The sequence below is a fragment of the Herbaspirillum camelliae genome (assembly GCF_001929405.1).
Taxonomy (GTDB): Bacteria; Pseudomonadota; Gammaproteobacteria; order Burkholderiales; family Burkholderiaceae_D; genus Herbaspirillum; species Herbaspirillum seropedicae.
The window spans coordinates 4,854,049-4,969,391 of the sequence record NZ_KV880769.1 but is presented as its reverse complement, the minus strand read 5'-3'; the positions used below and the strand labels follow the sequence as shown (position 1 = coordinate 4,969,391).

95 protein-coding genes and 4 tRNA genes (2 of these 99 only partly in view) are annotated in these 115,343 nt (G+C 62.5%); 65 read left to right on the top strand and 34 right to left on the bottom strand.

Translation table 11 applies throughout. From position 1 onward, the window contains the following. The 14 genes from BGK68_RS22180 to BGK68_RS22115 all read left to right on the top strand — a co-directional run. A protein-coding gene (locus BGK68_RS22180) for a 3-ketoacyl-ACP reductase (RefSeq protein ID WP_075258844.1) crosses the window boundary here: on the top strand, positions 1–431 show its 3' portion. 310 nt of this gene lie to the left of the window's left edge; the window shows 431 of its 741 coding nt (coding positions 311–741); the start codon falls outside the window, past its left edge; it ends in the stop codon at positions 429–431. A 328-nt stretch (positions 432–759) separates the two neighbouring features. Next, the gene (phaR, locus tag BGK68_RS22175; protein ID WP_075258843.1) at positions 760–1,326 is read left to right on the top strand and encodes a polyhydroxyalkanoate synthesis repressor PhaR; all 567 of its coding nucleotides are present in this window, start codon (positions 760–762) and stop codon (positions 1,324–1,326) included. 199 nt (positions 1,327–1,525) lie between these two features. Beyond that, complete coding sequence (rimO, locus tag BGK68_RS22170) at positions 1,526–2,902, top strand: 30S ribosomal protein S12 methylthiotransferase RimO (RefSeq protein WP_075258842.1); 1,377 nt, start codon at positions 1,526–1,528, stop codon at positions 2,900–2,902. Then, complete coding sequence (locus tag BGK68_RS22165; RefSeq protein WP_075258841.1) at positions 2,902–3,333, top strand: hypothetical protein; 432 nt, start codon at positions 2,902–2,904, stop codon at positions 3,331–3,333. Before rimO ends, BGK68_RS22165 begins: the two co-directional genes overlap by 1 nt. Positions 3,334–3,453: 120 nt before the next feature. Then, positions 3,454–4,632: a cystathionine beta-lyase gene (locus BGK68_RS22160; RefSeq protein ID WP_075258840.1), complete on the top strand. Its 1,179-nt coding sequence runs from the start codon at positions 3,454–3,456 to the stop codon at positions 4,630–4,632. A gap of 625 nt (positions 4,633–5,257) precedes the next feature. Beyond that, positions 5,258–5,575 (top strand): flagellar transcriptional regulator FlhD, encoded by a 318-nt coding sequence (gene flhD, locus BGK68_RS22155; RefSeq protein WP_008329990.1) that lies wholly within the window; start codon positions 5,258–5,260, stop codon positions 5,573–5,575. Between the two features lie 177 nt (positions 5,576–5,752). Next, positions 5,753–6,355, top strand: a complete 603-nt coding sequence (gene flhC / locus BGK68_RS22150) for a flagellar transcriptional regulator FlhC (RefSeq protein ID WP_013234946.1) — start codon at positions 5,753–5,755, stop codon at positions 6,353–6,355. 61 nt (positions 6,356–6,416) lie between these two features. Beyond that, complete coding sequence (locus BGK68_RS22145) at positions 6,417–7,211, top strand: class I SAM-dependent methyltransferase (RefSeq protein ID WP_075258839.1); 795 nt, start codon at positions 6,417–6,419, stop codon at positions 7,209–7,211. 184 nt (positions 7,212–7,395) lie between these two features. After that, entirely contained in the window at positions 7,396–8,256 is an 861-nt protein-coding gene (gene motA / locus BGK68_RS22140) for a flagellar motor stator protein MotA (protein WP_075258838.1), read from the top strand. 56 nt (positions 8,257–8,312) lie between these two features. Then, positions 8,313–9,251 carry a flagellar motor protein MotB gene (gene motB, locus BGK68_RS22135; protein WP_075258837.1) on the top strand — a complete coding sequence of 313 codons (939 nt, stop codon included), beginning with the start codon at positions 8,313–8,315 and terminating at the stop codon, positions 9,249–9,251. A gap of 40 nt (positions 9,252–9,291) precedes the next feature. After that, positions 9,292–9,846 carry a hypothetical protein gene (locus tag BGK68_RS22130; RefSeq protein WP_013234942.1) on the top strand — a complete coding sequence of 185 codons (555 nt, stop codon included), beginning with the start codon at positions 9,292–9,294 and terminating at the stop codon, positions 9,844–9,846. Positions 9,847–9,960: 114 nt separating this feature from the next. Beyond that, positions 9,961–10,326, top strand: a complete 366-nt coding sequence (locus tag BGK68_RS22125; RefSeq protein WP_013234941.1) for a response regulator — start codon at positions 9,961–9,963, stop codon at positions 10,324–10,326. Positions 10,327–10,377: 51 nt separating this feature from the next. After that, a complete protein-coding gene (gene cheA, locus BGK68_RS22120) occupies positions 10,378–12,534 on the top strand; it encodes a chemotaxis protein CheA (RefSeq protein ID WP_075258836.1) in 2,157 nt (718 codons plus the stop codon). A gap of 18 nt (positions 12,535–12,552) precedes the next feature. Continuing rightward, positions 12,553–13,059, top strand: coding sequence for a chemotaxis protein CheW (locus BGK68_RS22115; RefSeq protein WP_013234939.1), 507 nt, complete (start codon positions 12,553–12,555; stop codon positions 13,057–13,059). Positions 13,060–13,247: 188 nt separating this feature from the next. Here BGK68_RS22115 and BGK68_RS22110 read toward each other — a convergent pair whose 3' ends face one another. The 5 genes from BGK68_RS22110 to BGK68_RS22090 all read right to left on the bottom strand — a co-directional run bounded on the left by BGK68_RS22110 (position 13,248) and on the right by BGK68_RS22090 (position 20,180). Then, entirely contained in the window at positions 13,248–14,495 is a 1,248-nt protein-coding gene (locus BGK68_RS22110; protein ID WP_075258835.1) for a DUF2863 family protein, read from the bottom strand. Positions 14,496–14,675: 180 nt separating this feature from the next. Continuing rightward, complete coding sequence (acnA, locus tag BGK68_RS22105) at positions 14,676–17,387, bottom strand: aconitate hydratase AcnA (protein WP_034333995.1); 2,712 nt, start codon at positions 17,385–17,387, stop codon at positions 14,676–14,678. A gap of 141 nt (positions 17,388–17,528) precedes the next feature. Then, positions 17,529–18,074, bottom strand: a complete 546-nt coding sequence (locus BGK68_RS22100) for a hypothetical protein (protein ID WP_075258834.1) — start codon at positions 18,072–18,074, stop codon at positions 17,529–17,531. 21 nt (positions 18,075–18,095) lie between these two features. Further along, positions 18,096–19,097 (bottom strand): HpcH/HpaI aldolase/citrate lyase family protein, encoded by a 1,002-nt coding sequence (locus BGK68_RS22095; protein ID WP_075258833.1) that lies wholly within the window; start codon positions 19,095–19,097, stop codon positions 18,096–18,098. A gap of 93 nt (positions 19,098–19,190) precedes the next feature. Then, positions 19,191–20,180: a malate dehydrogenase gene (locus tag BGK68_RS22090; RefSeq protein ID WP_034350453.1), complete on the bottom strand. Its 990-nt coding sequence runs from the start codon at positions 20,178–20,180 to the stop codon at positions 19,191–19,193. 468 nt (positions 20,181–20,648) lie between these two features. On the opposite strand from BGK68_RS22090, the gene BGK68_RS22085 reads away from it, so the two are divergent. The 20 genes from BGK68_RS22085 (at position 20,649) to rlmD (ending at position 44,199) form a co-directional block, all read left to right on the top strand. Further along, positions 20,649–21,434 (top strand): GntR family transcriptional regulator, encoded by a 786-nt coding sequence (locus tag BGK68_RS22085; RefSeq protein ID WP_075258832.1) that lies wholly within the window; start codon positions 20,649–20,651, stop codon positions 21,432–21,434. 176 nt (positions 21,435–21,610) lie between these two features. Continuing rightward, the gene (sdhC, locus tag BGK68_RS22080; protein ID WP_075258831.1) at positions 21,611–22,021 is read left to right on the top strand and encodes a succinate dehydrogenase, cytochrome b556 subunit; all 411 of its coding nucleotides are present in this window, start codon (positions 21,611–21,613) and stop codon (positions 22,019–22,021) included. 2 nt (positions 22,022–22,023) lie between these two features. Beyond that, positions 22,024–22,389 (top strand): succinate dehydrogenase, hydrophobic membrane anchor protein, encoded by a 366-nt coding sequence (gene sdhD, locus BGK68_RS22075; protein ID WP_075258830.1) that lies wholly within the window; start codon positions 22,024–22,026, stop codon positions 22,387–22,389. A gap of 2 nt (positions 22,390–22,391) precedes the next feature. Next, positions 22,392–24,170 carry a succinate dehydrogenase flavoprotein subunit gene (gene sdhA / locus BGK68_RS22070; RefSeq protein ID WP_008329930.1) on the top strand — a complete coding sequence of 593 codons (1,779 nt, stop codon included), beginning with the start codon at positions 22,392–22,394 and terminating at the stop codon, positions 24,168–24,170. 11 nt (positions 24,171–24,181) lie between these two features. Then, positions 24,182–24,892, top strand: a complete 711-nt coding sequence (locus BGK68_RS22065) for a succinate dehydrogenase iron-sulfur subunit (RefSeq protein ID WP_006463281.1) — start codon at positions 24,182–24,184, stop codon at positions 24,890–24,892. Positions 24,893–25,025: 133 nt separating this feature from the next. Further along, positions 25,026–25,310 (top strand): FAD assembly factor SdhE, encoded by a 285-nt coding sequence (locus BGK68_RS22060; RefSeq protein ID WP_013234931.1) that lies wholly within the window; start codon positions 25,026–25,028, stop codon positions 25,308–25,310. A gap of 158 nt (positions 25,311–25,468) precedes the next feature. Continuing rightward, the gene (gene gltA, locus BGK68_RS22055; protein ID WP_075258829.1) at positions 25,469–26,770 is read left to right on the top strand and encodes a citrate synthase; all 1,302 of its coding nucleotides are present in this window, start codon (positions 25,469–25,471) and stop codon (positions 26,768–26,770) included. 372 nt (positions 26,771–27,142) lie between these two features. Next, entirely contained in the window at positions 27,143–30,007 is a 2,865-nt protein-coding gene (locus BGK68_RS22050; protein WP_075258828.1) for a 2-oxoglutarate dehydrogenase E1 component, read from the top strand. An 88-nt stretch (positions 30,008–30,095) separates the two neighbouring features. After that, the gene (odhB, locus tag BGK68_RS22045; protein WP_017451791.1) at positions 30,096–31,337 is read left to right on the top strand and encodes a 2-oxoglutarate dehydrogenase complex dihydrolipoyllysine-residue succinyltransferase; all 1,242 of its coding nucleotides are present in this window, start codon (positions 30,096–30,098) and stop codon (positions 31,335–31,337) included. Between the two features lie 121 nt (positions 31,338–31,458). After that, positions 31,459–32,886, top strand: a complete 1,428-nt coding sequence (gene lpdA / locus BGK68_RS22040) for a dihydrolipoyl dehydrogenase (protein WP_075258827.1) — start codon at positions 31,459–31,461, stop codon at positions 32,884–32,886. Between the two features lie 146 nt (positions 32,887–33,032). Next, a complete protein-coding gene (gene zapE / locus BGK68_RS22035; RefSeq protein ID WP_075259950.1) occupies positions 33,033–34,130 on the top strand; it encodes a cell division protein ZapE in 1,098 nt (365 codons plus the stop codon). Between the two features lie 26 nt (positions 34,131–34,156). Next, entirely contained in the window at positions 34,157–35,026 is an 870-nt protein-coding gene (locus BGK68_RS22030; protein WP_233149380.1) for a hypothetical protein, read from the top strand. A gap of 96 nt (positions 35,027–35,122) precedes the next feature. Then, on the top strand, positions 35,123–35,329 hold the full coding sequence (locus tag BGK68_RS22025) for a YdcH family protein (protein ID WP_006463294.1): 207 nt from the start codon (positions 35,123–35,125) through the stop codon (positions 35,327–35,329). Between the two features lie 213 nt (positions 35,330–35,542). Next, complete coding sequence (locus BGK68_RS22020) at positions 35,543–37,699, top strand: ATP-dependent DNA helicase (RefSeq protein WP_407645734.1); 2,157 nt, start codon at positions 35,543–35,545, stop codon at positions 37,697–37,699. Between the two features lie 7 nt (positions 37,700–37,706). Then, positions 37,707–38,654, top strand: a complete 948-nt coding sequence (locus tag BGK68_RS22015) for a flagellar brake protein (protein WP_075258824.1) — start codon at positions 37,707–37,709, stop codon at positions 38,652–38,654. A gap of 84 nt (positions 38,655–38,738) precedes the next feature. Continuing rightward, entirely contained in the window at positions 38,739–39,476 is a 738-nt protein-coding gene (gene surE / locus BGK68_RS22010) for a 5'/3'-nucleotidase SurE (protein WP_075258823.1), read from the top strand. Further along, a complete protein-coding gene (locus tag BGK68_RS22005; RefSeq protein ID WP_075258822.1) occupies positions 39,473–40,438 on the top strand; it encodes a protein-L-isoaspartate(D-aspartate) O-methyltransferase in 966 nt (321 codons plus the stop codon). Before surE ends, BGK68_RS22005 begins: the two co-directional genes overlap by 4 nt. A gap of 228 nt (positions 40,439–40,666) precedes the next feature. Continuing rightward, entirely contained in the window at positions 40,667–41,653 is a 987-nt protein-coding gene (locus tag BGK68_RS22000; protein WP_075258821.1) for a peptidoglycan DD-metalloendopeptidase family protein, read from the top strand. 3 nt (positions 41,654–41,656) lie between these two features. After that, on the top strand, positions 41,657–42,670 hold the full coding sequence (gene rpoS, locus BGK68_RS21995) for an RNA polymerase sigma factor RpoS (RefSeq protein WP_075258820.1): 1,014 nt from the start codon (positions 41,657–41,659) through the stop codon (positions 42,668–42,670). Between the two features lie 167 nt (positions 42,671–42,837). Further along, on the top strand, positions 42,838–44,199 hold the full coding sequence (rlmD, locus tag BGK68_RS21990; RefSeq protein WP_075258819.1) for a 23S rRNA (uracil(1939)-C(5))-methyltransferase RlmD: 1,362 nt from the start codon (positions 42,838–42,840) through the stop codon (positions 44,197–44,199). 75 nt (positions 44,200–44,274) lie between these two features. Here rlmD and BGK68_RS21985 read toward each other — a convergent pair whose 3' ends face one another. Then, positions 44,275–44,964, bottom strand: coding sequence for a Bax inhibitor-1/YccA family protein (locus BGK68_RS21985; protein WP_069374266.1), 690 nt, complete (start codon positions 44,962–44,964; stop codon positions 44,275–44,277). A 275-nt stretch (positions 44,965–45,239) separates the two neighbouring features. On the opposite strand from BGK68_RS21985, the gene ndk reads away from it, so the two are divergent. From ndk to BGK68_RS21910, 15 genes are all read left to right on the top strand, one after another. After that, the gene (ndk, locus tag BGK68_RS21980; RefSeq protein ID WP_013234916.1) at positions 45,240–45,665 is read left to right on the top strand and encodes a nucleoside-diphosphate kinase; all 426 of its coding nucleotides are present in this window, start codon (positions 45,240–45,242) and stop codon (positions 45,663–45,665) included. A 96-nt stretch (positions 45,666–45,761) separates the two neighbouring features. Continuing rightward, positions 45,762–46,934 (top strand): 23S rRNA (adenine(2503)-C(2))-methyltransferase RlmN, encoded by a 1,173-nt coding sequence (gene rlmN, locus BGK68_RS21975; RefSeq protein WP_075259949.1) that lies wholly within the window; start codon positions 45,762–45,764, stop codon positions 46,932–46,934. A 301-nt stretch (positions 46,935–47,235) separates the two neighbouring features. Next, positions 47,236–48,312, top strand: coding sequence for a helix-turn-helix domain-containing protein (locus tag BGK68_RS21970; protein WP_075258818.1), 1,077 nt, complete (start codon positions 47,236–47,238; stop codon positions 48,310–48,312). Between the two features lie 16 nt (positions 48,313–48,328). Next, positions 48,329–49,591, top strand: coding sequence for a flavodoxin-dependent (E)-4-hydroxy-3-methylbut-2-enyl-diphosphate synthase (ispG, locus tag BGK68_RS21965; RefSeq protein ID WP_075258817.1), 1,263 nt, complete (start codon positions 48,329–48,331; stop codon positions 49,589–49,591). Between the two features lie 138 nt (positions 49,592–49,729). After that, a complete protein-coding gene (hisS, locus tag BGK68_RS21960) occupies positions 49,730–51,085 on the top strand; it encodes a histidine--tRNA ligase (RefSeq protein ID WP_075258816.1) in 1,356 nt (451 codons plus the stop codon). 44 nt (positions 51,086–51,129) lie between these two features. Further along, on the top strand, positions 51,130–51,774 hold the full coding sequence (locus BGK68_RS21955; RefSeq protein ID WP_075258815.1) for a YfgM family protein: 645 nt from the start codon (positions 51,130–51,132) through the stop codon (positions 51,772–51,774). Positions 51,775–51,905: 131 nt separating this feature from the next. After that, positions 51,906–53,105, top strand: a complete 1,200-nt coding sequence (bamB, locus tag BGK68_RS21950) for an outer membrane protein assembly factor BamB (protein ID WP_075258814.1) — start codon at positions 51,906–51,908, stop codon at positions 53,103–53,105. Positions 53,106–53,131: 26 nt separating this feature from the next. Continuing rightward, positions 53,132–54,475 carry a ribosome biogenesis GTPase Der gene (der, locus tag BGK68_RS21945; protein WP_075258813.1) on the top strand — a complete coding sequence of 448 codons (1,344 nt, stop codon included), beginning with the start codon at positions 53,132–53,134 and terminating at the stop codon, positions 54,473–54,475. Between the two features lie 140 nt (positions 54,476–54,615). Beyond that, entirely contained in the window at positions 54,616–54,855 is a 240-nt protein-coding gene (gene hfq, locus BGK68_RS21940; protein WP_006463311.1) for an RNA chaperone Hfq, read from the top strand. Positions 54,856–54,894: 39 nt separating this feature from the next. Beyond that, positions 54,895–56,019 (top strand): GTPase HflX, encoded by a 1,125-nt coding sequence (gene hflX / locus BGK68_RS21935; protein WP_075258812.1) that lies wholly within the window; start codon positions 54,895–54,897, stop codon positions 56,017–56,019. An 89-nt stretch (positions 56,020–56,108) separates the two neighbouring features. Next, entirely contained in the window at positions 56,109–57,461 is a 1,353-nt protein-coding gene (gene hflK, locus BGK68_RS21930; RefSeq protein WP_075258811.1) for an FtsH protease activity modulator HflK, read from the top strand. Next, complete coding sequence (gene hflC, locus BGK68_RS21925) at positions 57,461–58,354, top strand: protease modulator HflC (protein WP_013234906.1); 894 nt, start codon at positions 57,461–57,463, stop codon at positions 58,352–58,354. The genes hflK and hflC overlap by 1 nt, the downstream gene beginning before the upstream one ends. A gap of 324 nt (positions 58,355–58,678) precedes the next feature. Next, entirely contained in the window at positions 58,679–59,839 is a 1,161-nt protein-coding gene (locus tag BGK68_RS21920; RefSeq protein ID WP_075258810.1) for an ATP phosphoribosyltransferase regulatory subunit, read from the top strand. A gap of 3 nt (positions 59,840–59,842) precedes the next feature. Next, positions 59,843–61,156: an adenylosuccinate synthase gene (locus BGK68_RS21915; protein WP_075258809.1), complete on the top strand. Its 1,314-nt coding sequence runs from the start codon at positions 59,843–59,845 to the stop codon at positions 61,154–61,156. 58 nt (positions 61,157–61,214) lie between these two features. Then, complete coding sequence (locus tag BGK68_RS21910; protein ID WP_075258808.1) at positions 61,215–61,748, top strand: phosphoribosyltransferase; 534 nt, start codon at positions 61,215–61,217, stop codon at positions 61,746–61,748. 84 nt (positions 61,749–61,832) lie between these two features. On the opposite strand, the gene BGK68_RS21905 is transcribed toward BGK68_RS21910, so the two are convergent. Next, entirely contained in the window at positions 61,833–63,020 is a 1,188-nt protein-coding gene (locus BGK68_RS21905) for an MFS transporter (protein ID WP_075258807.1), read from the bottom strand. Between the two features lie 142 nt (positions 63,021–63,162). On the opposite strand from BGK68_RS21905, the gene BGK68_RS21900 reads away from it, so the two are divergent. From BGK68_RS21900 to pbpC, 3 genes are all read left to right on the top strand, one after another. Continuing rightward, positions 63,163–64,044, top strand: coding sequence for a LysR family transcriptional regulator (locus tag BGK68_RS21900; RefSeq protein WP_075258806.1), 882 nt, complete (start codon positions 63,163–63,165; stop codon positions 64,042–64,044). A gap of 202 nt (positions 64,045–64,246) precedes the next feature. Continuing rightward, the gene (locus BGK68_RS21895) at positions 64,247–70,063 is read left to right on the top strand and encodes an alpha-2-macroglobulin family protein (RefSeq protein WP_075258805.1); all 5,817 of its coding nucleotides are present in this window, start codon (positions 64,247–64,249) and stop codon (positions 70,061–70,063) included. A gap of 5 nt (positions 70,064–70,068) precedes the next feature. After that, the gene (pbpC, locus tag BGK68_RS21890; protein ID WP_075258804.1) at positions 70,069–72,342 is read left to right on the top strand and encodes a penicillin-binding protein 1C; all 2,274 of its coding nucleotides are present in this window, start codon (positions 70,069–70,071) and stop codon (positions 72,340–72,342) included. 67 nt (positions 72,343–72,409) lie between these two features. Here the strand turns inward: pbpC and BGK68_RS21885 are convergent. From BGK68_RS21885 to BGK68_RS21855, 7 genes are all read right to left on the bottom strand, one after another. After that, positions 72,410–72,494: transfer RNA gene (locus BGK68_RS21885), tRNA-Leu, on the bottom strand. Positions 72,495–72,959: 465 nt separating this feature from the next. Beyond that, positions 72,960–73,044 (bottom strand) — tRNA-Leu (locus BGK68_RS21880). Between the two features lie 128 nt (positions 73,045–73,172). Further along, a complete protein-coding gene (locus tag BGK68_RS21875; protein WP_048348579.1) occupies positions 73,173–73,904 on the bottom strand; it encodes an ABC transporter ATP-binding protein in 732 nt (243 codons plus the stop codon). Further along, the gene (locus BGK68_RS21870; RefSeq protein ID WP_075258803.1) at positions 73,901–74,662 is read right to left on the bottom strand and encodes an ABC transporter ATP-binding protein; all 762 of its coding nucleotides are present in this window, start codon (positions 74,660–74,662) and stop codon (positions 73,901–73,903) included. The genes BGK68_RS21875 and BGK68_RS21870 overlap by 4 nt, the downstream gene beginning before the upstream one ends. Next, a complete protein-coding gene (locus tag BGK68_RS21865) occupies positions 74,662–75,537 on the bottom strand; it encodes a branched-chain amino acid ABC transporter permease (protein ID WP_075258802.1) in 876 nt (291 codons plus the stop codon). The genes BGK68_RS21870 and BGK68_RS21865 overlap by 1 nt, the downstream gene beginning before the upstream one ends. A gap of 1 nt (position 75,538) precedes the next feature. After that, on the bottom strand, positions 75,539–76,420 hold the full coding sequence (locus tag BGK68_RS21860) for a branched-chain amino acid ABC transporter permease (protein WP_013234894.1): 882 nt from the start codon (positions 76,418–76,420) through the stop codon (positions 75,539–75,541). A 109-nt stretch (positions 76,421–76,529) separates the two neighbouring features. After that, positions 76,530–77,687 (bottom strand): ABC transporter substrate-binding protein, encoded by a 1,158-nt coding sequence (locus tag BGK68_RS21855; RefSeq protein ID WP_034335504.1) that lies wholly within the window; start codon positions 77,685–77,687, stop codon positions 76,530–76,532. Here BGK68_RS21855 and BGK68_RS27900 point away from each other — a divergent pair. Further along, positions 77,665–77,838 carry a hypothetical protein gene (locus tag BGK68_RS27900; protein ID WP_158035499.1) on the top strand — a complete coding sequence of 58 codons (174 nt, stop codon included), beginning with the start codon at positions 77,665–77,667 and terminating at the stop codon, positions 77,836–77,838. The two genes, BGK68_RS21855 and BGK68_RS27900, sit on opposite strands and share 23 nt — an antisense overlap. A gap of 310 nt (positions 77,839–78,148) precedes the next feature. Here BGK68_RS27900 and argH read toward each other — a convergent pair whose 3' ends face one another. After that, positions 78,149–79,543 carry an argininosuccinate lyase gene (argH, locus tag BGK68_RS21850; protein WP_075258801.1) on the bottom strand — a complete coding sequence of 465 codons (1,395 nt, stop codon included), beginning with the start codon at positions 79,541–79,543 and terminating at the stop codon, positions 78,149–78,151. 465 nt (positions 79,544–80,008) lie between these two features. Between argH and BGK68_RS21845 the strand changes: the two genes are divergently transcribed. Beyond that, entirely contained in the window at positions 80,009–80,833 is an 825-nt protein-coding gene (locus BGK68_RS21845) for an HDOD domain-containing protein (RefSeq protein ID WP_075258800.1), read from the top strand. A 97-nt stretch (positions 80,834–80,930) separates the two neighbouring features. Here the strand turns inward: BGK68_RS21845 and BGK68_RS21840 are convergent, their stop codons facing one another. Both BGK68_RS21840 and ppc read right to left on the bottom strand, forming a co-directional pair. Further along, positions 80,931–81,869: a dienelactone hydrolase family protein gene (locus BGK68_RS21840; protein ID WP_075258799.1), complete on the bottom strand. Its 939-nt coding sequence runs from the start codon at positions 81,867–81,869 to the stop codon at positions 80,931–80,933. 403 nt (positions 81,870–82,272) lie between these two features. Then, positions 82,273–85,185 (bottom strand): phosphoenolpyruvate carboxylase, encoded by a 2,913-nt coding sequence (ppc, locus tag BGK68_RS21835; RefSeq protein WP_075259948.1) that lies wholly within the window; start codon positions 85,183–85,185, stop codon positions 82,273–82,275. Between the two features lie 222 nt (positions 85,186–85,407). Between ppc and hemC the strand changes: the two genes are divergently transcribed. The 5 genes from hemC to ppa all read left to right on the top strand — a co-directional run bounded on the left by hemC (position 85,408) and on the right by ppa (position 90,389). Beyond that, positions 85,408–86,364 carry a hydroxymethylbilane synthase gene (hemC, locus tag BGK68_RS21830; protein ID WP_075258798.1) on the top strand — a complete coding sequence of 319 codons (957 nt, stop codon included), beginning with the start codon at positions 85,408–85,410 and terminating at the stop codon, positions 86,362–86,364. After that, entirely contained in the window at positions 86,348–87,157 is an 810-nt protein-coding gene (locus BGK68_RS21825) for a uroporphyrinogen-III synthase (protein WP_075258797.1), read from the top strand. The genes hemC and BGK68_RS21825 overlap by 17 nt, the downstream gene beginning before the upstream one ends. Positions 87,158–87,189: 32 nt before the next feature. Further along, positions 87,190–88,395, top strand: a complete 1,206-nt coding sequence (locus BGK68_RS21820) for a uroporphyrinogen-III C-methyltransferase (RefSeq protein ID WP_075258796.1) — start codon at positions 87,190–87,192, stop codon at positions 88,393–88,395. Positions 88,396–88,415: 20 nt separating this feature from the next. Next, positions 88,416–89,615 carry a heme biosynthesis protein HemY gene (locus BGK68_RS21815; protein ID WP_075258795.1) on the top strand — a complete coding sequence of 400 codons (1,200 nt, stop codon included), beginning with the start codon at positions 88,416–88,418 and terminating at the stop codon, positions 89,613–89,615. 240 nt (positions 89,616–89,855) lie between these two features. Next, positions 89,856–90,389, top strand: a complete 534-nt coding sequence (ppa, locus tag BGK68_RS21810) for an inorganic diphosphatase (RefSeq protein WP_013234882.1) — start codon at positions 89,856–89,858, stop codon at positions 90,387–90,389. A 228-nt stretch (positions 90,390–90,617) separates the two neighbouring features. On the opposite strand, the gene BGK68_RS21805 is transcribed toward ppa, so the two are convergent. Beyond that, positions 90,618–92,306, bottom strand: coding sequence for a peptide chain release factor 3 (locus BGK68_RS21805; RefSeq protein ID WP_075258794.1), 1,689 nt, complete (start codon positions 92,304–92,306; stop codon positions 90,618–90,620). Positions 92,307–92,560: 254 nt separating this feature from the next. After that, entirely contained in the window at positions 92,561–94,096 is a 1,536-nt protein-coding gene (locus BGK68_RS21800) for a DUF3300 domain-containing protein (RefSeq protein ID WP_233149378.1), read from the bottom strand. An 86-nt stretch (positions 94,097–94,182) separates the two neighbouring features. On the opposite strand from BGK68_RS21800, the gene BGK68_RS27665 reads away from it, so the two are divergent. The 4 genes from BGK68_RS27665 (at position 94,183) to BGK68_RS21785 (ending at position 98,630) form a co-directional block, all read left to right on the top strand. Then, positions 94,183–94,494 (top strand): hypothetical protein, encoded by a 312-nt coding sequence (locus BGK68_RS27665; protein ID WP_143433137.1) that lies wholly within the window; start codon positions 94,183–94,185, stop codon positions 94,492–94,494. Continuing rightward, entirely contained in the window at positions 94,491–94,949 is a 459-nt protein-coding gene (locus BGK68_RS21795; protein ID WP_075258793.1) for a GNAT family N-acetyltransferase, read from the top strand. Before BGK68_RS27665 ends, BGK68_RS21795 begins: the two co-directional genes overlap by 4 nt. 318 nt (positions 94,950–95,267) lie before the next feature. Then, complete coding sequence (locus BGK68_RS21790; protein WP_075258792.1) at positions 95,268–96,875, top strand: methyl-accepting chemotaxis protein; 1,608 nt, start codon at positions 95,268–95,270, stop codon at positions 96,873–96,875. Between the two features lie 135 nt (positions 96,876–97,010). Next, the gene (locus BGK68_RS21785) at positions 97,011–98,630 is read left to right on the top strand and encodes a methyl-accepting chemotaxis protein (RefSeq protein ID WP_075258791.1); all 1,620 of its coding nucleotides are present in this window, start codon (positions 97,011–97,013) and stop codon (positions 98,628–98,630) included. 185 nt (positions 98,631–98,815) lie between these two features. Here BGK68_RS21785 and BGK68_RS21780 read toward each other — a convergent pair whose 3' ends face one another. The 14 genes from BGK68_RS21780 to BGK68_RS21715 form a co-directional block, all read right to left on the bottom strand. Next, positions 98,816–99,313: a DUF4440 domain-containing protein gene (locus BGK68_RS21780; RefSeq protein WP_075258790.1), complete on the bottom strand. Its 498-nt coding sequence runs from the start codon at positions 99,311–99,313 to the stop codon at positions 98,816–98,818. 255 nt (positions 99,314–99,568) lie between these two features. Then, on the bottom strand, positions 99,569–100,438 hold the full coding sequence (locus tag BGK68_RS21775) for a hypothetical protein (RefSeq protein ID WP_083657869.1): 870 nt from the start codon (positions 100,436–100,438) through the stop codon (positions 99,569–99,571). Between the two features lie 207 nt (positions 100,439–100,645). Further along, positions 100,646–100,722, bottom strand: a tRNA-Arg gene (locus BGK68_RS21770). Positions 100,723–100,818: 96 nt separating this feature from the next. Continuing rightward, positions 100,819–100,895: transfer RNA gene (locus tag BGK68_RS21765), tRNA-Pro, on the bottom strand. Positions 100,896–100,964: 69 nt separating this feature from the next. Next, entirely contained in the window at positions 100,965–103,733 is a 2,769-nt protein-coding gene (locus BGK68_RS21760) for a nitrate reductase (RefSeq protein WP_075258789.1), read from the bottom strand. 41 nt (positions 103,734–103,774) lie between these two features. Further along, positions 103,775–105,016 (bottom strand): NAD(P)/FAD-dependent oxidoreductase, encoded by a 1,242-nt coding sequence (locus tag BGK68_RS21755; RefSeq protein WP_075258788.1) that lies wholly within the window; start codon positions 105,014–105,016, stop codon positions 103,775–103,777. A 1-nt stretch (position 105,017) separates the two neighbouring features. Then, entirely contained in the window at positions 105,018–105,380 is a 363-nt protein-coding gene (nirD, locus tag BGK68_RS21750) for a nitrite reductase small subunit NirD (RefSeq protein ID WP_075258787.1), read from the bottom strand. Positions 105,381–105,526: 146 nt separating this feature from the next. Beyond that, positions 105,527–108,100, bottom strand: coding sequence for a nitrite reductase large subunit NirB (nirB, locus tag BGK68_RS21745; protein WP_075258786.1), 2,574 nt, complete (start codon positions 108,098–108,100; stop codon positions 105,527–105,529). An 11-nt stretch (positions 108,101–108,111) separates the two neighbouring features. Further along, positions 108,112–109,419 (bottom strand): MFS transporter, encoded by a 1,308-nt coding sequence (locus tag BGK68_RS21740; RefSeq protein WP_075258785.1) that lies wholly within the window; start codon positions 109,417–109,419, stop codon positions 108,112–108,114. A 348-nt stretch (positions 109,420–109,767) separates the two neighbouring features. After that, positions 109,768–110,094, bottom strand: a complete 327-nt coding sequence (locus BGK68_RS21735; protein ID WP_198937302.1) for a YnfA family protein — start codon at positions 110,092–110,094, stop codon at positions 109,768–109,770. Between the two features lie 17 nt (positions 110,095–110,111). Beyond that, on the bottom strand, positions 110,112–110,603 hold the full coding sequence (locus tag BGK68_RS21730) for an MgtC/SapB family protein (RefSeq protein ID WP_075258783.1): 492 nt from the start codon (positions 110,601–110,603) through the stop codon (positions 110,112–110,114). Between the two features lie 225 nt (positions 110,604–110,828). After that, positions 110,829–111,284: a hypothetical protein gene (locus BGK68_RS21725; protein ID WP_075258782.1), complete on the bottom strand. Its 456-nt coding sequence runs from the start codon at positions 111,282–111,284 to the stop codon at positions 110,829–110,831. A 179-nt stretch (positions 111,285–111,463) separates the two neighbouring features. Beyond that, positions 111,464–112,294 (bottom strand): helix-turn-helix transcriptional regulator, encoded by an 831-nt coding sequence (locus tag BGK68_RS21720; protein WP_075258781.1) that lies wholly within the window; start codon positions 112,292–112,294, stop codon positions 111,464–111,466. After that, a complete protein-coding gene (locus BGK68_RS21715; protein WP_083657868.1) occupies positions 112,284–112,862 on the bottom strand; it encodes a kinase inhibitor in 579 nt (192 codons plus the stop codon). Before BGK68_RS21715 ends, BGK68_RS21720 begins: the two co-directional genes overlap by 11 nt. A 540-nt stretch (positions 112,863–113,402) precedes the next feature. Here BGK68_RS21715 and BGK68_RS21710 point away from each other — a divergent pair. Both BGK68_RS21710 and BGK68_RS21705 read left to right on the top strand, forming a co-directional pair. Then, positions 113,403–114,188, top strand: coding sequence for a hypothetical protein (locus BGK68_RS21710; RefSeq protein WP_143433136.1), 786 nt, complete (start codon positions 113,403–113,405; stop codon positions 114,186–114,188). Positions 114,189–114,318: 130 nt separating this feature from the next. Beyond that, positions 114,319–114,933: a hypothetical protein gene (locus tag BGK68_RS21705; protein ID WP_143433135.1), complete on the top strand. Its 615-nt coding sequence runs from the start codon at positions 114,319–114,321 to the stop codon at positions 114,931–114,933. 23 nt (positions 114,934–114,956) lie between these two features. Here BGK68_RS21705 and BGK68_RS21700 read toward each other — a convergent pair whose 3' ends face one another. Next, positions 114,957–115,343 carry the 3' end of an IS3 family transposase gene (locus BGK68_RS21700; RefSeq protein WP_075255802.1) on the bottom strand. It continues 390 nt past the right edge of the window, so only the last 387 of its 777 coding nucleotides appear in the window; the start codon falls outside the window, past its right edge; its stop codon occupies positions 114,957–114,959.

Here is a 115,343-nt window from a genome sequence, read left to right as displayed (position 1 = left end):
ACTGGGACGCCGTCATCGACACCAACCTGAACTCGCTCTTCAACGTCACCAAGCAAGTCATCGAAGGCATGTGCGAGCGCGGTTTCGGTCGCATCATCAACATCTCGTCGGTCAACGGCCAGAAGGGCCAGTTCGGCCAGACCAACTACTCCACCGCCAAGGCCGGCATCCACGGCTTCACCATGGCGCTGGCGCAGGAAGTGGCGACCAAGGGCGTGACCGTCAACACTGTCTCGCCGGGTTACATCGGTACCGATATGGTGCGCGCGATCCGTCCGGAAGTGCTGGAGAAGATCGTCTCGGGCATCCCCGTCAAGCGCCTGGGCGAGCCGGAGGAAATCGCCTCCATCGTCGCCTGGATCGCCTCGTCCGAAGGCGGCTACGCCACCGGTTCGGACTTCTCCCTCAACGGCGGCCTCTACATGGGCTGACCGGCAGTCGCTGGATGGGGCCGGACGCGGTGCATCGCCGCGTCCGGCTTCTCACTGGCGGGGATTTTCTCCGCCAGGCATGAATGGGCTCCCCATTTTCTTGTCTTCCCCCCTATAATGGCCTGCGTTGCTGCCCTGCAAAAAGCAGGTGGCAAAGTTCCGCCACGGCGGAGCAAGCTGCAACACGGCAGGCAACACAGTAGAAGAAGCAAGGAGAGGGCAAGATCAATGCCCCGGACGCCCGCGGGTCGGGAACGCAGCGACGCGGCCCGCAACCGCTGCAAACCAAGGCCGTCAAACGGCTGTAATGAGAGAGACTGGACTTCAGATGACTACTGCAAAAAATTCGGCAGATCGCTTGATCAAGAAATACCCCAATCGCCGTCTTTACGACACCCAGACCAGTTCCTACATCACCTTGACCGACGTCAAGCAGCTGGTGCTGGACAATGAGGAATTCACCGTCGTCGATGCCAAGAGCGGCGACGACCTGACCCGCAGCATCCTGTTGCAGATCATCCTGGAAGAAGAGTCGCATGGCGTGCCGATGTTCTCCAGTGGCGCGCTCTCGCAGATCATCCGCTACTATGGCCACGCCATGCAGGGCATGATGGGCAACTACCTGGAAAAGAACATCCAGACCTTCATCGACATCCAGAACAAGCTGGCCGAGAACTCCAAAGGTTTCTACGAAGGCAAGCCCTTCAGCCCGGAGATGTGGACCCAGTTCATGAACGTGCAAGGTCCGATGATGCAGGGCATGATGAGCAACTACATCGAGCAGAGCAAGAACCTGTTCATCCAGATGCAGGAGCAGATGCAGAGCCAGACCAAGAACATGTTCGGCACCTTCCCCTTCGGCGCAACTGGTACGCCGCCGGACCAGAAGAAGTAAGGGGCTTCCCGCTCCCTGCCGCAACGGCCCCGTGTGGGCCGTTTTGTTTTTGTGGCGCGGCCTGTGGTGTTGCCTGGATAACGCAAAATCCGGCGCAACTGGGCGGACGATGTACAATAGCGCCCTGATTTTTAAAGCCTTTTTCGGTTTTTCCGTCTTTTCCGGCCGTTTCCCGGCCTGTCTCATTGAGCCATCTGCCATGTCCAACCCGTCTTCTCCCGCCACCCCGGCCCTGCCCAAGGTCGGTTTCGTCTCCCTCGGCTGCCCCAAGGCGCTGGTCGATTCCGAACAGATCCTGACCCAGCTGCGCGCCGAAGGCTACGATACCGCCAAGTCCTATGACGGTGCCGACCTGGTGATCGTCAATACCTGCGGCTTCATCGACGCCGCCGTGCAGGAGTCGCTGGACGCCATCGGCGAAGCCCTGAACGAGAACGGCAAGGTCATCGTGACCGGCTGCCTGGGCGCCAAGAAGGATGCCGACGGCGAGGACATCATCCAGAAGATCCACCCCAAGGTCCTGGAAGTGACCGGCCCGCACGCCGTGGGCGAGGTCATGCAGGCAGTGCACAAGCACCTGCCCAAGCCGCATGCCCCCTTCATCGACCTGGTGCCGCCGCAGGGCGTCAAGCTCACGCCCAAGCACTTTGCCTACCTGAAGATTTCCGAAGGCTGCAACCATCGCTGCAGCTTCTGCATCATCCCCTCCATGCGCGGCGACCTGGTCTCGCGTCCCATCGCCGATGTGATGCTGGAAGCCGAGAACCTCTTCAAGGCCGGTGTGAAGGAATTGCTGGTGATCTCGCAGGACACCAGCGCCTATGGCGTGGACGTGAAATTCCGCACGGGATTCTGGAACGGCAAGCCGGTCAAGACCCACATGACCCAGCTGGTCGGCGCGCTCGGCGAACTGGCCCAGCAGTACGGTGCGTGGGTGCGCCTGCACTACGTCTACCCGTACCCGCACGTGGACCAGATCATTCCGATGATGGCCGAAGGCAAGATCCTGCCCTACCTGGACGTGCCGCTGCAGCACGCTCATCCGGATGTGCTCAAGCGCATGAAGCGTCCGGCCAACGGCGAAAAGAACATCGAGCGCATCCAGGCCTGGCGCGCCATGTGCCCGGACCTGACGATCCGTTCCACCTTCATCGCTGGCTTCCCCGGTGAGACCGAGGCCGAGTTCGAATACCTGCTGGACTTCCTGAAGGAAGCCGAGATCGATCGCCTGGGCTGCTTCGCCTATTCCCCGGTGGAAGGCGCGACTGCCAACGAGATCGCCAATCCGGTGCCCGAAGAAGTGCGCGAAGAGCGCCGCGGCCGTGTCATGCAACTGCAGGAAGAAATCTCCAAGAAGCGCCTGCAAGCCAAGGTCGGCAAGACCCTGCGCGTGCTCATCGATGAGGTGGACCGCAACGGTGGCACGGGCCGCACCTATTCGGATGCGCCCGAGATCGATGGCGTGGTCTACGTCAAGCCGCCTTTCGAACCGCACCGCAAGCTCGAAGTCGGCCAGTTCGTCGATGTGCGTATCACCGCTGCCGACGCCCACGATCTGTGGGGCGCGGCCGAGTGATGCGTAGCCTGATGTTGCGGCGTGGCCTGCTGGCGGCTGCGCTGGTGCTATTGAGCGCTACGGCGCCCGGGCTCTCGGAGGCCGCTTCATCCGGTCCGGCAGCCAATGCTCCGGAGGGCTCCCTGCAGCAGACCCTGATGACGCACGCCCTGGTCTTGCGCGGTCAGATCGATGGGCGAGAGATCCAGCTCTCGCTGCAACCCAAGAAGAATGAAGATGGCCTGGAAGGGCGCTACTTCTTCTTCGGCGGTTCCCCTGAGATCCTGGTGGCGGGGGAGGTCGACGGCGACGACCTCATCATGGAAGAGTCGGTCAACGGCAAGGATGTCTCTGGCCAGTGGGAAGGGCGCCGCCAGGGCCAGTCCATCACCGGCACCTGGTCCAGCGCCGACGGCGCGGTCACCAAGCCTTTCGCTCTGCAATTGCCCTGAGTCCTGCCTGAGGGCGTTTCCACCGGGCCGAGCGCCTTCCGGCGCCGGCGCGCTGCGCGTATAGTGAAGCCTTTGCGCGCAGCTTCCTGCTGCGCCTCTCTCGTTTCCAGAGGCAGACTCGTGTCCGACCCCAAGCAGACTTCCCTTACCCCGCAAACTTCGCTGGTTCACAGCAGCTATCGCGCCCCGGATGGCTTCGAGGCCTTCCCGGTGGGCATCCACCACGCTTCCACCGTCCTCTTTCCCGATGTGGCCGCCATGCGCTCGCGCGACTGGCGCGAAAAGCTCGGTTACACCTATGGCTTGCATGGTACGCCGACCAGCTTCGTGCTGGAAGCCCGCCTGGCCGAGATCGAAGGCGGCAATTATTGCCGCGTCACGCCCAGCGGGCTGGCGGCCATCGCCATGGTCAACTTCGCTTTCCTCAAAAGTGGTGATGATGTGCTGCTGCCCGACAATGTCTATGGCCCCAGCAAGGATCTGGGCCAGTGGCTGGAGCGCGATTTCCAGATCACGGCGCGCTTCTATGACCCGATGATAGGCGAGGGGCTGGCCGAACTGATCCGCCCCAATACCCGCCTGGTCTGGACCGAGGCGCCCGGCTCCGTCTCCATGGAAGTGCCGGATATCCCGGCCCTGTGCCGCGCGGCGCATGCCAAGGGCGTGCTGGTGGCCATCGACAATACCTGGTCCGCCGGCATCGCCTTCAAGGCCTTCGAGCACGGCGTGGACATCGTCATGCAAGCCGTCACCAAGTACCAGTCCGGCGGCTCGGACGTGTTGATGGGGGCGGTGATCGTGCGTGACCAGGCGCTCAATGAAAAGCTGGAGCTGGCGCACATGCGCCTGGGCTTCGGCGTGGGCATGGACGACGTCTATATGGTGCTGCGCAGCCTGTCGTCGATGCGCCTGCGTTTCGACGCGCATGATGCGGCTGCGCGCAAGGTGGCGGCCTGGCTCAAGCAGCGCCCGGAGATCGTGGCGGTGCTACATCCGGCCTTCGAGGATTGTCCTGGCCATGTGCATTGGAAGCGTGACTTCAGCGGCGCAGGCGGCCTGTTCTCGGTCATCTTCGATCCGCGCTATGTCGAGCAGCAGACCGACCGCTTCGTCGACAGCCTGCGCCTGTTCAAGATCGGCTACAGCTGGGGCGGGGCGCACAGTCTGTGCGTGCCGTACCGGATGAAGGGCATGCGGCGCGCCTGGATGCGCGAAGGACAGCTGGTGCGCTTCAATATCGGGCTGGAATCGCCCGAGGATCTGATTGCCGATATCGAGCAGGCGCTGGCGCGGCTGTAAGGCTTTGCGTCTGCTCAGCTCAGTTCAGCCCGCTGGGCGGCGGGTTTGCCGCCCAGAAATTGAATAAAGGTAAATGTTGCTTCTTATCGGCGTTTTGAGCGCGGCTGTGAGGTCATAGAATGGTAGTCATTCTCGATTCAGGTCGGATTTGTGGCGAGAAAAGCGCAAGCGCTTGTAAAAAAACGCAAGTTTTCTTAAGTATTGGCGAGCAGGCCGGTACATTGAGCACAGCTGTTGATGCATCAGGAATACGGTTTTTGCGGCTGAGCTAGTCGCCCTGCAACAACAAGCGAGCCGGATCGCCTCATAATTTACATTGTGTTTCGTTATCAGGAAGACAAGTTTAAAACGGCATTTCAGGCTAGAAACCTTTTGATCAGGAAATTCCTGATTGGCGCTGAAAGTCGCAGACGGACTGAATTGTTCAGAAGAAATAAGAAAAATATATAGGAATAATCTCAAATTTGTAGGACAAATTCCTACGAACCGCGCTGGTTCGGCGCTGACGAAAAATACCGACCAAGTCTAATTTCCCGCCTGTCCTGCCCCCCTCAGAATTGGCTTGCAGTCAAGTAAATGTAACCGACTGTAAGCAACGCAAGATTCTTACCGAGGTGGGGTGCAAATGAATACCAACGACATGATGGCGGAAATCCGCGATGCCAACCTGAGCTATCTCATGCTGGCGCAGCAGATGATCCGATCCGACAAGCCGACAGCGATCTTCCGCCTCGGCATCAGCGCGGAGATCGCCGACCTGATCGAAGGCCTGTCCAATGTGCAGATCATGAAACTGGCCGCGACCAACATGATGTTGACGCGTTTCCGTTTCGACGATGGCGCCATCCTCGGCATGCTGACCAATTACAACAAGGATAAGAGCCTGGCCCAGTCGCATGCGGCCATCCTGATGGCCTGTCAGCCCAGCGAACAAATTTCGTAAAACAACAAGACGAGCAGGGCCCGGTGTGTGCAGGGGATGTACACGCGCCGGAGGGAGAGGACGTTCAGCAGTAGTTCGATGTTTGTGTCTTGAATAAAAGCCTGAAGCTGGCTGCGTGTGTATGGCAGCTGGTTGGGGTCAGGCAGTTTTGTTACGAAATCACCGGGGGGTAGCAGCATGGCTAAGAAAAGCGTTGTCACAGAGGCGCAGGAAATTCAGTTGGCCATAGAATTGATCAACCTGGGGGCGCGCCTCCAGTTGCTTGAGTCCGAGACGTCGCTGTCGCGTGAGCGTCTCTTGAAGTTGTACAAGGAATTGAAGGGGGTTTCGCCGCCCAAGGGCATGCTGCCGTTCTCGACGGACTGGTTCATCACCTGGCAGCCCAATATCCATTCTTCGCTGTTCATCAATATTCACCGTTACCTGGTGGAGCATGCGCGCATCAGTGGCATCGAAGCCGTGATGAAGGCCTACAAGCTCTATCTGGAACAGGTCGGCCAGAACGACGCTGGCGAACCGGTGCTCTCGCTGACCCGTGCATGGACGCTGGTGCGCTTCTTCGAAAGCAAGATGCTCATGACCACGCCCTGCTGCAAGTGCAATGGCCACTTCGTCGTGCATCGTCTGGATCTGCATCAGGATTACCTGTGCGGTCTGTGCCACATGCCCTCGCGCGCTGGCAAGACCAAGAAGGCCAAGGACGCCGTGGTGCTGGGCTTGGCGGAAGCGGCAAGGCCGCTGGCTGCACCCGTGGCTGTGCCGCTGGCCGCGGTCGCCTGAGGGAGCTGCGCATTGCAACGGCCCCGGCAGGTCGCCTCCGCAATAGGGGCCGTTTGAACTGATGTCCGAACACCAGAACCACGTCGGCGCGCGCCGCCGTCCGCTGCGGCAGGCGCCGGCCATTCAGGCACTGTTGCTGTTTGTGCTGGGCCTGATCGGGGCCAACCTGATCGATGTGCTGTGCCAGCGCATGGGCCTGTCGGCTTTTTCCCCTATCGAGATTTCCCTGCTGCACGGCGTACTGGCCGCATTGGCCGCGCGCCTGCGTCGCATGGCGGTCTGGTGGTGGGTGATCCTGCTGGTGTTTCCGCTGGCGGCGCTGGGGGTGGCGCGTCTGCATTTGCCTTCGTGGTTGTTCCTCGCGGTATTCCTGTTCATGCTGCTGCTGTTCTGGTCTACCTTCCGCAGCCAGGTGCCGTTCTACCCCTCGGGGCAGGCGGCGTGGGATGCGGTAGCGGGCTTGTTGCCGGCAGACCGGGCGATCCGCTTCCTGGATATCGGCAGCGGCCTGGGCGGCGCGGTGCTGGACCTGGCGCGCCGGCGTCCCGACAGCGAATTCATCGGCATCGAGATCGCCCCCTTGCCCTGGCTGGTCAGCCGCTTGCGCGCCACGCTGGGGCGGCATCGCTGCAGTTTCGTGCGGGGTGATTACCTGTTACTCGATTTTGCTGACTACGACGTGATTTTTGCCTACCTCTCGCCCGCCGCGATGGTGGCGCTGTGGCGCAAGGCGCATGCCGAGATGCGGCCCGGCTCCCTGTTGCTAAGCTATGAATTCCATATTCCGGGCGCGACGCCGGATGTGGTGATCCAGCCAGAAGGGGGCGGGCCGGTGTTGCATGGCTGGCGGATGTAGCGGATGTTCCGATGGCCGGGGGAGGGGCAGCGAGACGTAACGTCTCAAGTTTGCCCATCTTCGACCGTAAATCAAAAAGGAAGAGCGTTTTTCGGATATGTATTCCCTCATTTGCTTGATTGGAATACCTGTAATCTGATGAACGTGAAAATACACTCAACGCCACAGGGACGGGAGTAGGCACTTGTTAGTCATCATTGGATATATCGTGGTCATGGCGTCCGTCTTCGGCGGTTTTGCCATGGCGGGTGGGCACCTGGGGGCGCTGTTCCAGCCAATCGAACTGCTCATGATCGGCGGCGCCGCGGGGGGCGCCTTTCTGGTCGGTAACAACGGCAAGGCGATCAAGGCCACGCTGAAGGCCCTGCCGACTGTGTTCAAGGGCTCCACCTACACCAAGGCGCTCTACATGGAGCTCATGGCGCTGCTCTTCGAGATCCTCACCAAGTCCCGCAAGGAAGGCTTGATGTCGATCGAAGGCGATATCGAAGAACCTGAGAGCAGCCCCATCTTCAGCAAGTACCCTGGCGTGCTGGCTGACCATCACCTGATCGAATTCATGACCGACTACCTGCGTCTGATGGTGTCGGGCAACATGGATGCCTTCCAGATCGAAAACCTGATGGACAACGAAATCGAGACCCACCACCACGAGGGTGAGATCCCGGTCCATTGCATCGCCAAGCTGGGCGACGGCATGCCGGCCTTCGGTATCGTGGCGGCGGTCATGGGCGTGGTCCACACCATGGAGTCGGTGGGTATCCCGCCCTCCGAGCTGGGCATGCTGATCGCGCACGCGCTGGTGGGTACCTTCCTCGGTATTCTGCTGGCCTACGGCTTCGTCGGTCCGCTCTCCAGCCTCCTGGAACAGAAGCTGCACGAATCGACCAAGATCTACCAGTGCGTCAAGGTGACCCTGCTGGCCAGCCTCAATGGCTATGCGCCGGCGCTGTCGATCGAATTCGGCCGCAAGGTCCTGTTCTCGACCGAACGTCCGACCTTCCTGGAGCTGGAAGAACACGTCAAGCAAGCCAGGGGCAAGTAATGCATCCACTGGCGGCAGACCGATACACATCTACAGCATTGAAGCAGGAGTAAGGCATGGCCGACGAAGGGCTACGTCCCATAATCGTTAAGCGCATCAAGAAGGGCGGCGGTGGTCACCATGGCGGCGCCTGGAAGATTGCGTACGCCGACTTCGTCACGGCGATGATGGCGTTCTTCCTGCTGATGTGGCTGCTGGGCTCCACCGCCAAGGGTGACTTGAACGGCATCGCCGAATACTTCAAGACGCCGCTGAAGGTGGCTATGGCCGGCGGTTCCGGCAGTGGCGACGCCAATACCGTGCTGCCTGGCGGCGGCAAGGACCTGACCCGCACGGACGGCCAGCTGCGCAAGGGCGAGACCGATGTCACCGCGCGCAAGCAGAGCCTCAAGCAGGCCCAGCAAGAGCTGGAAAAGATGGAGCGCACCCGGCTGGAAGAACTGAAGTCGCGACTGGAAAAGGCGATCGATTCCAATCCCACGCTCAAGCAGTTCAAGAACCAGCTGTTGATCGATATCACCTCCGAGGGCCTGCGCATCCAGATCGTGGACGAAAAGAACCGTCCCATGTTTGCCCTGGCCAGCGCGCAGTTGCAGCCCTACACCAAGGAAATCCTGCACGAGATCGGCCGTACCCTCAACGATGTGCCCAACAAGATCAGCCTGTCCGGCCACACTGATGCAACCCCTTATTCCAAGGGCGAGAAGGGCTACAGCAACTGGGAGCTGTCGGCTGACCGCGCCAATGCCTCGCGGCGCGAGCTGATCATCGGCGGCATGGATGAATCCAAGGTATTGCGGGTGGTGGGCCTGTCGTCGGCGGTGCTGCTGGACAAGGAAGATCCGTTCAACCCGATCAACCGCCGCATCAGCATCATCGTCATGAACAAGAAGGCCGAGGAAATGGTGGAGAAGGACAGCGGATCGCTCAACGTCCCCACCGACGCCACCGATGGCGATGTGCAGCAGGGCCTCAGTGTCCCTGCACGGAATTGATCTACGTGTTTTCCATTTGAACAAGGGAAGAGAGCCGGATATGCCGACCAAGACCATGCTGCAGGAGCTCAAGCGCTTGTTGCTCGATACTGCCAGTGGCGGCAGCCGTCAGCTGACGGAAGTCGAGTCGGACCTGGTGCAGACCAACATCCTGCTGGGCGAAGCCATCGGCAAGCTCGGCACCAGCTTCATGGAGCTGCATCGTGCGGTCCAGATGCAGCAGACCATCCTCGAAGGCCTGATGAATGGCAGCGGCGAGATCAACAGCGAGAGCATCGAGCAGTTGAAGGATACCCAGGGGCAGGTCAGTCATTACGTCAATGCGGCCGTCACCGGCCTGCAGTTCCAGGACATGACCAGCCAGTTGCTGGAGCGTATCGTGCGCCGCGTGATCGGACTGCGCGAAGCGCTGGGTGTGTTGAGCGCCAACAGCTTCGAGATCGTCCCGGAGCAGGGGCAGAGCAACGATGAATTGCAGGAGCTGCTGGCCAGCACGGTGCAGGCGATGGAAGAGCGCCTGACGGTGCTGGACAGCGGATTGTGGAAGGCTGTGCGCCAGACGCGCATGGAAAGTGGCGACATCGAGTTGTTCTGAGTGGGACAAGCTTGAACTAGGTCATTTCGGTCCATGCTCATCAGTAGGACCGAAGCCAAGGGTGCGGCATAATGCGAGAGCGCATGAGCCTTATTGAAGAAACAGGGAGTAACGATGTCCAAAACGATTCTCGCAGTAGATGATTCCGGGTCACTGCGTCAGATGGTGGTATTCAGTCTGAAGGCCGCGGGTTACAACGTCACCGAGGCTGTTGACGGGGTGGATGCGCTGGAAAAGGCCAAGTCGCAGACCTTCGACCTGGTTCTGACCGACCAGAACATGCCGCGCATGGATGGCCTGACGCTGATCCGCTCCTTGCGCGAGCTGACCAGCTATGCACGCGTGCCCATCCTCATGCTGACCACCGAATTCAGCGACGAGATGAAGGCCAAGGGCAAGGCCGCCGGCGCGAATGGCTGGCTGGTCAAGCCCTTCGATCCGCAGCGCCTGACCGAAGTGGTCAGGAAGGTGATTGGCTGATCTGCCAGGACAAGAATAACGATATGAACTGATCCAGGATGGAGCCCAGGCATGAGCATTGATATGAGCCAGTTTTTCCAGGTCTTTTTCGACGAGGCCGAGGAAGGCCTCGCCGAAATGGAAAAGCTGTTGTTGGCCGTCAATGTGGCCTCGCCGGATCCGGAGGACCTCAATGCGGTCTTCCGTGCTGCCCATTCGATCAAGGGCGGCTCCTCGACCTTCGGTCTGACGGACATCGCCGAGGTCACGCACGTGCTGGAATCGCTGCTGGACCGCATCCGCCAGGGCCAGATGGCTCTGACCTCCGAACATGTGGATGCTTTCCTGGCGGCCAAGGATGTACTGAAGTCCATGCTGGACGGCCACAAGCATGGGGCCGATGTTGATCAGGGCGCGGTGGCCGATGTGCGCCGCCTGCTCGAAGCGCTGTCGCAGGGCAAGAGCTCCGCGCCGGCCAAGGCCGCCGCAGCGGCGGCCAGCGCGCCGATGGCATCTGGCGGCGTGCGCCGCTACCGGATCGAGATGCCCGTCATCGCCGACAAGGATGCCGAAGCCCTGGCCGATGAGCTGGCCATGCTGGGCAAGATCGAGAAGACCAAGTCGCCCGAAGGGCAGTGGGTCTTCATCCTCGATACGGCCGAGCCGCTCGATGACGTGGTCGCCATCTGCGCCTTCATCGTCAATGTGGCCGACCTCAAGATTTCGCAGGCGGTCGAGTCTGCGCCGTCCACCGAGCAGGAGCGCGGATACGGCTTCTTCGACAATTTCGTGACCCAGGAAGAGCGCGAACGCAGCCAGGGTTACGGCTTCTTCGATAACCATACCGCCATCGAAGACAAGGAACGCGAGCAGGGATACGGCTTCTTCGCGCCTTTCGTGCCGCTGGACATCCGCGCCAGAAAGCCAGACGCCGAGACCCTGAGCCAGCCGCATCCTGAGGATGCGCCGCTGGCCGTGACCGAACACGCCGCTGCCGAGAAGAAGGCGGCCAAGGCCGCCGCGGCGGCCGCCGCCGGCCACGAGTCCTCGTCCATCCGGGTCAGCGTGGAAAAGGTCGACCAGCTCATCAACCTGGTGGGCGAACTGGTGATCACCCAGGCCATGATCGAGCAGCGCGTGGGCAAGCTGGACCCGATGACCCACGAACACCTGCTCAACAGCGTCAGCCAGTTGAGCCGCAATACGCGGGATCTGCAGGAATCGGTGATGTCGATCCGCATGATGCCGATGGATTACGTCTTCTCGCGCTTCCCGCGCATGGTGCGCGATCTGGCGCACAAGCTGGGCAAGCAGGTCGAATTCGTCACCCACGGCGCCGCCACCGAGCTGGACAAGGGCTTGATCGAGCGCATCGTCGATCCGCTCACCCACCTGGTGCGCAACAGCATCGACCACGGCATCGAGTTGCCGGACGCCCGCCGCGCCAGCGGCAAGAGCGAGGCCGGTACGCTGTCGTTGTCGGCCGAGCATCAGGGCGGCAACATCATCATCGAAGTCAGCGACGACGGCGGCGGCCTGAACCGCGACAAGATCCTGGCCAAGGCCAAGCAGCAGGGCATGCCGGTGACCGACAACCTTTCCGACGCCGACGTCTGGCAACTCATCTTCGAGCCGGGATTTTCCACCGCCGAGCAGGTCACCGACGTTTCCGGCCGCGGCGTGGGCATGGATGTGGTCAAGCGCAACATCCTGGCCATGGGTGGGGCGGTCGATATCCGCTCCAGCAAGGGCTTTGGCACCACCATTTCGATCTCGCTGCCGCTGACGCTGGCCATCCTGGATGGCATGTCGATCCGCATCGGCGAAGAAGTCTACATATTGCCGCTGGGATATGTGGTTGAATCTTTGCAGCCATTGGCGCAAGATATCAAGGAAATCTCCGGCCAGGGGCAGGTGCTGCGCGTACGCGGAGAATACCTGCCGCTGATTCCGCTTTATCACATTTTCAACATCGAACCTTCATTCACCGATCCCTCGCAAGGATTGGTGGTCATTTTGGAGTCAGATGGGAAGAAGGCGGCACTTTTCGTGGATGACCTGATCGGACAACAGCAGATCGTTGTCAAGAATCTGGAATCCAACTACCGGAAGGTCGCTGGCATTTCCGGTGCTACTATTCTGGGCGACGGCGGCGTTGCCCTGATTGTCGATGTGGCAGCCTTGCTGCGATCCAGCCGCCAACTGAATGACGAATCTGTATTTTCCTGATTTTTAAAGGGCCTCAACATGTCTGACACTGCATCCAAGAATCTTTCCGGCTTCGGCGAAAAGACCGACAGCAACGGAAACGAATTTCTTGCCTTCACCCTGGGTAAGGAAGAATACGGCATCGATATTCTGAAGGTTCAGGAAATCCGCGGCTACGAAGCCGTGACCCGCATCGCCAACTCGCCCGACTTCATCAAGGGCGTGGTGAACCTGCGCGGCATCATCGTCCCCATCGTGGACATGCGCATCAAGTTCCAGCTGGGCGAGCCGACCTATGACCAGTTCACGGTCGTGATCATCCTCAACATCGGCGGCCGCGTCGTGGGCATGGTGGTCGACAGCGTTTCCGACGTGATCACCCTGACCCAGGAGCAGATCAAGCCGGCGCCGGAGATGGGCACCACCTTCGACTCCGACTACCTGATCGGTCTGGGCACCCTGGAACAGCGCATGCTGATCCTGGTGGACATCGACAAGCTGATGTCCAGCGCCGAAATGGGTCTGATCGAAAAGCTGGCAGCCTGATCCACAGGAGGCCGGCAGCAAGGGATCCGGAGGAGACGCAGCCCGGATCGGACGGCTATCGTCATTCGGCAGCGCTGGAAAAACGGGCTTGATAGTCCGATGCAAAAGAGAAAAAGGCATCCGCCGTCAGGGGGATGCCTTTTTTATTGCGCGCTGCCCCCGTGCATGCCGGCACGGGGCGCTGTGCTTCAGTGGAAGTGCTCCACCGGCGGGGGCGTGTCTTCCGGCATCTCGGCATGCACCAGCTCGCCCTCGCGGTCGGGGAAGAGCGGGGCGCCGCAATCATCGCAGAATTCCATCGTGAAGCGTTCGGCATGATGCTTGATGTGGACGATGCCGCATTCGCGCAGCACCGTCAGGATCTGCTGCAGCGGGCTGGCTGGCAAGCCCTCCAGCAGGCCTGCGCCGCCGGGGATCATCATGGGCAGGTCTTCGCCGCTTTCCTGCTCGTAGAGCGGCCATACCGTGCCATAGACCACGGTAGGGTCGCCGCCGATGGAAAAGCCGATGCGGTATTCATCGATCTGGCCGTTGATGTCTTCGGAAAAGCCGCCGATGCTGGCGTGCAGGTCGGCCGAGGAGATGTCCAGGGTCTGGGTCAGGAAGTAGTCCGCGGCGCGGATGGAGGCCGGGCGGATGCGCTTGTCGGCTTCGCGGCAGCCGAAGAAGTAGGCCTGCGGCAGCAGCAGCTCCACGCTGCAGCCGGGCAGCAGGCGCGTAAACAGGGGCGTAGCCTGCTGTTTCCAGGCCTCGAAGGCGGCTGCCTTGTTGGCCGAGAAGTGGCTCTGCTGTTCGCTTTCCTGCCAGTGGAACAGGGCGCCGCCGGCCGGCACCACCACGGCGGCAATCACGTAGCGGGTATCGGCCAGGAAGGCAGCGGTGGGCGGCTGTTCGCCGCGCAACTGCACCGGGCCGGTCTTGAGCGCCGTCTGGCCCATCTGGCGGGTCAGGGCGAAGACGTCGGCGTGCATACGTGGCAGCTGTTCGATGGAGAACAGGGTCGGCGCCAGCGCCAGGCGCGCATCCTTGGCCAGCACATGGGCGTGCAGGTGGGCGCCGATGGCCGTCAACAGCTCGCTGGTGATGGGGCCCGAGGCGATGGCGAAGCGGGTCCAGGCCAGCACCGGCAGGACCAGCAGCTGCACATCGTAGTCCTGGCCTTCGTGTTCCAGCGAGGTGGCTTCGCTACCGGCCTCGACGGCTTCGATCAGCACGTCGTAGGCGTCCAGGTCAGCCTTGAAGAGGTGATCCAGGGCGGCGTCGATCAAGCCCTGGTGGCCGGTGCGCAGCAGCTTGTTGAGCAGGGCGTCCAGGGGTTTCAGCCAGGCCCGCTCTTCGAGCCGGCTGGAGGCCTGGGCAATGGCTTGCGCAAAGGTCACCAGGTGCTGGCTGTCGGCAGAAAGCTTGGAGGAGGAACGTTTGGCGGGACGACGCATGTAGGCAATCTGTAATCGGTGGAAACGGAACCGTCTATTGTAGATGATTTGGCAGCAGTGTCAGCGACCAGGCGGGGCGTGCATGCCCAAAGGGCAATAGAAAACGCCGGACGAATCCGGCGTTTTCACTGTTGCATGCACCGCAGGGCAAGCCTGCGGTGAGGTCCTGCGTTGTTCTGCTTAGGCTGCCAGCAGTTGACGCAGCACGAACGGCAGGATGCCGCCATGCTTGTAGTAGTCCACTTCGATCGGGGTATCGATGCGCAGCAGCAGCTTGACTTCCTGGGTCTCGCCGTTCTTGCGATGGATCACCAGGGTGGCTTCCTGTTGCGGCTTGATTTCGCCTTCCAGGCCCTTCAGGTCGAAGCTTTCTTCACCGGTGATGCCCAGCGACTGCACGCTGTCGTTGCCCAGGAACTGCAGCGGCAGCACGCCCATGCCGACCAGGTTGGAACGGTGGATACGCTCGAAGGAACGTGCGATCACGGCCTTCACGCCCAGCAGCTGGGTGCCCTTGGCAGCCCAGTCACGGGAGGAGCCGGTACCGTACTCTTCGCCACCGAAGACCATGGTCGGAGTGCCTTCAGCCACGTACTTCATGGCGGCGTCGTAGATCGACATTTCTTCACCGGAAGGCTGGTGAATGGTGATGCCGCCTTCGACGCGCGAGCCGTCTTCCTTGGCCGGGATCATCAGGTTCTTGATGCGCACGTTGGCGAAGGTGCCGCGCATCATGATCTCGTGGTTGCCGCGGCGCGAGCCGTAGGAGTTGAAGTCGGCCTTCAACACGCCATTGGCTTGCAGCCACTTGCCGGCCGGGCTGGATTCCTTGATGGAACCGGCCGGGGAGATGTGGTCGGTGGTGATCGAGTCGCCGAACACGCCCAGGGCACGGGCGCCGCTGATGCCGGTGGCAGCAGCCTTGGGCTCTTCGCTGAAGTTCTCGAAGAACGGCGGCTCGGCGATGTAGGTCGAGGTCGGCCAGTTGTAGACTTCGCCCTTGGCGACGCCCTTGATGGCTTCCCACAGCTTGCCCGGTGCACCCTTCACATCGGCGTAGTTTTCCTTGAAGGTCTTGGCGTTCATGGCGAACTTCAACAGCTTTTCGATCTCTTGCGAGGTCGGCCAGATGTCGCCCAGGTAGACGTTCTTGCCGCCCTTACCCTTGCCGACCGGTTCGGTCATCAGGTCACGGGTGACATTGCCGGCGATGGCGTAAGCCACGACCAGCGGGGGCGAGGCCAGGAAGTTGGCACGGATGTTCGGGTGGATACGGGCTTCGAAGTTGCGGTTGCCCGACAGCACGGCAGCCGCCACCACGTCGTTCTTGACGATGGCTTCGTTCATGGCCGGGGTCAGGTCGCCGGCGTTGCCGATGCAAGTGGTGCAACCGTAGGCGGTCACGCCAAAGCCCAGCTTTTCCAGGTACGGCAGCAGGCCAGCCGCTTCCAGGTACTTGGTCACCACGCGCGAGCCAGGCGCCAGCGAGGTCTTGATGTGCGGAGCCACCTTCAGGCCGGCTTCCACTGCCTTCTTGGCCAAGAGGCCAGCAGCCAGCAGCACGCTCGGGTTGGAGGTGTTGGTGCAGGAAGTGATGGCTGCGATCAGCACGTCACCGTTGTGCACATCCACGCCATCGGCGTTCTTGTAGGACGCGGTCAGGTCTTCGGCCTTCTTGTTGAAGCCGTTTTCAGCGGTCGGCTTGGTGAAGAGGTCGGAGAAAGTGGACTTGACGTTGCCGATCTCGATGCGGTCTTGCGGACGCTTGGGACCTGCCAGCGACGGGGCGACGGTGCCCAGGTCCAGCGAGACTTCCTGGGTGTAGTCGATCTGGCCGGCCTTGGGCACGCCGTACAGGCCTTGTGCCTTGAAGTAGGCTTCGAAGGCGTCGATCTCGGCCTTGGTGCGGCCGGTGCCCTTGAAGTAGTCGATGGTAGCGTCGTCGACCGGGAAGAAGCCCATGGTGGCGCCGTATTCCGGTGCCATGTTGGCGATGGTGGCGCGGTCGGTCAGCGACAGCGATTCGGTACCTTCGCCGAAGAATTCGACGAACTTGCCCACGACCTTGGTCTGGCGCAGCAGTTCAGTGATGGTCAGCACCAGGTCAGTGGCGGTGACGCCTTCGCGCAGCGCGCCGGTCAGGTTCACACCGACCACGTCCGGGGTCAGGAAGTAGACCGGCTGGCCCAGCATGCCGGCTTCGGCTTCGATGCCGCCCACGCCCCAGCCGACCACGCCGATGCCGTTGATCATGGTGGTGTGGGAGTCGGTGCCGACCAGGGTGTCAGGGTAGTAGACGCCGGTCTTGTTGTGCACGCCGCGCGCCAGGTATTCCAGGTTGACCTGGTGGACGATGCCGAAGCCCGGGGGCACCACGCCGAAGGTGTCGAAGGCTTGCATGCCCCACTTCATGAACTGGTAGCGCTCGTTGTTGCGCGAGAATTCCAGCTTCATGTTCAGGTCCAGGGCCTTCTTCTCGCGGAAGTGGTCGATCTGCACCGAGTGGTCCACCACCAGGTCCACCGGGACCAGCGGTTCGATGTTCTTGGGGTTCTTGCCCAGCTTGCTGGCGACGTTGCGCATGGCGGCCAGGTCGGCCAAGAGCGGCACGCCGGTGAAGTCCTGCAGCACCACGCGGGCCACCACGAAGGGGATCTCATCCACGCGGGCAGCCTTGGCGCCCCAGTTGGCCAGTTGCTTGACGTGTTCTTCGGTGACCTTCTGGCCATCGCAGTTACGCAGCACCGATTCCAGCACGATACGGATGGACACCGGCAGGCGCGAGATATTCACGCCCAGCGACTTTTGCAGGGCGGGCAGGGAGTAGAACTTGCCCTTCTTGGAACCGGAAATCGGGAATTCCTTCAGGGTGTTCAATGTGTTGCGAGACATGGCCTCTTCTCCTTAATTGGCAATTTAGTGATGCTAGCTAGTCGAATCCGGTTTGCGCTGCAATGGTGAACTGCGGGGTGCTGCCTGATTCTGTGATTCTGTGTTGCTTGATACGAGATGAGCTGGCGGTTGCCCGCCGGCTCAGTTCTTCTGGGGTGCCGCAGCGACGGTGGCGGCCGGTGCTGCCGATGCAGCAGCGGCGGCCTTGATCTGCTCGGCGTTCTTGCATTCATTGGCCAGTTGCTGGCCCTTCTTGGAGTCCAGCAGCAGACCCTTGGCCGGGATGCCGATCCAGACCAGGCCCATCTTGCGGTTCTCGAAGCGGTTGGCGCCGGTGGTGGTCTCCACGCGGGTCAGGCGGTGGATGCGTTTGTCCCAGCGGATGGCGATGTGCTTGTCGTCGGCTTCATTCTTCCAGATGGTCAGCTTGTGACCCATTTCGCACTGGAAGTCGGCCGACAGGGTGCCGCCCAGTTCGGGTTCGCTGTCGTCGTCCTCGGCGTCCGAGGAGAAGGGCATCTTGGCGGCCGGCGCGGCGGCGGCAGCTGCAGCCTTCTTGGCCGGCGCCTTCTTGACTACCTTTTTCTTGGCAGCCGGTTTGGTATCGGTTTCAGCATGCGCCGCAGTGATGCCGGCGGTGGCGAACAGGGCGCCCAGGAGGGCGATCAGGGTCAGGTGCTTTTTCATAGGCGTCGGTCGTAACGGTCTTTACGGCTGGGTTGATGGGGTGTCGCCACAGGCGAACCACACTGAAGTTTCCGGTGGCAGCGTCACGCCGGTGGCGTGGGCGCGTTGCAGGATACTCCAGTAATAACGGTAACTGGCGCGGTCGTGCAGGTTGCCCAGGTGCTGGATCGGTCCCCATTGCACCGCCTGCGCCTTGAGCAAGATCTGTGCCGCCAGGTCGGCTTCTTCGGTGGCCGGGGACATGGCCTGCACGATGGGACGGATCTGGTCCGGATGGATGCTCCACATCCGGGTATAGCCAAATTCCTGTGCCGCGCGGCGCGCATCGTCGGCCACGGCGGCGGGATTCTTGATGTCGGTGCTCACGTTGTGCGACGGCACCTTGCCGTGCGCATGGCAGGCGGCGGAAATTTCAAGCTTGGCGCGGCGCACCAGCGGATGGTCGAACTGTCCGGGGGAGCGCATGGCGCTGCCGGGGATGGCGCCGTAATGGGCCGAGACGAAATCCATTACCCCGAACGACAGCGAATGCACCTGGGGCAGGGCGGCGATCTTCCAGGCATCGGCCAGCGCACCATGGGTCTCGATGAGCACCTGCACCGGCAGGTCGCTGCGACCGGCGGCGCGGGCTGCACGGTGGATGCTTTCCAGCGCGCGCAGTACGTCATCGATGCCTTCCGGCTTGGGCAGCATCACATAGGCCAGCTCGCGCGCAGCGGCGCCGCAGAGGATGGCTACATCCTGTTCGAAGTGCGCATGGCCCACATCATGCAGGCGCGCACCGATACGGCGGTGGACATTGTCAGGGCCAGTGATGAGGGCGGCGACCAGCTCGGCGTGCGCGGTTTCATTGCCAGCGGCAGCGCCATCTTCGCAGTCGAAGGTGATGTCGAACAAGGGACCGAGTTCCTGTTGCAGGGCCATCGACTTGCGCATCAGCTTTTCGGAGCCGGCGTAGTGATCGCATACCGGAAGCGAAACCGGCTGCTGGGCACCTGGGAACAAGACCTGGGAAGGATGCATTGCTGCGAATGGGACTGGGGTAGGGGTTGTCGTATTGTTCGATGTCGGGAAAGCCGGCGCGGCAGCAGGAGCCTGCCGCCGCGCCGTGGTCAATCAGCCGACCAGATGCTTGACGCCTTCGCGCTCTTCCAGCAGTTCCTTGAGCGTGATGTTGATGCGCTCTTGCGAGAACTCATCGATCTCCAGACCCTGGACGATCTTGTACTCGCCGTTTTCGGTGGTCACCGGGAAGCCGAACATGGTGCCTTCGGGGATGCCGTAGGAACCGTCGGAGGGGATGCCCATGGTGGTCCACTTGCCGTTGGTGCCCAGCACCCAGTCACGCACGTGGTCGATGGCCGCGTTGGCTGCCGAAGCGGCCGAGGACAGGCCACGGGCTTCGATGATGGCCGCGCCGCGCTTGCCCACGGTGGGCAGGAACACGTTCTTGTTCCATTCCTGGTCGTTGATGGTGTCCTTGACCGAGGCGCCATCAGCGGTGGCGAAACGGTAGTCGGCGTACATGGTGGGCGAGTGGTTGCCCCAGACGCACAGCTTTTCGATGGCCGAGACCGGCTTGCCGATCTTGGCAGCCACTTGCGACAGGGCGCGGTTGTGGTCCAGACGCAGCATGGCGGTGAAGTTCTTGGCCGGCAGGTTGGGGGCCGACTTCATGGCGATGTAGGCGTTGGTGTTGGCCGGGTTGCCGACCACCAGCACCTTGACGTTGCGCGAGGCCACGGCGTCCAGCGCCTTGCCCTGCACGGTGAAGATCTGGGCGTTGGCTTCCAGCAGGTCCTTGCGCTCCATGCCGGGGCCGCGCGGACGGGCGCCCACCAGCAGGGCGATGTCGGCGTCCTTGAAGGCGGTCATCGGATCGCTGTGGGCGGTCACGCCAGCCAGCAGCGGGAAGGCGCAGTCATCGATTTCCATGATGACGCCCTTCAACGCCTTCTGTGCCTTCTCATCGGGGATTTCCAGCAGTTGCAGGATGACCGGCTGGTCTTTGCCCAGCAGATCGCCGTTGGCGATGCGGAACAGCAGGGAGTAACCGATCTGACCGGCGGCGCCAGTGACGGCAACACGCATGGGGGCTTTAGCCATGTTGAATCTCCAAAAGAGGTGATGAAAAAAAGCATTCAGACTGCATTGAAGCGTACGTTGCGGTCACGTCGCGCAAGGCGCGGCAGGGCCGTGTAGCGGTTGCTTCAGGGGTGCGCATGACAAATGCGCGGTTTTCCTCGAATTCTTGTTAGGCCGCCATGATACCGTCGAAAACGCAGCGAGTCAGTTGCTTTCGGGTCGGGTCCTGCCGACAAATCAAAAACCTGTCAAACTTGGATTCTGCATGCATGAAAACGCCGGATCGGAGAGGGCTCGATGAGAGTGATTCTCGTTATCGTCTGCCGGTCTGTCATCCGCTTGCTGCCTGCGTGGGCGGTCTTCAGCTTGCTCGCGAGTGTAGGCTTGGGAAAGTCGGCTGTCAATCAATATCTTATGTCTTATATAAGACATCTTATTGCCTAGTTTTTGCTGGACGCCGGAAGGAGTTTTGTGGTGAAATTCGAGGTTATGAGCTCGATCCTGCCCAATTCCAACAACGCTGACGCGCAAGCCGCGGGGGCGGGTATTGCCAGTCCGGCACCCACCTTCAGTCCGTTGTACCAGCAGATCAAGGCGCTCATCATGCAGCGCCTGGAGGCGGGCGAGTGGAAGCCCGGTGAGCTCATTCCCAGCGAAGTCGAGCTAGGCGGTCGTTTCAAGGTCAGTCAGGGCACGGTGCGCAAGGCCATCGACGAACTGGCGGCCGAAAACCTGGTGGTGCGCCGCCAGGGCAAGGGCACCTTCGTAGCCACCCATCACGAGACCCAGGCGCAGTTCCGCTTCCTGCGGTTGATGGCCGACAGCGACGAGCCGCAGCGTCCCGAAAACAAGATCATCGAAGTCAAGCGCGTACGCGCCTCGGCCGAAGTGGCCCGTCAGCTCGACATGAAGTCGGGCGACTCGGTCATTTTCATCCGCCGGGTAAAATCGTTCAATGGCGTTCCCATCATCCTGGAAGACATCTGGCTGCCTGGCGCCATCTTCAAGGGCTTGACGGCCGAGCGTCTGGTGGAATACCGCGGCCCGCTGTATGGGCTGTTCGAGTCTGAGTTCGGCACGCGCATGATCCGTGCCGAAGAGCGCATCCGTGCCGTCGGGGCGGATCCGGATGCGGCAGGGTTTCTGGGCGTAACGCCCCAAACGCCGTTGCTGAGTGTGGAGCGGGCTTCATATACCTACGGCGACAAGCCGGTGGAAATGCGGCGCGGGCTGTACCTGACGACGAATCATCATTACCAGAGCGAGTTGAGCTGAGCGGCCGGAGAGCTTCTTCCCGGAGTGCCGGCAGGCAGGGCCTGCACGGCGCAGGGGAGCGGCTTCAAAGCCGGGTCAAGACCCGGCGAGCATGCTGCGAAGCGCAATAAATGTTGATGGTGATTTAGAAAATCGGCGAAAATTGCATGATTGTTTTAATCTGAGGAGAACCTTGTATGTCTGAAGCCGCTAAACCACAACGGCCGCAATTTCGTAACATACACCTAACCCAAATTGCCGGTTACCGCATGCCTCTGGCTGCCATCGTCTCGATCATGCACCGCATCAGCGGTCTGTTCCTGTTCCTGATGCTGCCTTTCATCCTCTATCTGCTGGACAGCAGTCTGCTCTCCGAAGGTACCTTCAGCTACCTCAAGGGCTTCGTTTCAGGCTGGTTCGTCAAGCTGGTCATCCTGGCCCTGTCCTGGGCTTACCTCCATCACTTCTGCGCCGGCATCCGCCACCTGATCATGGACAACCACATCGGTCTGGACAAGGACAGCGCGCGCAAGTCCTCGGCAACTGTCCTGGTGATCAGCATCGCGCTGATGGTCCTGGTCGCATTGAAACTGTTCGGAGCATTCTGAAAATGGCTGATAACAACATCGGACCCAAGCGCCTGGTCGTGGGCGCCCACTATGGCCTGCGTGACTGGATGGCGCAGCGCGCCACCGCCGTCGTGATGGCTATCTACACCGTGATCCTGCTGGTGTGCTTCTTTACCGCGACCAATTTCAGCTACGAGGGCTGGGCGGCGCTGTTTGCGCGTCAATGGTTCAAGGTGGCCACCTTTGCCGTGTTCATGGCGCTGTTCTTCCACGCCTGGATCGGCGTGCGTGATGCGCTGATGGACTACGTCAAGCTCGTTGGCCTGCGTCTGGTCCTGCAAGTTGCCACTATCGTGTGGCTGATCGCTTGCGCTGGCTATGCCGCGCAGATTCTGTGGAGAAACTAATCGTGGCTGCAATCAAATCCGCCATCACTACCCGCCGCTTTGACGCGGTCATCGTCGGCGCCGGTGGCTCCGGCATGCGCGCCTCGCTGCAACTGGCCGAAGCCGGCCTGAACGTCGCTGTCCTGTCCAAGGTCTTCCCGACCCGCTCGCACACCGTGGCTGCCCAAGGCGGCATCGGCGCTTCGCTGGGCAACATGTCCGAAGACAACTGGTACTGGCACATGTTCGACACCGTCAAGGGTTCGGATTACCTGGGCGACCAGGACGCCATCGAATTCATGTGCCGTGAAGCACCGAAGGCCGTCTACGAGCTGGAACACTTCGGCATGCCCTTCGACCGCAACCCCGACGGCACCATCTACCAGCGTCCGTTCGGCGGTCACACCGCCAACCTGGGCGAAAAGCCGGTGCAACGCGCCTGTGCCGCCGCTGACCGTACCGGTCACGCGCTGCTGCACACCCTGTACCAGCGCAACGTGCGCGCCAAGACCCACTTCTTCGTGGAGTGGATGGCGCTGGACCTGATCCGCAACGAAGAGGGCGACGTCCTCGGCGTGGTCGCGCTGGAAATGGAAACCGGCGAAATCATGATGCTGCACGCCAAGACCACCCTGTTCGCCACTGGCGGTGCAGGCCGTATCTGGGCTGCATCCACCAATGCCTTCATCAACACCGGCGACGGCATGGGCATGGCCGCACGTGCCGGCCTGCCGCTGCAGGACATGGAGTTCTGGCAGTTCCACCCGACCGGCGTGGCCGGCGCGGGCGTGCTGATCACCGAAGGCGTGCGCGGCGAAGGCGGCATCCTGATCAACAGCAATGGCGAACGCTTCATGGAGCGCTATGCGCCGACCCTGAAGGACCTGGCTCCGCGTGACTTCGTTTCGCGTTCGATGGACCAGGAAATCAAGGAAGGTCGCGGCGTCGGTCCCCACAAGGATCACGTGCTGCTGGATCTGCGCCACATCGGCGCCGACACCATCAAGAAGCGCCTGCCCTCGATCCTGGAAATCGCCCACAAGTTCGCCAACGTCGATGCGACCAAGGAGCCGATCCCGGTCGTGCCGACCATCCACTACCAGATGGGTGGCATCCCCACCAACATCCACGGCCAGGTGGTCGCGCCCAAGGGCGGTTCCATGAAGGAAGTGGTGCAGGGCATGTACGCCATCGGCGAATGCGCCTGCGTCTCGGTGCACGGCGCCAACCGCCTGGGCACCAATTCGCTGCTGGATTTGGTGGTGTTCGGTCGTGCCGCTGGCAACCACATCGTCGGCAGCCGTTTGCAGGACCAGAGCCACAAGCCGATCCCGGCTGGCGCCCTGGACCGCTCGCTGGAACGCATCGCGCACCTGGAAAGCAGCACCGGTTCCGAGCGCGTGCAGGACGTGGCCAACGACATCCGCGCCACCATGCAGAAGTACTGCGGCGTGTTCCGTACCGACGCCCTGCTGCAGGAAGGCTACACCAAGATCATGGAGCTGGACGAGCGCCGCAAGCACGTCTCCTTCAAGGACAAGTCCAAGGTCTTCAACACCGCCCGCGTGGAAGCGCTGGAGCTGGACAACCTGATCGAAACCGCCAAGGCCACCATCACTTCGGCCGCTGCCCGCAAGGAATCGCGTGGCGCGCACGCGCACAGCGACTACGAGCAGCGCGATGACGTGAACTGGCTCAAGCACACGCTGTGGTTCTCCGAGGGGAATCGTCTCGACTACAAGCCGGTCAACATGCAGCCGCTGACCGTTGAGACTTTCAAACCTAAAGCACGTACTTTCTAAGAGGTCGCAACATGACTCGCACCCTGAAATTCAAGATCTATCGTTACGATCCGGACAAGGACGACAAGCCGTACATGCAAGACCTGACGGTGGAACTGAAGCCCACCGACAAGATGCTGCTGGACGCCCTGCAGCGCATCAAGTCCGACGTCGACGATTCGCTGGCGCTGCGCCGCTCCTGCCGCGAAGGCGTGTGCGGTTCCGACGCCATGAACATCAACGGCAAGAACGGCCTGGCTTGCATCACCAACCTGAACGAGCTGACCGAACCCATCGTTCTGAAGCCGCTGCCCGGCCTGCCGGTGATCCGCGACCTGATCGTGGACATGACCAACTTCTTCAAGCAGTACGACTCGATCAAGCCCTACCTGATCAACGACAGCATCCCGCCCGAGAAGGAGCGCCTGCAGTCGCCCGAGCAGCGTGAAGAACTGGACGGCGTCTATGAGTGCATCCTGTGCGCCTGCTGCTCGACGTCCTGCCCGTCGTTTTGGTGGAATCCGGACAAGTTCGTCGGCCCGGCTGGCCTGCTGCAAGCCTACCGCTTCATCGCCGACAGCCGCGACGAAGCCACCGGCGCGCGTCTGGACAACCTGGAAGACCCGTATCGCCTGTTCCGTTGCCGTTCCATCATGAACTGCGTCGATGTCTGCCCCAAGGGTCTGAATCCCAACAAGGCCATCGGCAAGATCAAGGAACTGATGGTTCGCCGTTCGGTATAAGTCTTATCGGCTTGTACGCCAGCCAGGTCCGCCACGCTGGCGGACCTCAGCGGGGAGCAGGGCAGTCGAAGGGCTCCCCGCAGCCGGTCCGGTCTGTGCCGGTCCGGTTGATGTGAAAGAGAAGACACAAGAAATGAGCGAGTTCATGACTGCTGAACGTCACCAGGATGATCCGGCCAAACGCGCAAGACTGCGCTGGCGTGCGCGCCGCGGGCTGCTGGAGAACGACCTGATCCTGACGCGCTATCTCGACGCCCATGAGGCGCAGATGAGCGACGACGAGGTTGATGCATTCTCGCGCCTGATGGACCTGACCGACAATGACCTGATGGACTTGCTGCTGGCCCGCAAGGAGCCCGAGGCGGCAGTTGATCTGCCCCAGGTGCATGCGTTGCTGAAGAAACTGCGTACTGCCTGATTGTTGCCTGATTGTTGCGCCTGGCCACAAGCCAGACCGATTTGCCCGATCGCGGCCTGTTCCATCTCGCCACCCGGCGCATCCGAACCATGATGCCGCCCGGCTTGCGGTCGCGGCGTTTGATTAACGGTTTCACCATCCCAGCCAAAGGAAAAGCTATGTCCAACACCGATATCAAAGCTACCCTGTCGTTCTCCGACGGGTCTCCGTCCGTAGATTTTCCTGTCTACAAGGGCAGCATCGGCCCTGATGTGATCGATATCCGCAAGCTCTACGGCGCCACCGGCAAGTTCACTTACGACCCGGGCTTCATGTCGACGGCTTCCTGCAACTCCTCCATCACCTATATCGATGGCGACAAGGGCGAGCTGCTGTACCGTGGCTATCCGATCGAACAGCTGGCGGTGAACTGCGACTTCCTGGAATCCTGCTACCTGTTGCTGCATGGTGAGCTGCCCAACGCCAAGCAGAAGGAAGAATTCGTCCAGACCGTGACCCAGCACACCATGGTCCACGAGCAGATGAACTTCTTCTTCCGTGGCTTCCGTCGCGATGCGCACCCGATGGCCGTGCTGACTGGCTCGGTGGGCGCGCTGTCGGCCTTCTACCACGACTCGCTGGACATCTCCAACGCCAACCACCGTGAAGTGTCGGCCATCCGCATGATCGCCAAGCTGCCGACCCTGGTGGCCATGGCCTACAAGTACAGCATTGGCCAGCCGTTCGTGTATCCACGCAACGACCTGTCCTACACCGCCAACTTCATGCGCATGATGTTCGCCAATCCGTGCGAAGAATATCAAGTCAATGAAGTCCTGGTGCGCGCGCTGGACCGTATCCTGATCCTGCACGCCGACCACGAGCAGAACGCCTCGACCTCGACCGTGCGTCTGGCCGGCTCCTCCGGCGCCAACCCGTTCGCATGTATCGCCGCCGGTATCGCCTGCCTGTGGGGCCCCGCTCACGGCGGCGCCAACGAAGCCGCACTGAACATGCTGGAACAGATCGGTTCCGTGGACAAGATCCCCGAGTTCATCAAGCAAGTGAAGGACAAGAACTCCGGCGTGAAGCTGATGGGCTTCGGTCACCGCGTCTACAAGAACTACGATCCGCGCGCCAAGCTGATGCGCGAAACCTGCTACGAAGTCCTGAACGAACTGGGCCTGCACGACGACCCGCTGTTCAAGCTGGCCATGGAGCTGGAAAAGATCGCGCTGGAAGACGACTACTTCGTCTCCCGCAAGCTGTACCCGAACGTCGACTTCTACTCGGGCATCGTGCAGCGCGCCCTGGGCATCCCGACCTCGATGTTCACCTGCATCTTCGCCATGGCCCGTACCATCGGCTGGATCGCCCAGTGGAACGAAATGATCTCGGATCCGGAACAGAAGATCGGCCGTCCCCGTCAGCTCTTCGTTGGCTCGCCGCGTCGCGACGTGCCGCCGATGGACAAGCGCTGATCGGTCGCCGCCGTTGTCGGTCAGACTTGTCTGGCCGACAACGACGGGTTCGTGCGGAGCGATCCGTTCCCAGTCTCCGGGAGTCGATGGAGGAGGGCGGAAAGGTCGTGCGGCAAGGCTTTGCGGCTGGGCGTTGGTGATAGGAAACGCCCGCCGCATCTGGTTTCAAATAAAAAAGCGAATCCCTGTGGATTCGCTTTTTTATTTGATATTAGGAGATATAATTCCGAAGCGCTGACTGGATGACGTACAGAAGTTCAGGTAGACAAGGTCCTTCCCCCACAACTTGATGCAATCCGCTAACCGGTCAGGCCGTGTCGCGGAAGGTGTAGAAACCCGCTAATCTCGCGAAGCGCGAAGAAAGGTGAGCAAATGACAAAGCTCTACGAGCAATACAACATCAACTCCTACCTGTTCGGTGGGAATGCTCCGTACATCGAAGAACTGTACGAAGCCTACCTGAATAATCCCGGCTCCGTCCCCGACAACTGGCGTGCTTACTTCGACGCCGTGCAACACGTTCCCGCTACCGACGGCTCCACCCGTCCCGATGTGGCCCACGCTCCGGTGATCGCTTCTTTCGCCGAACGCGCCAAGCAAGGCCCGATCCGCACCGTCATCGCTTCCGCCGACTCCGACATGGGCCGCAAGCGCGTCGCTGTCACCCAGCTGATCGCCGGCTACCGTGACCTCGGTTCCCGTTTCGCCAACCTGGACCCGCTGCAACGCCAGGAACGCCCCAACATCCCCGAACTCGATCCCTCCTTCTACGGCTTCACCGATGCCGACATGGACATCGTGTTCAACATCAACAACACCTACTTCGGCCCGGAAACCGCATCCCTGCGCGACCTGCTGCAGATGCTGCGCGACACCTACACGCGCTCCATCGGCGCCGAGTTCACCTACATCTCCGACATGTCGGAAGTGCGCTGGCTGGAAGAGCGTCTCGAGCCGACCCGTGCCGTGCCCAGCTTCTCCTCCGAGAAGAAGAAGCACATCCTGGAACGCCTGACCGCCGCCGAAGGCCTGGAACGGTACCTCCACACCAAGTACGTCGGCCAGAAGCGCTTCTCGCTGGAAGGCGGCGAGTCCTTCATCGCCTCCCTGGATGAAACCATCCAGCGCGCCGGTGAAAAGGGCGTGCAGGAAATCGTGATCGGCATGGCCCACCGTGGCCGTCTGAACGTGCTGGTCAACATCCTGGGCAAGACCCCGCAGGAACTGTTCTCCGAATTCGAAGGCCGTCACGCCGACGACCTGCCGGCCGGTGACGTCAAGTACCACCAGGGCTTCTCCTCGGACGTGTCGACCCCTGGCGGCCCGGTCCACCTGTCGCTGGCCTTCAACCCGTCCCACCTGGAAATCGTCAACCCGGTGGTCGAGGGTTCGGTCAAGGCGCGTATGGATCGCCGTGGCGACAAGGATGGTTCGCAAGTGCTGCCGATCCTGGTGCATGGCGACGCCGCCTTCGCTGGCCAAGGCGTGGTGATGGAAACCCTGAACCTGGCACAGACCCGTGGCTACGGCACGGGCGGCACCGTTCACATCGTCATCAACAACCAGATCGGCTTCACCACCTCCGATCCGCGCGACTCCCGTTCGACCCTGTACTGCTCGGACGTGGTCAAGATGATCGAAGCCCCGGTGCTGCACGTCAACGGCGATGATCCGGAAGCCGTCGTGTTCGCCACCCAGATCGCTGTCGACTACCGCATGAAGTTCAAGAAGGACATCGTGGTCGACATCATCTGCTTCCGCAAGCTGGGCCACAACGAGCAGGATACCCCTGCTCTGACCCAGCCGCTGATGTACAAGAAGATCGCCCAGCACCCCGGTACCCGCAAGCTGTACGCCGACAAGCTGGTGACCCAGCAGACCATTCCCGCCGATGGCGGCGAAGAGCTGGTCAAGGCTTACCGCGCCGCCATGGACGCCGGCAAGCACGCCATTGATCCGGTACTGACCAACTTCAAGAGCAAGTACGCCGTCGACTGGCTGCCGTTCCTGAACCGCAAGTGGACCGATGCGGCTGAAACCGCCGTCCCGCTGGCTGAACTGAAGCGCCTGGCCACCAAGATCACCACCGTGCCCGAAGGCTTCAAGGTGCACTCGCTGGTCGAGAAGGTCTTGAACGACCGCGCTGCCATGGGCCGTGGCGAAATGAACCTGGACTGGGGCATGGGTGAACACCTGGCCTACGCCAGCCTGGTGTCCTCCGGCTATGCCGTGCGCCTGACCGGTCAGGATGCCGGTCGTGGCACCTTCACCCACCGTCACGCCGTGCTGCACGACCAGAACCGCGAGCGTTGGGATGCAGGTACCTTCATCCCGCTGCAGAACGTGGCTGAAAACCAGTCCACCTTCACCGTGATCGACTCGGTGCTGTCCGAAGAAGCCGTGCTGGCCTTCGAATACGGCTACTCGACCGCTGAACCGAACACCCTGACCATCTGGGAAGCCCAGTTCGGCGACTTCGCCAACGGTGCCCAGGTCGTCATGGACCAGTTCATCAGCTCCGGCGAGGTGAAGTGGGGCCGTGCCTCGGGCCTGGTGCAGATGCTGCCCCACGGCTACGAAGGCCAGGGTCCGGAACACTCCTCGGCACGTATCGAGCGTTACCTCCAGCTGTGCGCCGACAACAACATGCAGGTCGTGCAGCCCACCACCGCTGCGCAGATCTTCCACCTGCTGCGTCGCCAGATGATCCGCCTGTTCCGCAAGCCGCTGATCATCATGACGCCGAAGTCGCTGCTGCGTAACAAGGATGCCGGCTCGCCCCTGTCCGACCTGGCCAAGGGTTCGTTCCAGACCGTGATTCCGGAAGTCGATGAAACCATCGACGCCAAGAAGGTCAAGCGCATCGTCGCCTGCTCGGGCAAGGTGTACTACGACCTGGTCAACGCCCGCAAGGAACGTGGCCAGACCGATACCGCCATCATCCGCGTCGAGCAGCTGTATCCGTTCCCGCACAAGGCCTTCGCGGCCGCGTTGAAGCAGTTCCCCAACTTCAATGAACTGGTGTGGGCACAGGACGAGCCGCAGAACCAGGGCGCATGGCTGCAGATCCAGCACAACATCTTCGAGAATCTCTCCGAAGGTCAGAAGCTGGCCTATGCAGGCCGCCCGGCCAGCGCCTCGCCGGCCGTCGGTTACTACGACAAGCACTACGCACAGCAAAAGGCGCTGATCGAAACCGCCTTCGCCAAGCTCAAGGGCTTTGTGCTGACCAAGTAATCATCGATGCAAACGGGACGCGCTGCGAGGGCAGGGCGTCCCTGTTTCCATAAGAACGAAATCACCCGAAAATCGGAGAATCCTGAAAATGGCTCAAATCGAAGTAAAAGTCCCGCAGTTGTCGGAATCCGTTGCTGAAGCAACCCTGCTGCAATGGCACAAGAAGGTTGGCGAACCGGTTGCCCGTGACGAAAACCTGATCGACATCGAGACCGACAAGGTCGTGCTGGAACTGCCCTCGCCGGACGCCGGCGTCATCACCCAGATCATCAAGGCTGACGGCGCGACTGTCGTGGCCGGCGAAGTGATCGCCATCCTGGACACCGACGCTTCCGCGCAAGTGGCCCCGACCGAAGTCAAGGCTGCCCCGGCGCCGCAAGCGACCAACGAACCGACCCCGGTTGCCGCTCCCGAGCTGGCCTCCAAGGGCGACGTCGCCATGCCTGCCGCTGCCAAGCTGCTGGCCGATAACAACCTGTCGACCTCGCAAGTCACCGGCACTGGCAAGGATGGCCGCGTGACCAAGGGTGATGTGCTGGGTGCCCTGTCGGCTCCCGCCGCTGCACCTGCTGCTGCCGCCAAGCCGGCCCTGGCGCAAGTGGCCGCTCCGGTCAAGGCTGGCCTGGAAAGCCGTCCGGAACAGCGCGTGCCGATGAGCCGCCTGCGTGCCCGCGTGGCCGAGCGTCTGGTGCAATCGCAATCGACCAACGCTATCCTGACCACCTTCAACGAAATCAACATGCAGCCGGTTATCGACCTGCGCAACAAGTACAAGGACAAGTTCGAGAAGGAACACGGCGTCAAGCTGGGCTTCATGTCCTTCTTCGTCAAGGCCGTCGTGCACGCCCTGAAGAAGTACCCGATCGTCAACGCTTCGGTCGATGGCAATGACATCGTCTACCACGGCTACTTCGATATCGGTGTGGCCGTCGGCTCGCCGCGCGGCCTGGTGGTGCCCATCCTGCGTGATGCGGACCAGATGTCCATCGCTGACATCGAGAAGAAGATCGGTGAATTCGGCCAGAAGGCCAAGGACGGCAAGCTGTCCATCGAAGAACTGTCGGGCGGTACCTTCACCGTCTCCAACGGCGGTACCTTCGGTTCCATGCTGTCGACCCCGATCATCAACCCGCCGCAATCGGCGATCCTGGGCATCCACGCCACCAAGGAACGCGCTGTGGTTGAAAACGGCCAGGTTGTGGTCCGTCCGATCAACTACTTCGCCCTGTCCTATGACCACCGCATCATCGACGGCCGCGAAGCCGTCCTGTCGCTGGTCGCGATCAAGGAAGCCCTGGAAGACCCGGCCCGTCTGCTGCTGGATCTGTAAGCAACCGGCCATCACGGCGTGAGCTAGGCGCTGAACGGCCCCCAGGCATTCAGCGCCTTTTTGCATCCGCTTTGGAAGACGAGATCAAAGCGGATGCGCACAACGAATCAGGAATACACACATGAGCAAGAATTTTGACGTAGTCGTCATCGGTGGCGGCCCCGGCGGCTACATCGCCGCCATCCGCGCAGCGCAACTGGGTTTCAACACCGCCTGCATCGACGAATGGAAGAACGAAAAGGGCGGCCCCGCACCGGGCGGCACCTGCACCAACGTTGGTTGCATCCCCTCCAAGGCACTGCTGCAATCGTCCGAACACTATGAACACGCCAGCCACGGCTTCGCCGAGCACGGCATCGAAGTCAAGGGCCTGGGCCTGAACCTGGAAAAGATGCTGGGCCGCAAGAACACCGTGGTCAAGCAGAACAACGACGGCATCCTGTACCTGTTCAAGAAGAACAAGGTCAGCTTCTTCCACGGTCGTGGCTCCTTCGTCAAGGGCGATGCCAATGGCTACGAGATCAAGGTCGCCGGTGCTGCCGAAGAAACCATCACCGCCAAGCACGTCATCGTCGCGACCGGCTCCAACGCCCGCGCACTGCCGGGCGCCGAGTTCGATGAAAAGCTGATCCTCTCCAACACCGGTGCACTGGCCATCTCCGAAGTGCCGAAGAAGCTGGGCGTGATCGGTGCCGGCGTGATCGGCCTGGAAATGGGTTCGGTCTGGCGTCGCCTGGGCGCGGAAGTGACCGTGCTGGAAGCCCTGCCGACCTTCCTGGGTGCTGTCGATGAACAGATCGCCAAGGAAGCCCAGAAGCTGCTGACCAAGCAGGGCCTGGCGGTGAACCTGGGTGTGAAGATTGGCACCATCAAGACCGGCAAGAACAGCGTCTCCGTGGAATACACCGATGCCAAGGGCGACGCCCACACCGGCGAATTCGACAAGCTCATCATCTCCATCGGCCGTACCCCCAACACCATCGGCCTGAATGCCGAAGGCGTGGGCCTGAAGCTGGACGAGCGCGGCTTCATCGCCGTGGACGGCGACTGCAAGACCAACCTGCCCAACGTGTGGGCGGTGGGTGACGTGGTGCGCGGCCCGATGCTGGCCCACAAGGCCGAAGAAGAAGGCGTTGCCGTGGCCGAGCGTATTGCCGGTCAGCACGGTCACGTCAACTTCAACACCATTCCCTGGGTCATCTACACCTCGCCGGAAATCGCCTGGGTCGGCAAGACCGAGCAGCAACTCAAGGCCGAAGGCGTGCAGTACAAGGCCGGTACCTTCCCGTTCCTGGCCAACGGCCGCGCCCGTGCGCTGGGCGATACCTCGGGCATGGTCAAGTTCCTGGCCGATGCCAAGACCGATGAGATCCTGGGCGTGCACATCGTCGGCCCGATGGCTTCCGAGCTGATCTCCGAAGCCGTGGTGGCGATGGAATTCCGTGCCTCCTCCGAAGACATCGCCCGTATCTGCCATGCTCACCCCTCGCTGTCCGAAGCGACCAAGGAAGCGGCCCTGGCCGTGGACAAGCGCGCATTGAACTTCTGATGCGCGATCAGTGCGACAATACGGGTCGCCGACGCCTGGCCAGCCCCTGGGGCGGGCCGCGTCCGAGTTGCCCGCATAGTGCGCATTGAGATGCCAACCCAATGGGCGAGCCTGGCTCGCCCATTGTCGTTTTACAAGACCACACCATGGATGTCCGTCAATTCTACGAACAGTCGCTGTCCCAGCGCGGTTACCAACCTGATGAAGCGCAGTTGCGCGCTATCGAGCGCCTTCAGCGCGCCTATGAGGAATGGGTAGCCTACAAGGCCCAGCGCGCCTCCACCTTCAAGCGCCTCATCAGCCGCCCGGCCGTGCCGCGCGGCGTCTACATGTGGGGCGGGGTAGGGCGCGGCAAGTCCTTCCTGATGGACAGCTTCTATTCCGTGGTGCCGGTGGTGCGCAAGACGCGCCTGCACTTCCACGAATTCATGCGCGATGTGCATCGCCAGCTTGATGAACTGAAGGGAATTTCCGATCCCCTCGATGAAGTCGCCAAGCGCATCGCCAAGAAGTACCGCCTGATTTGCTTCGACGAATTCCACGTCTCCGACATCGCCGATGCGATGATCCTCTACAACCTCTTGAAGGGGCTGTTCGATCACGGCGTGTCCTTCGTCATGACGTCCAACTACGAGCCCAGCACGCTCTATCCGGATGGCCTGCACCGCGACCGCATGCTGCCGACCATTGCGCTGCTCAAGGAAAAGCTGGACGTCATGAACATCGACGCCGGCATCGACTATCGCAAGCGCGTGCTGGAACAGGTCAAGGTCTACCACACGCCCTTGAACGCCAAGACCGACGAAGAGCTGCGGGCCGCCTTTGCCGCTGTGGCCGAGGCGACGGAAGAAGATCCGCGCGTGCACATCGAGGCCCGCGAGATTCGCGCTTTGCGTCGTGCCGGCAGCGCCATCTGGTTCGATTTCGCTACCCTGTGCGGCGGACCGCGTTCGCAGAACGATTACCTGGAACTGGCCAGCCGCTTCCAGACCGTGATCCTGTCGGGCATTCCGCGCATGTCGGCGGCCATGTCGTCGGAGGCGCGCCGCTTTACCTGGCTCATCGACGTGTTCTACGACCACAAGGTCAAGCTGATCATGTCGGCCGCCGTGGAACCGGACGAGCTTTACACCGTGGGTACGCTATCCAACGAATTCCACCGTACCGTTTCACGTATCATTGAGATGCAGTCCAAGGAATACCTGGATGCGGACCGCCGCTCCATCGCCGACAGCCTCTCCTGAACCCTCAACCGATGATCAAGAACGACATGCAAGCTTTTTTTGCCGATGCCAAGGGCGTCTCCGTTTCCCTGTGCGCGCTGGTGCTGACGTTGGCCGCTGGCGGCGTCGCGGCCCAGGCGGCGGATACCCGCCAGGCCGCTGCGCCAGCGGGCGGCGCCGCCACCGCGGCAGCGCCGGCGCCTGTGACAGCTGCGCCCATGACGCGCGAGCGCTTCGAACAGATCGAGGCGCGTACGCCGATCCGCCAGCGCTACCCTGCTGGTTCGATCAAGTCGGTGGAAATGGCCCAGGCGGTGCTCGATGAGGTGGCCGAGGATCGCCAGGCGGTCCAGTTGCGTTATGCGCTTGACCAGCGCGCCTGCGTCCCCAAGTTCCTGGTCAACAAGTGCCTGGAAGAAGCCAGGGACCGCAAGCGCCTGGCCGAGAAGGACCTCAAGCAGGCCGAGTACGAGGCCAATGTGTTCCAGCGCCAGGCCAACGTCGATGACCGCGACCGTTCGCTGGCCGACCAGCGCGCCAAGGATCAGGAAGACGCCGCCCGCCGCCAGGCCGAACAGAAGCAGAAGGAAGCCGATTCGGCCCGCAAGGTGCAGGAAAGCAACGCCAAGAATCGTGAAGTCCAGCAGCGCATCGACGCCAACAAGGACGTTCCCGCCGATTACCGCGTGCGCGAGCACGAGGCCAAGCAGCGTCAGCAGCAGGCTGAGGACGCTGCCCGTGCGCCGGAGCGTGCCGCCAATGCCGCCGAGCGCCAGCGCCGCATCCAGGAGGCCGAGCAGCATCGTCTGGAGGTGGAACGCAACAAGGCGGAGAAGGAGCGCGAACGCGCCCAGCGCCAGAAGAACCTGCAGAACCAGCAGCAGGACTCGCCGACGACCGCCCCGGCAGCCCGCTAGGCGAACAACTTTGCGGTCAGGACTTGCGCATGCCGATTGGCGTGCGCAAGCGGGTGCATTACACTAGCAAGCACATCAGCAACGAGCCAGTTCATCATGACCAGTACGCATCGCGAAGACATCCAGCGCCGCATCATCGAACTCGAAGTCGAGCACCGTGATCTCGACAGCGTGATCGACATGCTGATCCGCGATGCCCGTTCGGAAGACCTGCAATTACGCCGCCTGAAGAAGCGCAAGCTGCAACTGAAAGACCATATTGCGCTGCTGAAGATGCAGCTGGTCCCTGATATTCCCGCCTGAGCCTGTCCCGTCGGCGCGTTGCGCCGTCCCCCATGCCGAATTCCTGTTACGCAGGGCGAGCCGGTGCGCCGATATCGGAGCCAGCGCCCGACTCCGCGTAAAATAGCGGCTTGTTCCCTTTGAGGTGCCGTGCGCAGTCATTGCTGTGGGCTGCGCTGTCTCACTCTTTTCTACAGGTTTGCCGCAGTGACTGCTCCAGAAGCCCCCGCCGAGATCCCCGATCGCAGTGCCAGCGACCTCGCTCCCGCAGCGCCCGAAGACGGAGCTGCGCCCGAGGCGCCGGGCGTCCATGACGCCGAGATCGACCGTCTGTTCGGCGCGGGTGGCCCCTTGGGCGGCGCCGTGGGCAGCTACCGGCCCCGCCATGCCCAGACCGAGATGGCCAAGGCCATCGCCACGGCCATCGCCGATCAGGGAACCCTGATCGCCGAGGCTGGCACCGGCACCGGCAAGACCTTCGCCTATCTGGTGCCGGCGCTGCTGTGGGGCGGCAAGACCATCGTCTCCACCGGCACCAAGACCTTGCAGGACCAACTGTTCAATCGTGACATCCCGACCGTGCGCAAGGCCCTGCACGCACCGGTCTCGGTGGCCTTGCTCAAGGGGCGCAGCAACTACGTCTGCCATTTCCACCTGGAGCGCACGCTGCAGAACGGCCGCCTGACCGCGCGCGAGGATGTGGGCTATCTGCGCGAGATTTCGCGCTTCGTCAAATCCACCTCATCCGGCGACAAGGCCGAGCTGACCAAGGTGCCGGAAACGGCCTCGGTATGGAACCTGGTGACGTCCACGCGCGATACCTGTTTTGGCGCGGAATGCCAGTATTACCAGGATTGCTTCGTCATGAAGGCGCGCAAGGAAGCCCAGCAGGCCGATGTGGTGGTGGTCAACCATCACCTCTTCTTTGCCGACGTGGCTCTGAAGGACACCGGCGTTGCCGAGTTGCTGCCCTCGGCCAATACCGTCATCTTCGACGAGGCGCACCAGTTGCCCGATACCGCCACGTTGTTCTTTGGCGAGACGATCTCGACCTCGCAGATCCTGGAGCTGTGCCGCGACGTCCTGGCCGAAGGCCTGTCGCATGCCCGTGACGGCGCCGACTGGGCGCGCCTGGTGGCTCCGGTGGAGCGTGCCGCGCGCGATCTGCGGCTGGCGTTTTCCGAAGACTCGGTGCGCCTGGCGCTGAACCAGATCGCACCCTCCAGCACCTTCTTCCCGGCCCTCGACACGCTCAAGGACTGCATGGACGACATGATCGCCGTGCTGGAGAAGCAGGCCGAGCGCGCCGAGACCATCGAGCAGTGCCGCGACCGCGCCAACGAATTGCTGCGCCAGCTGGAAAACTGGGGGACGCCCGAGGAACTGGAGAAGATCCAGGCCGAAGCGGCCGCCAAGGCGGCGGCCAAGCCCGCCGAAGCCAAGCGCGCGGAGTCGGGCGATGAGCAACAGGAGCCCTCTAGCCAGAAACCCTTCTACGTCTTGTGGGTGGAGGCTTTCCAGTCCTCGCTGCAACTGCACCGCACGCCGCTGTCGATCGCTCCCATCTTCAACAAGCAGCGTGAAGGCACGCCGCGTTCCTGGATATTTACCTCGGCCACGCTGGCAGTGAAGAAGGATTTCAATCACTACGCGGTCCAGATGGGCTTGTGGAATGCACCGGCGCAGTCCTGGCCCAGCCCGTTCAACTATGGCGAGCAGGGCATCCTGTACGTGCCGCAAAACCTGCCGCAACCCAATTCCTTCGAATACACCGATGCGGTCATCGATGCCGCGCTGCCCATCATCGAGGCGGCCGGTGGTCGCTGCTTCTTCCTGTGTACCACGCTGCGCGCGGTCAATCGTGCGGCCGAACGCCTGCGCGCCGAATTCGAGGCGCGCGGCCATGCCTTCCCGCTGTTCGTGCAGGGCGAGGCGGGACGCACCGAATTGCTGGACCGCTTCCGCGCCGCCGGCAATGGCGTGCTGATCGGCAGCCAGAGCTTCTGGGAAGGCGTGGACGTGCGCGGCGACGCGCTCTCGCTGGTCATCATCGACAAGCTGCCGTTCTCCCCGCCCGATGACCCGGTGTTGGCAGCGCGCATCAGCGAAATGGAAAAGCAGGGTTTGAACGGTTTCGTCCACCATCAATTGCCCGCAGCCATCATCAACCTCAAGCAGGGCGCGGGCCGCCTGATCCGTGACGAGGGCGACCGGGGCGTACTGATGATCTGCGATCCCCGCATCATTACCAAGAACTATGGCCGCCGCATCTGGCAGAGCCTGCCACCGTTCAAGCGCACCCGCGAGCAGGAGGTGGTGCAGGCCTTCTTCCGCGAGCAGGATGCGCGCCGGGCGGCAGCCGCAGCAGGCGACGGTACGGAGTCGGAATAACACTGAAATGGCTGATCACACTTCCCTGGTGCCGGTGCGCGCCACTGAACTGGTCTTGGGCAAGCCCGCACCCTGGCCCATCTACAACGAGGTCGGCAAGCTGTTGCTGGCGCGCGGGACCATGATCGATACGCCGGACCAACTGGCCGGGCTGATCGAGAATGGTCTCTACCGTAATGCCCGCTGGGTGGCCGAGCCGGATACCGAGTCAGTACCCCTGCCACAGGCGCGCGATGTGTTGCGCAAGAAGGTCGGCGGCAAGCGGCCCGTCAAGCCTGCTGCCGCTGCGCGTGGCCAGCAGACCGTGATCACCATGGAGGAAGTGCGCTGGCAGATCGGCGACACCTTGTGGCTGCAATTGGCCGAGGATGCCGCCCAGCGTTATGCGGTCAATCTGGTGGGTTGCCTGCCCAACCGCAGCATCCTGGTGACCGCGCCGCAGAAGGATGGCAAGCAATTGTTCATGCGCGATGGGCAGGCCTTCGTGGTGCGGGCGCTCACGGGGCGCCGGGCCTATGCGTTTTCGTCCCAGTTGCTGAAGTACCAGCAGACGCCTTTTGTCTACCTGCATCTGTCGATGCCGCGCGAGGTCCGCTCCACCGTGATCCGCCAGGCCACCCGGGTGCCAGTGGGGGCAGAAGGCTATCTGGAGGTGGACGGTAATACTCCCGTGGCGGCCAGCGTGATCGACCTGAGCTTGGCGGGGGCCTCGCTGGTGGCGACGTCCTTGTCAGGCAGGGTGGCTGCGCAGAAGGGTGTGGTCGGCAAGCTGCGCTTTGTGGCTTCTGTAGCCGACCAGCAACTGACCCTGGACTTGCGGGTGGTGCTGCGTGCCGTGGAGGCGCTGGGTGAGGCCGATTTCTACCAGTACGGGGTTGAATTTTCCAACATGACCGTGCGGGACAAGCTGGTGTTGTCAGCCTACGTCTACCAGGAACTGAGCGCGCAGGAATAAGCCGGCCCACCGGGTGCACAAGGCTTCATCAGAATGTCTTGCGAGAGGGCTGTCCAAGGCCCGGCTTCGGTTAAAATTCAGCCCATGAAAATCCTCATCAGCAACGACGATGGTTATCTCGCGCCCGGCATCAATGCCCTGGTCGAGGTGCTGGCGCCCATCGCCGACATCACCGTGGTGGCCCCCGACAGCAACCGCTCAGGCAGTTCCAATTCCCTGACGCTGGATCGCCCGCTGTGGGTGGAGCAGGCTGCCAACGGCTTCTACTATCTCAACGGTACGCCCTCCGATTGCGTCCACGTCGCATTGACGGGCTTGCTCAAGGAACGTCCCGACCTGATCGTCTCCGGTATCAACCAGGGGCAGAACATGGGCGATGACACGCTGTATTCAGGAACCGTGGCGGCCGCGACCGAGGGTTTCCTGTTTGGCATCCCCTCGATTGCCTTTTCGCAATTGCACAAGGGATGGGCCGAGCTGAAGTCGGCTGCGCGCATTGCCCGCGAGATCGTCGAGCGCCGCTTCGATGCGCTGCCGCAGCCCTATCTGCTCAACGTCAACATTCCCAATCTGCCCTATGAAGAGATCAAGGGCACGCAGGCCACGCGGCTGGGCAAGCGCCATGTGTCCGAACCGGTCCACAAGCTGACCGATCCGCATGGGCGCGACCTGTACTGGATCGGCCCGGCCGGGGCGGCCCGGGATGGCGGCGAGGGGACCGATTTCCATGCGACCGCGCAAGGGTATGTCTCCATCACTCCGCTGCAGATCGACCTGACCCATACCGCCCAACTGGCCAACCTGAAGAAAGCGCTTGCATGAGCGACAAGACCAGCCGCTTTCCGCTCTCGCTGTCCTCGGTGGTGGACAAGAAGAAGGCTGCAGGAGTCGGGCGGGATGCGGCTGGCCGCCCCCAGGCGACTACCCAGACGGCCGCCAAGAATGCTGCCCAGTCGTCCCAGCGCGCCGCGCTCAAGCCGGTGCAGCAGGGGCTGGCGCAGGCGTTGCGCCCGCCTCCGGCGGCGCCGCGCGCACCGGTGCCGCCGGCACAGCCATTGCTGAGCGCCGCGCCCGTGCCGCGCACGGCGGTCAGCAATGTCATGACGGTGACCCAGACCAACGCTTCCCATCACGCCTCGCCGCTGGCTTCCGAAGCAGTGCGCAAGGCCATGGTGGCGCGGGTTGCCAAGCAGGGGGTGGCCGACGCCAAGGTGCTGGCCGCGCTGGAGGCAGTGCCGCGCCACATGTTCGTGGAGCCGGGTCTGGCCAGTCAGGCCTATATCGATGCTTCCTTGCCCATCGGCCATCACCAGACCATTTCCCAACCCTATATCGTGGCGCGGATGATCGAGATCATGCGTCAGAACCGCCATGGCGGCCGCTTGGACCGGGTGCTGGAGATCGGTACCGGCTGCGGCTATCAGGCGGCAGTGCTGTCCCGGGTGGCGGGCGAAGTGTATTCCATCGAGCGCATCAAGCCGCTGCACGAGCTGGCCAAGACCAATCTGCGGCCATTGCGGGTGGCAAACATCCGCTTGCATTACGGAGATGGTATGCTTGGCCTGCCGCAGGTGGCTCCTTTCGACGGTATCATCCTGGCCGCTGCCGGGCTGGAGGTGCCGCAGGCCTTGCTGGAGCAGTTGGCCGTCGGTGGCCGCCTGGTTGCACCGGTGGGTGAGCGGCAGCAGGTACTGGAGCTGATAGAACGGGTAGGACCGCGCGACTGGCGCCGCACCACGCTGGAACAATGCCATTTCGTGCCGCTGCGCCCGGGTACCGTGTAATGGCGCGGCCAGCCTCGGCGGCATGGGCAATTTAAAATGAATGGCAGGGCCGGTCCAGGCCGGAATCTGCCGGCAATCGCCAATACGGGGAATGGGCGTCACCAGGCACAAGCAGGTCAGGCGGCATCGGATGACGCTCGCATGCAGGTGGTGGGGCTGTCTTTCCCTGATGAACTTCTGGCGCTGGCTGCGGGTCAACTAGCGTCGTACAAAATCTAACGTAAGAGCATGAAGAAAATTCGTTTGGCTGTATTGGGGAGTGTCGTGAGTCTGCTGGCCGCCTGCGGCTCGACACCGAATCAGCAGCCGGCCCCCGTCGTGGAGCGCACCAGCAGCACTGGCAAGGTTGTCGATGCTGCGGCAGCGCCCGCAGCCCCTGCACCGTCGGGACGTGGGTACTATACCGTCAAGAAAGGCGATACTTTGTATCGTATCGCCCTGGAGGCCGGTCAGAACTGGCGCGACATCGTGGCCTGGAATAACCTGACCAACCCGAACGACATCAAGGTCGATCAAACCTTGCGCGTGGCTCCTCCGGACCGTGCACCGGGTACGGCCCAGACCGCGGCGGTTGCAGCGTCGCCGGCAGCGGGCCTGGACGTCAAGCCGCTGGGTGCACCTGGCACCTCAGCGCCGGCAGCGCCGGTGCCGGTGGGCAGCAACAAGACTGGTCCGCGCGGCGACAAGCGTCCGTATTCGGAAAGCGCACTGGCCGAGCTGGAAAAGCCTGATGCGCCGGCTGCCTCGGGTACATCGGTTGCATCGGCCGCGCCTTCGGCGCCGACCAAGGCCGAGCAGCCGCATGCAGCCGACAAGCCGGCCGCCGCCAGCCAGGCCGCGACCGAAGATGAAGGTGTCTCCTGGATGTGGCCTGCCGAAGGCAAGGTGGTGGGGACCTTCGAAGGCGGCAAGAAGGGCGTGGACATCGCCGGCAAGGCCGGGCAGGCTGTGCTGGCCGCCGGTGCGGGCAAGGTCATGTACGCCGGTAGCGGTATCCGTGGCTATGGCAACCTGGTCATCATCAAGCACACCAGCAACCTGCTGTCGGCGTATGCGCACAACCAGACCATCCTGGTCAAGGAAGGCCAGAGCGTGACCAAGGGGCAGAAGATCGCCGAGATGGGCAAGTCCGACAGTGATACCGTCAAGTTGCACTTCGAAATCCGCCAGCAGGGCAAACCTGTTGATCCCTCCAAATACTTACCGCCACGTTAGCGTATGACAAGCAATCGCCGCGATCACTTGCCAGACCAGGACCCTCGTGAAGAGGAGTTGGACGATTCTGTTGATGAGATGGATGAACCGGAAGTGATCGACGGCGATGCTGGCGAAGAAGTCCAGGAAGCCGCGCCCGCCGAGGGGGTGGACGAGCTCAAGAAGGTGCTCGCCGCCGAGCTTTCCACCGATACCACCCAGCACTATCTGAACAAGATCGGCGCCAAACCCTTGCTGACGGCCGCCGAGGAGCTGCATTTCGCCACCCAGGCCAAGGCAGGCGAATTCGTGGCGCGCCAGAAGATGATCGAGCACAACCTGCGGCTGGTGGTGTCCATTGCCAAGCACTACATCAACCGCGGCGTGGCCCTGCTGGACCTGATCGAAGAGGGTAATCTGGGCCTCATGCGCGCCATTGACAAGTTCGAGCCCGAGCGCGGTTTCCGCTTTTCGACCTATGCCACTTGGTGGATACGCCAGAGCATCGAGCGCGCCATCATGAATCAGGCCCGCACGGTGCGCCTGCCGGTCCACATGGTGCGTGAACTGAACCAGATCCTGCGCGCCAAGTATCACCTGGAGGCCCAGCAACGCAACGGCCGAGACGCCAGTGCCGAGGATATCGCCCATTTGGTCGATCGCCCGGTGGAAGAGGTGCAGGATGTGTTGGCCCTGTCCGAACATGCTGCCTCTCTCGATACCCCGCTGGATAATGATCCCCAGGCCAGCCTGATGGACCTCTTGCCAAGCGCGGTGGAGGGGCACCCTGATACTCTGGCCGAGAGTCAGGAAATGGCGCTGATGATCCGCGAATGGCTGAAAAGCCTGTCGGAAAAGCAGCGCGTGGTGGTCGCGCGCCGTTTTGGTCTGGACAATGACGATCCTTCCACCCTGGAGCAACTGGCCGGTGAGATGGGCATCACCCGCGAGCGCGTGCGCCAGGTGCAACAGGAGGCGCTGGTCAAGCTCAAGCGCCTGTTGACTTCACGCGGGGTGGGGCGCGACGCCTTGTTCTGAGCTGCGCGCCTGTGCTGGCGCGGCTGTTTTCTTTTCGGTTTTGATCACTTTTGGGTGAGCGGTGCGCTGCGACAGGCGCATCGTGCTTCCCTCGCGCCGCCGGATCGCGGACAATACCGCTTTTGTTTTTGGCAGCGGACTCCGGTCCCACCCTCGTGGTTTCCCTCATGCAACAAGACATCATCATCGAAATCAAGTCGCTCGACATGGACGGGCGCGGCGTTGGTCACCTCCAGAACGAGGACGGCACGCAAGGCAAGGTCATCTTCGTCGAAGGCGCATTGCCGGGCGAGCGGGTCAGTTTCCAGTCCTATCGCAAGAAGCCCAAGTGGGAAGCCGGCGTGATGACCACGCTGCACAGCGAGTCCTCGCTGCGGGTCAAGCCGCGCTGCGACTACTTCGGCACCTGTGGCGGCTGCGCCATGCAGCACCTGGAGCCCTCGGCCCAGGTCGCCATGAAGCAGCGCGTGCTGGAAGACAACCTCTGGCATCTGGGCAAGACCAAGGCCGAGGTGATGCTGCGTCCCATCTATGGCCCGACCTGGGGCTATCGCTACCGCGCTCGCATCTCGGTACGCCATGTGGCCAAGAAGGGCGGGGTGCTGGTGGGCTTCCACGAGAAGCGCTCTTCCTTCATCGCCGACATGAAGACCTGCGAAATCCTTCCGCCCAATGTCTCGGCCATGCTGGTGCCGTTGCGTGAACTGGTGGCCGGGCTGTCCATCCGTGACCGGATGCCGCAGATCGAACTGGCCGTGGGTGAGGGTGACGATGGCAACAAGGTGACCGTGCTGGTCCTGCGCATCATGGAAGCGCTGTCGCCGGCCGATGAGGTCTTGCTCAAGACCTTTGCGGACGAACACAAGATCGAGTGGTGGCTGCAGACCAAGGGTCCGGATACGGCTGCGCCGTATTATCCGGCGCAATCGCGCCTGCAATATACGCTGCCGGAATTCGGCATCCGCATGCCCTTCAAGCCCACCGACTTTACCCAGGTCAACCACCAGATCAATCGGGTGCTGGTTGCGCGCGCCTTGCGTCTGCTGGACGTGCAGCCGCAAGACCGCGTGGCCGACCTGTTCTGCGGGCTGGGCAACTTCACGCTGCCCATCGCCACGCTGGCGCGCGAAGTGGTGGGGATCGAAGGCAGTACCGCCTTGACCGAGCGGGCGCTGGACAATGCCAAGGTCAATGGCGTGGATGCCAAGACCAGCTTCTATTGCCGCAACCTGTTCGAGGCCAAGCCGGAGGACTTTGTCGCCTTGGGCAAGTTTGATCGCATGCTGATCGATCCGCCGCGCGAAGGCGCCATGGAAGTGTGCAAGGCGCTGGTCGAGCTGCCGCCCGAGCAGCAGCATCTCAAGCCCAAGCGCATTGTCTATGTCTCTTGCAACCCGGCCACGCTGGCGCGTGACGCGGGCATGCTGGTGCATCTGGGCGGTTATGCGCTCAAGTATGCCGGCGTGGTCAACATGTTCCCGCATACGGCGCACGTCGAGTCGATCGCTGTCTTTGACTTGCCCGAATGAGCCGGCCTCGCCAGACGTAAAAAAGCCGGCTTGCGCCGGCTTTTTTATTGCAGTTTATTATGGTTCAGACAACGTTCAGTCGCGGTTGCCGCCCACGATGCCCAGGATGGACAGCAGGTTGGCGAAGACGTTGTAGACGTCCAGATAGATCGCCAGTGTGGCCGAGATATAGTTGGTTTCGCCGCCATTGACCACCTGTTGCACGTCGAACAGGATGTAGGCCGAGAAGATCGCGATGGCGACCACCGAGATGGTCAGCTGCAGAGCCGGCAGTTGCAGGAAGATGTTGGCCAGCGCCGCCACCAGGATCACCAGCACGCCCGCGAAGAGCCACTTGCCCAGGCCCGAGAAGTCACGCTTGGACACGGTGGCGATGGTCGCCATGCCGCAGAAGATGATCGCGGTGCCGCCGAAGGCGGTCATGATCAGCCCGGCGCCGTTGGAAAAGCCCAGCGTGAACTCGATCAGGCGCGACAGCATCAGGCCCATGAAGAAGGTGAAGCCCAGCAGGAAAGCCACGCCCAGGCCGGAATTCTTGGTCTTTTCGATGGCGTAGAAGAAGCCGAAGGCAATCGCCAGGAACAGCACGAAGCTGATCATCGGGCTGCCGGCAAAGAGGCTGAAGTGCAGCTGCACGCCCAACCACGCCCCCAGCACGGTCGGAATCATCGACAGTGCAAGCAGCCAGTAGGTGTTGCGCAGCACGCGGTTGCGGGTGGCCAGACTTGTGGTCGAGTGGCCAAAGGTCGTGTCCAGGTTGTTCATGTGTCCTCCAAGGCGTTGAATGCGAGCCACAGGATAGCATGGCGGCTCATTGCTAAGACAAGTCTTCCCTCGCTCTGGTTCGATATCCGGCAGCAATATATGAATGATGACTGCATGGAGGCTGCTCCGTTGTGGTGCATGCCGTCCAGGTCCAGCAGATGGGATGTCAAAGGAGGTGAATTGACATGATATCTAATGGTTTCATGCTAAAATACAAGGTTCATCGAATTATCAATTCTTGGCTTTAAGCCTTTATTTTTATTGGAGTTTTTCTCATGGCAATTGAACGCACCCTGTCGATTATCAAGCCCGACGCCGTCGCCAAGAACGTGATCGGCCAGATCTACACCCGTTTCGAAAACGCTGGCCTGAAGGTCATCGCTGCTCGCATGGCGCAACTGTCGCGCGCCGAGGCAGAAGGCTTCTACGCCGTGCACCGCGAGCGTCCTTTCTTCAAGGATCTGGTGGACTTCATGGTCTCGGGCCCGGTCATGATCCAGGTGCTGGAAGGCGAAGGCGCGATCCTGAAGAACCGCGACCTGATGGGCGCTACCGATCCGAAGAAGGCCGAGAAGGGCACTATTCGTGCTGACTTCGCTGACTCCATCGACGCCAACGCTGTGCACGGTTCGGACGCTGATGAGACCGCCAAGGTCGAAATCGCCTACTTCTTCCCGGCGCTGAACGTCTATTCGCGTTAATCTGTTCCAAGTTTTTACCGGTTTCCCGGATCCGGGCGGAAACCGGCGCGGCAATCCTTGCAGCGCCTTTCTGTCCTGGTCTCGACCGAATGCATCATGAATACAGCTCTCACCAATTTGCTGGATATGGATCCCGCGCAACTCGTCGCTTACTGTGGCGAGTTGGGTGAGAAGCCGTTTCGCGCCAAGCAGTTGCAGCGTTGGATACACCAGTTCGGCGTCGCTGATTTCGATCAGATGACCGACCTGGCCAAGTCGCTGCGCGACAAGCTCAAGACCCGCGCCGAAGTCCGTGCGCCGGCCATCATCAGCGACCATACCTCCACCGACGGCACACGCAAGTGGCTGGTCGACGTGGGCCAGGGCAATGCGGTGGAAACCGTGTTCATTCCTGAAGAAAATCGCGGCACGCTGTGCGTTTCCACGCAGGCGGGCTGTGCCGTCAATTGCCGCTTCTGCTCGACCGGCAAGCAGGGCTTCAACCGTAATCTCAGCGTGGCCGAAATCATCGGTCAGCTCTGGATGGCCGAGTTCGAATTGCGCAAGACCAAGGGCGTCGAAGGCGGCCCCAAGGGCGAGCGTCAGATCACCAACGTGGTGATGATGGGCATGGGCGAGCCGCTGCTCAACTTCGAGCCCACCGTCACGGCGCTGCGCCTGATGCTGGACGATAATGCCTACGGCCTGTCGCGCCGCCGCGTGACGCTGTCTACCAGCGGCGTGGTGCCGATGATCGACAAGCTGTCCCAGGAATGCCCGGTGGCGCTGGCCGTCTCGCTGCACGCGTCCAACGATGCGCTGCGCGATTCGCTCATTCCGCTCAACCGCAAGCATCCGCTGCGCGAGCTGATGCTGGCCTGCAAGCGTTACCTCGAATTCGCGCCGCGCGACTTCATCACCTTCGAGTACTGCATGCTCGATGGCGTCAACGATACCGACACCCATGCCCGCGAACTGGTCGCGCTGGTGAAGGAAGGCGAGACGGCCATCCCCTGCAAGTTCAACCTGATTCCCTTCAACCCCTTCCCTGAGTCGGGTTTGAAGCGCTCGCACAATCCGCGTATCAAGGCGTTTGCCCAGATCCTGATGGATGCCGGCATCGTGACCACCATCCGCAAGACGCGGGGCGACGATATCGACGCCGCTTGCGGTCAGTTGGCCGGTGAGGTCAAGGATCGCACCCGGGTGCAGGAGCGCATGCAGAAAATGGCCGAATACCAGAACAAGTTCGGCAAGGATTTTGGCCGCATCGTGGAGATCTCCGGGTGACGGCAGGCCTGCTGAACGTTCTCACTGGCCGCGCTGCGCCGGCCCTGGTCCTCGCGCAGAGGGCTGTGGCACACCACTTTTCCGAATTGTCTGTCAGGTCGTCGATGGCGCGCTGGGGCGCGCTCGTCGTACGTCCTTTTTGTGTTGTTGTTGAAACGATTGCATACCATGCTGCTGGTCGGCATGAAGCACTGAAGTTGTCGAATTTCCCCGGAGGGACGCGGCGTTCGCCGCGCAGGGACGCTCCAGAAGAATCCGGCCAGGTCCGGCTAAAAAAAAGCTTTTCCATGTGGAGCATTTGATGAGTGATCAACAAATGAACGAAGTGCCATCGCAACTATCGCCAGAGGGCGCTCAGCCGGTTCAGGGGCCGACCCTGCCGGGCGCGATGCTGGCTGCGCAACGTCAGAAGAAGGGCTGGTCGGTGGAGCAGGTGGCCAGTCTGGTGAAGCTGGCGCCGCGCCAGATCCAGGCGATCGAAGCCGACAACTACGCCGCCCTGCCGGGTCTGGCGGTGGCGCGCGGATTCGTGCGCAGCTATGCCAAGGTGGTCGGGCTCGACGCCAATGCACTGACTGCGGCCATGCCGCATGAGTCGGATGTGGCGCAGCGCGACCATATCGTGCCGCAGCATTCGCTGTCCACGCCGTTCTCGGAAGGGCCGCTGCCGGCCATGATGATGAGCACCCGCGGCAACGGTTCGCCCTTGCCCATCATCGCCGGTGTGGTGGTGGTGGCCTTGCTGGCAGGCGGCGCGGCCGTGCGCTGGAGCGATCTGGGCGCCAATGTGCCGCAACTGGCCTGGCTGAAGTCGCACAGGAGCGAGTCGGCTGCCGCGCCGGAGCTGCCCGCCAATGCCGATGCCGGATCGAGCGAGACGCCCGTCAACGCCCGCGTGGAGACGATTACGCCCGCTGCCGATGAGGCGGCCAAGTCCGCTGCTGCAGCGGTGGAGGCTGCGCCGACCCAGGCGGCTACGCCTGCGGCTGCCGAGACGGCTTCTGCGCCCGCCCATGCGGCTGATGCGCCAGCTGCCTCTGTCCCGGCCAGCGCGGCGTCCGCTGCCAACGCTGCATCGGCACCTGCACCGGCACAGACTTCTGGCACCACGGTGCCAAGCGGCCTGAATATCGTCAACAGCAAGGACATGCTGCGCCTGACCTTCCGTGAGGATTCCTGGGTCGAGATCCGTCGCGCCGACAAGAGCACCATCATTTCGCGCCTGCTCAAGGCCGGCACCACGGAAGCCTTCGATGTCTCCGACGCCACCTCGCTGACCATCGGCAATGCCGCCGGCGTGGACGCGACGCTGCGAGGCCAGCCGCTGGATCTGAAGACGCCAGGTGGCAGCAATGTCGCCCGTATCAACCTGAATTAACAGCCTAGCCAACGCCATGTCCTCCTCTCCGATCGCTTCCGGACCGCTGGTCCGCCGCAACAGCCGCCGCGTGGTCATCAGCCACGGTGGGCGCGAGATCGTTGTCGGCGGCGGCGCGCCGGTGATGGTGCAATCCATGACCAACACCGACACGGCCGACGCCATCGGCACGGCGATCCAGATCAAGGAACTGGCCCGCGCCGGCTCGGAAGTGGTGCGCCTGACCGTCAACACGCCAGAAGCGGCGGCGGCCGTGCCTGCCATCCGCGAACAGCTGGACCGCATGGGCGTGGATGTGCCGCTGGTGGGCGACTTCCACTACAACGGCCATACCCTGCTGACCGAATATCCGGAGTGTGCCCAGGCGCTGTCCAAGTACCGCATCAATCCCGGCAACGTGGGCAAGGGCGCCAAGCGCGACACCCAGTTCGCCCAGATGATCGAAGTGGCCTGCAAGTACGACAAGCCAGTGCGCATCGGCGTGAACTGGGGCAGCCTGGACCAGGCGCTACTGGCGCGCATCATGGATGAGAACGCCGGTCGCGCCGAACCCTGGTCGGCCCAGGCAGTGATGTATGAGGCGCTGGTCACCTCGGCCATCGAGAACGCCCAGCGCGCCGAAGAACTGGGCATCGCGGGCGACAAGATCATCCTGTCCTGCAAGGTCTCGGGCGTGCAGGACCTCATTGCGGTCTATCGCGAACTGGCGCGCCGTTGCGACTATCCCTTGCACCTGGGCCTGACCGAGGCCGGCATGGGCAGCAAGGGCATCGTGGCTTCCACGGCGGCGCTGTCGGTGCTGCTGCAGGAAGGCATTGGCGACACCATCCGCATCTCGCTGACGCCCGAACCGGGCGGCGACCGCACCAAGGAAGTCGTGGTCGGCCAGGAAATCCTGCAGACCATGGGGCTGCGCAAGTTCACCCCGATGGTGATCGCCTGCCCGGGTTGCGGTCGCACCACCTCCACCGTGTTCCAGGACCTGGCCGACAAGATCCAGACTTTCCTGCGCGAGCAGATGCCGGTGTGGAAGGGCAAGTATCCCGGCGTGGAAGCGATGAACGTGGCCGTCATGGGCTGCATCGTCAACGGTCCGGGCGAGTCCAAGCACGCCAATATCGGCATCAGCCTGCCTGGCACCGGCGAATCGCCGGCCGCGCCGGTGTTCATCGATGGCGAAAAGAAGATGACGCTGCGCGGCGAACGCATTGCCGAGGAATTCCAGAAGGTGGTGCTGGACTACGTCGAATCGCACTACGGGCAGGGGCATCCAGCCTGAGCGCAGGCCGGTTGCGGCAGTCGCCGCGAGCGTATGCAGTACACTGGCGGCTATCAGGCTGAGTGAAGCGAGCTTCGCCTGGCTGCCAAATCAATTGAATAAACAAGATAAACAAGACCACACTCTCCGGTATTCGGTATGTCAGAACAAAAGAAAGTCGAAAAAATCGTTGGCGTCAAAGGCATGAATGACATCCTGCCCGCTGACGCGCCGCTGTGGGAACTGTTCGAGAACACCGTGCAATCGGTGCTCAAGAGCTACGGTTTCCAGCAGATCCGCACGCCCATCGTCGAGCCGACCGCCTTGTTCGCACGCGGCCTGGGCGAAGTGACCGATATCGTCGAGAAGGAAATGTATTCCTTCACCGATTCCATGAACGGCGACAACCTGACCCTGCGTCCGGAAAACACCGCCGGCGTGGTGCGCGCGGCACTCGAGCACAACCTGACCTATGACGGCCCCAAGCGTCTGTGGTACGTCGGCCCGATGTTCCGCCACGAGCGTCCGCAGCGCGGCCGCTATCGCCAGTTCCACCAGGTGGGCGCCGAAGCCGTGGGCTTCAGCGGTCCCGACATCGATGCCGAACTGATCATGATGTGCCAGCGTCTGTGGGATGACCTGGGCCTGTCCGACATCCGCCTGGAGCTCAACTCCATCGGCAACGCCGAAGAGCGCAACAAGCACCGCGCCGACCTGATCGCCTACTTCGAGCAGCACAAGGACTTGCTCGATACCGACGCCCAGCGCCGCCTGCATGCCAATCCGCTGCGCATCCTCGATACCAAGAATCCGGCCATGCAGGAAATGGTCAATGCGGCGCCCAAGCTGCTGGACTACCTGGGTGAAGAATCGCGCGCGCACTTCGAAGGCGTGCAGAAGATCCTGCGCCACAACAATATTCCCTTCACCATCAATCCGCGCCTGGTGCGCGGCATGGACTACTACAACCGCACCGTGTTCGAGTGGGTGACCGACCAACTGGGCTCGCAAGGCACGGTCTGCGGCGGTGGCCGCTATGATCCGCTCATCGAGATGTTCGGCGGCAAGCCAACCCCGGCCTGCGGTTTCGCCATGGGCGTGGAGCGTCTCCTGGAGCTGATGAAGGCCAACGGCGAGCAGTACGCGCCCAACCAGTGCGATGTCTATCTGCTGCACCAGGGCGAAGATGCCCAGCTGCAATCTTTCGTGCTGGCGGAACGTTTGCGGACTGCCGGGCTCGATGTTGTGCTACATTGCGCATCGTCGAACGGCGGTGGTTCGTTCAAGGCGCAGATGAAGCGCGCCGACGCCAGTGGCGCCGCCTTCGCCGTGATCATCGGCGAAGATGAGCTCAAGGGCGGCACCGCCACCGTCAAGCACATGCGCGAAGGCAATGCCGAAGAAGGGCGCGCCAACCAGAACAGCCTGCCCTTTGATGGTGTGGTCGATTACATCGTGGAGCAGATCGTCGGTGATCATGACCACGATCACGACCACGTGCATTACCACCCCTAAGCCTTCCCTGGCCTCCATTGAACAGTTACTTATTGCAGAGTTAAATGGCATACGATCTCGAAGAACAAGAACAGCTCGACTCCATCAAGGCCTGGTGGGCGAAATACGGCAACCTGGTCACCTGGGTGCTGATCATCGCGCTGGCTGGCTATGCTGGCTGGACCGGTTGGAATACTTACCAGGGCCGTCAGTCGGCACAAGCCTCGGTGTTGTACGAAGAACAGCAGAAGTCGCTGGCGGCCAAGGACAACGCCAAGGTGCAGCGCGCCGCTGCCGACATCCAGGACAAGTTCAGCGGCACCGCCTACGCCCAGATGAGCGCCCTGGTGGCGGCCAAGTCGGCCTTCGACGCCAATGACGCCGACACTGCCAAGAAGCAGCTGCAATGGGTGATCGACCACGGCCGTGGCAAGGAATACAAGGCCATCGCGGCGCTTCGTCTGGCCGGTGTCCTGCTGGACGCCAAGGCCTATGACGAGGCGCTCAAGGTGCTGGGCGGTGACTACCCGGCGCAGTTTGCCGGCGCCATCGCTGACCGCAAGGGCGACGTGCTGCTGGCCCAGGGCAAGCGCGATGAAGCGCGCGGCGCCTACAAGCTGGCGCTGGAAAAGAGCGATGCCAAGGACCCGGGCCGTCAGCTCATCCAGATCAAGCTCGACGCCATCGGCGGCGAAGCGCCCAAGGCCTGAATCCGACCAGCGCGGTGACGCCGGCCCAGGCCGGCGCCTTGCCGCAGTGGGGCGCTTCGTGCAGCCCCGCATTGAACCGCAATCATCGCAATCCCATCGCGAACCCATCCATCGCTTAGAGGAAAAAGAATATGCGTAGTGTGACAGCCACCGCTGCCCAGGCAAGCTCCATTGCCCGATCCCGCCGTGCCGGCAAGATGGCGCTCAAACTGGCCGCCGTCGCCGCCGTCGTGGCACTGTCCGGTTGTTCCTGGTTCTCCAGCAAGAAAAACCCGAACCCGCCGGCTCCGCTGGTCGAGTTCACCCAGAAGCTGCGCGTGCAGACCGCCTGGTCGGTCTCGGTGGGCAAGGCGGGCAACTTCCAGTTCAGCCCGGTCTACGCCGCCGGCAGCATCTTTGCCGCCGGCAATGACGGCACCGTGGTGCGCATCAATGCCCAGACCGGCCAGACCCTGTGGCGCGCCCGTACCGACATGTCGCTGACCGCCGGTGTGGGCAGCGACGGCAGCACCGTCGTGGTGGTGGGTGAGAAGGGCCGCATCCAGGCCTTCGACGCCAACACCGGCAAGCCGACCTGGAACGCCCAGGCCGCCAGCGACGTGTTGTCCGCCCCGGCAGTGGGTGAGGGCCTGGTGGTCATTCGCAGCATCGACAACCGCGTGACCGCCTATGACGCCGACAGTGGCAACCAGCGCTGGATGGTCCAGCGCAATGTGCCCTCGCTGACGCTGCGCAATGCGCCTGGCATCGTGATCGGCTCGCAGACCGCCTTCGTGGCGCTGCCGGGCGGTCGCCTGTCGGCGCTGGCGCTCAACAATGGCGGTCCGCGCTGGGAAGTGCCGGTCGGTGATCCGCGCGGCACCACCGAGCTGGAGCGTATCTCGGATGTGTCCGGTGTGCCGGCGCTGGGTTCGCGCGATATCTGCGCCGTGGCCTACCAGGGACGTATCGGCTGCTTTGACTTGCTCAATGGTAATGTGCGCTGGATCAAGGAATTCTCCAGCGATGTCGGCGTGACGCTGGATGACTCGTATGTCTATGCGGCCGATGTCGGTGGTATCGTCACCGAATTCTCCCGCGACACCGGCGCCGTCGTCTGGCGCAACGAGCGCCTGAAGAATCGCCAGCTCTCCAGCCCCATCGGCGCCGGCAAGGCAGTGGCGGTGGGCGACTACGAGGGTTATATTCACTTCCTGTCGCGTGAGGATGGCAGCTTCGTGGCTCGCCTGTCCACTGACGGCAGCCCCATCCAGGCGCCGCCGGTCTCGACCGGCTCGTCTGTCGTTTTCCAAACCAAATCAGGAACCGTGGTCTCCGTTGTCACTGAATAAGTGACGCAGGCCCTTAAAGAAAAGAAATGAAACCGGTAATTGCACTCGTAGGCCGTCCCAACGTCGGCAAATCGACGTTGTTCAACAGGCTCACCCGCAGCCGTGATGCGCTGGTGGCGGACCTGCCCGGCCTGACGCGCGATCGTCACTACGGCGAAGGCCGGGTCGGCGAACGCCCGTTCCTGGTGATCGATACCGGTGGCTTCGAACCCGTGGCCAAGGACGGGATCATGTACGAGATGGCCAAGCAGACCAAGCAGGCAGTGGTCGAGGCTGATGTCGTGGTGTTCATCGTCGATGGCCGCCAGGGGCTGACCCCGCACGACAAGACCATCACCGACTTCCTGCGCAAGTGCGGCCGGCCCGTGCTGCTGGTGGTCAACAAGTCCGAAGGCATGAAGTACACCTCGGTCACCGCCGACTTCTACGAGCTGGGCATGGGCGATCCCTACGTGATCTCGGCCGCCCACGGCGACGGCGTGGCCGACCTGGTCACCGAAGCCCTGGATGTGGCCGAAGCCCAGCGCACCCCCGAGCCGGAGCCGGAAGAAGCGGCCGTGCGCGGCACCAAGATCGCCATCGTGGGCCGTCCCAACGTGGGCAAGTCCACCCTGGTCAATACGCTCCTGGGCGAAGAGCGCGTCATCGCCTTCGACATGCCCGGCACCACCCGCGACTCCATCGAAATCCCGTTCGAGCGCGAAGGCCGTCATTACACCCTCATCGACACCGCCGGCATTCGTCGTCGCGGCAAGGTCTTCGAGGCCATCGAGAAGTTCTCCGTGGTCAAGACCCTCAAGTCGATCTCCGACGCCAATGTCGTGCTGTTGCTGCTCGATGCCCAGCAGGACATCTCCGAGCAGGACGCCCATATCGCCGGCTTCGTGCTGGAGTCGGGCAGGGCGCTGGTGGTGGGCGTGAACAAATGGGATGGCATGCAAAGCGATCAGCGCGACCAGATCAAGATGGATCTGGAGCGCAAGCTCAATTTCCTCTCCTTCGCCAAGTTCCACTTCATCTCGGCCCTGAAATCGACCGGTATCGGCCCGCTGATGAAGTCCATCGATTCGGCCTATGCCGCCGCCATGGCCAAGCTGAGCACGCCGCGCCTGACCCGCGCGCTGGAAGAGGCGCTGGAGCACCAGCAACCGCGCCGTAAGGGTTCGATCCGTCCCAAGCTGCGCTATGCGCACCAGGGCGGCCAGAATCCGCCGGTGGTGGTCATCCACGGCAATGCCCTGGAAGCCATCGATGACAACTACAAACGCTATCTGGAAAAGCACTTCCGGGAAACTTTCTCCCTGGTCGGCACTCCACTGCGTATCGAGTTCCGATCCGGCAAGAATCCTTTCATCCGGCAGGAAAAGTAATCGAAAAAGCCTGTTATTCACGCAATGTTTTTGGCGTTGACGCTAAAATCGTTTAAATTGAATAGCATAAAGTTGGTAAAGCACTTGATATTCCTTGAAGTGCCTCCAAGTCCTAATCACAACAACACCGTGGAGCTGCCATGAGCAACAAAGGGCAATTGTTACAAGACCCATTTCTGAACGCATTGAGAAAAGAGCACGTTCCCGTCTCTATCTACCTGGTCAACGGCATCAAGCTGCAAGGCCATGTGGAGTCTTTCGATCAATACGTGGTCCTGCTGCGTAACACCGTTACGCAAATGGTTTACAAACACGCCATCTCTACCGTCGTGCCTGCACGTGCGGTCAACCTCAGTCTCGAATCCTCGTCCGACGAATAATGGTCTACCTGGCCGGCTTGACGCCGTGGGCATTTTGACATGCGTGCCGCGTTAGTCGGCCTGGACTTCGGCAAGAACGACTTTGCCGCTAGTCTGGATGAGTTGTTTCTGTTGGCGAAATCCGCTGGCGCTGAACCCGTGATCACCATCACCGGTCGCCGCGCCAGTCCGGATGCCGCTCTCTTCATCGGTACCGGCAAGGCCCAGGAAGTGGCCGACGCCGTCGCTGATCTCCAGCTTGAGCTGGTCATCTTCAATCACGCTCTGTCCCCGGCCCAGCAACGTAACCTGGAGCGTCTGCTCAAGGTGCGCGTGCTCGACCGTACCAGCCTGATCCTGGATATCTTCGCGCAGCGCGCCAAGAGCCACGAGGGCAAGGTGCAGGTCGAACTGGCGCAGTTGCAGCACCTGTCTACCCGCCTCATCCGCGGTTGGACTCACCTGGAACGGCAAAAGGGCGGTATCGGCCTGCGCGGCCCGGGTGAAACCCAGCTCGAAACCGACCGCCGCCTGTTGGGCGAGCGCGTCAAGGCCTTGCGCGCAGTGCTGGCCAAGCTGCGCCGGCAACACGCCACCCAGCGTCGTGCGCGGGGGCGCAGCGAGACGTTCTCGGTGTCGCTGGTGGGCTATACCAACGCCGGCAAATCAACCATCTTCAATGCGCTGGCCAAGGCCGGTGTGTATGCTGCGAACCAGCTCTTCGCTACGCTGGATACGACCTCCCGTCGCGTCTACCTGGGCGAAGTAGGGCATGTGGTGATCTCCGACACCGTCGGTTTCATCCGCGAACTGCCCCACCAACTGGTGGAGGCCTTCCGCGCCACGCTGGAAGAAACCATCCATGCCGACCTCCTGTTGCACGTGGTCGATGCCGCCAGCCCGGTGCGCATGGAGCAGATCGAAGAGGTCAACCTGGTCCTCAAGGAAATCGGCGCCGACCACGTGCCGCAGATCCTGGTCTGGAACAAGATCGACGCTGCTGGCCTGGAGCCGACGGTCGAGTATGACGAGTATGGTAAAATCCAGCGGGTTTTCGTCAGTGCCAAGTCTGGTGCTGGCCTGGATCTGCTGCGCGAAGCGATCGCCGCTTCGCTCAAGGCCGCCTTGGAGGCCAGGGGTCGCAGCCGTTCCCAGCCAGTCGATTCCGTAGACATGCACGCCTGAGCCGTTCGAGGGGACGGCATTTCGCCCGTTCCTGGCGCGCATTCCTCCTAGATTCTCTTAATCCATCACTACAGCCGGATCGCAAACGCATGCTTGTGTCTTTATTCAGGAAAATCGGTGTCAAGTTTTCGTTGAACGACCCCCAATGGGGACGTGGTTCGCAAAACGACAACCGCGACAATCAGAATAACGGAAATAACGGCGACAAACGGCCAGAAAAACCGTCCGGCAACAATGACGGTCCGCCCGATCTCGACCAGCTCTGGCGCGACTTCAACCAGCGTCTGTCCGGCCTGTTCGGCCGCAAGGGCGGTGGCGGTTCGTCCGATGGCGGCAATGGCGGCGGCTTCAACCGCGGCGACGTCAAGGGCGCCGGTATCGGCGTGGGCGTCATTGCGATCATCGTGGCCTTCCTCTGGCTGGCCAGCGGCTTCTTCATCGTGCAGGAAGGCCAGACCGCGGTCGTGACCACCTTCGGCCGCTACAGCCATACCACGCTGCCAGGCTTCAATTGGCGCTGGCCGTATCCCATCCAGGGCCATGAGATCGTCAACATGTCCCAGGTGCGGACCGCCGAGATCGGCTATCGCGGCAACGTGCGCAACAAGCAGCTCAAGGAATCGCTGATGCTCACCGATGATGAAAACATCATCGACATCCAGTTCGCCGTCCAGTACAAGCTCAAGAACGCCGCCGAATGGCTGTTCAACAACCGCGACCCGGATGACTCCGTGCGCCAGGTCGCCGAGACCGCCATCCGCGAGATCGTCGGCCGCAGCAAGATGGACTTCGTCCTCTATGAAGGCCGCGAAAAGGTCGCCCTCGACGTCAGCCAGCGCATGCAGCAGATCCTGGACCGCTACAAGTCGGGCGTGCAGATCACCAACGTGACCATGCAGGGCGTGCAACCGCCCGAGCAGGTGCAGGCCGCCTTCGACGACGCCGTCAAGGCCGGTCAGGACCGCGAGCGCCTCAAGAACGAAGGCCAGGCCTACGCCAACGACGTGATTCCGCGCGCTTCCGGCGCCGCCTCCCGCCTGCTGGAAGAGGCCGAAGCCTACCGCTCGCGCGTGGTGGCCAATGCCGAAGGTGACGCCTCGCGCTTCACCCAGGTGCAGGAAGCCTATGCCAAGGCCCCGGCCGTCACCCGCGACCGCATGTATATCGAAACCATGCAGCAGATCTTCGCCAACACCACCAAGGTCATGGTCGATGCCAAGTCCGGCAGCAACCTGCTGTACCTGCCGCTGGACAAGCTGATCCAGCAGACCGGCGCCGAAGCCGCCCCGGCGGGCAAACCGGCGGCCTCTGCTGCGGCCCCGGCCGGCAGCGCTGCGAACCCCGCTTCGAATGCGGGCAATGACACTGTGTATTCTTCCGAGCTGATGCGTGACATGAGAAACCGCGATCCGCGCGAATCGCGCGAAAGGGAGGTGCGCTGATGGGCCGCCTCGTTACTTCCGTCATCGTCGCAGTCGTGGCGATCTGGCTGGCCTCGTCCACGATCTTCGTGGTCGACCAGCGTTCCTCGGCCATCGTCTTCGCCCTGGGTGAAGTCAAGCAGGTCATCACCGAACCCGGCCTGCATTTCAAGCTGCCGCCGCCATTCCAGAACGTGATGTACCTGGACAAGCGCATCCAGACCCTGGATACGCCAGACGCCGACCGCTTCATCACCGCCGAGAAGATGAACGTGCTGGTCGATGCCTACGTCAAGTGGCGCATCGTCGATCCGCGCCTGTACTTCGTCAGCTTCGGCGCCGACGAACGCCGCACCCAGGACCGCCTCTCGCAGATCGTCAAGGCCGCGCTCAACGACGAGATCACCAAGCGCACCGTGCGCGAAGTCATCTCCAGCCAGCGCAACAACGTCATGGACGCCATCCAGGCGCGCGTGGCCAACGAAGCCAAGCAGATCGGCGTGGAAGTCATCGACGTGCGTCTGCGCCGCGTGGACTACGTTGACCAGATCAACAATTCCGTCTTCGAGCGCATGAAGTCCGAGCGTGTGCGCGTGGCCAACGAGCTGCGCTCCACTGGTGCGGCCGAGTCCGAGAAGATCCGCGCCGACGCCGACCGCCAGCGCGTGGTGATCCTGGCCGAAGCCTATCGCGAATCCGAAAAGATCCGTGGCGCCGGCGACTCCAAGGCGTCGCAGATCTACGCCCAGGCCTTCGGCCAGAACCCCGAGTTCTTCAAGTTCTACCGCAGCCTGGAAGCCTACCGCGCCAGCTTCAAGAACCGCCACGATGTCATGGTGGTGGATCCCAGCTCGGAATTCTTCAAGTATTTCAAGGGCATCGGCGCTGGCAGCGCCAGCACTTCCAAGAAGTAAAATTCCGCTGAACAAGCGATAATGTGAATATATCCGCCCCGCCAGCCTGGCTGGAGGGGAGGGTGATCAGGACGGATGCCGCTGGTAGAGGGCATCTTTCCTTTTTTTGTGACGCAGAATGTTCCGGTGTGCAATTTTCCCGGAATGTGAGACGAGGGGCGGCAGGTTTTCCCGGACCGCCCCGGTTTTTCGTCTGGCGGGCCTGTTTGTTGCAGCCTGAACCTGGGCTTGGCTTTGGTTGTGGCTGCTACGCACTGGTTTCGCAATGCATGCAAGCCCCGCAATTCGTTACGCAAACCGTTTTTTCTGCTTCCACTTTTGTTTATGCCTAACTGGCTTCTTCCCGAAAACATCGCCGATGTCTTGCCCTCCGAAGCGCGCAAGATCGAGGAGCTGCGCCGCCGCCTGCTCGACAATTTCCGCCTCTATGGCTACGAAATGGTCATGCCGCCGCTGCTGGAGTACCTCGAATCCCTGCTCACCGGAGCTGGCCAGGACACCGACCTGCGCACCTTCAAGCTGGTGGACCAGTTGTCTGGCCGCACCCTGGGCGTGCGCGCCGACATGACGACCCAGGTGGCGCGCATCGACGCCCACCTGCTCAACCGCGCCTCGGTCACCCGCCTGTGCTATGCCGGCAGCGTCCTGCATACCCGTCCCACGGGCCTGCACGCCACCCGCGAGCCGATCCAGATCGGCGCGGAAATCTACGGTCACGCCGGTCTGGAAGCCGACGCCGAGATCCAGGAACTGGCCTTGAATTCGCTGGCCCTGGCCGGCATGCGCACCATCCGTCTGGACCTGTGCCACGTGGGCGTGCTGCGCGCCATCATCGCCAACGACGCAGCGGCCAAGCGCGACGAAGCGCAACTGTTCGCGCTGCTGCAGGCCAAGGACGTACCAGGCCTGCAAGAGATCACTGCCGCCTACCAGGAAGGCACCCGCGCCGCACTGCTGGCCTTGCCCAACCTGTACGGCGACATCTCGGTCATCGCCCGCGCCCGCATCACCTTGCCGGCGCTGCCCGGCATCGCCCAGGCCCTGGACGAGCTGCAGGCGCTGGTGGAACTGGCCGCCGGCCATGAAGGCGCAGCCGTCACCATCGATCTGGCCGACCTGCGCGGCTACCATTACCACAGCGGCGTGATGTTCTCCGCCTATGTGCCGGGCCTGCCCAATGCGGTGGTGCGCGGCGGCCGCTACGACCATGTGGGTGAAGCCTTCGGCCGCGCGCGGCCCGCTACCGGCTTCTCCCTGGACCTGCGTGAACTGGCGCGACTGATGCCGGGCGCAGAACGAAAACGCGCCATCCTCGCCCCTTGGGGCAGGGACGCCGGTCTGCGTGAGAAAATAGCGCAATTGCGGCAAGCGGGAGAGATCGTGATCCAAAGCCTTCCCGGCCACGAACACGATCAGGACGAATTCGATTGCGATCGCGCACTCGATTTCAGCAATGGAAACTGGATTATCAAAAACTTGGGTTGAGTCATGTTACAGAACAGCAATGCAAAGAATGTCGTCGTCATCGGTACGCAATGGGGCGACGAAGGTAAGGGCAAGATCGTCGATTGGCTGACCGATCACGCCCAGGGCGTGGTGCGTTTCCAGGGCGGCCACAATGCCGGCCACACGCTGGTCATCGGCGGCAAGAAGACTGCGCTGCAACTGATTCCCTCGGGCATCATGCGCGAAGGTGTGGCTTGCTACATCGGTAACGGCGTGGTGCTGTCGGTGCCCGACCTGCTGCGCGAGATCGACAAGCTCGAAGCCGCCGGCGTGGAAGTGTGCTCGCGCCTGAAGGTGTCGGACGCCTGTCCGCTGATCCTGCCCTATCACGTGGCCCTGGACGTGGCGCGCGAAGCCGCCCGCGGCGCCGACAAGATCGGCACCACCGGCAAGGGCATCGGCCCGGCCTACGAAGACAAGGTGGCCCGTCGTGCCATCCGCGTGGCTGACCTGTTGAACGAAAAGCGCTTCGCCGAGAAGCTGCTGGCCAACCTGGACTACCACAACTTCGTCCTGACCCACTACCTCAAGACCCAGCCGGTGGACTACCAGAAGACCCTGGACGATGCCCTGGCCAACGTGCCGCGCATCAAGCCCATGGTCACCGACGTCTCCAGCGACCTGTACGCCATCCACAAGGCCGGCGGCAAGATCCTGTTCGAAGGCGCGCAAGGCAGCCTGCTGGACGTGGATCATGGTACCTATCCGTTCGTCACCTCCAGCAACTGCGTGGCCGGCAATGCCGCCGCCGGTGCGGGCGTGGGCCCGGGCATGCTGCACTACATCATGGGCATCACCAAGGCCTATACCACCCGCGTCGGTTCGGGCCCGTTCCCGGCCGAACTGCCGACCGACGCCGGCACTGGCAAGCACCTGGCCTCGGTGGGCCATGAATTCGGCACCGTCACTGGCCGCGCCCGTCGTTGCGGCTGGTTCGATGCCGCGCTGCTGAAGCGCTCGGTGCAGATCAATGGCGTCTCCGGCATGTGCCTCACCAAGCTGGACGTGCTGGACGGCCTGGATTCGCTGAAGCTGTGCACCGGCTACAAGTTGAACGGCAAGACCGTCGACATCTTCCCCGTCGGCGCCGAAGAAGCCGCTGCCTGCGAGCCGATCTACGAAGAAATGCCCGGCTGGTCCGAGACCACCGTCGGCGCCAAGTCGCTGGATGCACTGCCGGCCAACGCCCGTGCCTACATCAAGCGCATCGAAGAACTGGTGGGCGTGCCCATCGACATGATCTCCACCGGCCCGGACCGCGAAGAGACCATCGTCCTGCGTCACCCGTTCAAGTAAGCAAACCGGCAGGCTATCGCCGTAACACGTAACAAAGCAACACGAAGCAATCAATAATATGAAGATCTCTGACGACAAGGACCTTTGGGTCTCCTGGGACGACTACAACCGCCTGATCGAACGACTGGCGCTGAAGGTCTATGAATCCGGCTACCAGTTCGACCAGGTGCTGTGCCTGGCGCGTGGCGGCCTGCGCCCGGGTGACGTGATGTCCCGCATTTTCGATGTCCCGCTGGCCATCCTCTCGACCAGCTCCTACCGCGAAGCCGCCGGCACCATCCGTAGCTCCCTGGACATCGCCAAGTACATCACCATCACCAAGGGAACCCTGGGTGGCCGCATCCTGCTGGTGGACGACCTGGTGGACTCAGGGGTGACCTTGCAGAAGGTCATGGTTCACCTCAAGGAGCACTATCCGGCTGTCACCGAGATCAAGAGTGCGGTGTTGTGGTGGAAGGCCTGCTCGGTGGTGGAACCCGATTTCCATATCGACTACCTGGCCACCAATCCCTGGATCCACCAGCCCTTCGAAGAGTACGACGGTCTCGGCCCGCACCAGTTGGCGGCCTGGATCAAGAAGGGCGGGGCCTGATCGCCGGCCTTGCGGCTTGTGAATGCCCACGTAAAAAGAGCTTGCCGCGGCAAGCTCTTTTTTTTCGCTGTCATTATGGTGGCTTCAGCAGGCGGCGGTATCCGAGGATGAACCGTGTTGCGCAGTGGCGCGCCCTGCATCCATCTTCCAGCTCACCAGCGCCACCACGATCCCGGCCAGCGGCAACAACGCCGCCACATAAGGCACTGCATGCAGGCCCGGTCCATGATCGATGGTCACGCCACCCAGCCAGGCGCCGGCTGCATTGCCCAGGTTGAAGGCGGCGATGTTGGCCGAGGAGGCCAGGTTCGGTGCGCCAGTGGCTTTCTCCAGCACCCGCATCTGCAGCGGCGGCACGGTGGCGAAGGCGGCCATGCCCATGAGGCCCACGCCGATGATGGCGGCGACCTTGTTGTCGAGGGTGAGGCCAAACAGCACCAGCACCACCGCCAGCAATACCAGGCTGCCCAGCAGCGTGGCCATGAGCTTCTTGTCGGCCAGCTTGCCGCCAGCCAGGTTGCCGATCACCAGCCCCAGGCCGAACAGCAGCAGGATGGGCGAGACCGCCGAGGCCGGGAAGCCGCTGAGGTCGGTCAGGATAGGGGCGATGTAGGTAAAGGCCGCAAACACGCCGCCAAAACCCAGGACCGTCATCAACAGCCCCAGCATCACCTGCGGGCGCATCAGTACGCGCACTTCCTTGCCAAAGTCGGTTTCCTCTCCGCCCTGCGAGCGCGGCACCAGCACCGCGGTAGCCGCCAGTGCGATCACACCGATGACGGTCACGGCCCAGAAGGTGGCGCGCCAGCCATAGCTCTGGCCCAGCCAGGTGCCAAAGGGCACGCCCAGCACATTGGCCACCGTCAAGCCGGTAAACATCAGGGCGATGGCCGAAGCCTGCTTTTCCTTCGGCACGAGGCTCGTGGCCACCACCGAACCGACGCCAAAGAATGCGCCATGCGCAAACGAGGCCACCACGCGGCCTATCATCAAGGTCGTATAGTCCGGCGCAATCGCGCAGGCCAGGTTGCCCACCACGAACACCACCATCAGGGCCACCAGCAAGGTCTTGCGCGGCAGGCGGCCGGTGGTGGCGGTGAGCAGCGGGGCGCCCACGAACACGCCCAGCGCGTATCCTGTGACCAGCAGCCCGGCCGAGGAGAGGCTCACCCCCAGGTTGGCGGCGACCTCGGGCAAGAGCCCCATGATGACGAATTCGGTCGTCCCGATGGCGAATGCGCTGATGGTCAGCGCCCAGAGTGCAATTGGCATGGCAAATCCTTGTAGGGTGGTCGGTTGCGCCGGCGTGATCAGGGCGGAGGGAGGCCCGGCCAGCAATGTGAAGGATTGTGCACCTGCTCTTTGTTGAGAAAAATGCCTTTACAATCAAAGAATCTTTGATCCGGAGTCAACAATGAGCCTGCAATCGGAAGAATTGCGTACCTTCGTGGCCGTGGTCGAGGCCGGTACCTTGTCGGCGGCGGCCGAATTGCTGGCCCAGACCACGTCCGGCGTCAGCCGCGCGCTGTCGCGGCTGGAAGACAAGCTGGGCGCAAGCCTGCTGACCCGTACCACGCGCCGCATGGAGCTCACCGAAGAAGGCCGCGCCTTCCTGGAGCAGGCGCGCGCCATCCTGGCGGCCATGGAATCGGCCCAGGACAGTATCCGCCTGCGCACCCGCAAGCCGGTGGGCAAGCTGCGGGTGGATGCGTCGGCGCCTTTCATGCTGCATTGCGTGGTTCCCCATGTCGGGCAATTTCGCGCAGCCTATCCGGATATCGAACTGGAGCTCACCACCAATGACCGCTTCATCGATCTGGTGGAGCACCGCGCCGACATCGCCATCCGCATCGGCGAGCTGCAGGACTCCAGCCTGCACGCCCGCGCACTCTCCTCGGCGCGCCTGAACGTGGTGGCCAGTCCCGCCTACCTGGCGCGCTATGGCGAGCCCGAATCGGTGGAGGCGCTGGAACAGCATCAACTGATCGGCTTTTCCCAGCCGGATCAACTCAATCACTGGCCCTTGCGCCACAGCGCTGGTGACCGCTACCAGACCCGGCCCGCCATCCGCGCCTCCAGCGGCGAAACCATCCGTCACTTGGCCTTGCAGGGGCAGGGCATTGCCTGCCTGTCCAATTTCATGAGCGATGCCGACATTGCCGCCGGCCGGCTGGTGCGCCTGCTGCCCCAGGCCGATAGCGGCTATCGCCAGAAGATATCGGCGGTCTACTACTACAGCACCCAGTTATCGCGCCGTATCAGCTGCTTCCTGGATTTTTTGCAGGAAAAGCTGTAAATCGGAAACGTTTTGCCGTTATCCAGGTCTGAGCGCCAGCGTCGCCGCAAGGGGGAAAACGACCTGTGGCCGTTATCACAACAAGATTGATCCGGAGAAGAACATGAAACCAACGGAAACCGGGGCGAGCCAACGCCCGGCCCTCATATCCGCCATAGGTCGCATCAGCATCAGTATTGGCATCAGCAGGGGCAGCCGCGCGATGCGCGCAGCAGTCCTGGCGTTCGCCCTCGGCGCGGCCATGTCCCTGCTGCCGGCTACGCCAGCCCAGGCCGCCAGCGCCACCGTGCAATCCTTCTCGCCGCAGGGCGAGGTGCAGCGCATCCGCCAGGTGCGGGCGCGCTTCTCGGAATCCATGGTCAAGTTCGGCGACCCCAAGGCCGCTTCTCCCTTCGACGCCGATTGCGCCGTCGCCGGCACGGCGCGCTGGGCCGACGACAAGAACTGGGTCTACGACTTCGAGCGCGACCTGCCGCCCGGCACTCGTTGCAGCTTCACCCTGCGCGCAGAGGCGAAATCGGTCGCCGGCAATAGCGTGGGCGGCAAGACCCGCTTCCAGTTCAGCACTGGCGGTCCGGCCGTGAGCCGGGTGCAACCCTATAGCGGCGCGCAGATCGCCGAAGACCAGGCCTTCATCCTGTTCCAGAACGGACCGGCCACCGAGCCCTCGGTGCGTCAGCATCTGTATTGCGAAGCCGAAGGCATCAACGAACGCATTCCCGCCAAGGCCGTCGGCGAGGCCGACCGCAAGGCCCTGCTGCAACAATTCGCCAAGGGCGTGGATCCCGCATCTGTCACCATCGTGCAATGCCAGCAGCGCCTGCCCAACGAGGCGCATGTGAAGCTGGTCTGGGATCGCGGCATTGCGGCGGCCAATGCCCCCGCCGTGGTCACGTCGCAGCCGCAGGTCTTCAACTTCCAGGTGCGCAGCGAATTTGCCGCCAGCCTGTCCTGCCAGCGCGAGAACGCCAATGCGGCCTGCTCGCCGATCCTGCCCGTGACCCTGTCGTTCTCCGCCCCCGTGCCGCGCAAGCTGGCCGAGCAGGTGGTGATGAACGCCACCACCGGCAAGATCAAGCCGACCCTGGAAGGCGACAAGGATGAAGCCGTGCGCGAGCTGCGCTTCAAGCCGCCGTTCCCGGAGAAATCCGACTTCACCATCAGCCTGCCCGCCGGTTTCAAGGATGAGGATGGCCGCACCCTGGCCAATGCCGGCGCCTTCCCGCTGAAGTCGGCGCTGGCCGATTTTCCGCCGCTGGCCAAGTTCCCGGCGGCGCCCTTTGGCATCATCGAGCTCAATGCCGATCCCACGCTGCCGGTCACGCTGCGCCGCGTGGAAGCCGGCTTGCAGGTGCGCGGCAAGGATGGCCGCGCCATGCCCGGTCAGGTCGCCGACCTCAAGGTCAATGGCGACAAGGCGGTCATCGCCTGGCTCACGCGCTTGAACAAGTACCACGAGAAATGGGGCGACCCCAAGAAGGTCGACACCCGCAGCGTCAGCCTGCTGGCCAAGGAACCGGGTGCTAAGAAACTCGACCTGCCCGCCCAGAAGGACGCCAAGGAGGGCGAGTGGCCCTTCGAAGTGATCGGCATTCCCCTGAAGGATCCTGGCTTCTACGTGGTCGAACTGGAATCGCAGAAGCTGGGCGCCTCGCTGCTGGGCAAGCCACAGCCGATGTATGTGCGCACCAGTGCGCTGGTGACCAACCTGTCGGTCCACGTCAAGCTGGGCCGCACCAATGGCGCGGTCTGGGTGACCCGGCTGGACGATGCCAAGCCGGTGGCCGATGCCGAGATCCGCGTTTCCAATTGCGATGGCGCCCAGATCTGGCAGGGCAAGACCAACGCCAGCGGCGTAGCCATGATGCCGGCCCTGGAAGATGCCTGCGCCAATCGCGGCTACAGTCCCGACAACGCCGACAAGATCAACGGCCTCTTCGTGAGCGCCCGCAAGACCGACGAGAAGGGCCGCCAGGACATGGCCTTTGCGCTGACCTCGTGGAACGAGGGCATTGAATCCTGGCGCTTCAACCTGCCCACTGACATGGACAAGTCGGCCACCGTCCGCGCCACCACCGTCTTCGACCGTACCCTGTTCCGCGCCGGCGAGACCGTCTCGATGAAGCACATCATCCGCACCGAGACCCTGCAAGGCTTCGGCCTGATGCGCAAGGAAGACCTGCCCACGCGGGTGCGCATCAGCCATCTCGGCAGCGGCCAGCAATACCAGTTCCCGCTGACCTGGCGTGGCAACAAGAGCGCCGAGACCACCTTCGTGTTGCCCAAGCAGGCCAAGCTGGGCAGCTATGAGGTCGTGCTCGATCAGGGCACGGTGGATGCGAACGCCAGCGCCGAGTCCAATGAGCAATCCGGCGACGGCGACTACGAGGGCGGTTATGGACGTGGCACCTATGTCACCGGCACCTTCCGCGTGGAAGAATTCCGCCTGCCGCTGATGCAAGGGCGCATCACCCCACCCAAGGGCGCGCAGGTCGCCGTCAAGGAAATGCCGCTGGACCTGCAACTGAACTACATCAACGGCGGTGCGGCCGCCAACCAGGCGGTGCAGGTGTCGTCGCTGCTGCGTTCGCGCTCGCTCAACATCGCCGGTTACGATGGCTTCTCCTTCGATGCCCCGCGCAGCGATGACGACAGCAATGCCGATGACCAGAAGATCGTTGCCGACAAGCTGGCCATCACACTCGACAAGAATGGCGCAGGCCGCGCCACGATCAGCAAGCTCCCCGCGCTGCAACGCCCGCAGGAACTGCTGACCGAGATGACCTACAGCGATCCCAATGGCGAAGTGCAGACCATCTCCAACGTCACGCCGCTGTGGCCTTCGGCAGTGGTGGTGGGCCTGCGCACCGGCAACTGGGTGTCGGTAAAGAAGAAGCTCACGCTCACAGCCGTCACCCTCAATACCGCCGGCCAGCCGCAAGCAGGCGTGCCGGTGGAAATCCGCGGCACGGCGCGCAAGACCAATTCGCACCGCAAGCGCATGGTGGGCGGCTTCTACGCCTATGAAAACGATGAGAGCAAGCAAGACCTGGGCAAGCTCTGCTCCGGCAAGAGCGACCAGCACGGCATGTTCACCTGCGACACCGAACTTTCCGAAGCAGGCAATGTGGAATTGATCGCCAGCGCCAAGGATGGCAATGGCAACGCCGCCGCCGCCCGCTCCTCGGTGTGGGTGACCGGGCGCGGCGAAGTCTGGTTCGATGGCGAGAACCAGGACCGTATCGACATCCTGCCCGAGAAAAAGAATTACCAGCCCGGCGAGACCGCCAACTTCCAGGTGCGCATGCCGTTCCGCTCTGCTACCGCCCTGGTAGCAGTGGAGCGCGAGGGCGTGATCGATACCCGCGTCGTGCAGCTGTCAGGCCAGGACCCGACCATCAGCGTGCCGATGAAGGCCGATTATGGTCCCAACGTCTATGTGTCGGTACTGGCCGTGCGTGGTCGCATGCGCGAGGTGCCGTGGTATTCCTTCTTCATCTGGGGGTGGAAGGAGCCCATCAACTGGTGGCATGAGTTCCGCGAATACCAGGGACCGGGTCCCATCGTTGATCTCTCCAAACCGGCCTGGAAATTCGGCATCGCCGAAGTCAACGTCGGTGATGCGGGCCATCGCCTGCAAGTGGCGGTCAGTACCGACAAGCCCACCTATCCCATCCGCGCCATCGCCAAGGTGCAAGTGCAGGTGAAGCTGCCCAACGGCAAGCCTGCCGCCGGTGGTGAGTTCGCCCTGGCCGCTGTCGATGAAGCGCTGCTGGAACTGCAGCCCAACGGCAGTTGGGACGTGCTGCACGCCATGCTGCAACGGCGCAGCTATGGCGTGGAAACCTCCACTGCGCAGATGCAGGTGGTCGGCAAGCGCCACTATGGCAAGAAGGCCACGCCCGCCGGTGGTGGCGGGGGCCGTGCACCCACGCGCGAATTGTTCGATACCTTGCTGGTATGGAAGCCCAATGTCACGCTGGATGCCGAGGGCAGGGCGCAACTGGATGTCCCGCTCAATGATGCGCTGACTTCCTTCCGCATCGTCGCCATCGCCGAGAATGGCATCAGCGAGTTCGGCACTGGCAGCGTCAGCATTCGCTCCACGCAGGACGTGCAGGTCATCTCCGGCTTGCCGCCGCTGGTGCGCGAGGGTGATAGCTTCAACGGCGCCGTCACCGTGCGCAACACCACCACGCATGACATGACGATCAAGGTCGCCGCGCGTGCGCAGGGAGGCACGGCAACGAGCAGGCTGACCCTGCCTGAACGCGAGGTGAAGATCGCCGCCGGCCAGTCCGCCGAAGTGATGTGGCCGGTGCAGACCCCGGAAGGCATCAACCAGCTGGCCTGGGAAATCAGCGCCCAGGAGCAGGGCGGCCAGAAGGCGCGCGACGCCATGAAGTTCACCCAGCGCGTCGTTCCTGCCGTGCCGGTCACGGTGCAGCAGGCTACGCTGTTCCAGCTGGACAAGAACGCCGCCCTCAACGTGGCGCGGCCCGCCGACAGCCTGCCGGGACGCGGCGGCCTGGCGATCTCGCTCAAGCCCAGCCTGGCTGGTGGCAGCGATGCGCTGACCCGTTACTTCGTCAACTATCCCTTCGCCTGCCTGGAACAGAAGACCTCCAAGGCCATCGGCCTGCGCGATGAAGCCGCCTGGCAGAAGATCGTGGCCGACCTGCCGACCTATCTGGATGGCGATGGCCTGGCCTATTACTTCCCGCCCAGCGACAGCGGCGCGCGCCGTGGCAGCGATACGCTCACGGCCTATCTGCTGGCCGCCACCAACGAAGCCGGCTATGCCATCCCGCAAGCCAGCCGCGACAAGATGCTGGACGGTCTGGCCGCCTTCGTGGAAGGCAAGGTGATGCGTGATTTCTGGTCACCGCAGAAAGACCTGGATGTGCGCAAGCTGGCCGCCCTCGAAGCGCTATCTCGCTACAACCGCGTGCAACCGGCGATGCTGGGTTCGCTCCAGATCAATCCCAATGTCTGGCCGACCTCGGGACTGCTGGACTGGATCGGCATCTTGCAGCGCGTCCCTGCCATTCCCGACCGCCAGAAGAAGCTGGATGAAGCCGACCAGATCCTGCGCGCCCGCCTGAACTTCCAGGGCACGCGCATGGGCTTCTCCAATGAAGAAGGCGATTACTGGTGGTGGCTCATGAGCAGTGGCGACGCCAACGCCAACCGCCTGATCCTGCTGGAACTGAACAACCCGGCTTGGCGCGAAGACATGCCGCGCTTGATCGCCGGCGCCATCGGCCGCCAGCAGCGCGGTCACTGGAGCACCACCACCGCCAACGTCTGGGGCAGCCTGGCGCTGGAGAAATTCGCCCGCAAGTTCGAATCGGAACCGGTCACCGGCGCCACCCGCGCTACGCTGGAGCAGAACGGCGCCAGCGCTGCGACACAAAGCCTGGCCTGGAGCGGCGCACCCAATGGCGGCAAGCTGCAACTGCCGTGGCCGGAAGGCAATGCCCAGGGTGGCAGCGTGCGTCTGGCGCAAGAGGGTAACGGCAAGCCCTGGGTCACCCTGCAGAGCCTGGCGGCGGTGCCGCTCAAGCAGCCCTTCGCGGCCGGCTATCGCATCACCCGCAAGGTCGAGGCCATCGAGCCGAAGCAGGCCGGCGTCTACACCCGTGGCGACGTGTTGCGTGTGACGCTGGATATCGACGCGCAAGCCGAGATGACCTGGGTCGTGGTGAGCGATCCGGTGCCGGGCGGCGCTACGCTGCTGGGTTCCGGCCTGGGCCGCGACTCCGTCATCGCCCAGGGCAAGCAGGACGCCCCGCGCGACCGCGGCATGGGCTGGCTGGCCTATGAAGAACGCAGCTTCGAAGCCTATCGCGCCTACTACGAAGCCATGCCCAAGGGCCGCACCAGCATCAGCTATACCGTGCGCCTGAACAATGCCGGCGAATTCAACCTGCCGCCCACGCGGGTGGAAGCCATGTATGCGCCCGAGATGTTCGGTGAAGTCCCCAATGGCAAGCTGGTCGTGAAGGCGGCGCAGTGAGCGCCATGACTGCACGCAAGTCCCGGCCCGGCGCACTGTGTGCGCTGGTGCTGGCGCTGCTCATGCCGGTGGCGGCCCATGCCGTGCCCTCGTTCAAGGAGGTGCAGCGCGACTTCCTGCCGTCCGAGGCCAGCCTGCTGGACCGCAACGGCGAGCTGCTGCAGCGCATGCGCATCAACATGGACGAGCGTAAATTGTCCTGGGTCAAACTGGAAGACGTCTCGCCCGCCTTGCGCCATGCGCTGATCGCCTCCGAAGACCGGCGCTTCTACCAGCACAGCGGCATCGACTGGAGCGCCGTCGCCGCCTCGGCCTGGGGCAATCTGTGGAATACGAAGACCCGCGGCGCCTCCACCATCACCATGCAACTGGCGGGTTTGATCTATGACGATCTGCGCCGCAAGTCCGGTGCGCGCTCGCTCACGCAAAAGGTCTCGCAGGCATGGATCGCGCAATCGCTGGAACGCAGCTGGCGCAAGGACCAGATCCTGGAAGCCTATCTCAACCTGGTGGCCTTCCGTGGCGAGCTGGTGGGCGTACACGCCTTGTCGCGCGTGATGTTCGGCAAGCACCCCAGCGGACTCGACCAGGGCGAAGCCGCCATCGCAGTGGCGCTGATCCGCGCACCCAACGCCACGCCCCGCCGTGTGGCCGACCGCGCCTGCGCCATCTTGAAGGAAGAGGGCGCAGGCGAGCAATGCAATGGCATGGATGGCCGCACCGAACTGGCCCTGGCGCGGGTCTCGGCCAAGCGCGATCTGCCCGGGACCAGCGACGCACCGCAACTGGCGCCGCACCTGGCGCGCAAGCTCTTGAGCGCACCGGGGCAGCAATTGCGCTCCACCCTCGATGCACGCTTGCAGCGCTTTGCCACGCAAGCCTTGCGCCATCAGCTGGCAGGGCTGGCCGATCGCAATATCGAGGATGGCGCCATCATCGTCATCGACAACGCCACGGGCGAAGTGCTGGCCTGGGTCGGTTCCAGCGGCCCGCTCTCGGCAGCGGCCAATGTGGATGGCGTGGTGGCGCAGCGGCAGGCAGGTTCGACCTTGAAGCCCTTCCTCTACGAACTGGCCATCGAAAAGAAATGGCTGACCGCCGCTTCCTTGCTGGACGATTCCCCCGTCAACCTGGCCACCTCCGCCGGGCTCTATATTCCGCAGAACTACGACAAGCAATACAAGGGGTTGGTGAGCCTGCGCACCTCGCTGGGTTCGTCGCTGAACATCCCCGCCGTGCGCACGCTGGTGATGGTCACGCCGGAGCGCTTCTTCCGGCGCTTGCAGGCGCTGGGCTTCAACCTGCGCGAGAGTGGCGATTACTACGGCTACAGCCTGGCGCTGGGCAGTGCCGACGTGACGCTGGCTAATCTCTCCAATGCCTATCGCGTGCTGGCCAACCAGGGGCGCTATACGCCGTTGCGCACCCGACTCGATGAGGCCGGCGCGACAGCGCGCGCAACCCAGGTCATGGATGCCGATGCGGCCTACATCGTTGGCGACGTCCTCTCCGACCGCAGTGCCCGCGCCCGTACCTTCGGTCTGGAGAATGCACTGTCCACGCGCATCTGGACCGCGGTCAAGACCGGCACCTCCAAGGATATGCGCGACAACTGGTGTGTTGGCTACTCGACGCGTTATACCGTAGGGGTATGGGTCGGCAATGCATCGGGTGCGCCGATGTGGGACGTGTCGGGCGTGACGGGCGCCGCGCCGGTGTGGCAGGAGGTGATGCAGTACCTGCATGAGCGCGGACGCAACGGTGGACGCGAGGCCGGTAACGGTCCTCCAGCCAAGCCTGCCGGCGTGCAGGCGCAGATGATCCGATATGAGCAGGAGGTGGAAGCGGCCCGCACCGAATATTTCCTGCCCGGTACCGCGCAGGCCGAGATCCGGCTTGCCCACGCGCGCGATATCCGTCCCGCCATTACCTATCCGACCGCAGGCATGCTGGCGGCGCTGGATCCGGATATCCCGCCGGCGCGGCAGCGCATCCGTTTTCGCGCACAGGGCGTGCCAGCGGGCAGTCGCTGGGTGCTGGATGGCAAGCTGATGCCGCAGGAAGTCATGCAGGCGGGCAGGGTGAAGGCGCAGAAGGTCAGCGCCAACGCATCGACCACGGGTGAGGAAGAATTGGGCTTTGACTGGATGCCCTGGCCGGGCAAGCATGTGCTGGTGTTGCAGGACAAGGGCGGCAAGGAACTGGATAGGGTGCGGTTTGAGGTGCGGGGGGCTGTGGAGCGGCCTGGCGGCAAGGGGGTGAGCAAGCGGAGCCATTGAGGGCTTCGCTCGTGGACCCCAAAATACAAAAGGCCGACTGACTTGCGTCAATCGACCTTTTCTATGTTGGTGCCCACGGAGGGACTCGAACCCCCACACCTCGCGGCACATGGACCTGAACCATGCGCGTCTACCAATTCCGCCACGTGGGCCTTCTGCACATGCGATCAAACTGCATTGCTTGAAAGAGGCTGCATTCTAAGGGCAAACTTTCGTGTTGTCATCCTTTTTTTGAAGTTTTTTATGCTCCAAAAAACTAAGCAAAAAATGCCCTGTGCAGAGGGATGGATGGTCCTAAAAACTAAATAATCTAGGTGTCATCAACTCATCCCATGCAGCGGGATGGTTCCATGGATCGCTGAAGCTACAGACAACCGTTCGACCTGAGTAGATCCGAAGGATCGTATCGAAGGCGCGCGGATGCTGGTGATCGGGATAGAAGCCTGCAAGGCGGAATGCGTTGGACGGCGCGCCTTCGATACGCTGCGCAGGGCGCAGCTACTCAGTCCGAACGGGGAGGCTGCATGAGTGGGCGAAAAGCAAAGTGTAGGCGCTTTGTTCGTGGACCCCAAAACACAAAAGGCCGACTGACTTGCGTCAATCGACCTTTTCTATGTTGGTGCCCACGGAGGGACTCGAACCCCCACACCTCGCGGCACATGGACCTGAACCATGCGCGTCTACCAATTCCGCCACGTGGGCCTTCTGGCATCAGCGACAACTTGCTGTGCTTGAAAGAGGCTGCATATTAAGGCCTATCAGCCTGGTGGTCAACACCTAATTGAAAAATTCTTTATTATTTTTCCCAGGCCACATCCACATCCATCCCATCAACCACCCAGGTACGCTTCCACCACCTTGGGATTGCCCAGCAGATTGGCGCCGCTATCCTCCAGCACGATCTTGCCGGTCTCCAGCACATAGCCTCGTTGCGCAATACGCAGCGCCTGGCGCACGTTCTGTTCCACCAGCAGCACGGTCATGCCCGTCTTGTTGATCTCCTGCACGATGCGGAAGATTTCCTGGATGATCAACGGTGCCAGCCCCATCGACGGTTCGTCCAGCAACAGGACCTTGGGCTTGGCCATCAGCGCGCGGCCAATGGCCAGCATCTGCTGCTCGCCACCCGAGAGATTGCCCGCCAGTCCGGCCGCACGGTTCTTCAATACCGGAAAGAGGGAATACACCCACTCCAGATCACGCGCTACGCCGTCCTTGTCCTTGCGCGTGTAAGCACCCAAGGCCAGGTTTTCTTCTACGGTCAGCGTGGTCAGCGTGGCGCGGCCTTCGGCCACCTGCACCACGCCGGATTCGACGATGCGGTGCGGCGACATCTGCAGCAGGTCTTGCCCGTGGAGCAGCACGCGCCCGCGCTGCGCCTTCACCAGACCGGAGATGGCCAACAGGGACGTGCTCTTGCCGGCGCCATTGGCGCCGACCAGCGCGGTGATCTCGCCTTCGTTCAGCGACAGGCTGATGCCCTTGACCGCTTCGATGTGGCCATAGGCCACGGCCAGGTCCTCGACCTGCAGGATGGGTTGCTTGTTACCGCTGGCGCTCATGCTTCTTCCTTGCCGAGATAGGCCTCGATCACTTCCTGGTTGTTCTTGATCTGGTCCGGTGTGCCCTCGGCGATGATCTTGCCGAAGTTGAGCACGGCGATGCGCTCGCACAGGCCCATGACGAAGCGCATGTCATGCTCGATCATGAAGATGGTGAAACCGCGCTGCTTGATGTTGACGATCTCGCTCATCAGCTCGGTCTTCTCGGCGGGATTCATGCCGGCCACTGGTTCATCCAGCAACAGCAGTTTGGGCTTGGTCGCCAGTGCACGGGCGAATTCCAGTTTGCGCTGTTCACCATAGGAGAGGCTGTCGGCCAGCATGTGCGCCTTGTGGTCCAGGCGCACCCAGGAGAGCAGCTCCAGCGCGCGTTCGCGGGCTTCCTGCTCGGCGTTGCGGAAACCGCCGAGGTTGAATAGCATGCTGGCCACGCCATAGTTCAGGTGATCGTGCATGCCGACCACGACGTTTTCCAACAGCGTCATTTCCTTGAACACGCGGATGTTCTGGAAGGTGCGGGCAATGCCGCGCTCGGTGATCTTGTGCGGAGCGACGGCACCGATGTCGTCGTCATTGAAGCGGATGCTGCCGGAGGACGCGCGCAAGAGGCCCGTGATGAGGTTGAAGACCGTGGTCTTGCCGGCACCGTTGGGGCCGATCAGGCCGAAGATCTCGCCTTGCCTGACGTTGAAGTTCACACCCTGCAGCACTTGCAGGCCGCCGAAGTTCTTGCTGATGTCGTTCAGTTGTAAAAGCATTACTTCACCTTCTTCTCAGCGTTGCGGCCCAGGAAGGCGCGGATGCGGCGCGGGTCCCAGATGCCCTTGGGCAGGTACAGCACCACCAGGATCAGGATCAGGCCATTGATGGCCAGGCGGAAGTCCTTGAAATGACGCAGCACTTCCGGCAGCAGCGAGAGAATGGTCGAGCCGATCATCGGTCCGATCAGGTTGCTGGTGCCACCGAAGACGGCCATGGTCAGGATGTCGACCGCGTTCTCGAAACCATAGTTGTTGGGGCCGATGGTGAAGGTGAAGTGCGCGTTGAGGCCACCGGCCACACCCGCGATGGCTGCACCGATGACGAAGGCCAGCAGCTTGTAGCCGGCCACGTTCACGCCCATCAGGCGCGCCGCGACTTCATCTTCCTTGATGGCCTCGAAGGCGCGGCCGGTCTTGGAGCGGCGCAGGCGGGCCAGCGCATAGATGGTCACGCCCAAGAGCAGCACGATGTGCCACCACTCGGTGATTGGCGGCACGCCGTTCAGGCCCATGGGGCCGCCGGTGATGTCCAGGTTCAGGACGATCACGCGCACCACTTCGCCAAAGCCCAAGGTCGCCATGGCCAGGTAGACACCGGACAGGCGCAGCGTGGGGATGCCGATCACCAGCGCCACCAGCGAAGGCAGCACGCCGCCGGCCGCCAGGGCGATGGGGAAGGGCATCTCGAACTGCATCGTCAACAGCGACGCGGTGTACGCGCCGATGCCCATGAAGGCCGCATTGGCCAGCGACAGCAGGCCGCAGGACAGGGTGACGTAGATCGAGAGCGCCAGCATGGCGTTGACGCCGATACTGAAAATGACCGTGTTGTAGGTGGCCCAGAAGCCATCCCACCATTCCATGAAGCCCATCTTATGCCTTCCTTTCCAGCACTTTGCCAAACATGCCGGAGGGTTTTACCAGCAGGATCAGGAACAGGAGGCCGAACGCCACCGCATCGCGGAAGTCGCTGGAGATATAGGCCACCGTCAGCACCTCGGCAAAGCCGAGGAAGAGGCCACCGATCATGGCGCCACGGATATCGCCCATGCCGCCCAGGATGATGACGGCGATGCCCTTGTGCAGCATCGGCTGCCCCATGAAGGGCGAGATCGCATTGAAGGACACGCCCACCAGCACGCCGGCCGCGCCACCCAGGGCCGCTGCGGCAAAGGAGGTCAGCAGGAACAGGCCTTCGACGTTGATGCCCAGCAGGTAAGCCGCCTTGGGCGACTCGGCGATGGCGCGCAGCGCACGGCCCAGTTGGGTCTTGCGCATCACGCCCAGCAGCACCACCATCAGCACGAAGGCGATCACGATGATCGCCACCTGCACGGCGGTGATGTGCAGGTTGCCCAGGCTCACGCTCTCTTCAGGAATGGTGCCCTGGGGGAAACGTTTGTTCTCAGCGCCGAAGAGGCCCTGCGAGATGTTGGTGATCATGATGGCCACGCCGATGGTGGCGATCATCGGGATCAGGTGCGGCGCATTGCGTTTGCGCAAGGGCTTGAGGACCAGCACGTCGATGATGAGGCCCAGGAGGCCCGTGGCCACCATGGCCAGCAGCAGCGCCACCCACAGGGGCAGGGCCATCTGCTCCACCAGCAGCAGGGCGGCATAGCTGCCCAGCATGAAGATGGCGCCGTGCGAAAGATTGATCACGCCCAAAACGCCAAAGACCAGCGTGAATCCGAGCGCGAAGAGCGCGTACACGCTGCCCAGCGAAAGGGCATTGATGAGCTGTTGTTCTAACATGGGAACCTGCAATAGGTGAGGTGACGCCGGGCGCCGCGTGGCGCCCGATGACTTGCGAACGGTCGCCGCCGGTGGTCCGGCAGCGACCGTCTTGACAGCCTTGGGCTGCTTACTTCAGCAGGACGAACTTGCCGCCCTTGGCGATGTTGACGATGGCTTCCTGGTCCGCATCGAAGCCGACCTGCTTGCCTGCCACCGCCGGTGCGGCACGGAAGGCGAACTTGCCGGTGGCGCCATCGATCTTCACGGCCGGCAGCGCGGCGCGCACGGCGTCACGGTCCTTGGCCAGGTTGCCGGAGAGCTTCACGCTCTTGATCGCATCGGCCATGATGTACATGGCGTCATAGGCTTGCGCGGCGAACTGGTCAGGGTCGGAACCGAACTTGGCCTTGTAGGCGGCAATGAATGCCTTGTTGGCCGGGGTCTGGTTCTCGGCCGACCAGGGGCTGCCCATCAGGGTGTTGTCGCCGGCATCCTTGGCGATCTCGAACAGCTTGGGCGAGTTCAGGCCATTGCCGCCGATGAAGGGCTGCTTCATGCCCAGCGCGCGGGTCTGCAGGATGATGTTGGCGGCTTCTTCAGCCAGGCAGGAGCAGACGATGGCGTCCGGGTTGCCAGCCTTGATCTTGGTCAGCTGGGCCTTGAAGTCGACGTCCCCCTTGGCATAGGCCTCGGTGGTGGTGACGGGGATCTTCTGCTGTTCCAGGGTGGCCTTGAAGACGTCGTAGCCGGACTTGGTGAAGGCGTCGTCGTTACCGTAGATCACGGCGACCTTCTTGATGCCGAAGTGCTTCACGGCGGCCTTGACGGTCACGGGCAGCACGTCGGCTTCCATCACGGAATTGCGGAAGGTGAAGGGGCCCATGGCAGTGATGCCGTCAGCGGTATTGCTGGTGCCGAACACCACGACCTTGGCGGCGTTGGCGATCGGGTCGGCGGCGAAGGCCGAATTCGACAGGGTGGGGCCGAAGACAGCCAGTACCTTGTCCTGGAAGATCAGCTTTTTGAAGACGTTGATGGCTTCTTCCTTCTTGCCTTGTTCGTCTTCGATCACCAGGGCCAGCTTGTCGCCGTTGACGCCGCCCTTGGCATTGATTTCTTCGGAAGCCAGCGTGAAGCCGTTCTTGATGGCCACGCCATACTTGGCAGCCGGGCCGGTCAGGGCTTCGGCCACGCCCAGCTTGATGTCGGCGGCCAGCGCGGCCGACGACAGGGTGGCACCGATCAGCAGGGCCGGAATGGTCTTGAGCATGGTATTGAATTGCATCGAGTTCTCTCCTCAGTTAGATATTGTAGAAATCGTCCGCATCACGCTGCGCCGTGCGCAACAGCGCGGCGCGACGTCATGTGGCGATTCCTTCATCGAGGATGATGCAAAAGACGCCCGGGATGGCCGGGACTTGTGCTCCATCCTCTGAAGACCGTTTTGCGGTCTCTTTCGATACAGCCGCCACAGCATACCCGAAAAGGCAGGCTGCGCCAGCAATTACAACCCGCTGCAACGCGCCCGGGTAGGGTGCGCCACAGCGGCATGCGAATGTCGTCCGGCCAGCGGACGAGGGTGGTGCTCTTCTTTGATGCCGCCGCCTAAACCATCTGGTCCCGTTCGGACTGAGTAGGCCCTTTGGGCCGTATCGAAGACGCACGGACTGCGCGCCTTCGATACGCGGCTGCGCCGCTACTCAGTCCGAACGGGTGTTGGATGGGACACGCGTTCGCTTCAGCGGTTTAGTTCAGTTCCTTGCGCAGTTGCGCAATGGCTGCACGCACCTGGTTGGGTGCGGTGCCGCCGATGTGGTCACGTGCGGCCACTGAGCCTTCGAGCGTCAACACGGCAAACACGTCTTCACCGATCAGCTCGGAGAAGGCGCGCAGGTCGGCCAGCGACAGGTCGGCCAGGTCGCAGCCCTTGTCCACGCAGGTCCGCACGGCGTGCGCCACGGCTTCGTGGGCGTCGCGGAAGGGCAGGCCCTTCTTGACCAGGTAGTCGGCCAGGTCGGTCGCCGTGGCGTAGCCCTGCAGGGCGGCGGCACGCATGGCTTCCGGCTTGACGCTGATGCCGCGCGCCATGTCGGCGAAGATGCGCAGGGTATCGGTGAGCGTGTCGACGGTGTCGAACAGCGGTTCCTTGTCTTCCTGGTTGTCCTTGTTGTAGGCCAGGGGCTGGCCCTTCATCAGGGTCAGCAGGGCGATCAGGTGGCCGTTGACGCGGCCGGTCTTGCCACGCGCCAGTTCGGGCACGTCCGGGTTCTTCTTCTGCGGCATGATGGACGAGCCGGTGCAGAAGCGGTCGGCGATGTCGATGAAGCCCACGCGCGGGCTCATCCAGATCACCAGCTCTTCGGACATGCGCGAGATGTGCGTCATCACCAGTGCAGCAGCGGCGCAGAATTCGATGGCGAAGTCACGGTCCGAGACGGCGTCCAGCGAGTTGCGGCACACGTCGTCGAAGCCCAGGGTCTTGGCCACGCGCAGGCGGTCGATCGGGAAGGTGGTGCCGGCCAGGGCGGCCGCGCCCAGGGGCAGACGGTTGATGCGCTTGCGGGCGTCGATCATGCGTTCGGCATCGCGGCCGAACATCTCGACATAGGCCAGCACGTGGTGGCCGAAGGTGATCGGTTGCGCCACCTGCATGTGGGTGAAGCCCGGCAGGATGGTGTCGGCGTGCTGTTCGGCCAGGTCCAGCAGGGCCAGGCGCAACTCGCGCAGCAGGCCGATGATGTCGTCCACCGCACCGCGCATGTAGAGGCGGATGTCGGTGGCCACCTGGTCGTTGCGCGAACGGCCGGTGTGCAGGCGCTTGCCGGCGTCGCCGACCAGCTCGGTCAGGCGCTTCTCGATGTTGAGGTGGACGTCTTCCAGGTCCAGCAGCCATTCGAACTGGCCGGCTTCGATTTCACCCTTGATCTGGGCCATGCCACGCTGGATCTCGGCGTAGTCGGCGGCGCTGATGATGCCCTGGTGCGCCAGCATCTCGGCGTGCGCCAGCGAGCCCTGGATGTCGACCTGGGCCATGCGGTTGTCGAAGAACACCGATGCGGTATAGCGCTTGACGAGATCGGAGACGGGTTCAGAAAAGCGAGCCGACCAGGCTTCGCCCTTTTTAGCAAATTGGTCTGTCATATAGGGAATTCCGGAGAATGCGCGATTATAGCAAGCACAACTGCGCCAAGCCACGGCCATGCAGCCGGAAATGCTGCGGCACGCGGATTTTTCGCATTCCCGGTGCGGGTTGCTGCACGTTATTTTTCTCGCTTCCCAGCCCATGGCTGTGGCTGTGAAAACCGCTCTGACGAGGCAGTTGTTTCCTGGTGGCATTGTTTTTGCTTGTTGTTTTTGCGCAAGTCTTCCTGCGGCGCAAAATAACTTGTACTGCTGACAAAACCTGCCGCTATACTCGAAGCGCGATGACTGATTCGGGCGACCTCGCGGTCGCCGGAAAAGCCGGGGCTACCGCCATGGAGCAACCGGGAACGATGCCGATGTGAACACCGAGGGGTGGCGTCATCCGGTCGCAGATGCCACGGGGGTGGTCCAGTAAGTGCTCAATGAAGTCGATGTGTGGGGGTCGTCTTAAAGGAGAGAAGCATGAATCTGGAAGCACTGTTTCAGCAGCAAACCGCTTTGCCTAGCATTCCGAAGGTGGTGCAGGAAGTCATCGAGAGCTTCAACAATGAATCGGTCTCGATCGAAGAGATCGCCAAAAAACTGGCCGCCGACCAGGTCCTGAGCGCCAAGATCCTGCGCCTGGCCAACTCATCCTATTACCATGTCTCGCGCACCATCGGCACCGTCGATGATGCCGTGCTGATGCTGGGCTTCATGACCGTGCGCACGCTGGTGGTGAGCACTGGCATGGCGGGCAGCTTCAAGAAGCTGCCCGGTGTGGATCTGAAGCTGTTCTGGCGCTATAGCCTGGATACGGCCCTGGTCGCCAAGTGGCTGGCCAAGCGGGGCAAGCTCAATTCCGATTTTGCCTTCACGGTGGGGCTGATGCATGCCATCGGCCAACTGGTGATGCATGCCGGCATGCCCGAACAGGCGCTGCAGGTGGACAAGGTGGCGGGTCCCCTGGATGCGCGCCGCCTGGACGTGGAGCGCAAGTCCTTTGGCTACGACTTTGCCGACGTGGGCGCTGAACTGGCGCGGCGCTGGCGCTTCCCGGACGAGTTCGCGAAGGTCATCGAGGCCTTCCCGCAGCCGCTGCAGGGAGAGTTCGATCCCTTCGCCGCCATCGTCCATCTGGCCGCCTGGCGCGCCCGTGCGCATGAGAACCAGTATTCGGATGAAGAACTGGCTGCCACCTTCCCCGCCGAGGTCGCCGAGCGGCTGGGAGCGCGCCTGGAGACCTTCACCCAGGAGATGCCGCCGCTGGCGGAACTGGGCGAGGGAATGCAGGAGCTGATCGCCTGATCCGCTCTCGCCCATGCCCCAAAAAATGCCGCCCGGTTGAACCCGGGCGGCATTTTTCATGGTGGCAAGCGTCTACGGGCGTCGTCGCTACTCAGTCTCAGTAATTGAGCTTGGCATCCAGGAAGTTGAGCATGGAGCGGTAGGCCTGGGTGCGCGCGTCCGGGTTGCCGCCGCTGGTGACGCCTTCGCCGCGCTTGCCCACGCCGGCCACATCCATGCGCACGTGGACCGGCAGGCCCGGCGCATCGAAGTCGTGGTAGGTGTCGGGGTAGAGGCGCAGGGCCAGTTCGGTATCGCTGCCCTGCATCTTTTGCTCGATCGCCTCGCACGCCTGCGGCGGGGTCCAGTCATCGTTCTCGCCCATGAGGATCAGCAGCGGCGCGGCCGGCTTGAAGGGCTCGCTGGGCTTGGCGTAGGGCCGGCAGTCCGGATAGAAGGCCACGGCGGCGCGCGGCTGGATCTTGCGTACCGCCACGTCGGTCTCGGCCAGGTTCAGCGAGGCCAGCACCGTGGAGGCGCCATGCGACCAGCCCAGCAGGGCGACGCGCTTGACGTCCACATCGGGCTGGGTGGTGACCCAGCGCATGGCGGCCTGCACATCGAAGCGACGGTTCATGGCGCTGATCTCGCGCTGGGCCACGGTGTCCTGACAGGTCGAGCGGCGCCCGCGCGGGGTGAAGCTGTCAGGGAACAGCACGTTGTAGCCGGCATCGGTGAGCACCCGGGCCATGGCCAGGTGGCGCGGAGTGAATTCGCCCCGGCCATCCTTGACGATGCTGTAGAGACCGCCGCAGCCATGCAGGGCGATCACGGTGGGATAGGGGCCTTTGCTGTTGAGGGATTTGCGCGCCTTGATCCACACGCCATAGAGCGACGTGGCCTTGCCGCCGTTTCCATCCACGCTGGTCAGTGCGACGCGGCGCGCTTCCAGCGGCGCAGGCGGTGCGGAGTTGGGCGCGGCGTGTGTCAGCGCGCTGGCCGCGAGCATGAATGCCGCAGCGCAAAATGTGGCCAGAGGTGTTCCCCAGATACGCATGATATGTCGTTTCCCCGTATATAAGCCGTGCCGTCGCATCTGTTGTCCCCACGCGCCGGGAAAGGAAATGCCAGGCAATTCCCTTCACCGGGTGCGACGGCTACGTGCACAAGATCTATTCAGATTCTATTCTACAAAACCGTTGAGACAAGCGAGCTCGGCAATAGTTTTTTCTGCAGTGCAAAATGTTGATTTGGCACAGGAATGGAGATGACTGTCCGCCGTTCGCAACACAGTTGTCGGGCAGTCAAATGCCATTCCAGCCATAGGTTATCGGCATGCCAACGCCGATCTTGAGACGCTGCGTTTCATCTTTCGGTGTGCGCTGTTCCGATTCCCGTGCGCAAGGAAAAAGAGCCGCCCTGTCATCCCGGGCGGCTCTTCGTGGGGGTGTTGCGGTGGTCTAGCCAGTGTTGCGCAAGCCAGCGGCCACGCCATTGATGGTCAGGTGAATGCCGCGCTGCACGCGTTCTTCCGGCGTGCGCTTGGCAGCCACCGTGGTGCGGTGGCGCTTGATCAGCTCGACCTGCAGGTGGTTCAGCGGATCGAGATAGGCAAAGCGGTTCTTGATCGAGCGCGCCAGCAGCGGATTGGCGGCCAGCCGCTCCTTGCTGCCGGTGATGGTGGAAAGCATGGTGCTGGTGCGTTCGTGCTCCTCGGTGATGCGCCCGAAGATGGTGGTGCGCAGCTTGCGGTCGGCCACCAGTCCGGCGTAGCGCGAGGCCACGGCCAGGTCGGTCTTGGAGAGCACCATGTCCATGTTCGACAGCAGTGCCGCGAAGAATGGCCATTCCTTGCACATGGCGCGCAGCGTGGCCAGGCGGCGCGCTGCTTCCTTGGCATTGCCGGCGTCTTCCAGCCAGCCTGAGACGGCGCTGCCAAAGCCATACCAGCCGGGGAAGAGCAGGCGGCACTGGCCCCAGGAGAAGCCCCAGGGAATGGCGCGCAGGTCTTCGATGCGCTGGGTGGCCTTGCGCGAGGCGGGGCGCGAACCGATGTTCAGTTGCGCGATTTCGGCAATCGGGGTGGCGGCAAAGAAGTAGTCGGTGAAGCCCGGGGTCTCATAGACCAGGTTGCGATAGGCGCGATAGGCGCGTTCGGACAACTCTTCCATGACCCGTTCGAACTCGGCCAGTTTGCGGGCTTCCTTGTCGTCGGCATTGGTGGGCATGAGGCTGGCCTCCAGCGTGGCGGCCACCAGCAGTTCCAGGTTGCGGCGGCCGATTTCCGGATTGGCGAACTTGGAGGCGATGATCTCGCCCTGTTCGGTCAGGCGGATCTGGCCGTTGACGGTGCCCGGTGGCTGCGCCAGGATGGCCTGGTAGCTGGGGCCGCCGCCACGGCCGACGGTGCCGCCGCGACCGTGGAAGAGGCGCAGCTTCACGCCGGCTTCGTTGAACAGTTCCACCAGCTGGTTCTCGGCCTTGTACAGCTCCCAGTTGGAGGTCAGGAAACCGCCATCCTTGTTGGAGTCCGAATAACCCAGCATGACTTCCTGCAGCTTGCCATGCTTGGCGATGAGACCCTTGACCTGCGGCAGGGTCAGCCAGCCGCGCATGATCTCGGCGGCGCAGCGCAGGTCGGGGATGGTCTCGAACAGGGGAATAACCATCAGCTCCAGCTCGCGCAACTGGTTGCCTTCGATGTGCAGCAGGCCGGTTTCCTTCTGCAGCAGCAGTACTTCCAGCAGGTCCGATAGGGTTTCGGTGTGCGAGATGATGTAGTTGCGGATGGCGCGCTCGCCGTAGCGGCGGCGGATCTCGCGCGCCGCGCGCAGGATGGAGAGCTCGGAATCGGTCTGCTCGGAATATTCCAGGTAGGGCGAATGCAGCAGGCGCGGGCGCGACAGCTCGCCCAGCAGCAAGGCGATCTTGCGCTCCTCGTTCAGGGCGGCATAGTCGGCCTCGACCTGGGCCTTGGCAAACAGATCGGCCAGCACACGCTCGTGGATGTCCGAACTCTGGCGCATGTCCAGCGTAGCCAGGTGGAAGCCGAAGATCTCGACGGCACGCTTCAAGCCCGCCAGGCGCGGCTTGACCAGTGCGGCGCCGTGATGCGCCTGCAGCGAACTGACCAGCACGTCCAGTTCGGCCACGCATTGCTCGGGTGTCTCGTAGGGTGCAGCGGCGCCCACTTCCTGGCGCAGGATGTTGATCGCGCCCAACGCGCGGGCGGTAGCCGCCAGGCGCGCATAGATACCGATGAGGGCGCGCCGGTAGGGTTCGTCGGCACGGTGCTCGGAATGATCCGGAGAGGTCGCCGCCAGGGCCAGCAATTCGGGGCTGGCATCGACCATCAGGGTCGAGATGGACAGCTCTGCCCCCAGCGTATGCACTTCTTCCAGGTAGTAGTCGAACACCACCGTGGACTGGCGCTGCAAGGCATGCTGCATGGTGCCGGCATTGACATTGGGATTGCCGTCGCGGTCGCCGCCGATCCAGCTGCCCATCTGCACGTAGGGCGGCAGCTCGGTGGGACGGGTCTTGCCGCGTGCGGGGAACTGGCTGTCGATCTCGGCTTCGATGTCCTCATACAGCGCCGGCAGCTCGCGCAGGAAGGTGGTGCGGTAGTAGGAGAGGGCGTTCTCGATCTCGTCGGCCACGGTCAGCTTGGTATAGCGCAGCATGCGGGTCTGCCACAGCGTGGCGATGCGCGCGCGCAAGAGTTCGGTGTTGTGGCGCAGCTCGCGGGGCGTCAGCGGCAGGTCGCGTTCGGCCACCAGGCGGGCGATCTCGCGCTCGGCGTCCAGGATGGACTTGCGCTGCACCTCGGTCGGGTGGGCCGTGAGTACCGGCGACACCAGCGCTTCCTTGAGGAAATTGCGCACCTGCGCACCCGAGACGCCAGCGTCGTCCAGACGCGAGAGCGCATAGGCCACGCTGCCCGGCTGGGCCTCGGAACCGGCCAGCAGGTGGGCGCGGCGGCGGCGGTTGTGGTGCTGGTCTTCGGCGATGTTGGCCAGGTGCGAGAAGTAGGAGAAGGCGCGCACCACCGAATTGGTCTGGTCGCGGGTCAGCTTCTTCAACAGCTTGTCCAGCTCGGCGCCGGCCTTGGCGTCGGATTCGCGGCGAAAGCGCACGGCGGTCTGGCGGATCGTCTCCACGACCTCGAAGACCGCATCGCCTTCCTGTTCGCGCAGCACTTCGCCGAGCAGGCGGCCGAGCAGGCGAATGTCTTCCTTCAACGGCGCATCCTTGTCGGCGCCGCGGGCGGGTTTGCTGGGGGTAATACTGGTTGCGGCGGGGTTGGCGCCGGCGGAACGGGAGGTGGATGGAGCCGAACGGGCACTGCGTTTAGTTGGATTTGTAGTCGCCATGATCAACGGTTGCTGCGGTTTTCGAGAGAGAAAGTCGTGCTTGTGGATCGGATTGCCGTGGGTGTGCGTGCTAGAATTTGCCTCGTTTTTATGGGTTGCGTGTCGCCTCTGAACTTTGTTTTTAATCGCGTTTTTTAATCAGCTTACAGTCTGGATTCGCCGGTCTCCTGCTTTCCTTGTCTCCTCTGCCGCGGGTGCCACGACTGAATCGGAAAGCCCGTCTTGAAAGAATTTCCTCCTTCCAACATCGTCATCGTCTCGCGTGAAAGCCGCCTCGCCATGTGGCAGGCCGAGTACGTGCGGGACCGTCTGGCGGCATTATATCCGCAGTGCAGCATCAGTATCCTCGGCACCACCACCCGGGGCGACCAGATTCTTGACCGCGCCTTGTCCAAGGTCGGCGGCAAGGGGCTGTTCGTGAAGGAACTGGAAGTGGCCATGGCCGAAGGCCGCGCCGACCTGGCCGTGCACTGCCTCAAGGACATGCCCATGGACCTGCCCGAAGGCTTCGAGCTGGCCGCCATCCTGGAGCGCGAAGACCCGCGCGACGCCTTCGTCTCCAACGACTACGCCGCGCTGGACGAGCTGCCTGACGGCGCCGTGGTCGGCACCAGCAGCCTGCGCCGCCAGGCCATGATCGCAGCACGCTATCCGGAACTGGTGGTCAAGCCCCTGCGCGGCAATCTCGACACCCGCCTGGCCAAGCTGGACCGTGGCGATTACGCCGCCATCATCCTGGCCGTGGCTGGCCTGAACCGTCTTGGCCTCAAGGCGCGCATCCGCTCCTTCCTCGATCCCGCGCAGAGCCTGCCTTCGCCCGGCCAGGGAACGCTGGCCATCGAGATCCCCGAGGGCCGCGAGGACATCAAGCGCCTGCTGGCCCCGCTGCACGACGAGCCCGCTGCCGTGGTCTCGGCGGCCGAACGTTCGGTCTCGCGCATCTTTGGCGCGAGCTGCCAGATCCCGCTGGCCGCCTACGCCACCTTGGATGGCCAGCGCCTGCACCTGCGCGCCATGATCGCCACCCCCGACGGCCTGCATGCCGCCGCCGCCGAAGCCGAAGGGCCGGCCAGCGCCCCCGAGGCGCTGGGTGCGCAGGTCGCCGAATTGCTCAAGGCGCGTGGCGCCGATGACATCCTGGCCGCTTGCAAGGCCCAGGCCGATGCCGCCTCTGCCTGAGTCCGGCGCCGCGCTGCCGGTGGTCGTGACCCGGCCCCGGCAACAGGCGCATGCCTTTGCCGCCAGCGTCCAGGCGCTGGGGCGTCCGGCGGTGGTGTTTCCGCTGCTGGAGATCAGCGCCGTTGAGGATGTAGCGACGCTGCGGGCCATGCTGGCTAGGCTGGAAGAGTTCGCGCTGGTGGTCTTCGTCAGTCCCAATGCCATCGATGCGGCCTTTGCGCAGTTACCCGCCGGTCGTCCCTGGCCGGCCCAGGTCGCCATCGGCATCGTCGGCGAGGGCAGCCGGCTGGCCCTGCGCGCCCATGGCGTGGATGTCGCTTGCGCTACCATCTATGGTCCGCAGCGGGCCGACAAGATGGATTCGGAGGAATTGATCAAGTCGCTGCCGCTGGCGCAACTGCGCGGGCAGCGCGCCCTTATCGTGCGCGGGCAGACGGGCCGCGACTTCCTCAGTGAAGCATTGCAACAACAGGGTGTCTCGGTCGAGTACCTCACCGCCTATCGCCGCACCGCACCCCGGCTGGACGCCCAGAATGGCCCGCTCTTGCTGGATTTGCTTGATGGCGGGGCCGACTGGGTCATCACCAGTTCCGAGGCCTTGCGCAATTTGGTTCACTTGACAAGACTAGCCGGGGGTGAGGAACGTGTGGTAAAACTGCAACGGCAGCGCATGTTCGTCTCGCATCACAGGATCGCCGAGACCGCTCGGGAGCAGGGCTTCGAGCGGGTGGTCCTGACCGGTTCGGGCGATGAGCGCTTGCTTGCCGCACTTGCCGCCCCCGCTGCCGTATAGGCCGTTTAATTTGTCGCGTTACAATCCTGCCCATGACCGAACAGCAATCCACCCCCCAATTGCCGGAGCCCCAGCCGCAAGCCAGCCAGAACGCTGGCGCGGCCGCCTCGCAGGCCTCCTACACCTTCACCGCGCCGGACGGCACGGCTGCGCTGCGCCGTCGCCAGCGCGCCCAGACCGTCCTGCTGCTGCTGGTCATCGCCGGCCTGGGCGCACAGTGGTGGGTTTCCCACACCGAACTGCGCGACCTGCGCAGCGAAGTGGCGCAGCGCCTGCAGAGCGGCGACAACAGCAACAATGAATTGAAGGGCGTGCTGAAGACCGTGCAGGAAAGCACCAAGGAACTGCAATCGCGGGTCAGCGTGCTCGACAGCAAGCAGGCCGAATCCCAGAGCCAGCAGCTGGCTCTGGAACAGATGTACCAGGACCTGAACAAGAACCGCGACGACTGGGCCCTCTCCGAGATCGAGGAAGTGCTCTCCACGGCGGACCAGCAGCTGGAACTGGCCGGCAACGTGCAGGGCGCGCTGATCGCCCTGCAAAACGCCGACAAGAGCCTGTCGCGCTCGGACAAGCCGCAGTTCATCGCCATCCGCCGCGCCCTGGCGCGCGATATCGACCGCCTCAAGGCACTGCCCACGGTCGACATCCCCGGCATCGCCGTACGCCTGGACAGCGCCATCGGCCAGATCGACAACATGCCCCTGCTGGTCGATGAAAAGCCGGTGGAGTCCGCCAGCGAACCCAAGCCGCAGCGCGTGAGCCCGGCCGCAGCCGGCAAGGCCAGCGCCGCCCCGGCCAAGAGCAAGGCGGCCGCCGACGTCCCGGCTGAGGTCCCGGCCTCGGCCTGGTCGCAATGGCTGGCCGGTGCGCGCGAGACCTGGCAGAGCATGAGCACCGAGATGTGGGCCGAATTGCGTCAGCTGGTGCGCATCCGCGAAGTGCAGACGCCCGACGCCATCCTGCTCTCGCCGGGCCAGGCCTACTTCGTGCGTGAAAACCTCAAGCTGCGCCTGTTGAATGCGCGCCTGGCGCTGCTCTCACGCAATGAGTTCGCCTTCCGCAACGACCTCGCCTCGGCCCAGGACACCATCGCCAAGTATTTCGACACCCGCGCCAAGCAGGTGCAGACGACCCAGGCGCTGTTGAAGCAGGTGCAGGGCAGCAATCTGGCCATCCAGTTGCCGACCCTGGCCGAGAGCCTCAACGCCGTGCGTAACTACAAGGCCCGCCACTGAGCCGCTGACGGGAACCTGATATGAAAATACTGCTCTGGCTACTGACCCTCTTCGCGTCCGCTATCGGCCTGGCCGTGCTGGCGCGTTTCAATCCCGGCAATGTGGTGCTGTTCTATCCGCCGTACCGCATCGACCTGTCGCTGAACTTCTTCATCTTCGCCGTGCTGGCGGTATTCCTGGTGATCTACGTGGTCATCCGCGCCATCCGCCTGACCCAGAAGCTGCCTGGCCGCGTGATCGCCTATCGCCGCGCCAAGCGCGAGAACGAAAGCAACAAGGCCCTGCGTGACGCCCTGAAGGCCTACTTCGAAGGTCGTTTCGGCCAGGCCGAGAAGTCCGCCACGCGGGCGTCGGACCTGCCCGACAATGCCGGCATCGCCGCCCTGATCGGCGCGCGCGCTGCGCATCGCATGCGTCAGGGCGAGCGTCGTGACATCTGGCTGGCCAGCACCGAAGTCGATCCCACCCTCAAGGCCGCACGCCTGATGACCGCCCTGGAACTGCAGGTGGACGAGCACCACTTCAAGCAGGCGCTGGAAACGGTGGAAGAGTTGAACGCCAACGGCACCCGCCACATCCAGGCGTTGCAATGGGCCCTGAAGGCCAACCAGCAAGCCAAGAACTGGCCCGAAGTGCTGCGCCTGGTGCAGACCCTGGACAAGCGCAACGCCCTGCATCCGGCCCTGTCGAACCGCTTGCGTGAGATGTCCTACGACGCCTTGCTGTCGGACCCCTCGCATGACGCCGAGTCCATCCGCCTGTTGTGGAACGCCGTGCCCAGTGCCGACAAGCTCAAGCCCTACATCGCCGTGCGCGCAGCCCAGGCCTTCTCCAGCCGTGGCTTGCACGACGAGGCGCGCAGCTTGCTGGAACGCGGGCTGGCCGCTGACTGGGATGTCCGCCTCCTGCGCGCCTACCGCGAATCGACCGCCGAAGCCGGCTCGCCGGCGCTGCTCTCGCAGATCGAGCATTGCGAGTCCTGGCTGTCCAGGAATCCTACCGACGCCGAGCTGGCGCTGACCCTGGGCATGTTCTGCCTGCGCCAGAAGCTGTGGGGCAAGGCCCAGCGCCACCTGGAGCAAGCCTTGTCGGACGCCATCGAGCCGCGCACCGTGCGCGAATCGCACCTGGCCCTGGCCCAGCTGCACGAAGCACTGGACCAGCCCGACCAGGCCTCCGCCCACTACAAGCAATGCGCGCTTGCCACAGCCATCCGTTGAACTTGTGGGCAGCTGAAATGACCAAGGCGGAAGCGGCGCAAGCCCTTCCGCTTTTTTTTTGCCGGCCTGGCGCCGCGTTGAGGCGCTGTCATGTTGGCGTAAGTTGCACCCGCCAAGATGCCCGGCAAGCGCCGATTACCGCCAGATTGCCGCTATAATTGCGGCTTTCCGCGATCCGGCCCACTGTTGAGTTGCCGGTCCGAAAAACCGCTTTCCGTTTCTTTCCCTAGTGAGAATCCCATGAGCCTGAACAACGTCCCCGCTGGCCGCGACCTGCCCAATGACTTCAACGTGATCATCGAGATCCCGATGAACGCCGATCCGATCAAGTATGAAGTGGACAAGGACACCGGCGCCATCTTCGTCGACCGTTTCATGGGCACCGCCATGCACTATCCGTGCAACTACGGCTACATCCCCCAGACCCTGTCGCAGGATGGCGACCCGGTCGACGTGCTGGTGATCACCCCGTTCCCGCTGATCCCGGGCGTGGTGGTGCGTTGCCGTCCGATCGGCGTGCTCAAGATGGCCGATGAATCCGGTATCGACGCCAAGCTGCTGGCCGTGCCGGTCGACAAGATCCTGCCGATCTACACCCACTGGCAAAAGCCGGAAGACCTCAACGAACTGCGCCTGAACCAGATCAAGCACTTCTTCGAGCACTACAAGGACCTGGAAAAGGGCAAGTGGGTCAAGGTCGAAGGCTGGGAAGGCCCGGACGCCGCCCGCGCCGAAATCCTGGCGGGCGTGGAAGCGTACAAGAACGCCAAGTAATTTCGGGCTACCTCTGCATAGCTGAAACAAATCGCTCGACAGGCGCAAACCTGTCGGGCGATTTTTTTTGATCCGGCGATTACAAACTCCGCCCGTTCGGACTGAGTAGGCCCGAATGGGCCGTATCGAAGGCGCTCCGTCAGCGGATGTCCCGCCGTAGCCGCGTCTTCGATACGACGCAGCGCGTCTACTCAGTCCGAACGGTGAGGAGCAGGGCGCAAGCTTGTCTTAATCCAGCTTGGCCGCGTGCTCACGCGTAGCGTGGAAGGTGATTTCCGGCCAGCGCTCCTGGGTCAGGCGCAGGTTTACGCCCGAGCTGGCCAGGTAGGCCATGTTGCCAGCGGCATCGATGGCCAGGTTGGCGCCGGCCGAGGACTTCTCGAAGTCGGCCAGCTTCTTCTTGTCGTCGCAGCTGATCCAGCGCGCGCTGCTGATGCTGGTGCCTTCGAAGACCGCGTCCACGCCATATTCATTCAATAGACGGCTGGCCACCACTTCGAACTGCAGCACGCCCACCGCGCCCAGGATCAGGTCGCTGCCGGTGACGGGCTTGAAGACCTGCACCGCGCCTTCTTCGCCCAGCTGCTGCAGGCCCTTGTGCAATTGCTTGATCTTGAGCGGATTGCGGATGCGCGCCACGCGGAAGAAGTCCGGTGCAAAGTAGGGGATGCCGGTGAATTGCAGCATCTCGCCTTCGGAGAAGCTGTCGCCGATCTGCATGTTGCCGTGGTTGGGCAGGCCGATGATGTCGCCGGCATAGGCTTCTTCCACCTGTTCGCGGCTGGAAGCCATGAAGGTCACCACCGAGGACACCTTGATATCGCGGTTCAGGCGCAGGTGCTTCAACTTCATGCCGCGCTCGAAGCGGCCTGAGCACACGCGCAGGAAGGCGATGCGGTCGCGGTGGGCCGGGTCCATGTTGGCCTGGATCTTGAAGACGAAACCGGAGAACGGCTCTTCGGTCGGCTTGACCTCGCGCACCGTGGCATCGCGTCCACCCGGGCCCGGCGCCCAGTCCAGCAGCGCATCCAGGATCTCGCGCACGCCGAAGTTGTTGATGGCCGAGCCAAAGAAGACCGGCGTCTGGATGCCGGCCAGGAAGTCGTCCAGGTTGAAGGGATGCGAGGCGCCATGCACAAGCTCCACTTCCATCTTCAGCTGTTCGATTTCCAGCGGGAACATCTCGGCCAGCTTGGGATTGTCGATGCCCTTGATGATCTCCACGTTGCCATTGGCGCGTTCTTCACCCGCCTTGAACAGCATGATCTCGTCGCGCAGCAGGTGATACACGCCACGGAAATTCTTGCCCATGCCGATCGGCCAGGTCACCGGTGCGCACTGGATCTTCAGCACCGACTCCAGCTCATCCAACAGCTCCAGCGAATCGCGGGTTTCGCGGTCCAGCTTGTTCATGAAGGTGATAATGGGCGTATTGCGCATCCGGCACACGTTCAACAGCTTGATGGTCTGCTCTTCCACGCCCTTGGCGGCGTCGATCACCATCAGCGCCGAATCCACGGCGGTCAACACGCGATAGGTGTCTTCGGAGAAGTCCTGGTGGCCCGGGGTGTCGAGCAGGTTGACCACGTGGTCGCGGTACTCGAACTGCATCACCGAGCTGGCCACCGAGATGCCGCGCTGCTTTTCGATTTCCATCCAGTCCGAGGTCGCGTGACGGCCGCTCTTGCGCGCCTTCACCGTGCCGGCCAGCTGGATCGCGCCCGAGAACAGCAGCAGCTTTTCAGTCAGCGTGGTTTTGCCCGCGTCAGGGTGGGAGATGATGCCGAAGGTGCGGCGGCGCTTGACTTCACGCGCGATCAGGTCGGTCGAGACCTTGCGGCTGCCGCTGGCGGCGTCGGAGGCGTCGTCGGCAGCGCTGCTGGCGACATCAGGGAGTTCGTTGCTGGGTTCTTGCATGGCGGATCGGTCGGGTCGGAGGTCGGGGGAACGCGGCCGCCAAAGGGCTGGGCGAAGGGCTGGACGATCCAGCCCCGCAAGGCCTTGCCTGCGCGCCCAGGGACGGGCGCTGCATGCATGTTCCAAAAGCTCTGGAAAACCCGAGATTATAACTGAAGCGGGCCGCTCCTCTGCATGTTTGCCTCCATGCAATGCCCGTCCGAGCGTGCTCTTGCACGTTCAGCAGCGTTCAGGAGCGCTCGTCGCGTCTGTCATCACGCCGCTCCTCCCGGCGCGGGTGCGGGTCGCGCGGCGCTTGCTGGCGCGCCTGCTGTTCCCGTCGCACTTGCTCCTGCTGCTGGCGGGCCTGTTCCATCTGGCGCTGTTGCTGCTCGCGCTGCTGGTTCATCATCTGCTGCTGGCGTTGCTGTTCCCGCTGCTGTTCCTGTTGCTGATGCTGCTGGCGCATCTGCTGTCTGTTGCTGATGCTGCTGGCGCATCTGCTGTTCACGTTGCTGTTGCTGCAATTGCTGTTGTTGCATCTGCTGCTGGTGTTGCTGCTGCATCTGCATCTGTTGTTGCCGTTGTTGCCACTGGCGTTCCTGCGCCTGTTGCTGCTGGCGCTGGTCCTGGGCCTGTTGCTCGTGCTGGCGTTGCTGCTCGCGCACCATCTGTTCGCGCTGGCGTTGCTGGTCATTGGCCTGTTGCTCGCGCTGGCGCTGTTGCTCGACAGCCTGGCGCTGGCGCATCTGGTCCTGCTGGGCGATGCGCTGCTGCGGGTTGTCGGCCACCGGCAAGGGTCGCGCCTGGCCCGGCTGCGGGCCGTGGTCACGCCAGGAAGGAATGCCTGCCGCGGTCTGCGGCTGCCCCTGGGGTGATGGGCGGGGCGCCGCCTGTGCCGCCAATGCGGGCGGCGGCGGGACTGCGCGCCCAGCGCCATAACGCCCCTCGTGATGCCATACCACCGGTCGCTGGTTGACGGTCACGTTACGGTTGATGGTGACGTTGTTGTTGACGATGCGGTTGTTGACCACATTGTTATTGATGTTGTTGACGTTGGTGATGCGGGTCTGGGTCACCATCACCTGGCGCTCACGCCAATCCGGGCGGGCCTCGCCAAAGACCGCGCTCATCACGCCGATACCGGTGCTGAAGCTGATGCTGGCCGAGAAGCCGGGGTTGTAGCTGGGCGGGCGATAACGCGGCGGCGGCGCCCACACCACCGGCGGCGCCGAGGGCCACCACCAGTCGCCGTAGACCACGACCGGATTGTAGTAGGGCACATAGACCACCTGCGGATTGACCGGCACGATCTCGATGAAGTCATCCTGCAGCACCACCCGTTGCTGCGGACTGGATTCGAGCGTACCGGCGATGCGAGCGCGTTCGCGCAGGTTCTGCACCGTATCCATCACCGCCGGCTGCTGGCCCAGGAAAGCCTGGCCCAGCTGCTGCATCCAATCCAGGCGATCATTCATCATCGCCAGCACCGAGGGAAACTGCACCAGCGCCTTCACGCTAGGGTCCCAGGGCATGGGCGCCACCGCCCGCGCCAGGCCGTCGCCCTGCAAGCCCGGGCGAGCTTCGATGAAGCGCTGCGCCTGCACCACTTCCAGCGGATAGGTCGAGGCCATCAGCACCTGGGCCAGCAGCGAATCGGGATACAGCGCCACCGGCGCCAGCATCTGGTCCAGCTGCTGTTGGGTATAGACGGCCGGGGCAGGGGGATAGGCGCTCTGCGCCTGCGCCGGCATGCCTGAGACCAGCGAAAAGACCAGGCAGGCGGCCCAGGCCAGGGTTGACTTGTTCACGTCGTTCTCCTTCTTGATGCGGTCGGGGCAAGGATGAGCTTGAGCATAGACAAGAACAGCGGTGCCGACCATGGACGATGAGGGCTATGGTCGGCCAGGACGTCGCAGGCAGGTGTAACGGAATTGCAAGCGATGTTTCAGCGGCGGCACTTGCTTGCCATCAGCATTCCCGTCGTGCAAGATCAGCGCAGCCCCTCGCGGGCTGTGGCATCATGAATGGCCACGCGATTGCGCTCATCCATGGCGTCGATTGCTCACGGGTTGCGCCGCTGCCCGAAGTGCCGATGCGAGGAGGGCGCGAGAAGGAACTGGATTACTGGATTATCAGTATCAGTAAATTATTTATAGCATTGTTTCCAAGGCGCACAGCCAATCAACACAACAAGGAAAAAACATGAGCCATCATCTGATCTGGCGGCGCGATGATTTTCTCATCGACACCGATCCCGACCGGCTGGACATCCCCCTCATCCATGACGTTCTCACCCATTCGAGCTGGTCTCCCGGCATCGATATCAATACCGTGCGCACGGCCATTGCCAACAGCCTCTGCTTTGGTCTCTATCGCGGCACCCGGCAGATCGGTTTCGCCCGCGTGGTGACCGACCACGCCACCTTCGGCTACCTGTGCGATGTGTTCGTCCTCGAGGACTTGCGCGGCCAGGGCCTGGGGCGTTGGCTCATCGAATCGTGCAACCAGCATCCGACTCTGCTCAAACTGCGTCGCGTGATGCTGACCACGTCCACCGCCCCCTGGCTGTATGCGCGCTGTGGTTTCGAGGCGATCAATCGCGGCGACTTCGTCTGGCACATTTCCCGTCCTGACATCTACCGCACCGGCTCTGCCGGCTGAGCACCATTGCACCTGGCCGGAGCGACCTGAAGGCTGGCGCTCCGGTTACGGCCATCTGCCTCCCTCATGCTGACGTACGAGAGTCCCGAGCAAGATGCTTGAGCGATAGTTACGTATTCTTAAATGTGGTCATGCTCTTCTCATCGTCACCGATGTTGTTGTCCTGCAAGCTACAGCAGGCAGAACATGATCCGCATCAAGCCAAGGCCAGATGCGGAGTTTCTAAGTTTTTGAGCGACATATAATTTCGATGCACCCTAATGGAACACACGGAACACACCTGCACATCATCCGGGATGTGCGCATCGGACGTCGAACATGACCATCGCTAAGAAACTCCATCTCCTGACCCTCGCGGTCATCCTCGGTCTGGCCAGCCTGTCATTGCTGGGCATCTATCAAAGCAGGGAAGTGGCCAAGGCCGCCAGCTATTCTTCCGTCAACACCGTCCCCAGCCTGCTCGCGCTGGGTGATGCAGGCGAAGCCGCCTTCGGTATTCGTGTGGGCATCTGGAAATATGGTGCCGCCACCGATCCGGTCTCGCGCACCCAACTGGAAAAAGCCATGAACGAGCAGCATGATCGCGTGCTGGCCGCCTTCGAGCGCTATGCCCGCGAAGACATTTCCGACGACACCGACCGCAAGCTGCTTGAGGCCGATCGCCAGGCCTTCGCCGAATACGAAAAGCAGCGCGCCGTAGTGCTGCGCATTGGCGCCGAGTCCCGCAATGAAGAGGCCTTGCGCGCCATCGAACAACTGGTGGTGCCGCCCGGCGACAAGCTCATCGCCGCGCTCGCCGAGCATCGCAAGTACAAGGAGCAACTGGGTCGCCAGGGCGTGGAAACCGCTGAGGGCATCTTGCAGTCTTCGACCTATCAGGCCATTCTCGTGAGCCTGCTGGTGGCGGCGGTAGTGGGCGCGGCCAGCCTGCTGATCTCACGCGGGATTTCGGTTTCGCTCGATGACGCCATCCGCGTGGCCAACGCCATCGCACACGGTGATCTCAGTTCCAAGGTCAAGATGACCGGCAAGGACGAGGTCGGCCAGCTGCTGCACGCCATCGGCGAGATGACGGCCAGCCTGGTCACTATCGTCGGCAATGTGCGCCAGAGTGTGGCGGCCATCGAGTCCGCCTCCTCCGAGATCGCCTCGGGGAACCTCGATCTGTCGGCGCGCACCGAAGCGCAGGCCGGCTCCATCGAAGAGACTGCGTCGGCCATGGAACAGCTCACCGCCACCGTGAAGCAGAACGCCGACAACGCGCATCAGGCCGATACCCTGGCCAGCTCGGCGTCGTCGGTGGCCTCCGAAGGGGGCAAGGTGGTGCAGGAAGTGGTGCACACCATGGACGCCATCAACAGCTCGTCGCTGAAGATCGTGGACATCATCAGCGTCATCGACGGGATCGCTTTCCAGACCAATATCCTGGCGCTCAATGCCGCCGTCGAAGCCGCCCGCGCCGGCGAGCAGGGACGCGGCTTTGCCGTGGTCGCCTCCGAAGTACGCTCGCTGGCCCAGCGTTCGGCCTCGGCGGCGCGCGAGATCAAGGAACTCATCGACGACTCCGTGGAGAAGGTCCAGAGCGGCAGCCGCCTGGTGCTGCAAGCCGGTAACACCATGGAACATGTGGTGACGAGCGTGCAGCGAGTCAGCGACATCGTGCGCGACATCAGCGTAGCCAGCGGCGAGCAGAGCGACGGCATCGCCCAGGTCAACCAGGCCATCGGGATGATGGACCAGACCACCCAGCAGAATGCCGCACTGGTGGAAGAGGCCGCCGCCGCCTCGCAATCCCTGCGCGAACAGGCCAAGGGCCTGGCGCAGGCGGTGTCTGTGTTCCGTCTGGAACGCAGTGCCGTAGCGGCCAAGCCTGCAGTGGCAGCACCCGTGCAGGAGCAACCGGCCATGCTGGCATTGACCGCATAAGCGCGTCAGCATTGGTCAGCAGAGGTCAGCAAATGTAATCTTTGAAGATGTCTTTCTGCGCTATGTTTCGATCCACCAGCAGTGGCAATGTGAGCTGCGCCATCCGGCGCAGCGCAGATGCTGGGGGAGTCAGACATGACCATAGCAAGAAAGCTTTATCTTCTGATCGTTGCCGTCGTGCTAGGTGTGATCATGCAGGCCGTGGTGGGTCTCTACCAGAGCCACAGGATCGCCAGCGCGGCCGGCTATTCCGCGACCAATACCATTCCCAGCGTGCTGGCGCTCAATGGCGCCACTGACGCCATCTATGGCATCCGGCTCGACATCGCGCGTTACGTGATCGAACCGGCCGCGCGCGAAAAGACCGTCGCCAACATGGCCGCCCTGCATCAGAAGGCGCAGGACTTCTTCGACCAGTTCGAGCGATGCTGTATTTCCGATGACGCTGACCGGCGTATGCTGGAAGCGGATCGTCGCTTTTTTGCCGAGTACGAGAAGCACCGCATGGCCATGATCGACTTCGGCAATGCCGGCAAGGAAGACGCGCTGCGCATTGTCATGGAAGAGAAGATGACGCCTATCGGCCAGCGCCTCATGGCCGTGCTCAACGAACACAAGAACTACAACGAGCAGCTTGGCAGGCAGGGCGCGGAAGACGCTGCCGAGCATCTGCAGCTGTCCATCTATCTGACCATTGCCGCCGCTGTGCTGGTGATCGTGATGGTCACGGCGCTGAGCTTGCTGCTGGTGCGTAATATCCGTCATTCGCTGCATGACGCCACGGAGCTGGCCGACGCCATCGGGCGAGGCGATCTCAGTTCGCAGATCGTCTTGCGCGGACGCGACGAAGTCGCGCGCCTGATGCTGTCGCTGCAGCGGATGACGAGCAGTCTGGTGCAGATCCTGGGCAAGGTCAACGACAGCGCCGCCACCATCGAAACCGCCACCCGCGAGATTGCCAGCGGCAATCTCGATCTTTCCTCGCGCACCGAAGCCCAGGCCGGTTCGCTGGAAGAGACCGTCACCGCCATGGGGCAGCTCACGACCACCGTCAAACAGAACGCCGACAATGCCCGCCAGGCCGACGAGCTGGCGCAGTCAGCGTCAGGCGTGGCGGGGCAGGCGGGCAAGGTGGTTGATGAGGTGATCTTGACCATGGAGGCGATCAATGCGTCTTCACTGAAGATCGTGGACATCATCAGCGTGATCGATGGCATTGCTTTCCAGACCAACATCCTGGCGCTCAACGCCGCCGTCGAAGCCGCTCGCGCTGGCGAGCAGGGGCGAGGATTTGCGGTCGTGGCGGCGGAAGTCCGCACACTGGCGCAGCGCTCAGCGTCCGCCGCCAGGGAGATCAAGGAACTGATCGACGACTCGGTGGGCAAGGTCGCCAGCGGCAGCCGCCTGGTCACGCAGGCCGGTCATACGATGGAAGAGGTGGTGGCCAGTGTGCGCAGGGTGACAGGCATCGTCACCGAGATTAGCGCAGCCAGCCGTGAGCAGAGCGAAGGATTGCAGCAGATCAGCCAGGCCATCAGCGCCATGGATGAGGGCACCCAGCAGAATGCCGCGCTGGTGGAGCAGGCTGCGGCGGCCTCGCAATCCTTGCAGGATCAGGCGGTGAACTTGGCGCAGGTGGTCGGGGTGTTCCGGCTAGGGCGTCAGGCGCAGCTGACCGGCGAGGAGATTGCGGCGCAGGAAAGCGAGGACTGCAATGTCATTGCCCAGCGCGAAGTATTGGCGCTGTCGGCCTGATGCTGATGATCTCGTGTATGAAATTACTCTGGCCAATGAGAAAAGAGGCTGGCGCGCATGGATAGATCCGGAGGATTCCAGTGATCTTCCTGGCAACCAGGGCGTATCTCTGCGCCCTGGTTGTTGATATCGTCAGCGGGGTTCAGAATTCTCTGGTCCACTGCACGCCATCGCTCAATGCCGCATCATTTCTCCGGCATGCCCGACGAATGGTGGCTGCTGATCAGCCATTGCTTGCCATCCCATTCATAGGTAAAGGTGTAGCGGGCATGAACGACCTGGCCGGTGGTGCCGAAGGTAAAACTGTAGAGGCCGGCATCGATCGCGGTGTTGCAGCCGATCGAAAGCCAACGCTGATCGATCTTGCCTACCGGCTTGTTATGCAGGAAGTGTTCGAAGTAATCGATACGCTCTTCGTTGGTAAAACGTGGTTTGTTGGAAACGGTCGGCAAGAGTATTGAGCGAGGTGCGTAATTGGCGGCGACGGCTTCGGGCTCGAGTGTTTGCAGCGATTGGTTCCAGCGGTCGAACAATGCGGCAATTTCCTTGCCGGTGGTGCGCTTGCAGACCAGGGTCTCGCCAGGTCCCAACACCGAGATGTCGCCGGCCCCATTGCCCGGCTGGGGCGAGGCGCAGCCGGTGAGGATCAAGGCTAACGCAGATACCGAAAGGACTGTTTTCATTTTTCCCCCTGTTATTTTGTGATGTAGTCAGGTGTTACGGAGAAGACAATCAGGCGAATATGATGTCTTCTACGCAGGGCATTTTAAGGGGTTCGTCGTAGGTATGGCAAACGCCTGGCTGAGGGGGATCGTGGCAGTGTTCGGCCTCAATGAAGTATGGCCTGCGGCGGTAACCTGTAATCGAATAGACAATGAGCCGGCTACCGTGGCTGACGAAAATCGTCAGTTTCTTAGGCCTCGTCCAATAGCAAGCAGTCAGGGAGTCGGAGGTCGGGGGTCGCGGTATTGCTTGTCGATCTTGATTCCGCGCGCGACAGCCTCTGTCTCGCGATCAGCGCGCTGCTGTTGTAATTGCTTCAACGCGGCTGGGAGTACAGTTCGCCAGTTTTTTCGTTCCTTGGGTTTAACGTAAGCACGGAAACCTTCTTTATCGCCTGTCAACGTGATGATCAGCAGATAAACGCCAGGCTGGTTGACGTTCATTTTTTCCTGCGTACGACGCATGGTTACGGTGAGGAAGGCGTCATCCCCATGGAAGGACCAGTGACTCATGTCTTCCAATTTCATCCACTCTTGCAGGCTAGGTTCGTAATCGATATTGAGCCCACTACTGGGTGACTGATGGATGACGTAATCGAAACGATCCTTTCCGGTCATCCGAGGGGCGTCGAGGTCGATGAGGGGCTTCCATCCCTTGGCTGCGATGTTCTGCAAGAATGCATAAATCGTTTTTCTGGCCTCGTCATGGCTTATCTGTGGCAGCGCTGAGATATCTGCATAGATTTCCCATTCGGTGATGTTTTCTTCCGGGAACCAGCGATCATCAGCGCCTTGCAGGGATCGGACATGCGGCACTTCAATGGATTTCTTGCCCTGTTCGATGATGACCTTGCCAAGGTTGCTGGTACTCCAGTCAATGGAATAAAAGTTGCCCCCCGGTGGTCGCGTCACGACCTTCACGGCAGACGGGGCTTGCTTCAGGATGGCTTCTGGGCTTGAGTTGTTTTTGATTGTAATTACCGTAGCTACCGTAGCGGGATGTTGATCACGATGTTGTGCCTGCCCGAGCATAGGCAAGGCCAGCAGGAAAAAGGAAGCCAGAAGCTTCCGATATTTGTCGTTCATCAAATGTCAGCGCTGAAGCTTAGGGGGGAGGTCAGTGGTCCACGATCTTGCAAGGATGTTCCACTTAACTATCGCTTGGCAAAAAGTCTAACTTGCTTATTTCCGAAAGAAACCTGACCGCGTGGGTGTAGGGATGCGAAGCTTGATCTTGAGCCGTTGGCAATCCAACAGCCGCAGTGAGAAAGGTGTTCGTGCGGAATCAGGAACTGGCCTGCCCTGAGGGACTCGAACCCCCGACCTATGGCTTAGAAGGCCATTGCTCTATCCAGTTGAGCTAAGGGCAGTTCGGCGTGGTTGGCGGCGTGATGCTGCGCGGATGCGCTACCGCCAACGATCCAGAAAAGAAAACGGGCTGTCCACGACAGCCCGTTTTTGATGAGTGGTCGGAGTACAAGGATTCGAACCTTGGACCCCCTGGTCCCAAACCAGGTGCGCTACCGGGCTGCGCTACACTCCGAGAAGCGAGATAATAACAGCATCTCTTGCAGATGGTCAACCACGATCGCTTTTTCCCCCTCAATCTCCTTCAGGCGGCCTTCGCGCCCTCCCGCAATTCGGCCGCGTCCTGCAGTCTGACCTCGACGATCAGCTTCTTGATCTCCGGTACGCACGAGCCGCAATTGCCGCCAGCCTTCAAGCAGGCCGTGACCTGGCCCACTTCGTTGAGACCCTGCGTGCGGATGGCGTTGCAGAGGGTGTTGCGCCCCACGCCAAAGCAGGAGCACACGGTCGGGCCGGTGTCCGCGCCTTTCTCGATGGGTTGGCCCACCAGCAGGCCGACGCGGTCGGCCTCTTCCAGTTTCTCTTTCGCAAACAAGCCCGCCAGCCAGGAGCGCGAGGGCAGGTCGGGGCGCGCTGACATGAACAGGCACATATCGATGCGGTCATCCACCACATGCACGGCGCGATAGCTGCCGTCGCTCAGGTCTTCGTACTCCAGCCAGTCGGCCTGCGGATCTGGCACGCCCAGCAGGCTGCGCGCCCAGGCGCTGTGGTCGGGGATGTGGTTGCGTCCGGCCAGTTCGTAGCGCATGAAGTCGCGCCCCTGTACGCGGGTCCAGTGCGTTACCTGGTCCAGGTCCAGGGCATGACGGGTCAGGATGAAGCCATGCCAGGACACCCGGAATTCCTCGATGGCCACCGGGGTGTGCTTGAACTCGGGTTCGCCCGAGACCGGGTCGACCACCGGATTGACGACCGCTCCCACGCGGGCGTCGGAGGCCGATTGTCCGTTCCAGTGGATGGGCACGAAGACCGATCCGCGTGCAATGCCGCCACCATGCTGCACGCGCGCCACCATCGCGCCCCAGCGGCTGCTGATGCGCGCCAGGCCGCCTTCGCGTACACCATAGAGCAGGGCGTCCTGCGGGTGGATGTCGATGAAGGATTCGGGGATGTGGCTGGCCAGCGTGGCGGATCTGCCGGTGCGGGTCATGGTGTGCCAGTGATCGCGCACGCGGCCGGTATTGAGGATCAAGGGATAGTCTTCGCAGGCGGCATGGGCGGCGCTGCGCGGGGCCGTAGGAACGAAGCGGGCGCGGCCATCGGCGTGGCTGAAGCGATGGTCTTCCAGGACGCGGGCGGTGCCGCTGACGCTGCCGTCGGAGAGCCGCTGCACCGGCCACTGGATGGGCGCCAGGGCGTCATAGGCGGCGCGGTCCATGCCGGTCAGACCCGCCAGGTTGAAGACGCGGCGCACGCGGCTGGCGTCGGCTTCGCCATTGCGATGGGCCGACAGGCGCGCATGTTCGTCAAAGATCTCATGCGGCCCGGCAAAGTCGAAACCGTCAAAGCCCATGCGGCGCGCCACGTCGCAAATGATGCGCCAGTCGCCGCGCGCTTCGCCGGGAGCGGAGAGGAAGGCGCGCTGGCGCGAGATGCGGCGTTCGGAGTTGGTGACGGTGCCATCCTTCTCGCCCCAGGCCAGCGCCGGCAGCAGCACGTGGGCCAGGGCATTGGTGTCGGTCTGGGTGATCACGTCGGAGGACACCACCAGCTCGCACTTCTGCAAGGCGCGCTGCACCAGGTCGGCGTCAGGCAGGCTGACCATGGGATTGGTGGCCATGATCCACACCGCCTTGATGCGGCCCTCTTCGATGGCGCGGAACATGTCCACGGCCTTCAGGCCCGGTTTGTCGGCGATGCGGGGGGATTGCCAGAAGTCTTGCACGATCTGCCGATGCAGCGGCTGGTCCAGGTCCATATGGGCGGCCAGCATGTTGGCCAGGCCGCCGACTTCGCGCCCGCCCATGGCGTTGGGTTGGCCGGTGATGGAGAACGGTCCCATGCCGGGCTTGCCAATGCGGCCCGTGGCCAGGTGGCAGTTGATGATGCTGTTGACCTTGTCGGTGCCGGCCGAGGATTGATTCACGCCCATGGAAAAGCCGGTGACGACCTTCTCCGTATTGGCGAAGGCTTCGTAGAAGGCCAAGAGGTCCTTGAGATCGATCTTGCAGATGCGCGCTACCGTGGCGGGATCGGCGCAGTCGGCGTCGGCGATGGCCAGGGCTTCGTCAAAGCCCTTGGTGTGCGTGTCGATGAAGGCGTTGTCGCGCAGCCCGCGATGGGCCAGGTAGCTCATCAGGCCATTGAAGAGCCAGACATCGGTGCCGGGCTTGATGGGCAGGTGCAGGTCGGCCAGTTCGCAGGTGGCGGTGCGGCGCGGGTCGATGACCACCAGGCGCAGGGCGGGCCGGGTTTCCTTCAGGCGGGCGATGCGCTGGAACAGGATGGGATGGCACCATGCCGCATTGGAGCCGACCAGCACCACCAGGTCGGCCAGTTCCAGGTCTTCGTAGCAGACCGGCACCAGGTCTTCACCGAAGGCGCGCTTGTGGCCGGCGACCGCCGAGGACATGCACAGGCGTGAATTGGTGTCGATGTTGGCGCTGCCGATGTAGCCCTTCATGAGCTTGTTGGCGATGTAGTAGTCCTCGGTCAGCAATTGTCCGGAGACGTACAGCGCCACTGCATCCGGGCCGTGTTCGGCGATGATGGCCGAGAACCTGCTGGCCACATGGTCCAGCGCCTGGTCCCACGCAAGCTGTTGCAGCTGGCCTTGGGCGTCGCGCAGTTGCGGATGCAGCAGGCGGCCGTCGAGGTCCACTGTTTCGCCCAGGGCCGAGCCCTTCACGCACAGGCGGCCGAAGTTGGCTGGGTGTTGGGCATCGCCCTGGATGCCGATGCGGCCATCGTCCTTCTTCGATGCGCTCACGCCACAACCTACGCCGCAGTAGGGGCAGGTAGTCGATGTGGTGGCCACGGCTAGCGCCAGCGGAGTCTGGGAAAGATTCATTGGTATCCTCTGTTACTAATTACCCTGGCCAGATGCCATGCCTAGGCGGCCTGCTGACACATCGCCTGGCCGAACGGCAGTTCGCGGCGGAAGCTGCTGATGTCGCGTCCGCTCTGGATCAGGTCGAAGTACCACGGGCCATCCTTGACGTCGCCATACAGCACCGCACCCACCAGGCGCGTTCCGCGCAGCACCAGCCGCTTGTAGACGCCACGGCGCGGATCGCGCACGATCAGGTCTTCGGTATCGTCGCCGCCGATGAAATCGCCCGCCGAATACAGGTCCACGCCGGTCACCTTGAGCTTGGTCGCAGTGGCCTGCTGCACATAGCGGCGGTGTCCAGCACCCGCGAGGTGCGCACCGCAGACGCGAGCCTGGTCCCAGATCGGCGCGACCAGTCCGAAGGTGGCCTTGCGATGCTGCACGCATTCCCCTACGGCATAGATGCGCGGGTCATAGGTCTGCAGCGTGTCATCGACGATGATGGCGCGTTCGCAGTGCAGGCCGGCCGCCTTGGCCAGCGCGATGTTGGGACGCACGCCCGCCGTCATCACCACCAGGTCGGCGGGGATGCTGCTGCCATCCTTGAAGCGCACTGCGGTGACGCGATCCGGTCCGACGATCTCTTCGGTATGGGCATTGAGCAAGAAGCGCAAGCCCTTGTCTTCCAGGGCCTTCTTCAGCAGGGCGGCGGCGGGCTTGTCCAGTTGCTGGTTCATCAGGGTGTCGGTGACGTGCACCACGGTCACGTCCATGCCTTGGCGCATCAGGCCATTGGCCGCTTCCAGCCCGAGCAGGCCGCCGCCGATGACCACTGCGTGGCGGTGCGTGCGGGCCGCCTGCAGCATGGCGTCCACATCCTGAATGTCGCGAAAGGCGATCACGCCCGGCAATTGATGACCCGGCACCGGGATGATGAAGGGCGTGGAACCGGTGGCCAGCAAGAGGCGGTCGTACTGCACCGTCAGGCCGCTCTTGGCGTGCACGGTGCGCTGGCGGCGGTCGATGTGGACGACCGGGTCGCCGGCATGCAGGGTGATGCCGTTGTCGTCGTACCAGGCGCGCGGATTGAGCATGATGTCATCGATGCTCTTGTCGCCGGCCAGCACCGGCGAGAGCATGATGCGATTGTAGTTGCCATGCGGTTCGGCGCCGAAGACGGTGATGTCGTAGAGGTCCGGGGCCAGCTTGAGCAACTCTTCCACCGTGCGCATGCCGGCCATGCCGTTGCCGACCACCACCAGGGAGGGGCGGGCAGTGCTCTTGTTGGCCTGGTTTTCCATCTCAGGCTCCGATCCAGACTTTGCCTTCATCGATGCGCGCCGGCCAGGCGGGTACCGAATTGGCGGGTTCTTCCAGGCACTGCCCGGTGGTGAGATCAAAGTGATGCTTGTAGATCGGCGAGGCCACCACGATGCGTTCGCCCAGGTTGCCCACCAGTCCGCGCGAGAGCACGGCGGCCTGCGCATTGGGATCATAGTTGTCGATGGCAAAGACACGCGGCTGCGGTTCGCCCTGGCTGCGGTCGATGACGTGGAAGATGGCTACCTGCTGGTCGCCGATCAGCGCGGCCACGCCCGTGTTGGGGACGATCTCGGCCAGGTCGCAGACCGGGGTCCATTGCTTGATTTGTTGGTCGCTGTGCATGCGGGGCTCCTCATGGTTGTACGGCGGGTGCGCCTTCGATACGTCGCGGCGCGACTACTCAGTCCGAACGGTCGTCAATGAACAAAGAGCCGTTCGTCCTGAGTAGCGGCAACGCCGCGTATCGAAGGCGCGACTACGGCCGGATATCAGACGGTCTCGACGACGACAGGAATGTCGAGCAGCTTCTTCTCGGCCACCGTGGCCGGGCGGATCTGCCCGCGTTCCTCGACGAACTTGATGTTGCCATCCGCCGCCTTGCTGTTGACGAAGTGGCGGAAGCGCTTGCGCGTCTCCGGATCGGTCACGGCCTTCTTCCATTCGCATTCATAGGTATCGACCACGCGCTGCATCTCGGCCTCCAGTTCGGCGGCGATGCCCAGCTTGTCATCGAGGACCACGCTCTTGAGATAGTCCAGGCCGCCTTCGAGATTCTCGCGCCAGGTGCTGGTGCGTTGCAGGCGGTCGGCGGTGCGCACGTAGAACATCAGGAAGCGGTCCACGTAGCGGGTCAGCGTTTCTTCATCCAGATCGGATGCGATCAGTTCGGCGTGACGCGGCTTCATGCCGCCATTGCCGCAGACATACAGGTTCCAGCCCTTTTCCGTGGCGATGATGCCCACATCCTTGCCCTGCGCCTCGGCGCATTCACGGGTGCAGCCGGAAACGCCGAACTTGATCTTGTGCGGTGAGCGCAGGCCCTTGTAGCGGTTTTCCAGACGCACCGCGAAGCCCACGCTGTCGCCCACGCCATAGCGGCACCAGGTCGAGCCCACGCAGGATTTGACGGTGCGCAGCGACTTGCCGTAGGCGTGACCGGTCTCGAAGCCGGCGGCGATCAGTTCTTCCCAGATGTCGGGCAACTGGTCCACGCGCGCGCCGAACAGGTCCACGCGCTGGCCGCCGGTGATCTTGGTGTAGAGGCCATACTTCTTGGCGATCTGGCCCACCGCGATCAGGCCATCGGGCGTGACCTCGCCCCCGGCCATGCGCGGCACGACAGAGTAGGTGCCGTCCTTCTGGATATTGCCGAGGAAGTAGTCATTGGAATCCTGCAGGCCCGCGTGTTCCTTCTTGAGCACGAAGTCATTCCACAGCGACGCCAGCACATTGGCCACCATGGGCTTGCAGACATCGCAGCCCAGTCCCTTGCCATGCTTGCCCAGCAGTTCGTCGAAGCTCTTGATCTGGCCCACGCGCACCAGGTGATGGATTTCCTGGCGCGAGTAGGGGAAGTGTTCGCAGACGTGGTTGTTGACGGCCAGGCCTTGCTTCTTCATCTCGGCCTTCATCACCTGCGTGACCAGCGGCCCGCGGCCGCCGCAGGCAGTGCCGGCCTTGGTGCAGGCCTTGAGGTCGCCGATATTGGTCACGCCGGAGGCCACGGCAGCACACAGCTGGCCCTTGGAGACATTGTTGCAGGAGCAGATCTGCGCCGACTCTGGCAGCGCATCCACGCCCAGGCCGGGCTTGGCCTTGCCGTCGGATTGCGGCAGGATCAGGAATTCGGGCGACTCCGGCAGTTCGATCTTGTTGAGCATCATCTGCAAGAGCGTGCCATATTCCGAAGCATCGCCCACCATGACCGCACCCAGCAGATGCTTGCCGGATTCGGAGACCACGATCTTCTTGTAGATCTGCTTGCGCTCGTCGGTGAACTGATAGGAACGGCTGCCGGCTTCCTTGCCGTGCGCATCGCCGATGCTGGCCACGTCCACGCCCATGAGCTTGAGCTTGGTGCTCATGTCGGCGCCGTTGAAGACGGGCACTTCGATGGCCTCGTCGCGGTGCGAGAGCAGGTGCTTGGCGGCGGTGCGGGCCATGTCGTAACCCGGTGCGACCAGGCCAAAGATCTTGCCATTCCACAGCGCGCATTCGCCGATGGCGTAGACCGCCGGGTCGGAGGTCAGGCAGCTGTTGTCGATGGCGATGCCGCCCCGGTCACCCACCTTCAGCCCGGCCTGGCGCGCCAGTTCGTCGCGCGGGCGGATGCCGGCGGAGAAGACGATCATGTCGGTTTCCAGGTGCGAGCCGTCTTCGAAGTTCATGCGATGGGTATGGTGCTTGCCATCGACGATTTCGACCGTGTTCTTTTGCGTGTGGGCGGTCACGCCCAGTTCTTCGATCTTCTGGCGCAGCACACGGCCACCGCTTTCATCCACCTGCACCGCCATCAAGCGCGGCGCGAATTCGACCACGTGGGTCTCCAGCTTGAGGTCGCGCAGGGCCTTGGCGCATTCCAGTCCCAGCAGGCCGCCGCCGATGACCACACCGCTCTTCGACCGGCTGCCGCATTCCAGCATCGCTTCCAGGTCTTCGATGGTGCGATAGACGAAGCAATCCTTGCGCTGGTTGCCCGCCACGGTGGGCACGAAGGGATAGGAACCGGTGGCCAGCACCAGTTTGTCATAGGACATCGTCTCTTCCACGCCCGCCACGTTGACCAGCACCTGCTTGCGTTCCAGATCGATCTGCTGGGCCTTGGCGTTGAGCTTGAGGTCAAACTGCACCGCGCTGCGACCGGTATCGAAGAAGCCCGGCGCCACCAGCGAGAGGTCTTCTGCGGTCTTGCCGGCGAAGAATTCGGACAGGTGGACGCGGTCGTAGGCCGGACGCGGTTCTTCGCACAGGATGGTGACATGCAGGTCGCCAGCGCCGCTCTCGGCCAGGCACTCCAGGAACTTGTGGCCCACCATGCCGTGGCCGATGACGATGATCTTCATGGGGTCTCTCCTCAGGCTGCAACTTTGTGGTCTGCCAGGACGGCCTCGCCGCTCTTGTCCGACGCGGTGAAACGGATGGCCACTGCGCACAGTGCCGAAACGGTCACCAGCACGCCGAGCATGGACAGGGTCTGCTGGGTATTGCCCAGGCCCTTCATCAGGAAGCCCGCCAGCACCGCGCCGACATTGCCGCCCGCACCGATGATGCCGGCCACGCCGCCCAGCGCCTTGCGGTCGATGAAGGGCACCAGCGCATAGGTCGCGCCGCAGGCCATGTGGGTGAACAGGCCAAAGCACAGCATGGCGATGATGGCGGCCACGACGCTGCCTGCATGGGCGAACCACAGCAGGCCCAGGCCTTCGCCCAGCATCATCACGAAGAGCAGGGTAGCGCGGCGGTTCAGGCCGCCCGAGAGCGCCACCTTGTCCGAAATGAAGCCGCCCAGCGCGCGCGCAAACAGCGCCAGCAGACCGAAGCTGGCGGCGGCGATGCCGGCCGATTCCAGCGAGAGTTTGAAGTGCTCGACGTAGTAGATGGCAGCGATGTTATGGATGAAGATCTCCACGCCGAAGCAGGCGCCGTAGGTAATGAAGAGCATCCACACGCGATAGTTGGCGGCCGCCGCGCGGAAGCTGGCCCAGCCGCCGCGCTTGCCGCTTTCGATGGTCACGCCAGCGGCGCGCAGCGCGTCATAGTTGCCTTCCGGGCAGTCCTGGGTAAAGCGCCAGTAGAGCGCGGCCATCACCAGCATCAGCACGCCCGGCACCAGCAGCGCCGCACGCCAGCCCCAGCCCTGCGAGACGCCCAGCATCAGCATGGCCGCCATCAGCAAGGGCATCAGGCCTTGCGCCACGCCGCCACCGGCATTGCCCCAGCCGGCGGTGGCGGCATTGGCGGTGCCGACCACGTTGGGGGCGAACATGACCGAGGTGTGGTACTGGGTGATGACAAAGCTCGCCCCCACCGCACCGATGAGCAGGCGGAAGAACAGGAAGCTCTCGTAGCTCTGCGCGAAGGCCACGCCGATGACCGGCACAGCGCCTGCCAGCAGCAGGCCGGTGTAGGTCTTGCGCGGGCCGAAGCGGTCGCACATGGGGCCGATGATCAGGCGCACCAGGATGGTCACGGCCACTGCGGCGATGTTGATATTGGCGATCTGGCCTGGCGTGAGGTGGAATTCGCCCTTGATCACCGGCATCAGCGGGGCGCAGGCGAACCACGCGAAGAAGCAGACGAAGAAGGCCATCCAGGTCAGGTGGAAGGCGCGCATCTGCGGCGACCGCAGGGAAAACAGCTCGATACGATTGGCTTTGCTCATGGCGTGTCCTGAAAACAAAAAGGCGCCCGCCTGACCCCAAGGCCTCGTGCCTCGGTTCAAGCGGACGCCATTGTCCGTGTGCGCTGCTGATCCCTCGTTGGATCGGCATCAGATGTGGGGTCATCCTCGACCCTGTCCCTCATTGAGCAAAGGTCGTGCCAGCGACGGGGTTTATCCGGAAGTTCAGGACTGGAGCGGGTTTGCGGGAGGAGAGGGGGCTGGCAGGGGGAGCCGTGCTGATGAGCTGGTTGGCCCGTTATATATCATCGCGTGATGTATTGCAGTGCAGGCTGCGCGTTCGTGGTGCAGTGCATCGTCCGGGTGCGCTCTCTGTCGTGGTGCATCCGGTCAGCGGGGCTGGAAGGCGATGATGCCCATTCCGGCCAGCGCGACGGCCATGCCTGCCCAGTCCCAGGCCGATGGACGTACGCCGTCCACGCCCCACAGCCAGAGCATGGCCACGGCAATGTAGACGCCGCCGTAGGCCGCATAGACCCGGCCGGAGGCGGCCTCATGCAAGCTCAGCAGCCAGGCGAACAGCGCCAGGCTCAGGGCGGCGGGCAAGAGCAGCCAGGCCGAACGGTCCTGCCGGAGCCAGAGATAGGGCAAGTAGCAGCCGACGATTTCGGCCAGCGCAGTGCAGAGGTAGAGCAGCAGGGTCTTCATGGGGCAGATCAGGGCCAGAGCGGTGCTCAGTCTTCTTCGCGGGCGCTGATGTCGGCGCGTTCGTCATCGCTCTTGCGCATCCATTGGCGGTGCAGGAACTGCTCCAGCGGCCGGCCGATGACGAAGAGGATCAGGATCAGGCCGGTCGCCATCAGCGCCACCTGCCACCAGCCCGCGCCGCAGACGATGCCCACGGCGGCGGTGACCCAGATCGAGGCGGCCGTGGTCAGGCCGCGCACCTTCTCGGTCCGTTGTTCATGGATGATCACGCCCGCACCCAGGAAACCAATGCCGGTGATGACGCCCTGGATGGCGCGGCTGACGGCGTCACGGTTGTGGTCTTCTGCGCCGAACGCAAAATTCATCGCCGCCATCGTCACCAGCGCCGACCCCAGCGCCACCAGACCCAGCGTCTTCATCCCGGTCGGCTTGCCGCGCAGGTTGCGGTCGATGCTGATGGCGCAACCGATGAGCATGGCAAAGAGCAGGCGGTAAAAGATTTCCAGGTAATCGGTCATGGTGGCGTCAGGCAGCAGATGGGCAGCAGCTTGGCTGCACAGCGGGTTGAGATGAGCCGGGATTGTAACTGGTAAGCTCGACTATCTCTTTGACTTGGCCACGCGGACGTAAAAAAGCCCCGCCAGTATCAGCGGGGCAAATCAGGCATGGCGGGAGGAATGGGAGGCTACGCCATACCGCGCTCAAGCTTCACGCAAAACTCTCAAGGATGTCGGGCAGACGCATCAGCTGCCGCCGCCGGCGCCACCAGCACCACCGGCTCCGCCAGCACCTGAGCCGCCTGCGCCAGCACCGCCAGCTCCCGCGCCACCTGCACCACCGGTGCCCGTACCGCTGCCATTACCGGCGCCGCTGCCGCTACCGCTGCCACCACCGCCCGGCGAGGTGCCCATCGGGCCGTCCTTCATCTCGGTCGCATTCGGGTTATTCCCCGAGCGCGACTTGCTGTGGCTCTTGTCGGACTTGTCATGGTTGCGCATGCTCTTGCCCGACGAGCTGCTGCCGGAACCGCCGGTGCCCGCGCCCGGTGTGGTGGTCGAGCCAGTTGCGCCGGTAGCGCCGGTTCCCGCAGAGCCGGAACCGCCAGCTGCGCCAGAGCCCGAGTTCTGGGCGATGGCGCCCGTGCTGAACGCGGCCACCACCAGAGCGGCGCCGAGGAATTTCAGGGTCGGTTTGGACATGCTTATCTCCTTGTATGGGTATGACGTCTGGGCGTCCCGCGATTGCGAGACGTTGCAGCCATAGTAGGTGCTGGCGGCAAGGCCCACAGTCGGACGTCGCTTCAAACGCATGTCGGTGTATTTCGTACCCGGATGACGGCGCATGTTGTTGAGCCTGGCCGACCTTCGTCAGACAAGGCTTACTGCAGGGTCTGTCGCAACTGGCTGGGACTGAGCCCGAAATGCTGGCGGAAGCGCACCGCGAAGCGCGACGGCGAGTCATAGCCGCAACGGGCGGCGATGTCGGCAATCGACAGCGACGAGGCCTGCAACTGTTCCAGCGCCTGGCCCAGTTGCACCTTGTCGAGCAGTTCGCGGAACCCGGTCTGCTCGCGCACCAGCCTTCGGCGCAGCGTGGAGACGCTGCAATGCAGGCTGGCGGCGATCTGCTCCAGGCTGCGATGTTCAGGCGGCAGCATCAGCAGTTGCTGTTCGATGCGATGACTGAGAGCGTCACTGCGATCCCGCAGCAGCGCCGCACCCGCGCCGTGCAGGCTCAGGGCCAACAGCAAGCCTTCGGCGGCCTGGCACTGCAGCTCCGACGGTGCGTCTTCCTGCATGCAGGCTTGCAGATGCCGCCAGGCGCGCAGCGTATCGGGCGCCAGCGCCGTCGTCGAGACCGCCGGCGGCGCTGAGGCCAGGCTGCCCTGGCCGGGGTAGTGCAGCCGGAAGCGCTCGATCAGCGAAGCCGGCAGCGAGACCATGTCGGCGGCGTACTCGCCGTTTCTGGGCAGGTTGGCGACGTTGAGTTGCGTTCCGGGTGCAATGAGCAGCAGGCCTTCCGGCCCGCAGTGCAGATTGCGGTGATGCCATTGCAGGCGCTTCTTGCCCTGGCGCACGTGGCAGATGCTGGCCAGGCCGATGAAGACCTGGCGCAGCTGCTGTTCTTCACGGCAGCGGATGCGCGAGAGGATAGGGCGTACGTCTTGGCTGGTCGTGAGCGCGGGCAGGAGTGTGCTGTTACTTGACATTGGGTTTCTGGCGTCCGTAGACGGCGGTCAGCTTGGCCGTAGCGAGTGCCTGGGCATTCAGATAGAAGCCGAGCATAGCACCGCTGGCCTGCGCATCCAGCGGAAGTGTTTCGGTTTTCAGGGCCCAAACGACAAACTGGTAGCGATGCGGCTTGTCGCCTTCGGGCGGACAGGCGCCGCCGAAGCCACTGCTGCCGAAGTCGGTGCGTCCCTGGATGCTGCCCTGGGGCAGGCCCTTGCCTGGCGCAGTGGCGCCGGCCGGCAGCGAGCGCACGCTGGCGGGAATATTGAAGACGGTCCAGTGCCACCAGCCGCTGCCGGTCGGCGCGTCCGGATCGTAGACGGTGATGGCGAAGCTCTTGGTATCGGCGGGCGCGCCCGACCAGGACAGTTGCGGCGACTTGTTCAGACCGACGCAGCCGAAGCCATTGAAGACCTGCGCAATCGACAGGGACTGGCCCTCAGCGATGTCGCTGCTGGTGAGGGTGAATTCGGCAGCCTGTGCGGGCAGGGTCAGTGCCGAAAAGGTCAGGGCGGCAGCGGCCAGGGTGGGGCGGATCATGGTCATGGAAGTCCTCGGTGAGCGTTGAAACAAGGGGTTGAAAGCGCTCATCTTAGGGAATGGGAACGAGGGGTGTGGTGCAGAAAACGTCAGGCTTGGTGCGGATAAGTTCAAGCTGCAGGTACATGCTCCTGTGACAGTTTACGACGTGGTGACGTGGATTGGCTGCCTCGGCGTACACACGTGCATGCGTTATTCGGCGCAATTTCCTGCCGGATGCTATGTCGTTCGAACTCTGACGAGTTTGTCTTCGAACCATGTTTGATTATGTGCGCTGAATCGGGTTTGGCAGGCGGAAGGCATTCTTCGACTTTATATTTAGCTCGCTGTTTGATCACTATCACTCTATGCGACGTTTCTGGGGCGGCGTGAGTGCGGGGCCTCCTGCGCCGACTCCTGGAGCAGGGACGTACCGATTTATATTCGATCGACTATCCGTGGTTGCCGGAGCCGAAGAATTAAATCCTGAAATAGCTTGGGTCTTTTGATTGTTATAAATGATTTCGAAATTTCCGGTAATTCAACTATCTAACTGAGGTGAGCAAGATGAGGCTGCGTAAGGTATTACCTGTGTTGCTAATTGCAACTGCTCTGCTGAGTCCGAGCGTGATTGTTGCAGCAGAAAAAACATTGACGCCTCAGCAGATCGAGGCCAAACGAAAGTGTCCGACTGGTCCGTATGACCGCTGTGGTGAGCTGGTGGGAGCCTACCCAAAATTTAAGAATGACCCGCCTGCGAGCCGCATCATCGGTGGCCGAACGTATTTAATTCCGGCGGACTTTTTTCAAAGCCTTGACCCAACCGGGCAAGGAAATCAATTGACGGCATACTGGATTCCCCTTGCTCACAAGGTGGATGGGAGTGAAATTGCCGGTACCTTGTTCGCTCGGGAAAGTATGAAATACGGAATGATTTGGCCGTTCGGGGTAAGAATTTCATTAAAAACTAATCCCAAGAAAGTTAAAAATCCTAGTACCTATACGAATTGCGCCCCAATCGAAATAGCAAATGAAAAAATCCCGGCCAAGATGTACTTCGACATGACGGCCTATAGAGATCGATCGAAAGACTACCTTATGGATACTTGCTATGTATCTGATGATCCGCGCTATGAATACTTCCCAGGTGTACCGGTGACTTATAAAGTTTCCTACCCGTATAGTCAGCGTAATGGATGGAAGGGGACGCCGCATGAGGAGAGGGCTGTTGGTGGTTTTGCCATCCACGATGACAAGGTGTATGTCGAGTATATGTTTCAGTCCGCCATGTTCCCTTATTGGAAAGAGATTCATGAAAGCGTTTTGGCTCTCATTAAATCTTGGGAGAAATAGGAAGGGCTATATAAACTTGTGGAGCTAATTTCGGGGCCGTCGATCATGGATGTATGGGGTAAATGCATGATTGAGTTGGCACAGTAAATGCCGATAATTGAGGTTCTTTATATTTTGAAGATTTATATAAATGTCAAAATTGAATATATATATTTTGTGGAAATTAATCTCAATTTCTAAATATATAAATTGGATCCTATTTGTTAAGTTATCACTTGCTTGTGGTTTTGCGCTTGCTGGACCGATTTCAGCCGGGGCAAGTATTCGACAGGAAAAATGTACTTCTGAGGTACAGGAGAGAAATATGAGGGAATATGAATCGCTGCAGTTGGGTGGCGGTGCGATTGGATTGCTAAAAAAACTTCGAGAAATTCACGAAAAATTTTTTATGCTATTTCCAAGTTTTATAAGCGATGAAAATATAAATAATATGTTTGGCAATGGCGAGATTGTACGAATTGATGTTCAAGATGATTCGGTTACTGCAAAAAAGATGTTGTCAAAAGACGTTAGTGATTCGTTGGCTGTTAATTTTATTTTTTGGTCCGCTAGCCGCTTTGAGAAAGGGCGGATAATTAAAAATGGCTGGATTAATATTTCTGCCAATTCTAGAGAAAATGATTACAAATCATATTTTGTGGAGAAATATTTGGTCCCCAATGTCTTGGGGAAAGATCTCTTGAGGGAGCAGGTTCTTAACTCTCTCGATATACATGCTCATGCTAGCTATCATAAAAGATTGTAATGACCCAGCGAAACCTGCTCAAGTTATGCGGCTAAAGCAAACGCCTCAGCCGGTGTCTTCATGCCCAGCGCCTGATGCGGCCGGCGGTGGTTATAGAAGCCGATCCAGTCACCAATGATGCGACTGGCGTGCTGCAATGTTTCGAAGCGATGTCGATGAGCGCATTGCTCCTTTAGGGTTCTGATGACGCGTTCGACCATGCCATTCTGCTGTGGGCAATGCGGCGTGATGAACTCTTGCTGAAGCCCGTAACTGCGGACCAACGCGGTGTAACTACGGCTGGTGAACACCAAGCCGTTATCTGAGCGCAGCAAGAACGGCGCCGTCACGCGACCCAGTGAGCCATAACGCGCGATCAGCGCTTGCTCCAAGGCCGACTCTGCCGTCTTCGACTTGCCCGAACGCGACAG

Excerpts from the sequence above, each read along its gene's own strand:
- phaR (WP_075258843.1), top strand. The coding sequence starts at position 760 with ATGACTACTGCAAAAAATTCGGCAGATCGCTTGATCAAGAAATACCCC.
- rimO (WP_075258842.1), top strand. The coding sequence starts at position 1,526 with ATGTCCAACCCGTCTTCTCCCGCCACCCCGGCCCTGCCCAAGGTCGGT.
- BGK68_RS22165 (WP_075258841.1), top strand. The coding sequence starts at position 2,902 with ATGCGTAGCCTGATGTTGCGGCGTGGCCTGCTGGCGGCTGCGCTGGTG.
- flhD (WP_008329990.1), top strand. The coding sequence starts at position 5,258 with ATGAATACCAACGACATGATGGCGGAAATCCGCGATGCCAACCTGAGC.
- flhC (WP_013234946.1), top strand. The coding sequence starts at position 5,753 with ATGGCTAAGAAAAGCGTTGTCACAGAGGCGCAGGAAATTCAGTTGGCC.
- BGK68_RS22145 (WP_075258839.1), top strand. The coding sequence starts at position 6,417 with ATGTCCGAACACCAGAACCACGTCGGCGCGCGCCGCCGTCCGCTGCGG.
- motB (WP_075258837.1), top strand. The coding sequence starts at position 8,313 with ATGGCCGACGAAGGGCTACGTCCCATAATCGTTAAGCGCATCAAGAAG.
- BGK68_RS22130 (WP_013234942.1), top strand. The coding sequence starts at position 9,292 with ATGCCGACCAAGACCATGCTGCAGGAGCTCAAGCGCTTGTTGCTCGAT.
- BGK68_RS22125 (WP_013234941.1), top strand. The coding sequence starts at position 9,961 with ATGTCCAAAACGATTCTCGCAGTAGATGATTCCGGGTCACTGCGTCAG.
- cheA (WP_075258836.1), top strand. The coding sequence starts at position 10,378 with ATGAGCATTGATATGAGCCAGTTTTTCCAGGTCTTTTTCGACGAGGCC.
- BGK68_RS22115 (WP_013234939.1), top strand. The coding sequence starts at position 12,553 with ATGTCTGACACTGCATCCAAGAATCTTTCCGGCTTCGGCGAAAAGACC.
- BGK68_RS22110 (WP_075258835.1), bottom strand. The coding sequence starts at position 14,495 with ATGCGTCGTCCCGCCAAACGTTCCTCCTCCAAGCTTTCTGCCGACAGC.
- acnA (WP_034333995.1), bottom strand. The coding sequence starts at position 17,387 with ATGTCTCGCAACACATTGAACACCCTGAAGGAATTCCCGATTTCCGGT.
- BGK68_RS22100 (WP_075258834.1), bottom strand. The coding sequence starts at position 18,074 with ATGAAAAAGCACCTGACCCTGATCGCCCTCCTGGGCGCCCTGTTCGCC.
- BGK68_RS22095 (WP_075258833.1), bottom strand. The coding sequence starts at position 19,097 with ATGCATCCTTCCCAGGTCTTGTTCCCAGGTGCCCAGCAGCCGGTTTCG.
- BGK68_RS22090 (WP_034350453.1), bottom strand. The coding sequence starts at position 20,180 with ATGGCTAAAGCCCCCATGCGTGTTGCCGTCACTGGCGCCGCCGGTCAG.
- BGK68_RS22085 (WP_075258832.1), top strand. The coding sequence starts at position 20,649 with ATGAGCTCGATCCTGCCCAATTCCAACAACGCTGACGCGCAAGCCGCG.
- sdhC (WP_075258831.1), top strand. The coding sequence starts at position 21,611 with ATGTCTGAAGCCGCTAAACCACAACGGCCGCAATTTCGTAACATACAC.
- sdhD (WP_075258830.1), top strand. The coding sequence starts at position 22,024 with ATGGCTGATAACAACATCGGACCCAAGCGCCTGGTCGTGGGCGCCCAC.
- BGK68_RS22065 (WP_006463281.1), top strand. The coding sequence starts at position 24,182 with ATGACTCGCACCCTGAAATTCAAGATCTATCGTTACGATCCGGACAAG.
- BGK68_RS22060 (WP_013234931.1), top strand. The coding sequence starts at position 25,026 with ATGAGCGAGTTCATGACTGCTGAACGTCACCAGGATGATCCGGCCAAA.
- gltA (WP_075258829.1), top strand. The coding sequence starts at position 25,469 with ATGTCCAACACCGATATCAAAGCTACCCTGTCGTTCTCCGACGGGTCT.
- BGK68_RS22050 (WP_075258828.1), top strand. The coding sequence starts at position 27,143 with ATGACAAAGCTCTACGAGCAATACAACATCAACTCCTACCTGTTCGGT.
- odhB (WP_017451791.1), top strand. The coding sequence starts at position 30,096 with ATGGCTCAAATCGAAGTAAAAGTCCCGCAGTTGTCGGAATCCGTTGCT.
- lpdA (WP_075258827.1), top strand. The coding sequence starts at position 31,459 with ATGAGCAAGAATTTTGACGTAGTCGTCATCGGTGGCGGCCCCGGCGGC.
- zapE (WP_075259950.1), top strand. The coding sequence starts at position 33,033 with ATGGATGTCCGTCAATTCTACGAACAGTCGCTGTCCCAGCGCGGTTAC.
- BGK68_RS22030 (WP_233149380.1), top strand. The coding sequence starts at position 34,157 with ATGCAAGCTTTTTTTGCCGATGCCAAGGGCGTCTCCGTTTCCCTGTGC.
- BGK68_RS22025 (WP_006463294.1), top strand. The coding sequence starts at position 35,123 with ATGACCAGTACGCATCGCGAAGACATCCAGCGCCGCATCATCGAACTC.
- BGK68_RS22015 (WP_075258824.1), top strand. The coding sequence starts at position 37,707 with ATGGCTGATCACACTTCCCTGGTGCCGGTGCGCGCCACTGAACTGGTC.
- surE (WP_075258823.1), top strand. The coding sequence starts at position 38,739 with ATGAAAATCCTCATCAGCAACGACGATGGTTATCTCGCGCCCGGCATC.
- BGK68_RS22005 (WP_075258822.1), top strand. The coding sequence starts at position 39,473 with ATGAGCGACAAGACCAGCCGCTTTCCGCTCTCGCTGTCCTCGGTGGTG.
- BGK68_RS22000 (WP_075258821.1), top strand. The coding sequence starts at position 40,667 with ATGAAGAAAATTCGTTTGGCTGTATTGGGGAGTGTCGTGAGTCTGCTG.
- rpoS (WP_075258820.1), top strand. The coding sequence starts at position 41,657 with ATGACAAGCAATCGCCGCGATCACTTGCCAGACCAGGACCCTCGTGAA.
- rlmD (WP_075258819.1), top strand. The coding sequence starts at position 42,838 with ATGCAACAAGACATCATCATCGAAATCAAGTCGCTCGACATGGACGGG.
- BGK68_RS21985 (WP_069374266.1), bottom strand. The coding sequence starts at position 44,964 with ATGAACAACCTGGACACGACCTTTGGCCACTCGACCACAAGTCTGGCC.
- ndk (WP_013234916.1), top strand. The coding sequence starts at position 45,240 with ATGGCAATTGAACGCACCCTGTCGATTATCAAGCCCGACGCCGTCGCC.
- rlmN (WP_075259949.1), top strand. The coding sequence starts at position 45,762 with ATGAATACAGCTCTCACCAATTTGCTGGATATGGATCCCGCGCAACTC.
- BGK68_RS21970 (WP_075258818.1), top strand. The coding sequence starts at position 47,236 with ATGAGTGATCAACAAATGAACGAAGTGCCATCGCAACTATCGCCAGAG.
- ispG (WP_075258817.1), top strand. The coding sequence starts at position 48,329 with ATGTCCTCCTCTCCGATCGCTTCCGGACCGCTGGTCCGCCGCAACAGC.
- hisS (WP_075258816.1), top strand. The coding sequence starts at position 49,730 with ATGTCAGAACAAAAGAAAGTCGAAAAAATCGTTGGCGTCAAAGGCATG.
- BGK68_RS21955 (WP_075258815.1), top strand. The coding sequence starts at position 51,130 with ATGGCATACGATCTCGAAGAACAAGAACAGCTCGACTCCATCAAGGCC.
- bamB (WP_075258814.1), top strand. The coding sequence starts at position 51,906 with ATGCGTAGTGTGACAGCCACCGCTGCCCAGGCAAGCTCCATTGCCCGA.
- der (WP_075258813.1), top strand. The coding sequence starts at position 53,132 with ATGAAACCGGTAATTGCACTCGTAGGCCGTCCCAACGTCGGCAAATCG.
- hfq (WP_006463311.1), top strand. The coding sequence starts at position 54,616 with ATGAGCAACAAAGGGCAATTGTTACAAGACCCATTTCTGAACGCATTG.
- hflX (WP_075258812.1), top strand. The coding sequence starts at position 54,895 with ATGCGTGCCGCGTTAGTCGGCCTGGACTTCGGCAAGAACGACTTTGCC.
- hflK (WP_075258811.1), top strand. The coding sequence starts at position 56,109 with ATGCTTGTGTCTTTATTCAGGAAAATCGGTGTCAAGTTTTCGTTGAAC.
- hflC (WP_013234906.1), top strand. The coding sequence starts at position 57,461 with ATGGGCCGCCTCGTTACTTCCGTCATCGTCGCAGTCGTGGCGATCTGG.
- BGK68_RS21920 (WP_075258810.1), top strand. The coding sequence starts at position 58,679 with ATGCCTAACTGGCTTCTTCCCGAAAACATCGCCGATGTCTTGCCCTCC.
- BGK68_RS21915 (WP_075258809.1), top strand. The coding sequence starts at position 59,843 with ATGTTACAGAACAGCAATGCAAAGAATGTCGTCGTCATCGGTACGCAA.
- BGK68_RS21910 (WP_075258808.1), top strand. The coding sequence starts at position 61,215 with ATGAAGATCTCTGACGACAAGGACCTTTGGGTCTCCTGGGACGACTAC.
- BGK68_RS21905 (WP_075258807.1), bottom strand. The coding sequence starts at position 63,020 with ATGCCAATTGCACTCTGGGCGCTGACCATCAGCGCATTCGCCATCGGG.
- BGK68_RS21900 (WP_075258806.1), top strand. The coding sequence starts at position 63,163 with ATGAGCCTGCAATCGGAAGAATTGCGTACCTTCGTGGCCGTGGTCGAG.
- BGK68_RS21895 (WP_075258805.1), top strand. The coding sequence starts at position 64,247 with ATGCGCGCAGCAGTCCTGGCGTTCGCCCTCGGCGCGGCCATGTCCCTG.
- pbpC (WP_075258804.1), top strand. The coding sequence starts at position 70,069 with ATGACTGCACGCAAGTCCCGGCCCGGCGCACTGTGTGCGCTGGTGCTG.
- BGK68_RS21875 (WP_048348579.1), bottom strand. The coding sequence starts at position 73,904 with ATGAGCGCCAGCGGTAACAAGCAACCCATCCTGCAGGTCGAGGACCTG.
- BGK68_RS21870 (WP_075258803.1), bottom strand. The coding sequence starts at position 74,662 with ATGCTTTTACAACTGAACGACATCAGCAAGAACTTCGGCGGCCTGCAA.
- BGK68_RS21865 (WP_075258802.1), bottom strand. The coding sequence starts at position 75,537 with ATGGGCTTCATGGAATGGTGGGATGGCTTCTGGGCCACCTACAACACG.
- BGK68_RS21860 (WP_013234894.1), bottom strand. The coding sequence starts at position 76,420 with ATGTTAGAACAACAGCTCATCAATGCCCTTTCGCTGGGCAGCGTGTAC.
- BGK68_RS21855 (WP_034335504.1), bottom strand. The coding sequence starts at position 77,687 with ATGCAATTCAATACCATGCTCAAGACCATTCCGGCCCTGCTGATCGGT.
- argH (WP_075258801.1), bottom strand. The coding sequence starts at position 79,543 with ATGACAGACCAATTTGCTAAAAAGGGCGAAGCCTGGTCGGCTCGCTTT.
- BGK68_RS21845 (WP_075258800.1), top strand. The coding sequence starts at position 80,009 with ATGAATCTGGAAGCACTGTTTCAGCAGCAAACCGCTTTGCCTAGCATT.
- BGK68_RS21840 (WP_075258799.1), bottom strand. The coding sequence starts at position 81,869 with ATGCGTATCTGGGGAACACCTCTGGCCACATTTTGCGCTGCGGCATTC.
- ppc (WP_075259948.1), bottom strand. The coding sequence starts at position 85,185 with ATGGCGACTACAAATCCAACTAAACGCAGTGCCCGTTCGGCTCCATCC.
- BGK68_RS21825 (WP_075258797.1), top strand. The coding sequence starts at position 86,348 with ATGCCGCCTCTGCCTGAGTCCGGCGCCGCGCTGCCGGTGGTCGTGACC.
- BGK68_RS21820 (WP_075258796.1), top strand. The coding sequence starts at position 87,190 with ATGACCGAACAGCAATCCACCCCCCAATTGCCGGAGCCCCAGCCGCAA.
- BGK68_RS21815 (WP_075258795.1), top strand. The coding sequence starts at position 88,416 with ATGAAAATACTGCTCTGGCTACTGACCCTCTTCGCGTCCGCTATCGGC.
- ppa (WP_013234882.1), top strand. The coding sequence starts at position 89,856 with ATGAGCCTGAACAACGTCCCCGCTGGCCGCGACCTGCCCAATGACTTC.
- BGK68_RS21805 (WP_075258794.1), bottom strand. The coding sequence starts at position 92,306 with ATGCAAGAACCCAGCAACGAACTCCCTGATGTCGCCAGCAGCGCTGCC.
- BGK68_RS27665 (WP_143433137.1), top strand. The coding sequence starts at position 94,183 with ATGGTCGGCCAGGACGTCGCAGGCAGGTGTAACGGAATTGCAAGCGAT.
- BGK68_RS21795 (WP_075258793.1), top strand. The coding sequence starts at position 94,491 with ATGAGCCATCATCTGATCTGGCGGCGCGATGATTTTCTCATCGACACC.
- BGK68_RS21790 (WP_075258792.1), top strand. The coding sequence starts at position 95,268 with ATGACCATCGCTAAGAAACTCCATCTCCTGACCCTCGCGGTCATCCTC.
- BGK68_RS21785 (WP_075258791.1), top strand. The coding sequence starts at position 97,011 with ATGACCATAGCAAGAAAGCTTTATCTTCTGATCGTTGCCGTCGTGCTA.
- BGK68_RS21780 (WP_075258790.1), bottom strand. The coding sequence starts at position 99,313 with ATGAAAACAGTCCTTTCGGTATCTGCGTTAGCCTTGATCCTCACCGGC.
- BGK68_RS21775 (WP_083657869.1), bottom strand. The coding sequence starts at position 100,438 with ATGAACGACAAATATCGGAAGCTTCTGGCTTCCTTTTTCCTGCTGGCC.
- BGK68_RS21760 (WP_075258789.1), bottom strand. The coding sequence starts at position 103,733 with ATGAATCTTTCCCAGACTCCGCTGGCGCTAGCCGTGGCCACCACATCG.
- BGK68_RS21755 (WP_075258788.1), bottom strand. The coding sequence starts at position 105,016 with ATGGAAAACCAGGCCAACAAGAGCACTGCCCGCCCCTCCCTGGTGGTG.
- nirD (WP_075258787.1), bottom strand. The coding sequence starts at position 105,380 with ATGCACAGCGACCAACAAATCAAGCAATGGACCCCGGTCTGCGACCTG.
- nirB (WP_075258786.1), bottom strand. The coding sequence starts at position 108,100 with ATGAAGATCATCGTCATCGGCCACGGCATGGTGGGCCACAAGTTCCTG.
- BGK68_RS21740 (WP_075258785.1), bottom strand. The coding sequence starts at position 109,419 with ATGAGCAAAGCCAATCGTATCGAGCTGTTTTCCCTGCGGTCGCCGCAG.
- BGK68_RS21730 (WP_075258783.1), bottom strand. The coding sequence starts at position 110,603 with ATGACCGATTACCTGGAAATCTTTTACCGCCTGCTCTTTGCCATGCTC.
- BGK68_RS21725 (WP_075258782.1), bottom strand. The coding sequence starts at position 111,284 with ATGTCCAAACCGACCCTGAAATTCCTCGGCGCCGCTCTGGTGGTGGCC.
- BGK68_RS21720 (WP_075258781.1), bottom strand. The coding sequence starts at position 112,294 with ATGTCAAGTAACAGCACACTCCTGCCCGCGCTCACGACCAGCCAAGAC.
- BGK68_RS21715 (WP_083657868.1), bottom strand. The coding sequence starts at position 112,862 with ATGACCATGATCCGCCCCACCCTGGCCGCTGCCGCCCTGACCTTTTCG.
- BGK68_RS21710 (WP_143433136.1), top strand. The coding sequence starts at position 113,403 with ATGAGGCTGCGTAAGGTATTACCTGTGTTGCTAATTGCAACTGCTCTG.
- BGK68_RS21705 (WP_143433135.1), top strand. The coding sequence starts at position 114,319 with ATGTCAAAATTGAATATATATATTTTGTGGAAATTAATCTCAATTTCT.